Source organism: Kribbella yunnanensis (assembly GCF_039529655.1).
GTDB lineage: Bacteria > Actinomycetota > Actinomycetes > Propionibacteriales > Kribbellaceae > Kribbella > Kribbella yunnanensis.
The window spans coordinates 1-112,516 of record NZ_BAAANF010000022.1; the positions used below are offsets into that span (position 1 = coordinate 1).

The following is a 112,516-nucleotide window of genomic DNA, read 5'->3' on the forward strand; positions in this document are numbered from 1 at the left end:
GGTGGGCGGCCGTGGGGGGTGGGTTAGGCGGGGTAGGGGGTGGTGGCGCGGGCTTCGCGGAGGGGGCGGGACCACCAGGCCAGTTGGTCGAGGAGGGCGGTGGCCGCGGCGGGGGTGGTGGGGTCGAGGGGCTCACCAGTCGGGGTGGCGGGGTCGTCGGCCGGGGCGGCGGGGTTGGCGGTGGGGGTGAAGTCGGTTTCTTGGAAGGCGAGCGTGTCTCGGATGGGGACGGCGTGGAGTTCGCCGAAGACGAGGCGGAGTTGTTCGGCGGCGCGGAGGCCTCGGGAGCGGCCGCCGTAGACGACGAAGGCGACGGGTTTGGCGTACCAGGGGCGGCGGACCGCGTCGATCGCGGTCTTGAGGTCGCCGGGGTAGGCGTGGTTGTACTCGGCGGTGACGATGACGACTGCGTCGGCTTCGTCGATGCGGTCGGGGAGGTCGGTCAGCGGTACGGCGCTGAGGTCGATCAGGTCGGGTTTGAACTCGTCGTGCCGGTCGGCCTGGCGTTCGAACCACTCGGTGACCGTGGTGCCGAAGCGGCCGGGCTCGAGGTTGCGGGTGAGCACGGCGAGGCGGAGCGGGTGGACAGTCACGCCGGGTGACGCTAATACCTCAAGACGACTTGAGGTCAAGCTGCCGGGTACGGCGGCTCCGGCAGTCGGTACTGCCGACGCACCGGCGCCTTGCGCAGACCGACGATCGCCAGCACCACAGCCGCCGCGATGACAGCGCCGACCGACACAGCGTGCACGACCGTCAGGAGCGACCGCAGCAAGAGCAGTTCGAAGGCACAGCCCGCGGCGGCGACCAGCTCGAGCCAGAAGCCCGCCCGATGGCGCATCACGAGAGACCCGAGCGCGGACAGGGCAACCAGGAGGACGACGAGAACGGGAATGGCGGTGAAGATCACGATGTAGCCGTGCGGATCACACTGCGGCCCACAGGAGGAGTCGGCGGGCGAGGATGCGTCGACCAGCTGCAGGATCGCGGCCGCGCCCACCGCGATCGTCGCCACCACGTTGGCGATCCAGAGCTTCACGGCGTCCACTCTACGGAATCGCGCACTACTGCATACCTGAACTACTTTTGGAAATCCCCGGCACCAGATAAACTCAAGGATTTGTGGCTGCCATCAGGAATGTATTCCGGGGGCCAACAAAGACGCATTTTATCACAAGGGGTTTGAATTGCCGAATCCGGTCGATGCCGAACAAGTGCACCTCAGCACCTTCTACGCTGCGCTCGATCACGAGCGGGAGCGGACCGAGCGGCGTACCCAGGAAGAACTGCTGGTCAGCACGCGGAACGCGCAGGCGCTGAACCAGCGGGACGGGCGGATCCGTGACCTCGGCGTGCGGTTGGGGCGGCTGAACGCGGCCGAGGACGGGTTGTACTTCGGGCGGCTCGACGCGGCGGATGGCGAGGTGTTGCACATCGGCCGGCTCGGGTTGCATGACGCGGACTACGAGCCGCTGCTGATCGATTGGCGCGCTCCGGCCGCTCGCCCGTTCTACATCGCCACCGCGGTCGCGAACCAGGGCGTCGTACGGCGGCGCCACATCCAAACCCGGTTGCGCCGAGTCGTCGACGTACAGGACGAGCAACTCGACCTCGATCGGGAGGCCGCGGACGCGTCCAAACCGGGGACGGGAGTGATCGGCGAGGCCGTGCTGTTGAAGGCGCTGGATGCGCGCCGGACCGGCCGGATGGAGTCGATCGTGCAGACGATCCAGGCCGATCAGGACCGGATCATCCGCGCCGAACTGCCCGGAATCCTGGTGGTCCAGGGCGGTCCGGGCACCGGTAAGACCGCGATCGCGCTGCATCGCGCGGCCTATCTTCTGTACACCCATCGGGAACAGCTGGAAAAGCGCGGAATTCTGGTCGTCGGGCCGAATGCGGCATTCCTCAAGTTCATCGGACAGGTGCTGCCGTCACTCGGTGAAGACGGAGTTCGGCTGGTCACGATCGCCGAGCTCTACCCGGGCCTGACCGCGACCCGGCCGGAAGCTCCGGAGAGTGCCGAGGTGAAGGGCCGCACGGTGATGGCCGCGGTGATCGAGAAGGCGGTCGCCGACCGCCAGTGGGTCCCGGACCAGCCGATCGAGGTCCGAGTCGACCGGACCACGCTCACCCTCGACCCGGAGTTCGCCCGCACGACCCGCGATCGCGCGCGCCGCCGCAACCTGACGCACAACCAGGCGCGGCCGTTCTTCCTGACCGAGATCGTCGACGGCCTCACCAGCCAGTACGCCGACCTGATCGGCACCGATCCGCTCGACGGCGAGAACCTGCTCGACGAGTGGGATATCGCCGAGCTCCGCAAGGAGGTTCTCGCCGAGCCCGCGATCCAGGCGCTGCTCGACCAACTCTGGCCGCAACTCAGTCCGCAACAACTCCTCGAGGACCTGTACGGCGATGAGCGGCGCCTCGCGGAAGCCGCGCCCCAACTCAGTGTCCTCGACCGCGAACACCTCCTCCGGTACGGCGCCGACTGGAGCCCGGCCGACGTACCGCTGCTCGACGAGGCGGCCGAACTTCTCGGCGACGACGGTACTGAGGCGGCGAGGGAGCGCGCCGCCCGTGCCCGCGCAATCGCTTATGCACAAGGCGCTTTGGACGTGTTGTCCGGTTCGGGGTCGACCGACTTCGACGACGACGATGCGTCCGAGATGCTGACCGCGAAGGACATCCTCGACGCGCAGATGCTTGCCGAGCGCTACGAAGCCGATGACGACCGCACGCTGGCCGAGCGCGCGGGCGCGGATCGGCGCTGGACCTACGGCCACGTGATCGTTGACGAGGCGCAGGAACTCACCCCGATGGCCTGGCGGGCGATTGCGCGACGCTGCCCGCTGCGGTCGATGACCGTGGTCGGCGATGTTGCGCAGACCAGCGCGATCGGCGGCGGCACGAGCTGGTCCTCCGCACTCGGCGAGACCTTCGGCGACCGCTGGCGGCTGGCCGAGCTGACGCTCAACTACCGCACCCCGGCCGAAGTGATGGACCTCGCCAACGCCGTACTGCACGAGGTCGACCCGACTGCGAAGCCGCCGCGCTCAGTCCGCTCGACCGGCGTCCAGCCGTGGCACGCGGACGTCCCGCCGGCCGAACAGGCCTTGTACGTCTACAAGATGGCGTCCGAGGAGACCCAGTACGGCGAGGTCGGCGTGATCACGTCACGCAGCAGGCTCGAGCTGATCCAGGAGGCGGTCGACGGCCTGAGCGGCGTCACCGTGCTGACCGCGCGCGAGGCGAAAGGACTCGAGTTCGACTCGGTCCTGGTCGTCGACCCGGACGGCATCGTGATCGAATCCCCACGCGGACTCCGCGACCTGTACGTCGCTCTGACCCGCTGCACGCAGCGTCTCGGCGTGATCGGCGAACTCCCCGAGCTGCTCGCCGACCATGACTGGAATCAGTGATCGGCGCAGCACTTCTGCTGGTGCTGGAGTTCGAACGGAATCAACAGGTTGCCAGCGGCCGGCTGCAACTGCAGCACGAGCTGACCGTCCCGACGTACTGGGCGCAGGAAGTCGAGCGTGTCGACCAGTGCGTCGTCGGTGATCGGTAGACCGCCAACCGCTTCCAGGTGGTCGATTCCGCAACGACTGCGCAGTTCGGCCGCAGGTAGTACCCCGCGACCGCGCTCGTGTCCGGGCCAGCGGACGACGCGACCCGCCGTACCGAGTGCTGCTTCGACTGCGGCCACGTAGGCACCGCGGACGAGCTGGCTGGGTCCGGCGAGCTCCGGCTGGGACGCGCCCGGCCGGGTGATCGCCAGGCCCGCACCCCGATCCGCGACGGCTGCGCGGATCGGTTCGGCCAGGTCGGCGGCGCCGGCCAGCGACACCGCCACGTGCGGACGGTCGCCGCCCACGACCATGTGGGTGCAGGCGACGACCGGCTGGTCCACAGCCTCGAGCAGTTCGTACAGCAGGTGGTCGGCCGCGGCCGTGTCCCTGCTGTCCGCGTCGACGGCGACAATCACTTCGGCAGCACCCAGATCGGGTTCGTGTAGAACCACAGGTCGACCCACGGGTCCGCGTCGCCGACCACATCGAGAGCCGGCCCGGCCGGGTCGACCGCAGCACCGTGGTACCCGGCCTGACTGCGGTTCCCGTCGGTGCCGCGGACGCGGAGGTACGACGCTTCCTCGACCCGGCCCAGCGGGTAGACGAGTTCGAAGGTGCCGCGCTTGCCGGAGGTGTCCCACTGCCGGACGACCTTGGTCTTCGGCGCAGCGAAGGTGTCGCGGTCGGCGACCGGACCGGTCACCGCACCCTGGATCACGTCGACCCGGTTCAGCGACGGAACGAAGTTCGCCCAGTTCGGCATCGTCTGCGTGGTGATCCGGACAACCAGCTCGACCGGACGCCCCTTGCGAACCACGAGCGCGCCGCCCAGCGGTTCGCCGTACTGTGCTTGATTCCTTCCCCACCCCACCGCCCCGGTCTTGCCGACCTCACGAACCTCGACCTCGACGCCCTTGACGAGCATGCCGTGGTCGACCCAGACGCGGCCGTTGCGCAGACCTTCCATCACTGAGAGGTAGTCGCGACGGTCCGCGCCGACATGCGTGCGGCTGTAGAAGCCCGGCCAGAAGTCGCTGTTCGTGGCGAGCACCTGGTTGCCGTAGACCGGATCCATGTACCGGCCGTCGCGGTCGAACTGCTCCTGGCTGGAGCCGTCCGGGCGGCGGGCGGTCTCGTTCCAGTTGTTGTGGGAGTCGGAGTTCGCGCTGATCCACCACGGCTTGCCCTCGGCGAGCAGGCTGTCCCATAGACCGCCGACCGTCGCGGTCATCCAGTCGAAACCGCCCCAGGTGCGGTAGCTCTCCGGCGGGTACGCCGGGAACGAGTTCGCGTTCGGGGAGTTGCCGTAGATGCCGCGGGCACCGCCGGGGCCGATCCCCTTCGGCAGACCGCCGGCCTGGTGACCGGGTGCACCCTCGAAACCGACCGCGATCCGCGGGTCGGCGTCCCGCCAGTTGCGGATCTCGTGCGGGCTGTCGATGCCGTTGCGGGCCGGGTGGTTGGCCAGGAAGAGCGCGTCCGCGACCCGGCGCTTGTCGACCTGCTGACCGAGCCACTGGATGCCGGAGACCGCCAGGGCCTCGTTGACCGGCGTGTTCGCACCGGCGCCCTTCACGCTGCCGTCGTAGTTGTTCTCGAACTGCTTGAGAACCTCGACCTCACGGTTGCCCGGGGCAACGAAGATCGTGCCGTGCTCGGCGGCCGGGATGTTCCACTCCAGACCCTGGAAGATCAGGGTGTCGCGCAGCTCCGAGCGGGCGGCCTTGATCTGCGGGTTGACCAGGTCGACGCCGATCCGGGCGTGGGTCGCGCCGCCGTGGTCGGTGATGACGAGCCAGTCCAGCCCGTACGCCGCCGCGTGGCGCGCCTGGTCGATCACCCGGTACATGCCGTCGGAGCTGAACTGGGTGTGGATGTGGTGGTCACCGGCCAGCCAGACGTTCGGGCGGTTGCCGTGGCTGAAGGTCCAGCCGTCCTTCGGGGCGCTGGCCGCCGCGAACTGGGCGCCGGTGACCGCGAGGGCCGCCGTACCGCCGAGGATGCCGGCCGAGCGGAGCAGCCCGCGGCGGGAGACCTCGGTCGGGGTCAGGTCGCTGTCCGGCACCGACTCGTCGAGCGCGGCGAGCGTGGCCGCGTCCAGCTCGGTGTTGGGGTGGTGATGGTCGTGCGAGTGGTCGTGCCCGTGACCGTGGCCGTGCCCATGTCCGTGCCCATGACCGGCGCCGTGCGAGTGCCCCATCTTGCTTCCTCCTGACAAAGGGAAATCCGCCGGATCATCGCCCTCCCGGATGTCTTACGGGTGTTGCTCCGGTGAACCATTCGACGCACCTGCGACCCCGTCGCGACGCGGAATTCCGGGAAGTGGTCTAGTCAGGTTGTTGGCCCTCAGCGCCGCACGCTCGAAGAATGAGGACCGCCCCCACCATCGGCAGGAGGGTTCCCCGTCATGAAACCGTCCAGAGTGCTCGCCACGATCCTGGTGACGGCGAGCATCACCGCTGTCACCACCCCATCCGTCGCCCAAGCCACTGCCCAGGTATGGGCGGTGCGCGCCGCGACCCACGTCTTCCCTGATTCGCTGCCGGCTGACACAGGCGCCGGTACGACGCTCGCTCTCGACTCTGCTCGCAATGAGTTCGAGGCCGGCCAGGTCGTCATCCGCCGCGACCGCGCGTTCACGATCAAGCGGGTCAGCTTCAGCCCGCTCACCGCGGGATTCCGGCAGATCCCGCCGTCCGAGCTGAGCTACAACTTCGTCAAGTTCACCCCGCTCAACCACAACTCGGTCTTCGGTGGCAACCAGTACGTCTACGCCCCGAGTCGCCCTGCCCCCGACGACTTCCCGGACGGCCTGTCCAACGACCGCTCGACCACGGTCCCGGCGAACAAGACCCAGCCGATCTGGGTCCGCGTCCACATCCCGAAGTACGTCGCCGGCGGGGTCTACCGCGGTACGGTCCGGATCGAAACCGACCGTGGTACCGAGACCATCCCGCTCTCGGTGAACGTCCGGCCGGTGACGATCCCGGACGCGAAGGACAGCGGTTTCACCGACGTCGAGTGGACGCTGTTCTTCGGCACGGTCTCGCACCAGCCACCGCCCAGCGGTGTCGAGACGATGCTCGCCAATTACGGCTTCTCCCCGTTCACCCCGAAATGGTGGAAGCTGATGGAGGACTACGCGGACCTGCGCCGCGACTACCGCAACAACAACCTGACGCTGCCGATGAACACGTTGCTGCTGGCCGGCAACACGACAGTCGATGCCGACGGCAAGGTTCACTTCGACTGGTCGAAGGTCGACCAGGTGGTGAAGTTCTTCACCGACCGCGGCACGGTCAGCCGACTCGAGGGCTTCTGGGTGAACGGCGGCCCCGGCTACTGGACCACCTGGGACGTCGAGACGCTGGCGCGCGACGCCGACGGGAAGACCGTGAAGAAGTACGTCCCCTACACGTCGGCCGAGGCGGACGACTTCATCCAGCAGTACGTCGGGGCGTTGCGTGATCACGTGCGGGCCAGGGGCTGGGCGGACAAGTGGTGGATGCATATCGGTGATGAGCCGCAGGGCGCTTCGGGCCGCGACGGTTGGAACGGCATCTTCGACAAGGTGAAGGCCGTCTGGCCGGACGTGAAGATCGGCGACGCCACCTTCCACGACCCGGTCGCTTCCGAGGTGGCCGAGCGTGAGGACATCCTGATCCCGAACCTGCTCAACTACGAGTCGAACCCGAAGACCTTCGACGCGGAACGGGCCAAGGGCAAGGATCTCTGGCTCTACAACTGCAACATCCCGACGCTGGGCTTCCTCAATCGCTTCATCGACCAGCCCGAGTACTACCAGCGACTGATCGGCTGGCTGGCCGCAGCCCGCGGCGCCAACGGGCACCTGCACTGGGCCTTCAACAACTGGAACATCTCGATGGACGACCAGGACGTCAAGGGTGACTTCTGGGTGGTCAACCCGGATCAGAAGCACAAGAACCTGCTGGAGCGGACGATCCGGCTCGAGTCGATGCGGGACGGGATCGAGGACTGGGAGGTCGTCGAGATCCTGAAGAAGACACATCCGGACTTGGCCACCGACCTGGCAATTGCGCTGGCCAGCAAGCCGGGCACCTTCACCGGCGACGTCACCTACCTGGAGCGGATCCGCGGCCTGGTGCTGGATGCGGCCGCGGGCAAGCCGCTTGCCGCGCGCGATCTGGCAGCGACGATCAAGACCGGTGGCTCGGCTGACCTCGGTTCGCAGCACCAGGTCGACGGCGTGTACCTGAAGTGGGGTGCCACGCATCCGGCCGAGTACACGATCCAGACGTCGTACGACGCTGTGACCTGGGTCGATGCGGGTCGGCGGACGAAGGCGAACGGTGGCGAGGACTTCGTCGGGCTGAACGCTAAGGCGCGGTACGTCCGGCTGAAGGCGCCGGCGGACGGGCTGCTCACGTTCAAGGTCGCCGGAGCGCCGCTACCGCGGGAGAACCTGGTTGGTGGGCTCGCTTACAAGAAGTCGTGGGAGCCGCCAAAGGGGTTCCCGGACTCGAGCGAGCGCGAGTCGACCGACGGCGTGATCTCGGACAACTTCGGTGATGGTCGCCCGTACGTGATCCAGGGCGGTGCCGGGGAGACGAAGTCGTTCGATATCAGCTTCGACTTCGGGAGTCGCAAGACCGTCCGCGCGGTCGACGTCCAGGGGTACGTCGAGTACTCGGGCTACCGTCCCGACACCGTGCGCGTGCTGACCAGCGACGACGGTTCCAACTGGACCGATCGCGGTCCGGTGGTGACCCGGCCGAACGATGCCTCGGGCAACCGTTTCGAGGTGCGCTTCGCGCCGGTCCGGGCGCAGCACGTCAAGGTCGCCTTCACCCGGACCTTCATCCCGTCGGCCGACGGGGTATTTCTGGACGACATCGAGGTGTACTGAGATGGGCGGACCTGCGCCACTGTCCAACCCTCTTCTCAGCCACTCCGGCAGGACGCGCTGAGCGTGAGTCGGACGGGCCGAGCAGAGTTGGTGAGTGGGGGCGGTCCGCATCTACGCAGTACGGCGATACAAGATCTTGGTGCTGACTGTTTCAAACCCGAGCCGGGCGTAGATTCGCTCGGCACCGGTGAGGTTCGCGGAATCGACGCCGAGGCCGGCTCGCTCGAAGCCGGCCTCGGCACCGGCCTGCAGCACTGCGGAAACCGCCGTGGTGCCCAGGCCGCGGCCGCGATCCTCGCGGCGGGTACCGACCTGACCGATCCACAGCTCGCGGACGCCGGTGGCCTCGGTATCGGCGTCGAACTCATAGGCCAGCGCGTACGACGCGATCCGGTCCTCGTCGACGATCAGGCGCGAGTGGTCGGCGCGGAACGCGCGGTGGCCGGTGAACCAGGTCCGCCAGTCGTCCTCGGTCTTCGGCTCGGTCCCCCAGTGGTCGGCGAAGATCTCGTTGTGCGCGAGGCGGAGGCGCTCGTCGTACTCGGGGGTGAACGCGACGGACTGCTGCTCGACGGGCGGGAGCGGGGCGTCGTCGTATGGGCGTTGCATGACGATGAAGTAGCGGATCGGGTCGAAGCCTCGGGACACGGCGAGGGCCTCGGCGCCGGTGTTGATGCTCTGGACCTCGAGGTCGAACGTCGGTCCGGTGGTCAGCGCCCAGTCGAGGAGTTCAGAGCCGAGACCCTGACGGCGATGGTCGGGATGGATGCCGCCCTTGAAGACGTCGTCGACGAGGCCGTAGCCGACGAGGCGATCATCGCGCCAGAGACCACGGGTGTGCTTGGCCGCGGTGACCGCGGCCTCGATGTCGGCCGGGGCGACGTACTCGCCGCTGTTGTCGGCGGCGGCGATCGCGTTGGCGACCTCGACGATTGCTTTGGTGTGCTCGGGCGTCAGGGCACTGTCCATGGCAGCACTCTAAACAAAAACGTCCGCACCGGACTGGGGAGGCCGGTGCGGACGGTGAAAGGAATTCAGTCATCAGGCGCATTTGATAGTGAGAAAGTGCGGCGGCAAGTGAGGAGCAGAACGCCAACGCTCACTTGCCGCCGAAACCGAAGTCTTCGTGGTCGAGGTGAGGTTCTCGGCCGGCCGTCGTCCGGGTGGGTTGTCTGGTGAGAAACGGAGACGAAAGACTTCGGAAGAATCTTCTCAGCGGGGTGCTACATCCCACATGCGCTCGCCGGGCAGGGGGTCGGGGAGCCGGTCGACGGCGGGCATCGGGTCGTTGGTGACCCGCAGTCCGGCGAAACGACGGCTCATGGCGTGGGCGTACCGCTCGGCCAACGCCGGCTCGGCGTTGTAGTCGGCGATCACGTGCTCACCGAACCAGACCCGCACGCGACGGCGCTCGATGGTCTGGGTGGCGGTGGCGGTTGTCACTGGTCCTCCTGGCAAATTCTCGCGATGGTCGGCAAGGGCCCTCTTTTTGTGACCCAGCGCGGGCGAGCGCGGTGACGATGCGCCGTAGGTGTTCACCGTCACATCAGATGCAACGGAGCATCAGAGCCGGAGGTCACGCACCGATCTCGATTTCTCCGACTCCGGGCAAACTTTTTCGGACCAGCCGGACTCGCATTGTTCGAGCACGTTTTCGACTGTCGCGCTATTTACCCGAATGGCCCGCGTACGGAGACGCCGCCGTCCAGGACCAGCTGCTGCCCGGTCGTGTACGCCGAAGCGTCGGAAGCGAGGTGGACGACAGCGGCCGCGACTTCTTCGGAGCGGCCGTAGCGGCCGAGGGGGATCTCGTCGACCCATTCATCGGTCGGGGCCGTATTGACGGCGGTCGCGATCGCGCCGGCCGCGGCGACATTCATCCGGATGCCATTGGCGGCGTACTCGGCGGCGACCGTGCGGGCCAGGCTGAGGATGCCGGCCTTCATCACGCCGTACGCCGCTTGCTCGGGCGCGGCCATGAATCCGGTCACCGAGCCGACGCTCACGATCGAGCCACCGGTGCCCTGCTCGAGGAAGACCCGCAGGGCGGTCCGGACCGCGCGGGCGACGTACCGGAGGTTGACCTCGTAGATGGTGTCCCAGTCCTCGTCGGCCATCTCGTGCAGCTTCACCGCGGGGACGAACGCGACCTGCCCGCCGACAACCGTGACCAGGATGTCGAGTCCGCCGAGGCTCTCCACCGCTGCGGTGACCATGGCTTCGAGGTCGGCGAGTGAGCGCACGTCACCGCTCACCGGGTACGCCGTACCCCCGGACGCGCGGACCTGGTCAGCGGCCTCGGCTGCTCGGGCCGGGTCGAGATCCGCGATCACGACCGCGGCTCCTTCGGCACCGAACAGGTTGGTGACTGCGCGGCCGATTCCCGCTCCGCCGCCACCGATGACCAGGGCTCGCTTCCCACTCAGCTGCATGACCGCGACGGTAGACCACGGTGGGGGCTGGATTCATAGGGTTTCCTCAGGGAACGACACGCCGAGCTGTCGGAACGACTCCGTACGCTGGATCTCGTGACCATCGAAGACGAGGAAACCCAGGCCCTCGCGCTGCGCAGGCCGGCAGCGGACGGGGTTGTGGGATCGCCTGCCCCGGTCGAGCCGACGGCCTTCGCCGCCGTGCAGACCGAGCACTTGATCGGTGATGTCGGGGACGCGCTGCGCTTGCTCGACGCGGTCGAGCGAGTGCGTGGCCATGCTCATCCGCTCATCCTCGGCCTGCAGGACGCGGTCGGTTTGAAGATGCCGGCCGCGCTGGTGCTGAGCGCTATTGCGAACGGGCGGAGTACTGCGGAGGGCGTCGCGGAGCAGATAGGTACCACTACGGCTGAGGCCGAGCTGGCTATTTCGGACCTGGCCGCTTTGGGCATGGTTCGGAGTGGTCGGCAGGTCGTGGTCACTGCGCTGGGGCAGGCCCGCCTGTCCCAGCTGGACGGTCTGACCGTCCGCGTCCTCGATGTCGTCACCGGCATCCTCGGGCCGGACGACGCTGCCCATCTGGTCCGGCTGCTGCACACGGTGGCCGACGGTCTGGAGTCGGCCGCGGTCAGCTCCGGTCCCAGCCAGGCACTGCCTAACGTGCTGCTGCAGAACTAGAGGTTTTAGGTTCCGGGGATCGGGTCGTTGTATTTGCCGAGCTGACCGCGGTAGAGCGAGTCGCCGCGGTAGGGCCACGAGTACGCCGTACAGCCGTGCAAGCCGAGTGTCTGCTGCTGCATGACGGGTGCGGGCTGGCCGGTACCCGGGCAGAGTTGGTGGGCGTAGCCGAGGCGGTGTCCGGTCTCGTGGTTGACCATGTATTGGCGGTAGGTGGTGAGTGAGGCGCCGTAGTTCGGGACGCCGTGCACCCAGCGGGCGATATTGAGCACGACTCGGTCGCCGATCCGGCAGCTCGTGTAGCGGTCCGGTGCGTAGCCGCAGTACGTGTCGCGGGTCTCGGGTGTGACGAACATCAGCCGGAAGTCGCTCTGCTCCCCCGGGCCGACCTGCTCGAACCGGAACTTGCCGCCTGCGGTCCAGCCCTGCTGGGCGCCGTAGGTGTCGCGGACGAACCTGGCTAGGGCGGTCTGGTCGATGCCCTTGATGCCGCCTTCCATGGCGATCTGGAACTTGAGCAGCTGACCCGCGGTGCCGATCACGCGGTGGTCGGGGTCGGCCGGGAGCACGGTGAAGTTGACGGTGCCTCGTTGCGGGTAGGTGATCGCCGCGGCGGGCCGGTCGGGCGCCTTGGACGACTGTTCGTTCTCAGCCGGTGCCTGGGATGACTGAGCCGGTGCCGGTTTGTCGCCAGGGTCGCCCTTCGGCGGCTGCGCCGCGGTCCGCGCGGGTGTCTCGGCGGCCGGCCGCCCGGGTTTGCCACCGCGCTCGAACGGGCTGGCCGGGAGCTGGAAGAGCACCCCGGCGCCGACGACCGCCACTGCGGCGAGTCCGGCGATCCTGACAGCAGTCCAGCGGCGCATCCGGTCCCTCTCCTCACGACACCCCGGCGGGCATCCAGTCACCTCTACTTGCCTGCAGGCGCCGGAACCCTTCTCGCCACCTCCCCGGTTCTAATACGACCGTGCTAGATTCGACCTGGAAAAAGCACGCTCGTATCACAAAGGAGAAGCTCCGATGAGACGCTGGACCGCGGCCCTCGCCACCGCGACCCTCCTCACCGCCGGAACCCCCGCGCTCACTGCCTGGGCGGCACCCACCCAGCACCCGACCGGCAACCGCGGTGGGCTGCTGACCGCCGACCTCAACCGCGGCGGGTTGCCGGCCGAGGGAGTCCACCGCACCAGCCTGCTCGCCGCGGATACCAACCTGCTCACCGCGCGCGTCAACCGCGACACGTTGCTCACCGCGGACGTCGACCGCGACGGGCGGCTGACCGCGGCCGACGCTGCGGGTCGGGACACGTGGACCGACAAGCGCGGCGCGATCTTCCTGCCCAACCTCGACGACGACGAACGCCGCTGCACCGTCGCCCCGGCCGACCTGGATGCGCCCGGCCGAGCGGTCGACGACATACTCGCCGCCTGCAACGACGCGGCCGACGACCGCATCAACGGCCCCCGCGACGCCGCCGATCTCGCCCCGCTGAAGATCGATGCCCTACGCAACATCTCGTCAGCCGCGACAGGAACCCTGACACTCAGCCCGGCGAACAAGGCGCGCATCTTCGCCGAAGGCGAGTCAGCGCACGGCGCAGGCAACCTCGTCAACGGCGAGGCGATGCATGGGGGCAACACCATCGTCAACGGCGGGCCGACGCATCTGGGCAGCGCCCCCGTCAACGGCGGGGCGGCGCAGGTGGATGGCGCCTTGGCCAGCAGCGGGGCGAGGGGTGGGGGCGGCGACCTCGTGGGCGCACGTCCTGTCGGCGTCTTGTCCGCGACTCAGTTGCGGCGGGGCGTTCGGCTTGGGTTGGAAGGGCGGGATGTGGTTCGTGATCCGGCTCGGTGGGATGGGCGGATTACGGTCACGTTGACCGTGCGGGATCGCGGTCGCGACACGACTGACGTCGTACAGCTGCGGGTGGCTCCGTTGATGTTGCAGAACGACTTGCAGCCGGCTCGGACCGTGCTCGCCGGCCGGCCGAACACCGGACCAGGGTGGTGGGGCGGATCGGCGCCGTACCAGGACGGGGTGCCGGGTGAGTGGGAGCCGTTTGCTCGGACGTTGCGGGCGGCGTCTGCGTCGGCCGGGGCACGAGTGAAGTTCGTGACCGGTACGGCGGACGGCTGGAAGGACATGTGGTTGCAGGACACGTTCGAGCCGGCGACCGCGAGCATGCCGGCCGTCGGTGGACCCCACACGATGCGGATTCTGATTCGGTCCGGGAATGTCTGGGACTTCGACGGAGTCGCCACTCCGCGACCCGCGGGCCGACTGATCTACCGCGACCTGCGCGGCCCGGATGTCGGTGTCGTCCAAGAGCTCGCCACGAAAGCATCACCGGGTCTCGACGACCTGCTGAACATGGGCGGCAACCTGGAAACCCTCCCGCCGTACGACGGTTATCCACAGGGCAGGATCGTGTACGGCGCGGGCGAGCGGCACCCCGATCCGGCGTACCTGAGGATGGTCACGGGTCAGGGCTACCAGCCGCCGGTGGTGATCGACACCTCGTGGCTGATGGTCGGGCATGCCGACGAGACCACGCATGTCGTCCGAGCGAACAACGCGCGCGGGTGGACGCTCGCGGTCGCCGATCCGCGGCTCGCGGCACAACTCCTGCGCGACGTGCAGAAGCGCGGCGGCGGCAACCAGCGCCTCTTCGCCGACACCAACTCCACCTCGAAGCCGACAGTCGATTCGCTCCTCACCGAATTGGCCGACAACGAGGCCGCCGCTCAGCACATCGACAAGCAGCTCGCGATTCTGCTCAAGGCGACCGGTCTGCGACCCGATGAGCTCGTCCGGCTCCCCGTGTTCTTCGACCGCGTTCCCGAGTACGGCCTGCTGAAGGCGCTCACGCCGGGGCTCGTGAACGGACTCTCGCTCACCGATCGACAGTTCGCCGTACCGGATCCGCACGGTCCGAAGCTCAACGGTCGTGATGTCTTCCGGCAGTCGGCTGAGCGAGCGCTAGCGCTCAACGGCGTCCGGGTGCACTGGGTCGAGAACTTCTTCTGGTCGCATCTGGGCGGCGGCGAGGTGCACTGCGCGACGAACGCACTCCGCGACGTCTCCGGCGCCACCCCGTGGTGGTCGTGATGGCTGCCGCCACCTGGTGAGACCGACTGGCAGGAACAGGACAGGATTCGCGACCCCAGCGAACTTTTCGCGGAGTCAGCGAATCGTAGGGCTGGACGCGGTTCGGGGCCGCGTCCATTGCCCTGTCGCCGGTTGATGAGTGGAGCCCATGTCCTCGAGAAGCAAAGCTGGGTCCCGCGCACGTCGGGCGAAGCGTCGCGAGCGGTCCGGGATCAGTGCGCTCGCGCTGGCGATCGTGGGGGTGCTGCTACCAGGGCTCGGCTACCTCCTGGCCGGGCGGCGACGCCTCGGAACCGTGCTGGTCACACTCAGCCTCACCCTGTACGGCGCCGCCGCGTACCTGGCGCTCGCCCGTCGCGACGATGTGATCACGTGGGCACTGAACCCCGACGTACTGCTGCTGATGGTGGTCGCCCTCGGCGTGATCGCGCTGTACTGGGTCACGGTCCTCGTCACGTCGTACAAGATGCTCCGACCGCTGACGGCAGGACCGGGTGCGCGACTGGCGGGGTCGGCGGTGATCGGGCTGGTCTGTTTCGGGATGGCGTCGAGTACGGCGCTCGGCGCGCAGACGCTGATGGCGCAACGGCAGCTCGTGGAGAAGGTGTTCTCCGGTGAGCAGTCGAAGAGTCAGACCCGGCCGAAGATCAACAACACCAAGGACCCGTGGGCCCAGTTCCCCCGCCTGAACATCCTGCTCCTCGGCGCCGACGACGGCGAAGGCCGCGACAACACCCGGACCGACTCGGTGATGATCGCGAGTATCGACACCCGCACCGGGAAGACGGCCTTGATCTCGCTGGCCCGGAACTGGATGCGGATGCCGTTCCCGGACGGAACCGCTCTGCACAAGGAATTCCCGACCGGCTTCTGGGATCCCAACGGTCTGAAGGAACAGCCGAACTACTACCTCGATGCGATGTACCGAATGGTCCCCGCCGAGCACCGCGACCTGATCGGTCCCTCGGACAACCCGGGCGCCGACGTACTGAAGATGTCGGTCAGCGAAGCCCTCGGCCTGAAGCTGCACTACTACGTGCAGGTGAACCTGGCCGGCTTCGCCCAGCTCGTCGAGGCCCTCGGCGGCATCACCGTCAACATCAACTACAAGGTCCCCGTCGGCGGCAACGACGACAAGAAGATCCCCCCGAGCCGCTACCTCGACCCCGGCCCGAACCGGCACCTCAACGGCACCGACGCCCTCTGGTTCGCCCGCGGCCGCTACAAGGTCCAGGGCGCCGACGTCGCCCGCCAGGCCCGCCAGCGCTGCACCGTCAAAGCCATCGTCGAACGCGCCACTCCGCAGAACGTCCTGGCCAACTACCTCGACCTGGCCAAGGCCGGCGAGAGCCTGATCCGCACCGACATCCCGCAAACCATCCTGCCCGCCTTCGTCACCCTCGGCCAGCGGATCAAGAACGGCGCCATCACCAACATCGACCTCGACAAGAAAAAGAACTACCCCAGCGGCCGCAACCCCAACTACGCGGCGATGCGCCAACTGATCCAGCAACACCTCAACCCACCAACCAAGCCCGCACCCCCCAAACCCACCGCACCCAAGCCGACCGCCCCCGCCACCCGCAAACCCACCCCCAAACCAACCACCCCCGACCTCGCCGAAGCCTGCGCCTACAACCCGACCGGCTGAGTGGGGTCAGGCGTAGCGGATGCCGAGGCCGCCGTCTACGGACCAGTTGGCGCCGGTGACGAAGGCGGCGGCGGGGGAGGCCAGGAAGCAGACGACTTCGGCTACGTCTTCGGGGGTGCCGATGCGGCCGAGGGGGTGGACGGTGAGGGCGTGGGTGCGTTCGGTGGGGAAGTTGGTGAAGAACTCTTCGAGTAGGTCGGTGGCTATGTAGCCGGGGCTGACGGCGTTGACTCGGATGTTGTGGGGGCCTACGTCGAGGGCCAGGGAGCGAGTCATGCCGACCAGGCCGGACTTGGCGGCGGCGTAGGGGAACATGCCGGCGGTGGTGAGGGAGGAGTGGATGGAGGCGATGTTGACGATCGCGCCGTGGTTGTTCTCGATCATCGACGGGAGGACCTGGCGGGCCATCAGCCAGGCGCCTTTCAGGTCTACGTCGAAGACGGAATCCCACTCGGCGACGGTCATCTGGGTTGCGTCGGCGTAGGCGTTCTTGCCGGCGTTGTTGACCAGGACGGTCGCGGGGCCTAGTTCGGCGGCCAGTTGGGTGACGGCTGCTGCGACTGAGCGCTCGTCGGTGATGTCGCCGATCGCTGATGCGACTCGGGCCCCGGTTGCTTGTAGCTCGGCGGTGGTCGACGCGAGCTGACCAGCCAGTACGTCGATCAGTCCGACCGCGGCACCTTCGGCGGCTGCCTTCTCTGCGACCGCACGACCGATTCCGCGCGCAGCCCCGGTCACCAACACGACTTCATCGCTCAAGCGCCCAGTCACATGCCCGAGGCTAGTCGGGCGTACCGGTCGGCTGCCGCCCGACTCATCGGCTGCTTGAGCAGGACGAGCTGGTGGTAGAGCGGCGCGGTCGCCGCGACCACCATCTCGTGGGCGTTCGTCGTTGCCGGGATCTCGCCGCGCGCGATTGCTCGCTCGACGACGACGGCCGAGCGGCGGTAGCGGTCGGCCCAGAACGCGGTGAGCGCGTCCGCGGCTTCCGGCGTACGGAAGGAGGCGGCGATCACGGCCTGGGTGATGGACGGCTGCTCGGTCAGGGCGTCGTACACCTCGCGGTTGAGTGCGATCAGATCGCCCTCGAGTGAGCCGGTGTCGGCGGGAGCCCAGTCGTCGTCGGTCTGCAGCAGGTCGACGAGTAGCCCGGCGACTGTCTTCCACCGCCGGTACACGGTCGTCCGGTGCACCCCGGATCGCGCAGCGACGCCGTCGATCGTGAGGCCGTCGTACCCGTGGTCGGTCAGCTCGGCGGCGACAGCAGCCAGTACGTCGGCGCGCACGCGCGCGGTCCGTCCACCCGGCCTACTTGCGCGATCGGTCTCGGTCATGTCATCATCTTAACGCAACATTCGTCGCGTTAAGGAGCCCGCCAGTGATCTCTTCTGACCCGCTGTTCGCCAACTCGAACCCGCGAGAGTCAGGAGCATCTGTATGTCTACCCAGCTGTCTTTGCATGAGATCACCAAGTCGTTCGATCACCAGCTAGTCCTCGACCGCGTCAGCTGCGCCTTCCCGCCCGGGCAGGTCAGCGGGCTGATCGGCGAGAACGGTTCCGGCAAGTCGACGCTGCTGCGGATCGCCGCCGGCCTGGAGTCGGCAGACGAGGGTTCGGTGACCGCGACCGGCAGCCTGGGCTTCCTTGCCCAGGACAACCCGTTGCCGCTCGACCTCGATGTCGCTGCTCTCGCCGACCACGCGCTGGCGGACCTGCGCCGGATCGAGGCTCGGCTGCGCGAGCTGGAGGGTCGGCTCGCGGCGGGGGCGCTCGACGTACTGGATGAGTACGGCGATCTGCAGGCCGAGTTCGAGGCTCGGGAGGGGTACGACGCGGACGCTCGGTTCGCGCGCGCCACTCACGGGCTCGGGCTCAGCACTGTCCCGGCCGACCGTCGGTTGTCGGAGTTGTCGGGTGGCGAGCTCGCTCGGTTGCACCTGGCCGCGGTTCTCGCCTCGTCGCCGGAGATCTTGCTGCTCGACGAACCAACCAACCATTTGGATACGACAGCCGCGACCTGGCTGGAGGATCACCTGCGGTCCCGGCGCGGTACGACCGTAGTGGTTTCGCACGACCGCGCGTTCCTGGAGCGGGTCGCCTCGACGCTCTTCGAGGTCGACGGTGACACGCACCGGATCACGCGGTACGGCAACGGCTACCAGGGCTACCTGGTGGAGAAGGCGGCCGAGCGGGCGCGGCTCGAACAGGCCCGGCAGCAGTGGGAGGACGATGTCGCCGAGATGCGTGTCACCGTCCGCACGACCGCGGACCGGGTTGCCTACGGGCGGCCGATGAAGGACAACAACAAGGTCGCCTACGACCGTGCAACCGGCCGGGTGAACCAGGCGGAGCGGAGCAAGATCCGCAATGCCAAGGAGCGGTTGCGCCGGTTGGAGGAAGATCCGGCACCGATTCCGGCCAAGCCGTTGCGCTTCACCGCGTCCCTGCGGACGACCGGATCGGCGGCTGGACTGGATGCGGTCGGGGTCGCGGTCGAGGAACGGCTCCGGCCGACCTCGCTCGACGTACCGGCCGGCGGACGCCTGCTCATCACCGGACCGAACGGCGTCGGCAAGTCGACCCTGCTCGACGTTCTCGCCGGTCGGCTGCAACCGGACGATGGGTACGTCGAACGCCGCGGCCGGATCGGCTATCTCCACCAGGAGGTGACCGAACCGCGTCCCGATGAACCGCTCCGGATGGCACTCTCCCGTCATCAGGGCGCAGCCGGACTGGGGTTGTTCCGCGCGGACCAGTTGTCGACGAGGGTCGGCGACCTGTCCACCGGACAACGCCGCCGACTCGCCTTGGCCCGCCTGCTGAGTACGCCGTACGACGTGCTGCTGCTCGACGAACCCACCAACCACCTGTCGCTCGTCCTGGTCGAGGAACTGGAGGCAGCGCTCGACCGGTACGCCGGAGCGCTCGTCGTGGTCAGCCACGACCGCCGGTTCGTCTCGCGCTGGCGTGGCGCCGTCCTCGATCTGAAGGAGTCCTGCCTTGTCACACACTGAAATCTCCGGTCCGGGTGAGGGCCCGTACGGCGTCGCGATTGCCGCCGGCGAGGTGTGGACCACCCTGGTGCACGCCGGCGCGATCGTCCGCCTGACCGCGGACGCGTCGAAGCGCACGCCCGCAGGCGAACTCGGGCAGCGTCCTGACCTGGGCGCACCCGGGCAGCGGTACGACCTGGGCGCACCCGGTTCTCGTCCGATGGTGATCACCTCGGGCGCCGACGGCGTCTGGTTCACCCGGAGCGGTGACGATCAGATCGGGCACATCGATGCCTCTGGCAACGTGTCCGCGATCGCGGTTCCGGGTGCGCCGTACGGGATCTGCGTTGGGCCCGACGGCGCCTTGTGGTGCACGTTGATGAGCACGGATGAGGTTTCGCGGATCACGGTCGACGGGGAGGTGACGACGTACCCGATCGGGGTTGCCGGTGCGTTCCCGGCGGTGATCACTGCCGCCGAGGATCTGTGGTTCACGCTCAACCAGGGGAACGCGATCGGGCGGATGACGACAGCCGGCACCGTGACGACGTACCCGCTGCCGACTGAAGGTGCCGGGCCGGTCGGGATCAGCGCCGGGCCGGAGGCGGTCTGGTTCGTGGAACTGCAGGCCGACCAGGCCGGGCGGATCAGCGCGGACGGGAAGATCAAGGAGTTCGCGTTGCCGGCGGGGTCGAAGCCGCATGCGGTAGTGGCGACTCCGGATGGCGGGTGCTGGATCACGTTGTGGGGTTCGGGTTCGCTCGTGCGGCTCGACTCTGATGGCGCGGTGGTCGAGACGATTGAGCTGGGTGAAGGATCCGAGCCGCACGGGCTGGCCGTCGACACCGACGGTTCGGTCTGGGTGGCGCTCGAGAATGGTTCGCTTGCTCACATCCACGCTGGAGAGTGAGGGGTCTCACGCGGTAGAGGGAGGTGCTGTCCGGCGCGACAGGAGGAGAGTGGTGGTGTGGCCACCACGGCGATGACCCGGACAGCACCGCACAGAGTTCGTGATGTGATCGCGGTCGGGCGGCCCGCGTTCTGGGTCGTTTCGATCGTGCCCTACTACGTCGGCATCCTGCTCGCGACGCGGGAGCTGATCCCGCCGCTCGATCAGTGGCCGCGGCTGATCGTCGGCGCGGTCGTGATGGGTCCGCTGGTCTGGCTCGCCGTACTCGCGGTCAACGACGCATACGACCTGCCGAGCGACCGACTCAATCCCCGCAAGGCGAAATCACCCTTGCTGGACGGGCGAATCACGCTCCGCCAGGCGAAGCGACTGGCCTTCGCAGCAGCGGTCGCGGCGGTCGGCATCAGCCTGCACGTCGGGATCGTGTTCGCCCTTGGTGTGCTGCTCGCGGTTCTGCTCGGCTACGCCTACAGCGTGCCGCCGGTGCGGCTGAAGACTCGCGCCGGATTCGACGTTGCGGTCAACGCATTGGCGCTCGGCGCCTTCGGCCCGCTGGCTGGTTGGGCTGCGATCAACCCCGACCTGAGCGACTTCCCGTGGCTGATGGGCCTGCAGGGGACACTCGCTGCGATCGGCCTTTATCTGCCGACCACCCTGGCGGATCTGGAGGCCGACCGGGCCGCGGGGTACCAGACGATCGCGGTCCGGTACGGCGCAGCAACGACGTACAGGCTCGGGTACGGCGCCTGGGTCGCGGCGGCGGCGTTGTCGGTCATCCTGGCGGCGACGGACACGATCATTCCGCGCAGCATGCTGGTGCTCGAGGTGGTGATGGTACCGGTGCTGGTTGTGGCCTACCGCAAGCTGATCGGGCCGCAGCAGTCGTTCAAGGGGATCATCGTGCTGGCGTCGCTCTTCCTGTTCCCGTGTGCGACCTTCGCGCTCACGTATACAGGAAAGATTTGATCAGTGATCTTTACAACGACGGAAACCCCAGGGACCCTCGTGACCCATGACAGTAACCCGCTCCGAGCTGGAGGCCGGCTACACCCTCAGCCAGGCTGACCGCGCGCACTTCCGCCAGCACGGCTTCGTGAAACTGAAGAACGTGCTGAGTCCCGAGACGATCGCGGCGTACGAGCCGGAGATCACTGGGAAGGTCATCGAGCTGAACACCCAGCACCTGCCGCTGGCGGAGCGGGACACGTACGGCAAGGCGTTTCTGCAGGTGACGAACCTGTGGCAGCACAGTGAGCGGGTGCTCGAGTTCGTCTCGTCACCGCGGCTCGCGCGGATCGCGGCGCAATTGCTCGGCGTGCAGTCGGTGCGGCTGTACCACGATCAGGCGCTGTACAAGGAATCCGGCGGCGGCGTGACGCCGTGGCATGCGGACCAGTACTACTGGCCGTTCGCAACCGACCGATGCGTGACGGTGTGGGTGCCGCTGCAGGAGACCCCGATGGAAATGGGCCCACTCTCCTTCGCCGCCGGCAGCCACACCTTCGAGCACGGCCGAGACCTCCCGATCAGCGACGAATCCGAGCGCGTGCTGCAGAACGCCCTTGCTGAGCAGGAGTTCCCGGAGGTCTCCGAGCCGTTCGAACTAGGCGAGGTCAGCTATCACCTCGGCTGGACCTTCCATCACGCGCCGCCCAACACCACCGACGTACCGCGCCGGGTGATGACGGTCATCTACGTCGACGCCACGATGGAAATCAGCGAACCCGTCAACGACGCCCAACGCAACGACCTGTCCTGGATGCCAGGCACCCAACCCGGCGACGTCATCTCCTCGCCACTCAACCCGGTCCTCTACTAGCCGACAATCTCCAGCAACGGCTCCTGCCCGTCGGTCACCGGAAAGTACGCCAGGAACGTGACACCGTCAGGCCCGGCGTCGAACCGAATGAGCTCATCCGCCGGCTCGTAGAAGAGGTCGCCCGGGTTCAGCACGAGCTCAGGCTCATCGCGCAACTGATAGATCGCCGACCCGGACTCGATACTCCCGAACACCGGCCCGTTGTGCGTATGCACCCCCACCGCCGTATCCGGCACCATCGTGATCCGCCGCGCCTGCACCCGCCGTACCGCCAGATCAGCCGGAAGCACCTGATCAAGAACAACCTCACGAGTAATCGCTTCAACGCTCATGCGGGTGATTGTACATACCAATAGGTACAGAGGAGTGGATTGTCGTTCTCGGACTTGGCGGAGGCGACTCTGCTATCTTTGGAGGTGTAGCAGGAGTGGGACACGGTCCTACTGGTTCGCAGCCGGACACTCCACAGAAGCGCGGCGATTCAGGTGCAAGTCCTGGCCTCCCTCCGGGGAGCTGTAGCTCAACGAGTAGAGCCCCGCTTTTTCTCACTCTCGCGTGATCGCAGCCGAGAGGTCGGCTTCCTCGAGCTTGATCGGTCCGTAGTTGAACCGCGCCATCCCGCGTAGCTTTCTGAGCAACTGCCGGCCGTCGCCCGCGAACCCCGGATCGGTTTCGCGAAGGTCGGCCAGGACGAGATCCGCCCACAGCGAGCGCGGCAGGGCACTTTGCAGAAGCACATTCGCCTGTCGGGCCAGCGACTTCGTCACCGCAAGGCTGAGGATCAGCTCGGCATGCCCGAACCGGACCGGATCACCAACCTGCAGGTGTCGCAACGTGCTGTGGGCAAGCTTGCGCCACGCGCTCTCCGTGGTGGTTGTCCACGACTGAACCGTCGAGACCAGTGCCGCACTCGCCCGCCCACCGTCGTGGATCATGCAGTTCCGCATCAACCGAAGCGTGTCGATCTGTGCCAGACCATCGAGCTGAAAGGCACCACCGGTCGCTGCCTCGATCCCTCGGTGCTGAAGCGCCAGTCTCGCCTTGGCCCGCTCGGCCTGAGCAGTTGTACAACAACCGCCCCGCGCCAGTAGATCGAGGCAGGTCTTCAGGTAGTCCTCATGCAACGCCAGGGAATACGGCACACTCATCGCCCCCAGGTGCGTGTCCGCCGCATTGAGGATCGATCGTGCCTCTTCGGTCGTCAGGTTGAAGCGCCCGATATGTGCCACCCGGGGAAACACTTCAGGCAGCAACCGTTCCGACCCCTCCGTCAGTTGCAGCAGATGCGACGCGAGCTGGGCACCTGCCAGCAAGCCCATCATCGCGTTGCTGGCCTCTACGCGCTTCTGCTCATAGAGCCGATAGTCCGCGAAGCGGACGACAGCGGTTCTCATTGCTCCCCCACAAACTTCTTCGAAGGAAGAACTCTACTGTCGTTCACTACACACAGTCACATCGCGACTCTCTCTGGATGATCGGCTACAGAGTTCGCTTCTGGGGGTAGATGGTTTCGCCTCGGGTTAGTTGGGCTACGAACTGGGTGATGCGGCGGGTGCGGGTTTCGGGGCGTTTGGCGTTGTTGACTCGGTGGACTACGGCGAAGCGGTTGGCGCTGGTGAGGATGTCGAACATGGCTTGGGCTTGGGGTACGGCGGCTATCGCGGCGGCCAGGTCAGCCGGGATCTCGAGGTTGGCGGAGCCGCTGTAGGCGTTGGCCCAGCGGCCGTCGGCTTTGGCGCGGTCGACCTCGGCCCAGCCGGCTGGTTGCATGCGGCCGGCTTTGTCGAGGCGGGCGATGTATTCGACGTTGCGTTGGGACCAGGTACTGCGGGCGCGGCGCGGGGTGTAGCGCTGGAGGAAGGTGTATTCGTCGCGGGTCTTGCGTTGGCCGTCGATCCAGCCGTGGCAAAGGGCTTCGTCGAGGGCGTCGGCGACGGCGAGGTTGGTGGGCGTGGTGACGTTCTTCTTCGCGCAGACCAGCCAGACACCGTCGCTGGTCTGGTGGTTCGCGGCGAGCCAGTCGTGCCAGGCGGCTGCGTCGGCGAGGATCAACTCATCGGTCATGATGCTGTCTCCTGGAAGCGGGCGGCGATGTGGTGGGCGGCGGTGATGAGCTCGGGTGGGCCGACGAGCTCCAGGTCGCACTCGAACATGGCGAAGCGGGCCGCGAGTCCGCCCCAGGACCAGGCCGTCATGGTTACTCGACAGCTCGTCGCCGTGACCTCTTCGACCATCGTGTCCTGGCCGGACCACGGCGCGACCTCGCTGGCCGGGAGTTGCAGCACAGCCTCACCGCGGCAGGGGAACTGCTCCTTGGTCTTGAACTGCCGCGCGATGTACTCCGAGACGTTTCCGCCCGGCAGGTCGCGCATGGTGAACCGAGGCCCGGTCGGCGTCTTCGGCGTCATCCGGTCGACCCGGAACGTCCGCCAGTCCTTGCGATCCAGGTCCCAGCCGATCAGATACCACCGGCCGCCCCACGTGACCAGGTGATGCGGCTCGACCTTGCGTGGCGGCAACCACTCCCCCTCGGGCGCACCCGGTGACTGGTAGTCGAACCGCAGTACCTCCTGGGCGCGAACCGCCATCCCGATCGCGATGAGCTGGTTCGAATCAACCGTCGTACGGCGATTTGGGTATCGATCGATCGTGGTCACCTGGAGCGCGTCGACGCGTTGTCGCAGCCGCGCCGGCATCACCTGGCGAACCGTGGCCAACGCTCGCAACGCGCCTTCCTCGATACCGGTCACGGTCGTGGTCGCGGTCTGCAGCGCGACGGCGACTGCGATCGCCTGGTCGTCGTCGAACAGCAACGGCGGCAGTTCGGCGCCGGCGTCGAGGCGGTAACCGCCGTCCGGTCCCTTGATCGCGCGGACCGGGTAGCCGAGATCGCGCAGGCGGTCGACATCCCGCCGTACCGTGCGCGCACTGACCTCGAGGCGGTCGGCCAGGAGCGCGCCCGGCCAGTCACGGCGCGCCTGGAGCAAGGAGAGCAGCGAGAGAAGCCGGGCTGAGGTTTCGGACATGGGACCAGCTTGCCATCAATAGCGGCCAGGTTCTGACCTCTAGTTCAGCTGACCCAAATGAGCCATGGCGCGGATCGGCCTCCCCGAAAGTGACCGGAATCACCTACGGTATCGGGCAGATCACCCCCCGCCCACAAGGAGATCCGAATGAGGCACCGCCCTGCCTACCTGACTATTTTCGGTTCACTCGCCGCCGTCACACTCGCCGCGACCAGCGCGATGGCCGCCGTACCGTCCGAAGGCTCGAATGCCGCCCCGACCGTGTCGCAGGCGGTACTCGCCGCGGACACCGACGGCGACTCGCTGCCCGACATCTGGGAGACCAACGGGTACGACGCCAACGGTGATGGCGTCGTAGACGTCGACCTGAAGGCGATGGGTGCGGACCCGAAGAAGAAGGACCTGTTCGTCGAGATGGACTACATGGACGGGCGGTTGGCCACCACGGCCGCGCTCGACCGGATCGTCCAGGTCTTCGCGCAGGCCCCGGTCAGCAACCCGAACGGCACCACCGGGATCAAGATCCACCTCGACGCCGGTTCGGCGCGGGGTGCGGCGTACAACCTCGGTGGCGGCAACCTGGTCCCCTACGACGCCGACCTGAACCCCGCGGCCTCGCAGACCACGGCGATCAAGAACACCCACTTCAAGTCCGCCCGCAAGGCCGTCTTCCACTACATGCTCTGGGCCGACAGCTACGGCGGCGGTTGCAGCAGCGGCAACGCGTTCGCGATCCCGAACGACACGTTCATCGTGACGGTCGGGCCGAAGTGCAGCTGGAACGCGACCGACAACACCAACGTCGGCACGTTCATCCACGAGCTCGGCCACAACCTCGGCCTCAAGCACGGCGGTTCGGACCACGGCAACTACAAGCCGAACTACCTGAGCGTGATGAACTACTTCTTCCAGCTCGGCGGTGTTCCGAAGGCCGACGGCACGCGCTACTGGAGCTACTCCAACATCGCCCCGGCCGCGCTGAACGAGACCAGCCTGAAGGAGTCGGTCGGCCTCGGCGCCGTGGCTTCGGCGTACAAGACCAGCTGGAAGTGCCCGAACGGCACCAGCCGGACGACGACCGGTGCCGCCAGCGGCCCGATCGACTGGAACTGCGACGGTGACGCCACCGACACCACCGCGGCCGACATCAACGACGACAACGTCAACAACACGCTGACCACCCAGAACAACTGGGCCAACATCACCTTCGGCGGCGGCGCCGTCGGCCAGGGCGCGAATGTCCAGGCCAAGACTGCGCCGACCGAGCTGCAGGAGATGACCCGCAGCGAGTGGCTGCACCTGCAGCACAGCCACCGCTGATCTAACCCGGAAGGCCTTCACACTCAGTCAGGTGGGTGTGAAGGCCTTCTTGTTTGCTACCAGGTGACCGGCAAGGCCTCGATCCCGCCGGTGAACTGGTTCGGCCGAGCAGTCAACGCCTCCGTCGGTACGGCGACCGCCAGGTGCGGGAAGCGTCGATACAGCTGGCTGAACAGCACCTGGAGTTCCAGCCGGGCCAGTGGTGCGCCGATGCAGAAGTACGGTCCGTGCCCGAAAGACACGTGTGGATTGGGCTGCCGAGTACTCACGAAACCCGTGTCGGCTCCGACAACCACCGGATCCTCGTTCGCCTCGAGCAGTTGCAGTACGACGAGATCACCGGCCGCGATCGTCGCTTCGGGGAGCTCGATCGGCGCGTTCGCCCAGCGCGGTAGTCCGAACGCCTCGTCATTGCGGGCGGTCTCGCCGGGGAGCGGCATCGACGAACGCAGGATCTCCTCGACCGCGGCCGGCACCAGCGAGGGGTCGACCCGCAGCGCCTGCTGTTGCTCGGGGTGCAACGAGAACTGCAGTACGCCGGTGTCGATCGCGGTGACCGTGGTCTCGTGACCGGCGAACAGGACACCACCGCCCATCTGCGCGGCCTCACTCAACGGGAAGCCGTCCGGATCGGCCAGGTGGGCAGCGGCCAAGCTCGACAACAGATCGTCCGTCGGCCGCTCCAACCGCTGTGCGAGCAAACCACCGATGTACTCCGCCAATGCGGCGTACCCGGCGATCGAACGACCAGGATCGATCATGTCCGCGGTGTCCTCGGACCAGCCGCGGAAGCGCTCACGATCCTCCGGCGGGACGCCCAGCAGCTCACAGATCACCAACGCCGGCAGCGGAAACGACACCACCTCGTGGAAGTCGGTCGGCCGATCCCGCAGCGCGAGATCGTCGAGGACCTGTGTCACCAGCTCCTCGACGCGCGGCCGGAACTGCTCCAGCCGGCGTGCACTGAACCATGGTCCGAGCAGCTTGCGCATCCGCTTGTGATCCGCGGCGGAGGTCGGCGTCTCCGGAGCGGGTGGCCCGAAGACCACCGACTCGGAGTACCGCGGGGCGGTCGACGGATCGGGATGCGTTCGGCCGAGCCGCGGGTCCGGCAGCAGGGCCTTGACGGTCGGGTAGTCGGAGACGAGCCAGGCGGGGTCACCGGTGGAGGTGACCGTTCGGCGGATGCTCATTCATCGATCAAAACATCGCCGCCGCCGACTCGCATCATCTTCCGTGTCCGATCGATCACGTTCGGTCAATTGGCCCAGATTCCGGTCGTCGCCGTTTCGCGGGCCCAGTCGGTGAAGTCGCGGGGCTTGCGGCCGAGGATCTGCTCGACGCCGTCCGATACGTACTCCGAGCGGTGGTTGCGGATGACCGCGAACAGGTCGCGGACCGCCTCCGAGTCTTCCCGGGTCTGACCCTGCTCGATCAGTTCGGCGACATACTGCTCGGGGTCCAGGTCGACGTAGGTGATCGGCCGGCCGGTGGCGACGGTGAGCTCGGCGGCCACCTCCTCCATCGTGAGCGTGCGCGGACCGGACAGCGCGTAGGTCGCGCCGGTGTAGGCCTCGTCGAGCAGTACGGCGGCCATCACGTCACCGACGTCGTTGGTGTCGACCCACGCCTCGCCACCGTCGCCGGCCGACAACCGGATCTCGCCGGCCAGAACGTCGTACCGGAAGAACTCCTCGCTGAAGTTCTGCGCGAACCAGGCCGGCTGGATGATCGTCCAGTCCGCACCACTGGCCTGTACGGCGTGCTCCAGTCCGAGCTGGCCTTCGTAGACGGCGAACTCGCGACCGGGGCTGCCGACACCGCGGCCGGACAGCAGGACGATGCGCCGCAGTCCTTCATTGGCGGCCTGCTGTACGAAGCGGCTTGCCGCGGCGAGGCCGGTCGGGCCGACCGGCGGTGCCAGGTACGCCGTGTCGGCGCCGGCGATGGTCGGGGACCACGTGCTCTCGTCGTACCAGTCGAAGCGTTGCGCGCTGGATCGGGAGGCGAGGCGGTAGGGCACATTGCGGGCGTCGAGCTGGGCCGCGACGCGGCGTCCGGTCTTGCCCTTGCCACCGAGGATGAGGATTTCCGAAGTGTTTGTCATGGCTCTAGTTCATCGCGAGTGATTGAGCTTAACCATGGCTGTTCAGCGCAGTTCCATGTCCGATACGCTCAGGGGTATGGACGTGCTCGATGACCTGCTGACCGGGACCCGCGCGGTGGACGGGGTGTTCAACCTCGGCATCCTGGAGCCGCCGTGGGCGCTGGAGATCCGCGAGGAGGCGCCGCTCGCGCTGGCGACGATGGTGCGGGGCGACGCGTGGATCACTCGGGACGGGATCGAGCCGCTCCGGATGGAACGCGGCGATGTCGCGGTCTTCACCGGCACCACGCCGTACGTCGTCGGTGACAGCGTCACGACCGCACCCCAGCTCCGGATCCTGCCCGGCAACATCTGCCAACCGTTGCCTGGGGCCCCTACTGATTACAGTGAGCGACTCGGCCTGCGCACGTACGGCGGTCGCGCGGAAGGCTCGGCAATGGTTGCCAGCGGCACCTATCAGGTGGCCGGTGATGTCAGCCGCCGACTGCTCAACGCGTTGCCGTCGGTGCTGGTGGTTCCGGCCGCCGACCTGGCCGGGCCGGTGATGGACATGATCGCCGGGGAGATTCGCCGCGAGTCCCCCGGTCAGCAGAGTGTGCTGGATCGGTGGCTCGATCTCGCGTTGATCGTGACGCTGCGGGCGTGGTTCGACCGGCCGGAATCACAGGCGCCCGGGTGGTACCAGGCGCAGACCGATCCGGTCGCTGGGTCGGCACTGCGGTTGCTGCACGCAGATCCGGCGTACCCGTGGAGTGTTCCCGAGCTCGCCGATCGGGTCGGGGTGTCCCGCGCCAGCCTCGCCCGCCGGTTCACCGCGGTCGTCGGCGAAGCCCCGATGAGCTACCTCACCAGCTGGCGGATCACCCTCGCGGCCGACCAACTCCGCAGTACTCAAGACACCGTCGAAACCATCGCCCGCCGAGTCGGCTACGCCAATGCCTTCGCTTTGAGCGTCGCCTTCAAACGAGTCCGCGGTACGACGCCCACCGCCCACCGGCGGCAGGCGGCCTAACCTCCACCACCGCGTCGCTCACCCGCCGACAACTGCTCGCCGCTGCGGCCGAACCGAGCCAGCTCACGGGGCCGTGAACACCACGCGGATGGCTTGAACAGGTTATGCACTGTCTCAGTCCACCATTTCCTGTTCAAGCCCACCCCGCCCGGCCACCCACTCCGAGCGCCATTTCGTGGGTTCACCCATCAGATTGTGGGTTCCCCACCCGCATGCGGGTCCAGAACCCACCACCTCATGGGTTGACCCATCAGATGGTTGCGGGGTGGTTCGGGAGGGGGTTGCCGTCGGGTGGGGGGAGTGATCTGCCGTTCGGGGTGGTTCCTCCTCGGAATCGACCCCGGGAAGGCGCGGGACGGTGGGTCAGGTGGTGGTTGCCTTCATGAAGGCGAGGGCTTGCGGCCAGGCCAAGCGGAAGGCGGCGGCGTTGACGGGGTTGTCGTGGCGGGACTTGTCGGTGTAGCCGTGGAGGGCGCCGGGGAAGTAGTGCGTGAAGGTCGCGCCGGTGGGGCGGGACTGAAGCGCGGTTTGCAGGGCTTCGAACTCGGCGTTCGACACGAGAGTGTCGGCGCTCGGGTAGCTGACGAGGACCGGCGCGGTGATGCCGGGCGCGTCGGTGGTGGTGTCGTAGGTGTGGTGCGGTGGCAGGTTCGACGGGATGGTCGGGTGGAAGGCGACGACATTGGCCAGGCGCTGGTCGCGCGCGCCGAGGAGGAGCGAGAACCGCCCGCCCAGGCACCAACCGATCGCACCGACCTTGTTGCAGCCGAGGTCGTCGAACAGGTAGTCCAGCAAGGCCTGCTGCTCCGCCAGAGCCTGGTCGTCGTCCATGTCCGCCAGCAGCTCGGACAACTCTTCCCGGGTCGAGTTGTCGAGGCTCTTGCCCTTGAACGGATCCCAGACGAGCGCGGTGATCCCGGCGGCGGCGAGCTCGTCCGCCCAGTCGCGGATCTGCTCGCCGATCCCGGTGATCATCGGTAGCAGCAACATCCCTGCCCGGCCGACGCGCGCCAGATATGCGTCCTGGTCCCCAACAGTCACAGTCACACCCATGCGGTGGATCTTAGTGTTTGAGCATCCGCGGGACAGCAGCGTTGACGAGGATGAAGATCAGCACGGAGAAGATCAGTAGGGCCGTGGCTGCCGGGAGCAGCGCGATGCCCAGGCCGATGGCCAGGACCGGGAGCGCCAGACCGGCGTACGCGATCAGGAAGAGTGCGGCGAGAACCTCGCCTCGGGAGCCTGCGTCGGCGAGGGCGGCGGCCGTGGCGACCGCGCCGCGGAAGACCAGTCCGACGCCGGCTCCGGCGATCACACCTCCGATGACGAACAGCGCGAGGTTCGGGATCAGGCCGCCGGTCGCGATGCCGACCAGGCCGACGGACATGAAGGTCAGACCGAGGCGCAACTGATTGCGGCGTTCCATCCGGACGAAGACGACCTGGCTGCCGGCTCCGGCGATGAAGACCGCGAAGGTGACGACACCGGCCAGGATCCGCGACGGCTGACGCAGCACGCCGGCCAGGAACGTCGGCGCGAGTGAGGTGAACAGCCCGAAGATCGAGAACGCCGCGAACGCGCCAATCGCACTCGCGAAGAACAGCGGCTTCGCGGCTGACGGCAGCGCGACCCGCTGCGGCCGGTACGCCGGTCGCTCCTCCAGCCGCTCGACGGTCTCGGGGACTAGCGCGATCCCGACGGCGCTGAGCAGCAACAGCACGAGGAAGATCTCGTACGGGCGCTCGAGCGGAGAGGCGACGTACTGAGCAAGCACCCCACCGACGAGCGGGCCGAAGGCCAGGCCGCCGAGGTTGACCATGCTGGAGATCAGCGCGGACCGGCTCGGGTCTTCGTCCGGTCGGGCGATCTTGCGCAGTTCGGAGAGGTGAGCCGTCGCGGTCGCGGTCAGCACACCAACGCCAACACCGGAGATGAAGCGGGCTAGCAGCAGCCCGGGGACGTCCGGCCAGATCAGGAAGATCGCGGCTGAGACCGCCTCGGCCAGTACGGCGAGCAGCGCGACGCGGCGTCGGCCGAGCCAGTCGCTGACGTGGCCGGCCAGGTACAGGCTGACCATCACGCCGACCGCGTAGGCCGCGAAGATCACCGTGATCAGGTACGTCGGGAAGCCGTCCCGCCGCTGGTAGATCGCGTAGAGCGGGGTCGGGACGGTCGAGAAGGCCATCGTGATCAGGAAGGCGGCGGCGATCACCCAGAACCCGGGCTGATGGGCGAACCGCACCCGGGACTCGACCGGGCGGAACATCGTTGTGGACATGTCAACAGAGTCCCTCCGATGATCTATCGAGTCCAACGAAAGTCCTTGCACTGTCTTATCGAGACTAGCGATAATTGTCCCTGTGGACAGTCGGCAGCTCGAGTACTTCGTCGCGGTCGCGGAGGAGCTGAGTTTCACGCGGGCCGCGCAGCGGTTGTTCACCGTCCAGTCGACGGTGTCGGCTGCGATCCGTGCGCTGGAGACGGATCTGCGGACCACGCTGTTCGACCGATCGACCCGGCGGGTGACGCTGTCGGCCGCGGGAGCCGCGCTGCTACCGGAGGCGAAGGCTGCGCTGGAGGCGCTCGACCGGGCGCGTTCGGTGGTCGAGGAGGCCTCGACCGGGCTGCGCGGCAACCTCCGGATCGGCACGATGACGCGGCTCGGCCTGGTCGACCTCGCTCCGCTGCTCGGGGCCTTCCACCAGACGTATCCGTTGGTCGACGTACAGGTGACGACGTCGCCGACCGGGTCGAGCGGGCTGGCCGACGACGTACGGCATGGGCGGCTCGATGTCGCTCTGGTCGGTCTGCCGCTGGCGGAGCTGGGTGGACTGGAGATCCGCGAGTTGGCGTCGGTGCCGTTCGCCGTACTGGTGCCGCCTTCGCATCGGCTGGCCTCGGAGGTGTCGGTTGCGCTTGAGCAGTTGGCCGGGGAGCGGTTCGTCGACATGCTGCGGGGATTCGGCAATCGGCGGATGGTGGATCAGGCCTTCGAACGGGCCGGCGTTCCGCGACAGGTGCAGGTCGAGGTACCGGACCTGAGCGAGGTGCCGGAGTACGTCCGCGCCGGGCTCGGGATCGCCGTCGTACCGGACATTTCACCGTCGGTTGCCGGTGTGGTGCATCTGCCACTGACAAAGCCCGGGCTGACGTGGACCTTGTCGGTGGCAACGATCGCCGGGCGGCAACCGAGCCGAGCCGTGGTCGCACTGCAGGAACTGCTCAGCGAGGCGGTCCGGCCCGGCACTTACTTCACCGGGGAATTGATCTCCTAGTACGGCGGTTGTGCCGGATATGGCAACTGTCTCGTTCAAGGGGGCTACCCGGGTCTATCCGGGAACCGATACTGCGGCCGTCGATCGACTGGATCTCGAGATCCAGGACGGCGAATTCATGGTCCTCGTCGGACCCTCCGGTTCTGGTAAGTCGACCGCGCTGCGGATGCTGGCCGGGCTCGAAGAGGTCAACGACGGATCGATCTACATCGGCGATCGCGATGTCACCAACTCGCCGCCGAAGGAACGGGACATCGCGATGGTGTTCCAGAACTATGCGCTGTACCCACACATGTCGGTCGGCGAGAACATGGGCTTCGCGCTGAAGATGCAGGGCATCCACAAGGAAGAGCGCGCTCGTCGCGTACTCGAGGCGGCGAAGCTGCTCGGCCTCGAGGAGTACCTCGACCGCAAGCCGAAGGCGTTGTCCGGTGGGCAGCGCCAGCGCGTCGCGATGGGTCGCGCGATCGTCCGCAGTCCGCAGGTCTTCCTGATGGACGAGCCGCTGTCGAACCTCGACGCGAAGTTGCGGGTCCAGACCCGCACCCAGATCGCCGAACTCCAGCACCGGCTGGGCGTCACCACGGTGTACGTCACGCACGACCAGGTCGAGGCGATGACGATGGGCGACCGGGTCGCCGTACTGAAGGACGGTGTGCTGCAGCAGGTCGACACCCCGCTGAACCTGTACGACCGGCCGGTGAACAAGTTCGTGGCCGGCTTCATCGGCTCGCCCGCGATGAACCTGCTCGACGCATCGATCGTCGACGGGGGCGCTCAGGTTGGCGACTACGTCGTACCGATTGCTCGCGACGTACTGGCGAAGGCCGGGTCCGACAAGACCGTGACGCTGGGCGTTCGGCCGGAGGCGTTCCACTTGGCCGATGAGGGTATGCCGGTGAATGTCGCGGTGATCGAGGAGCTCGGCTCGGACGCGTTCCTGTACGGGACCGCGGCGCACACCAACGAGCAGATCATCGCCCGGATCGGGACTCGTCTGCACAACGAGAAGGGTGCGGTCGTTCACCTGGCCGCGGACCCTGAAAAGCTACATCTGTTCTCCACCTCTACCGAGGAGCGTCTCGTCTAGGGTTTGGTGGATGTGGTCCAAGGGAGCACCCGGAGTGCTCGAGTTGCCGTCGGGACGGATGGTGCGCGGACGCGGTCTGCGCAACGGCCCGGCGGCAGCGCCATTTCCGGCGTACGGCGTCTATCTGCTCGGCGCGACGCCGCCTGCTGTCGAGTGGGAGTCGCGGTGGTTGCGCTGGCCGGACTTTCGGCTGCCCGCGTCCCGGTCTGAGGCTCGCGAGGTCTTTCTGGATGCGTTGGAGCGTTCGGGATCATCGCGGGTTGAGTTTGCCTGCGCCGGCGGCCGAGGGAGGACTGGTACGGCGCTCGCGTGTCTAGCGGTCTTGGACGGCGCGCCCGCGGCCGAGGCGGTTGCGTATGTGCGACGCCACTACGATCCGCACGCAGTCGAAACGCCGTGGCAGAAGCGGTTTGTCCGGCGCTTCCAGTAAACCTGTTGACCGCGGCAACCGCTGTCGCGTTGGCTCGGTCGGGTGACGATCTCGCGCACCAATCCGGACGGACTCCACCCGACCCCTGGCTACCATCACGTGACCAAGGTCCAGGCCGACACCCTGATCTACCTCGCGGGCCAGTGCCCGCTCACCCCGTCCGGCGACCTCGCCGAGGGCGGACTGAGCGGGCAGACCGCGCAGGTCATCGACAACATCCTCACCGCACTGGGCGCGGCCGGCGCCACGCCGGAGGACGTCGTACGGACAGTGATCTATGTGAACAGTGCCGACCGGGACGAGCTGGGCGCGGTTTGGGCGCAGCTCAACGAGTCGGCGCTCGCACCCGCGTTCACGACCGCCAGCACCTTGCTCGGCGTCGCACAGCTCGGCTTCACCGGTCAGCTCGTCGAGATCGACGTCACCGCTGCGCTCTGAATTCGTGGTTCGGCGCCAACCGGCTGTCAGGGTCGAACTGCTCGCGGAGCTTGACGAGTCGGGCGAAATCGTCGGGCGCGTAGGCCTCGGCGATCTCGGCCGGCGTCAGGTTCGCGTAGCTGAAGTTGAGGAAGCGGCCGACGGTCGAAGCGCGCCACGGCTCGAACACGCTCCGATCGACGTCCTTGCTCCCGGGCGCCAGGACGATCAGCGAGTACGACGCATTGCGGTTGCCGACTGCGTTGTCGACCTCGTTGGCTAGTGCACCGCCGAGATGCCGGATCGCGATGATCGCGGTCTTCGGGAGGGTCCGCAGAGCCTGCGAGTCGAGGTCGCTGAGCAGGGCGTTGTGGGAGCGGTAGCTGTCCGGATTGTCGGGTTCGGCGAAGATCTTGCCGGACTCCACGTAGGGCAGGTCGCCGACTGTGTCGAGGACCGGTTGACCGATCGCCCTGAGCGGTTCGATCGCTTGGGGGTTGGCGAGGATCGCGACCTGGATCTGCGCGATGTGCTTGCCGCGCAACGGCTCCGGGACCTGCGGGATGTCCGGGAACGGGATCATCGCGACTCCCGACGTCACCTCGTCCGGGACCGATCGCGTCCAGTCCCGCCAGGCCTCGACAACGTTCGGGTACTCGGCGAGATCGAAGTACAGGCTGCCGCCGTACAGGGTCGGGACGTCGAAGAGGGCGATCTCCATCCCGGTGACCACGCCGAAGTTGCCGCCGCCACCGCGGAGCCCCCAGAACAAATCCGGGTCGTCCTCGGCATTGCGTCGTACACCGTCGGGTGTGACGACCTCGATCCGGTGGACGTGATCGGCGGCGTACCCGAACTTGCGGGCCATCAGCCCCATGCCGCCGCCGAGCGTGTAGGCGACGGCGCCGACGCTCGGGGAGCTGCCGGACAGCGGAGCCAGCCCGTACGGCGCGGTCGCCGTCATCACGTCTCGCCAGGTCGCGCCGGCCTCGACCCAGGCGGTCTTCGCGGTCGCATCGACGCGGACCCCGTTGAACCGCCGGGTCGCGATCAGCACGCCACCGTCGATCCCTGTCGTGAGCCCGTGACCACTTCCTTGGACGGCGATCCGGTGGTTGTGGGCGACGGCGTACTGGACGGCCTCCTCGATCTCGGCCGCGCTCGTCACCTCGAAGATCACCTCGGGCCGGTGCGGATCCAGCCGCTGGTAGCCGAGGCGGGCGTCGTCGTACTCGGGTGCTTGTCTCGTGAACATCATGCGACCCACGCTAGGAGCCCTTGCGGACATATCCTGTCCTTAATGAGTGGACTTCCTGGCCGACTGTTTCGCCTGCTGTCGCTGCTGCAGAGCCGGCGCGAGTGGTCCGGCCGCGAGCTGGCCGAGCGCCTCGGCGTCACCGAGCGGACGGTACGCCGCGATGTCGAGCGGCTGCGCGCCCTCGACTACCCAGTCACCGGGACGACCGGTACGGCGGGCGGCTATCGACTCGGATCCGGTACGACGCTGCCGCCGCTACTGCTGGATGACGACGAGGCGATCGCGGTCGCGCTCGGACTGGTGAGCGCGGGGAGCGGTGGGCTGGCCGGGATCGCGGACAGCTCGATGAGTGCGTTGGCCAAACTCACGCAGGTGCTGCCTGCGCGGCTACGGCCTCAGCTGGCGGCGATGGGTTCGGCGGAAGCCATTCCGCGGCGCGGGATCCCGCAGGTCGATCCGGACACGCTGGCCACATTGGCCGCCTGCTGCCGGAACCACGAGATCGTCGCCTTCGACTACGTGAACCGCCGGGACGCGTCGACGCGGCGCCGGGTCGAACCGCATCAGCTGATCACGGTCGCGTGGCATTGGTACCTGCTGGCGTTCGATCCGTCGCGCGAGGACTGGCGGTTCTTCCGGGTCGACCGGATCGCCGCGGTCAGTCCGGCGTTGCACCGGTTCCGTCCGCGAACACTGCCGGCGGGCGACGCCTCGTCGTACCTGGCCGAGTCGTTCATGGCGGCGCCGTACCGGCATCGTGTCCGGCTCACCGTGCAACTGCCGGCAGTTGAGGTCGCGGCCAACATCCACTGGTTCACCCCAGGCCGGGTCGCACCGGCCGGGGATGCCGCCTGTGTCGTCGAGTTCGCTGTCGAGACGCCGTCGTTGCTGCTGCAACTCGTCGCCGGAATCGTCGCCCTTGGCGCTCCGTACACGGTCGACGAGGCCTCGGCCGAGACAGCCGCGCTGATCGCCGATGCCGGCCGACGTTTGCAGTCGTTCACGCCACGATGAGTCCGATGCCGAGCGTCACCACACCAACGGCGAGCGACACGGCTCCCAGCCACAGCACCCAGAGGAACTGGTTGGGTTCCGTCCGCCCCTTTCCTGCGGACGAGGCGAAGAAGCCGCCCGACATCAGGATCGCGGCCAGCGGGATTGCGACGCGCGCGATCCAGAGCGGGACGCCGGTCAGGGTGGTGTGGTCGACGTACAGGAGTCCGACCAGGCCGAGGATCACCAGGACGCCGGCGTGCGCGTGGCCGGCCCGCGCGAACGCCTTCTGGAAGTCCGTCATCGGCACCTGACCACGGACGATCTTGGTCATGAAGTAGCCGCCGAACTGGATCGTGACGATCGTGAGCAGAATGACGCCGGCGATGATGCGTGATGCGTCGGTCATACGGACACCTCTTCCTTGGTCTTGATCTTGGTCTTGACGCCGGCGACCCAGAGGGCGCAGGCGATGTAGAGCAGTTGCTCCGGAATCCGTTGCCACAAAGGACTTGCTTCGCTGACATCCGCAACGGCTGCGTAAATGTTTGCCGGAAGCAACAATACGAACAGCAAGGCCAGCGCCGCCGCCGCGAGTCTCCGGGTCGCGGTCAGCACGAGCCCGGCCGCCCCCAGGAACTCCAAGACACCGGTCAGGTAGACGAGCCCGTCGGCGTACGGCAGGAACGGCGGCACCATCGCCACCAGGTCTTCATGCGTGGGCATGACGGTCACACCGGCCGGTACGAAATGCGCGCTCGCCGTGAACAACAGCATCACGGCCATCCCGTGCGCCGCGGCCACCCGCCATTCGCCGTACCGGCGCACCCCGAGCACCCCCAGGCCCCGGAAGGCGGCCGTCGCCAGCAGCAGTACGAGGACGATCATCAGCTTCCCCTCAATAGATAGTCGCGATATCCGCTTATGGATACTGATACTATCCGTCGTACGCAAACGAAAGGCAAGCGATGCGGATCGGTGAACTCAGCAAGGCGACCGGAATCCCGGTCCCGACCATCAAGTACTACCTCCGCGAAGGCCTGCTGGCCCCCGGCGAACTCACCAGCCCCAACCAGGCCTCGTACGGCGAATCCCACATCCGCCGCCTCCGCCTGATCCGCGCCCTCGTCGACCTGGCTCAGGTCCCCGTAGCCCAGGTCAAGGAAATCGTCGAGTCCCTGGACGCCGACGACGTCCCCCTCCACGACCAGATCGGCCGCGCCCACCGAGCCCTCACCCCCACCCGCAAACCCACCGCCACCCCCGAAGCCCGCGCCGCCGCAACCACCGAGGTCAACGCCCTCATCACCCGCCGAGGCTGGACCGTAGAACCCGAAGCCCCCGCCCTGACCACCCTCATCGAGACCGTCGCCGCCCTCCGCACCCTGGGCCAGGACAACCTGGTCGCCTTCCTGGACGCCTACGCCGAAGCCGTAGACCGCTTCGCCCACCTAGAAGTAGAAGCAGTCTCCGCCCCCACCCGAGACCAACTAGCCGAATCCGTAGTCATCGGCACCATCCTCGGCGAAACCCTCATCTCCTCCCTCCGCCTCCTAGCCCAAGAGTCAATCTCCGCCCACCACTGGCGCTAGAACAACGAGGCGAGCTCCTTCACCTCGTACGTCGGCTCTCCCAGGAACGCGTCCAGCGGTGGCGACCCGTGGAACAGGTTCAACGTGTCCAGCCGGTAGACCCAGTCCTCGCCCCAGTGGCTCGGATACCGATAGTTGATCTGCCACCTGACCCACTCATCCGGCGCCAGCCGCACCGCCCGCGCCCGATTCGGCCGCGGAGGCAACCCGTACGGCGTCGCCGTCAGCTGCACCTGAATCAACCCACCGACTGGCGTCACCTCAACTCCACTCTCGAGCTGTTCGCGACCGCGCGTCGGGGTGACCTCATCGGGGAGCCCGCTTCGGGTCCCCTCCCACACCTTGAAATCGTCCTGCTCCCGCATGACCACGCCATGCACGAACGGCGCCTCGTCGTCAGGTAGCCGAAACCCAACAGGTACCGCGTTCCGCCGACTCGCGCCCGGCTCACCCCGCGACCGTTTCGTCCAGGTGGTCCGCACCCACTGCACAACAACCGTCATCGGATCCTTGCATGGAAGGCGATCAGTTCCACGATGTCGCGGGAAAGGTCGAGGTGGTCGAGGTGGGTGCGGATGGCTTCGCGTTCGGAGGGGAGGATCGCTTGATAGGTGCTGGCCGCGTGAAACTGGAGCCAGATCGCGAGGTCCTGTCGCGCCGCGGCCGCCAGCGTGTCGTCGGAGTCCCGCAGTGCCTCCAGATCAGCACGCGGACGATTCCAGCCGCCCAGCTCACACCGCACCCGCCAAGCGGCTCGCCGCTGATTGGGCTGATCTGACCGGGCGTTCGGTGCGACGTCGTCGTACCGAACGCCCGGCGTCGCCGCAAGGAGCCGGGCGACGCTCTTGACGACTGCACCGCTCGGGTCGGTCAGGAAATCCAGCAGCAACTGCTTCGGCGGCAGCTCGCCCGGCCACAGGTGAAGCGCTGCCAGCCGCACACGCGGGTCATCGCTCGCCAGAGCCGTCCGCGCCTCGGCTTCGGTGAACCGCTGGCCGGTTTCGCGCAGACCCTCTAGAGCTGACTGGCCACCGCCGGCTTCCCAGTGGGCGCGATAGTACGGCGCGGGCTCGAGCCCAGCCCGGCGATAGCGCCAGCATGCGGCCGCGCGGACTCGACGTGATCGATCGAGCATCCGCGCCTCGAGTTCGGCCCGGTCGAACAACTCGTCGGTCCCGTCCAACAGCACGGTGAGCCGACCTTCGACGTACCGGGATCCCAGCAGCCGCGCCTTCGCCGCCACCGGATCGATCGCCATCCACCGCTCGGCCAACTGCCGGCGCAGCCACTGATCGCTCTCGACCTCCAGCCGCGCCGCGACCTGGCCGGAGTCCATCTCCCCCAGCACCCCGTCATACGCAAACCGCCGAACCATCAGGTCGGGCTCGCCCAGCAGATCCGTCAACGCGAACTGCCCGCCGTACGACGCCAGCGCGGCCGGGCCGTGGATGCGATTCCGCATCCGCACCAGCACACCCAACGCGACCGGATCCGGCCGTCCCGCCAGTCCAATCAGCGCAACCCGCCGTACCGGCTCGACGTGATCCGTCGCCCGCAACGCCAAACAGCGAGCAACCACCTCACTCGCCTGCGAAACGAGCAGGTGCACGGCACGCTGCCGCAGATAACCATCCGGGTGCATCGAAGCCACGCAGTCGGTCAGCAGATCACCTCGACCCACCACCGCCTCCCAGTCGGCTCGACCACCCAGCGGATGAGCGACGTACCAGGACGCCCACCGTGCCCGTTCATCAAGCCGCACCAGATCCACCGGCGACAACTGCCCCAACCAGTGGACCAGCTCATCCCGCGCACCCACATCAGCACTCAAGCAGGCATCCCGAAGCCGCAGCAGCACCGCATCCGCTTCCCCCGGCGTCATCACCACCCGATGATCGCCGACCTCACACCCCCAACGCGACGCCTTTACCCGTCGTGCGCCATATCGACGAACCGCGAGTAGTGACCCTGGAAGGCCACCGTGATGTCGGCCGTCGGCCCGTTACGGTGCTTGGCCACAATAAAGTCCGCTTCACCGGGCCGCGTCGACTCCCGCTCGTACGCATCCTCACGGTGCAACAGAATCACCATGTCGGCATCCTGCTCCAAGGAATTATGTAAAGCGATTCCATTTGCAACAAAATTGTGGGTACCGAGAACGGTGGCATCAAATACCTCCTGCTCACCAATGCTCTCGATTTGCACGATGGAATCCCAGAATACGTCATTTATCGCAAGTAGTTCGAGGTCTGAGCTATCGAGGATTTCCGCGACCTCGGCGAGGCGCCGACGCGTAGGCGCGCCAGCAAACAGGCGGCCGACGTTGCGACGGCCAAGCGCAGCACCAAGAGCGACCTTGGTCATTTGACGCTCTTGCATGGCGGCCTTGACCTGGTCCCAGACCTGCACCGGAACTGTGTCTAGCTTCGGAGCGGCCTTGATATTCTGCAGGTGCTCGAGAACCTCTTCCATCTTCTCGCCGCGCGAGCCGTGAACGCCAATTCCTTCACCGAATCGGCGCTGATTCTCCACACCGTCAATCTTCAGATGGTAGGAGTCCCGGTAGCCAGCCTTCTTGGCGACGTAAATTCGACTGAAGATGTTGTGGCGGAGGAGGAGACGGGCGAGGTCGTCGACCAGGCGGCGGCTGGTGCTGGCGTAGTAGATGCGTGCCTGGCCGGCCTTGGCGTCCCAGCGGACGGAGCCGTCGGTGGCCCAGAGGTGGCGGATGAAGTGGGCGACCTGTGCCTTGGGGAGGCTGAAGATGCCGTCGGGCACGAACTTCTCATGGCTGCGGAGGCCGAACAGGCCGAGGCCGTCGAGCCAGGCGGCGATCGGGTTCCGCTTGCCGCGGGCCAGCCGGTACGGCGCGGGGAGGCGCAGCGTGGTCACGCGAGCGGCGGCGTACTCGTCGCGGATCGGTGTGATGCCGAAGCGGCGGTTGGCCGCCTCACCGACCGCGGTCAGGTTCGCCTCGTCGATGCTCGCGTAGCGGATCGGCTGGCGCTTCACGAACGAGCCGTCGCCGAGCAGGTGGGCGAGGAGCGTGATCTCGTCCTCGTCCCACGGGGTGACGTCGAGCGGCGGTGGGACATGGCGCAGAGAGCCGAGCCGTGCACCCGGTGCCAGCTCACCGAGCGGCTTCCAGCCGTCGTACGTGAGGAAGGGGTGGTTCGCGGTCGCCTTGATCTCGCGGCCGGAGGCGAGCTTGAGCCGGAAGACTTCCTTCACCCCGCTGGGGAAGGCATGGGTCAGTGTGCGCGGCACCAGCTTGAGGCGGTCGTCGAGCGACCAGACCGGGATGTCCCGCGCGTCCGTGGCCAGCAGTTCGCCCAGCGAGATCTCCGCGCCGGTGTCGGCCCGCATCAGCCGGGTGTCCGCGGTCAGGCAGCCTGACTCACGAAGGTCGGAGGCCATGGGGCGTTTGTCGGAGCGTTGTTCGGAGCCTCGGTTCAGCTGGCAGATGGCTACTACGGGGAGTTCTAGTTCTTTGGCGAGGAGCTTGATGGAGCGGGAGAACTCGGAGACTTCGAGTTGGCGGGACTCGACCTTTTTGCCGGACGTCATCAGCTGGAGGTAGTCGATGATGATGAGGCGGAGGTCGTGGCGCTGTTTGAGGCGGCGGGCCTTGGCGCGGATCTCCATCATGGTGAGGTTCGGGGAGTCGTCGATGAAGAGGGGGGCTTCGGAGACTTCGCCCATTTTGCGGGCCAGGCGGGCCCAGTCCTCGTCGGTCATCTTGCCGTTGCGCATGTGGTGCAGGGGGACCTTGGCCTCGGCGGAGAGGAGGCGCATGGTGATTTCGTTGCGGCTCATCTCGAGGGAGAAGACGCAGGAGGTGAGGCCGTGCTTGATGGAGGCGGAGCGGGCGAAGTCCAGGCCGAGGGTGGAGTTGTGGGTGGGGATCATGGTCTTGCCGGCCAGGTAGAGGTGGGCGGCGTTGTCGACCTCTACGCAGCGGACGGGGACGCTGGTGACCTCGTCGATCCACTCGATGCGGCGCTCGCCTTCGCCGGCGAGGGCGGCGGGGAAGCCGTGGCCGGTGATCTGACGAGGGGCTGAGCCGGGGATCGGCGGGGTGAGGCCGGGGCTGGCGGACATCGCGGTGAACAGGTCGGCGGTGGTGCAGATCAGCGGGCGGCCGCCGTCTTCGACCAGCCACTGGTGCTCGGCGTCGGCGATGATGGCGCTGCCGTCGGAGAACGAGAGCCGGAAGCAGGGACGGTCGATCAGTACGTCGGTCGCCGCGACGACCGTGGTCGGCAGTCCTTCGGCGTCGAGGAGCTGGTCGCCGACTGTGACCTCGGCCATCGTGGTCCAGCCGGTCGGCGTGGGGAGCGGGGTGTCGAGGGCGAGCGCCTTGCCCATGGCGGGCCGGGCGGCGACGATGATCATCTGGCCGGGGTGCAGGCCGTTGGTCAGCTCGTCGAGGTCGGTGAAGCCGGTCGGTACGCCGACCATCGAGTCACCGCGGGAGTCGATCGCCTCGATCTCGTCGAGGGCGCCCTCCATGATGTCCTTCAGCGGCGCGTAGTCCTCGGTGGTGCGCTTGTCGGTGACCGAGTAGATCTCGGCCTGCGCCTCGTCGACGACGTCGTCGACCTCACCCTCACCCGCGTACCCGAGCTGGACGATCTTGGTACCGGCCTCGACCAGCCGGCGCAGGATCGCCTTCTCCCGGACGATGTGCGCGTAGTAGCCCGCGTTCGCCGCGAGTGGCACCGAGGCGACCAGGGTGTGCACGTACGGCGCGCCGCCGATCCGGGCCATGTCGCCGCGCTTGGTCAGCTCGGCGGCGACGGTGATCGCGTCGGCCGGCTCACCGCGGGCGTACAGGTCGGTGATCGCGTCGAAGACGGACTCGTGCGCCGGGCGGTAGAAGTCCGTCCCGCGCAGGGTCTCGATGACGTCGGCGATGGCGTCCTTGGACAGCATCATCGCGCCGAGCACACACTGCTCAGCCGCCAGATCCTGGGGTGGCGTGCGGTCGAACCCCATCTCGGGGTTGCGCTCCTCGCGACCGCCGCCGTCCTGGCCGCGGAACTCCGCCACGCTCATCTCGTCCGACCTCTCGTTCGCCGCTGCCCCGAACCACCGACGACCGGGGTTCGAACACCTGATCGAACCGTAGCCGCATCGACCGACAAAATCTGCCGCCCGCGTGTGTACCCAGGCACGCGACCGTACGCCGGTCTCGTCCCCAGGTGGTAGCCAGCCGTCCACAGGGGGTGTGGACGAACTGTGGGAAACCCCGCGAACCCCTGTGCACAGGTTGGGAACAACCCTGTGGATATCTGCGGACAACAATCCCCAGCAAGCCTCTGACCTGCGGTTTCACCAATGCACAACTGTGGAGAAGAAAAAGTCGGGGTACTTTTCACAGGCAACCCCACAGCCCGTGGGTAACCTGCCTCCAGTGAGTCGCAGACAGTGGGTCGGGGGCCGGGATCGGGAGATCCTGCGGCTGGCCGTTCCCGCCTTCGTGGCCCTGGTTTCCGAGCCTCTGATGCTGCTCGCGGACTCAGCCATCGTCGGTCACCTCGGGACGCCTCAGCTCGCCGCCCTGGGGATCGCAGGGACCGTCCTGCAGACCCTCGTCGGCATCTGTGTGTTCCTCGCCTACGGGACCACCTCAGCCGTCGCACGCCGGATCGGTGCAGGCGATCACCGGGGCGCACTGGCGCAGGGCATCGACGGACTCTGGCTGGCGCTGCTACTGGGCGTCGTACTCGCCCTGGCCGGTGTCGTCTTCGCACCCCACGCCATCAACGCCTTCAACCCGTCGCCTGACGTGGCTGACTACGCAGTGACCTATCTGCGCATCTCCTGCTTCGGCATCCCGAGCATGCTGATCCTGCTCGCAGCCACCGGCGTACTGCGCGGACTGCAGGACACCAAGACCCCGATGGTCGTCGCCATCTCCGCCAACCTGCTCAACGTCGTTCTGAACCTCCTGCTGGTCTACGGCCTGCACCTGGACATCGCCGGCTCCGCACTCGGTACGGCGCTCGCCCAGACCGCAGCAGGTGTCGCACTGGTCGTGGTGGTGGTCCGAGGCGCCCGACGTGACGGTGCGAAGCTCGTGCCGGACCTGCCCGGCATCCTCGCGTCCGCGCAGATGGGTGTCCCGCTGATCGTCCGCACCCTGACGTTGCGCGCGGCAATCATCTTGCTGACGTTCGTCGCCACCGCCCTCGGTACGACGTCCGTCGCAGCGCACCAAGTCGCCTTCACCTTCTGGAACTTCCTGGCGCTGGCACTCGACGCGATCGCCATTGCCGCCCAGGCGCTCACCGGCCGCGCACTGGGCGCCGGAGATGTCGCCGGTACCCGTTCCATCACCAGAAGGATGATGTGGTGGGGCCTGTGGTCCGGAGCGGTCTGTGGACTCGCGCTCTGGGGTCTGCGCGCGGTCTACGTGCCATGGTTCACCGCAGACCCCGACGTACGGCGAACACTCGCCGCAGTGCTCCTTGTCGCAGCCATCTGGCAGCCGCTGAACGGCGTGGTCTTCGTCCTGGACGGCGTCCTCATCGGGGCCGGCGACGGCCGCTACCTGGCGATCGCCGGTGTCATAGCGTTCCTCCTCTATGTCCCACTCGCTCTGAGCGTGCTGTGGTTCGACGGTGGCATCGTGGCGCTGTGGTGGGCCTTCGGCGGCTTCATGCTGGCCCGCCTGGTCACCTTGGTGACCAGGGAGCGGCGAGACGGCTGGCTGGTCACAGGGGCTACCCGCTGACCCCGGAAATGCGGCATCGTGGGGCCCATGGTCGACAAGGACGACGAACTGGCCGAGGACCGCGAAGAGGAAGCGCTCGAAAAGGCGAACGAGGAGCGTGAGCTCGAGGAGACGCGCGACCGTCGCGAGCTGCTCGACGCCACCGCGGAGACCACCGAAGCCATCCGGCTCGCGGAGGCCAACGAGGCCGCGGGCGCCCGGCACCGCGAGCTGGCCAACGCCGAGCGGCGTCAGGCGCGCAGCGACCATGCCCACGGCAACCACCTGCTCGACGAAGCGGCTGCCCGCCCGGACGAACCCGGTGCGGACGCCACTGCGGCCGCCGGCCGCCGCTACCAGCGCGCGGGTGACCGCGAGGAGCGCGAGGCGGCGTACGACGACCGTGTCGCCGACCGGTACGCCGGACAGCAGGCGCCGGCCAGCGATGCCGCCCGGCGTCCCGCGCAGCCGCCCGAGGCCCGGAAGTTCGTCCAGCCGCGCAAGACCAAGAAGCGGGAGAAGGACACCGGGCTCGACCTCGACCTCTGAGGCTCAGATCCCCCGCACGTTCGGCTGACGCTGGTCGAAGAACAGCCCGGCCGGCGGCTCCTCGACCGGGAGCGGCGGGATCGGGTAGTCGGTGTGCGCACCCCGGCAGGCCGCGAACGGGCCGTCCGGGTCGAGCAGCGTCATCATGTGCGGGTCCGCGTGGTCCCGCCACCAGACCGACATACCGGTCGCCGGGTCCAGCCGCAGGTGCTCCCAGGCGCGCCAGATCGAGTCCAGCCGGCTGAGTGCCTCCGCGTGCCGGAACCACTCCGGGCACCACACGTACTGCTGGCCGATGCGTCGCGAGTACAGGTAGATCAGGCGGTCTTCGACGAACGCCGCGACATGCGGATAGAAGAGTTCCTGTTCACCATCCACGACGCTGCTCCTCAGTCTGCTCCCACACCGGTACGCCGGTCGGCATCGGCGGCGGTCCCCCCTGCGGACCGGTCACCCAGGGGTTGGCCGAACCCTGCGTGACCTGCGGTGCCGAAGCACCCGGGTCGTACTTCGCCAGTGACGCCTTGACCACTCCAGCGTCCGGACGGGTGAACCACGGCACCGTCTTCACCATGGTCGCCGGGATGCCGGACGGGAACACCACAGCCCGCCCCGGCGGCATGGCGGCCAGGTCGGAGATCTCCAGGATGTTCTGCCGCTGCGTCTGCCGGCTGGTGCCCCGCTTGCCCTCGTTGTACGAGACCGAGCTCGAGATGATGTCGTAGTCACCGATCAGCTTGCTCAGCCGCTCCAGGAAGTTCGCGTCGGACGCGCCACCGCCGTACACGCGGATGTTCGCGGCGGACCAGAGCTTCTCCATGCCGTGCTCGCCCCAGCACTCCTGTCCCTGGGCCCAGGACTGCAGGATCGTCATCAGCACGATGCCGCGCGAGCCGAAGTGGCTGTAGAGGTCGGGCAGGTTCTTCCAGCGGCAGACGTTCGCCGCCTCGTCCAGTACGCCGACCAGCGGGTTCGGCATCCGGCCCATCGGCATGCCCTTGGCGTACTCCTCGGCCGCCTCCACGACGGCCACGGTCAACGCGGTGACCAGCGGCCCCGCCGTACCGGCGCCTTCCTTGGACAGGCTGTAGAGCGTGCCGCCCTTGCGGACGAACTCATGCGGGTTGAACTGCGGCCGCGTGTCGTTCGGTCCCTGCGGGATGACCCAGCGGGTGACCTTGCGGTTCACCAGGAACTGCGCGCTCTGCTGCGCGGTGCCGTACACACCGGCGCGCTGCTTGTCGGGTGCGTTGATGACACCGGACAGCGCGTCGGCCGACAGCTGCAGCCCTGGGGTGTTGCGCAGGATCCGCTCGGGCTCGTCGTTGCGCTGGTCCGCAAGCCAGGTGTAGACCTGCGTGATCGGACGCTTGGCCACCGCAGCAGCGAGCAGCAGACCGGCCAGCAGGTCAGTACCGGCGGAGTCGAAGAACGCATCGGTCTGCGCACCGACCTGACGCTGTGAGGCGACGAAGTGCTCCGCCATCTCCCGTGCCTTGGTCTCGTCGGTGATGTAGGTCAGCGGGTTCCACCACCAGTTCGGCGGCTCCTCACAGACCTCCTGCGGGTCGAAGACCCACACCGGACCCTTGTCGAGCCGCGGCCCGCGAGTGGCGTCGACGATGTCCCGCTTGTTCGACGTGGCGACGACAGAGCCGGGAGCGTCCAGGATCGCCGGTACGGCGCGAGAGGTCGTCTTACCGGTTCGGGGTCCCCAGATGTCGACGTGCATGTCCTCCCAGGAGCCGAAGACCTCCAGGCCGTCCCGGACAGTTCGGCCGATCAGGATGCCCGGGCCGGCGTGGCCGGCGCCGAGGCGGTCGGCGATACCTTGCGCGCCCTCGCGGGTGAGCTTGTAGATCTCGGACCGCTTCGACATCAGGAACGCCTGCTTGTCGACGCGGCCGACCGACTCCTTGCGCCGCCGGAGCAGGAACCAGACCGCACCCGCGATCACGATCAGCAGGACGATCTCGAGGATCAGCACACCGGTTGCCGCGCCGGACCAGTGCAGCCGGCCCTGGATCAGCTGGGACAGCGCGCTGACCGGGTTACCCGGTACGGCGCGCGTCCCGTCGATCGCGGCGGCCGCCTTGAGCGCACCCCAGACACCGCCGACGACGACCGCGAACACGGCACAGCCGATGAAGATCAGGACCGTCTCGACCGACAGGCCGCCCGGTCCGGTGGTGCGTTTTCCGTCAGCCATTGTTCGTCACCTCCGGCCGCGCGACGACCCGGGTGGTCGGGTCGGGCGGCGGCAGCATCGCGGGGTCGTCGAAGCTGTACTCCTCGACGACCTCCTCGGTCCCGTCCGGTGCGACCTCGACCTTCAACGGCCGTCCGTCGGCGCCGGTCTTCCAGAGTTTGTTCGTGTCGTTGATCTCGCGCTCGACCGAGGTGAGGCCGACGTGCACCGGGATCCCCGGGCGGCCACCGACCTTGACCAGGAAGTTGCCTCGGCCGGGAGGTGCGGCCTCCTCGCCGGTGGCCGGGTCCCACGCGGGCGGGTCCTGCCAGCCGATGAGCATGTTCTGCTCCTCCTCGGACATCGGCACGACCTCGGAGAGGTTCTCCATCTCCGCCCGCGGCAGACCGCCGCAGATGACCATGCCGGACCGCTCGACGAAGCCCTTGGCCTTCATCCGGTCCTCGGGGTGCTCGAGTGCGAGCAGGTCGGACATGGTGTGCGAGATCATCGCCATCCCGACACCGCGCTGCCGGTTCAGTCGGGTCAACGCGTCGACCCGGTCGACCAGCCCGCGCCCGGCCCGCAGTACGCGCCACAGCTCGTCGAGGATGACGAAGTAGTGCCGCCGCGGCTCCAGCCCGGCATCGGCAAGCGCCTGCGAGACCGCGACCGCACCGAACCCGTAAGACCAGCAAGCCAGCAGTACGGCGGCCTGCAGGTTCGTCTCGGAGTCGTCGATGTTGGAGACGTCGAAGACGACCGGACGGTCCATCTTCATCGGGTTGTCGGTCTGCTCGGAGAAGATCTCGCCGAGCCGGCCACCGCCGACCAGACCGATCAGCGAGGCCTCCAGGCCTTCGGTGATCTGCCGGTAGCGGTCCAGGCTGCCGCGGTCGAGAGCCACGTTCCGGACCCGGTCCGGCGCATCCTGGACAACCTTGAGCAGATCGCGCAGTACCGGCGTACCGGTGTGGCGTTCGTCGAGGACCTTCAGCGCCTCATCGATGATCGTCTCTTCGCGGTCCGTCGGCGGGGCCGAGCGCATGATCGAGATGAGCGCCGAGACCATCGTCTGCCGCCGCCCGTGCGCGTCGGCCTGAATCGCCTCCCGCGCCTTCCCGGTCAGCCGCAGCGCGGCCTCGCGGGACTCACCGGGGTCGAGGATGTTCAGGTGCCCGCGGCCACGGCCGAGCTGGATGACCTGGCCGCCGAGCGCCTCGATCAGGTCCTTGTAGTCGGGCTTGAGGTCGCCCAGCACCAACGGCTGAATCCCATAACCGGCAAGGCCCAGCGCCATTCGCCGAGTGATGGTCGACTTCCCCAAGCCAGGCTTGCCGAGGACGAACATCGACGGGTTCGAGATCAGTTTGGCGCGCATGAACCAGCTGATCGGGTCGCAGCACATGGTCGCGCCGGAGAGGATGTTGCGCCCGATCGGTACGCCGACCATCGGGCTGCCGGTCCCGGCCGCGAACGGCCACAACCCGCACACCTGCACCGTCGTACCGCGCCACTCCTGCGGAGCCTGGACGTACGTCGAGTAGCCCGCGCCCATCCCCGGCCAGCCGCGCGGCATCGGCCGCTTGCCGCCCCGGGACGGGTCGGTCGTCTTCTCGTTCTTCTTGCTCACAGGGCTTCCCGCAGACCGGCCGGGACGGCCAAGTGGCTCTGCAGTACGACGCCGAGCGGTAGCGCGGCCACGAACGCGGAGTCCTGTGACCCGTACGCCGGCCGCAGCAACACTCGCGCGGTCGCGCCCAGGTTGTCGATGGCGGCGATCATGTCCGGGATCTGCTCGGCGGTCATCACGGTTCCGGTGACGACCATGCCGAAGTTCACCAGGCCGGCCCCGCGCGCCTCTTCCTGCGCGGTGCGGTCGGCCGCGCGGGCCTCGGCGATAGTGCGGGCCGTGGGGCGGTCGCTGGTCGTGGCGCGGAAGGTGGCATTGCGCTTGTCCGCCTCCACCATGCGCGCCGCGGTGGCTGCGTCGAGCGGCCGGTACAGCAGGGTGACGCGCTTGCGGTCGATGTCGTTGTGCGGTCCGACCAGCTGCGACAGCACCGACGAGAACACCTCGCCGCGCGGCGCCTGCGTCATCTGCCAGGTCACCGACCATGCGGAGTCGTGCCGGTACTTGTCCCAGAACGCCTGCGTACCGGCCGGACCGACATCGGTCCACTGCAGCTCCGGCGCCATCCCCTGGCTGCGAGCCTCATCGATCAGTACGGCGGACGCCGGGTCGTAGGCGATTCGGATCGTCTCGCACAGCTCCTGCGCGGTAACCGGGCGAGCCGCGCCCGCACCAGTTGCGTTCAAGCTCTGAGTCAGCGCGGGCAGTCGCGACGCGAGCTCGCGGCCCATGTCGTCTTCCTTGCGCCGCTTGCCGTTGCGGTCGGTGCCCTTGAAGGTCAGCGCGACCCGGGCCGACACCAGCGCCGAACCCTCCGGGTAGCTCTGGACGACCTCGGCGAGCATCGCCTGCGCGATCGCCGGCGACCCCTGCTGGATGTTGTGGTTGACCTCGCGGCGCAACCGGATCCCCGTGTCGGGAGCACTCTCGACCGTCACCGAGGCGGCCACGATGCCCGGCTCGTGGCCGAGCGAGGCGAGCCACTGTCCCCAGTGCGCGACCCAGATGTCGATCTGCTCCTCGTCGACCAGCGACGCGCCGTCCGGCTCGGCGTTGATCACGACGGTGAAGTGCCGTGTGCTCGGGTAGAACAGCAGCGCGAACGGCCGGCCGTACGAGTCCTTGAACTCGCTCAGCTGGGAGGCGGCGGCCAGGCCCGGGATCTGGAACTTGCCCCAGGCGGTACGGCCGAGCGGACCGGAACGGTAGATGTTGTGTTTCGCCATCTTTGCTCGTTGCCATCCAATACGAGTCGAGAGCCGTTGCAGGGCGGACAGGTTGTGTTTGTCCTTGGACATCAGCAGCAGCAGGATGACGCCGACGACCAGCAGGCAGATCACGGCGCCGATGATGCCGCCGGCCATCATCGAGAAGATGGTCGCCAGCAGGCCGCCCATCATGATGGCCGTACCGAGCGATCCCAGGCCGGCGATCCCCGCCGAGGCGGGCTGCCGCCAGTTGCCGTAGGTGCGCGGAGCGCTTCGTACGTTGTCAGCTGCTGCCACGTGGTCCGTCCGAGTCTCGTCTGCTTTGGTCACGCCGGTCGTCGCGGAACTGGCGCTGGTCACGCTGGCGGTCGCGGTTCATGTCCCGCTGCGATCCTCCACTGCCGGACGGGCCACCGCCACCACCACCGCCACCGCCGCTGCCGCCTTGGCTGTCACCGCCGCCACCCGAGCCCTGCGGCGCGTCGTCGCCGAGGGTCTCCGCCGCGGCAGTCTCGCCGATCTGCTTGGTCGCCTTGACACCGGCCGCGACGATCGCGATCGGCGCTGCCACTGCGGCCGCCGGTCCGGCAGCTGCTGCTGCGCCACCACCGGCCGCGGCACCTCCACCGCCGGCCGCGGCACCACCGGCCGCACCGCCACCGCCTCCGCCGACAGCGCCCGCCGTACCGCCGGTGCCGCCACTGGCTCCGCTGGCAGCTCCTTGGCCACCACCCCCGCCGCCCGGTGCGCCGCCCGAACTCTGGGGTTGCTGCTTGGCCTTGCCGACATTCTTCGCTCCGGTCGGCTCGCCGCCGCCACCGCCCTCGCTGCCGCTGCTACCGCCGTCCTGGAGCGAGTCCTGCATCTTGCCGGCCAGCTTGTCCGCGCCGACCATCTTGGCCGCGATCATGCCCGCACCGGCGTTACCGGCCGTGGCGGCGACCATCGGCACGATGAACCGCATCAGGCCGGGCAGCGCGAACAGCGCGAGGACCAGCAGGGTCAGACCGGTGACCATGTTCATCACCGAGGTCGCCGCGGCGTCACCGTTGGCGAAGTTCAGGCCCTGGCCGTTGTTGGACGTCAATCTGATCGCGGTCGCATAGATGATCGCGGCCACCGGTTTGTAGAGGATGAAGGCGAGCATCCAGCCGAGCAGCTTCTTGAACCAGTTCCGGCCCATCTCGGTGTGGGTGGCGGCCGCCGCGATCGGCAGCACGCCGACCAGCAGGATCAGCAGCGCACTGCGGACCACCATCAGGATGATCTGGATGACGCCGGCGATGATGGCCAGCAGGCCGATCGCGATCGCCAGCCCGATCCCGATCGGGCCGACCGTCCGCGAGACCGCCAGCATCGCGACCATCGCGCCGCCGAAACTCTTGGCCTTGCCGTCCGGGCCGATCTGGTTCACCAGATCGCCGGGGTCGCACATCCACGGGGAGTTCGGGTCGTCGAACAAGGAGGTGGTGACAATGCACCGGGAGAACCGGTCGCCGAACTCGATCAGTGCCTGGGTGACGCCGACCGCCAGCGCCGACGCGACGCCGAGCGTGATCAGCGAGCGCAGGATCTCCCGCAGCGACTCACCCCGCTGGGTGTAGGCCAGCTTGATACAGGCGACCAGGACGCCGAGGGTGGCGACGAAGAAGGCGATGTACTGCGTGTGGTCCCACATCCACTGCACGGTGCCGCTGGTAGGCCGGCCGGCTTCCCGGCTCATCGGGTCCTTACCGACCGGCAGGGTGTCGACGTAGACCCAGAAGGTGCCGATCGTCCCCATGATCACCGTCACGGCGTTGGAGATCGCATCGAGAATCGGCTGGAAGATCATGCCAATCAACCACTTCACTTGGTCGCCGATCCAGTCCTTGATGGCCTGCCACACACAGTCCAGCCAGCTGCCGCAGAGCGGGATCAGGTAGAGGGGGCTCATATCAGGACGTCTTCGGCGAGACGAAACGGAGGATGGCCGGTAGTGCGACCACGGCGAGCAGCATCATGGTGATGCCCATGATGATGTTCATCAGCTGCGGTGTTCCCTTGTCCGCCGTCACCCCTTCGGGCACGGCCGGCGTGGAGATCATCGTGATGGCGGCCGCATAGATCAGCGCGGCCACGGGTTTGTAGATGATGAAGCCGCCGAGCCAGGCCAGTGATCGCTTGAACCACATCATCCCCACTTCGGTGTTGGTCGCCGCGGCGGTGAGCGGGAAGATCCCGACCAGGAGCACGAGCATCCCGTACCTGACGATCATCAGCGCGAGCTGGATGATCGCCGTGATCACCATCAGGATCCCGATGAAGATCACCAGGGCGAACCCCAGTAACTCCCCTGGATCCTTGAGCGGATCGACCATCGTCTTGGTGAGCTGCTTGGCGAAGTCGTGGTCGTTGACGGCCAGCGCCCGGCCGATGATCCACGACGAGAACTCGTCGGACGCGCGGATCAGGGTCGAGGTGACGAACAGCAGCCCGGCGTTCACCACGACCATCGTGAGCAGCGCCTTGAGGATGTCCCGCAGCGGCTCACCGCGGTGCGAGACCGCCATCTGGATCGCGCCGATGATGACCGCGATGGTGGCCACCGCGATCATGATGTACGTCGTTCTGCCGTGCACCCACCAGACCGCGCCGTTCTGGCCGATGTCCGGCGTCTTGATGTAGACCCAGAGGAAGCCGACCGCCTTCAGCACGGCTTCGACGGCCGCGATGATCACGTCGGCGATTGCCTTGAGCAACAACTTGAAGATCGGGGTGAGGGTCCGGCGGACCACCTCGCCGAGGAACTCCTCGACGCAGTCGTCCCAGTTCCACGGCGCCAGCGAACATCCGAGAACGATCATCAGGCCCCCTGGAATCCGACGTAGCTCTCCATCGAGCCGAGCAGATCAGGCTCGGTGCTGCCGTTGAAGCTGCCGTCGGTCTGCAGCTTGCCCTTCCAGTCCTTGCCGGTCCAGACCATGGTGACCGGCAGCGCGCCCACGGTGCGCTCGTCGAAGCGGACGGCGATCGAGATGATCGCCCGGTCGGGCTCGTAGTCGACCACCTTGAAGCCGGCGAACTGGCCGCCCCGAACCTCGTTCCGCGGAGTCGGGGTCAGCCGATTCAGCGCGATGGCGGCGTCCCGGCCCGGTCCCGGGGCGATCCGGGTGGCCAGTACGTCGGCGGTCAGCGCGGGGTTCTTGATCTGGGCCAGCAGCACGAACGTCGCGAACACCGCGCCGGTCGGCGAGTGCGCGAAACAGGAGCGAACGCCGTTGCGGTCCATCGCGGCCGGTCCGGCCTGCTGCTGGAGCGGGAACAGCATGTCGCTCTCGAACTGCCAGGTGACACCGACCGGTGCGATCCGCGGGATCCCCTGCGGCGGCTTGGCGGTCTTGCACCCTCCGGTCCCCAGCACCGGGGGCGTGGGCCTCGGCGTACTGGTGGGATCGGGTGTCGCAGGCGGCCCGGACGGCTCGTCGGTGGGCGCACCGGTCGGCTCGGTCACCGTCGGCACCGGCGTCGGCGACGGCTGTGCGTCAGGCGTGGTGTCCCGGGTGAACACCCAGAGCAGCGCACAGACCACCACCGCCCCGAGGAGGACGGCGCCGGCGACGAACCCCCGCTCCTGCCAGAAGCCGGTCGATTCGTCACCGCCGTCGTCGTCGGAGCCGGAACTCCTGCTGAACAGCCCCACCGTCGATCAGACTCCCGTCGGGGACGCTGTCAGTTGCCCTGGAGCGCGCCGACGAGCAGCGACGCGGAACCGATCACGATGCAGGCCGCCAGCACCCAGCCGAGCCGGGCGGCGTGCTCGCCACCCTCACCACGGCGCTGACCGACCGCCATCATCGCGCCGGCGATCAGGATGCCCAGAACGCAGATGGTGAAAGCGATCCAGCGCACCCAGTCGATGACGAGATCGAGCTTCTCCGCACCCGGGGGCCGCTCGCCACCGAGGGGGAGCAAGGAGGGGACCTCCGAGATCAAGTGTGCCAACATCATCGAAGTACAGCCTTTCAGTACGGGGCGGGATAGTCCGCTGGGTTGGACGCGCGAAGAGCGTAGATGGATTCAAGAACTTCGAAAACCTCGTCGGGGGTGTTCTCGGGCGTGGGAGCCTCCCCTCTGCGCCACTCCTCGATCCAGGGAAGTTCCCAGACTCTGGGGACGCCGCCGCCGACGATGTCGGCGAAGTCGTCGAGCACCCGGGGCAGCCGGCCCGAGGCGTCCGCGATCAGGACCAGGCCGAGCACGGCCACTCCTTGCACGACACCCGAGGCCCACTCGGTCGCCGCCCGCTGCGCGGCGCGCAGGCCGGAGCCGTTCGTCCGGGCGACCAGGATCACCGGGGTCGGCACCGGCGGCGGCGGGATCGGCCAGCGGTGATTGGCCGCGCGGGTCCCGGGCAGCAGCTGCGCCATCGTCGACTCGCCGGCCCCGCCGTGCGCGCCGACCCACCACAGCGTGTCGGCGGCCGGGATCGCGAACTTCGGCAGCCGCTGGTCCTCCGCGGGCGCCGGTACACCGTGCTGGGGCGCGGACGGGCCCCGTGGCGTCAGATTCGCAGTCTGGGCGGGTCCCCGCGCCGGACCCGGTTCCGGCTGTTGTTGCCGAGTCCACGGATTCTGCGTCATGAGACCTCCTCTCCCGCTGCGTCACTGGCTGTCGCCCACAGTATTGTCTCGCTTTCCGGGTGTACGTTCGTGACCCATCCACAGGCGAGGATGTTTCTACCCCCTTGTCGGGGTCAGCGGAGCCGCCGGGCTCACGGGGTTTCTGCCTGCCGGAAGTCTCCTGGCATGCCTTCAGGTGCGGTGGACATGCTAGAACGAGTACATCGGCTCCGGATGAACGAGGGAGATCTGTGGCTGTAATGAGAGGTCGTCGTGGCTGAGAAGATCCCGTCCTGGCCCAAGGTCACGATTCGGCTCTACGACGACCACAACGCCGAGGTCAAGATCGCAGGTCGCGGTCATCCGGTCAATCACCACGATCCGCGGCAGGCCGCGATCGCGCTGGTGGCCGAGCGCGCCGCACAGCTCGGCCGGCCGATGAAGGCCACCGCGATCGACACCGACGGCACGTCCTGGCCGCTCGTCATCCACCCCGACGGCGAGGTCGAGGCCGTCGAGGCCCAGACCCGCAAGCGCAGTAGCAGCGGGGGTGGTGGCGGTGGAGGCGGCGGCAACGCGCAGAAGCCGATCTGGCCGATCATCGTCGCGTTCATCCTGGCCGGCGTGCTGATCTTCGGCACCGTTCTGTACTTGAAGGTCTTCCGCAACTCGGGCGGTACGCCGGTCGCGAAGACCGAGCCGGGCAAGCTGCCCCCGCTGCCCGAGCCGAGTGTCGCGCCGGACGACTTCTCCGCCCGCCCGGTCCCGCCGGGCTGGTCGACCAAGGCCGACTGGTCGGTCGACATCGCCGCGAACACCACGCCCGCGGTGTCACCGGACGGTAGCGAGGTCGCCGTACTGACGTCTGACCACAAGGTCGCGGTCTTCAACAGCGACGGCAAGGTGCAGTGGCAGGACAAGGTCCCGAACGGCGCGGAGAGCCCCGTCTACACGAACATCGACGGCAAGCCCGTCCTGGCCGTGGCGTCCGAGGACACCTTGTACTACTGGCCCGGTGGCGGCGCCGAGGCCATCGAGGTCGAGCTGCCGAACTCGTCGGCCGTTCAATTCTTCGGTACGTCGCCCCTCGTCGACCTGGCCGGTGATGCCGGGGCCAGCGTGGTGACCGGCAGCGAGCTGAAGACGGTTCCGAACCAGCCGCGGCTGTCGACCTTCCTGCTTGCCCAAGGCACCAAGGCACTAATGGCCCGGTACGCCGGCCCGCTGTGGTGGAGCGAGCCGGGTAGCAACCTGCAGCAGGTCGACCTGAAACCGCCGGGTGGTGGCAAGCAGATCGAGCGCGTCGTTGCCGCGACCCCGGAGCTCGCTCTCGCGTTCTGGCGCAACGGCAAGAAGGACGAGGTGATCCCGACCGTACACTCGAGCGCGAGCGGCGCGGTCGTCGCCACCTGCCGCGCGGTGAACGTGAACGACGCCCAGAACTGGCAGTGGCTGCCGGACCCGAACCGGAAGATCGCGGCTTGGGGTGAGTGCCTGATCAACTTCAGCAACGGCCGCACATCGATCGTGCCGAACTTCCGTCCGTACTCGATCACCGGTACGACGATCTTCGGTACGACGGGCAGCAACCTGATCGCCATCACCCCCGGCGGCAAGCCGACCACTCTGGATCCCGACACCGCACGCCCGTGGGGTATCGCCGGCAGCCACGCGATCGTCCTGCACGACTCAGTCGTTTACGCCCTGGCCAAGAAGTGAAGCGACTCCTGGCCGCCACCCTCACCGGCCTGCTGTTGACCGCTGCCTCCCTAACCCCAGCAGCAGCCACCGAAGACGACCCCACCCCCTGGAAGTACCCCCAGATCGAACGCCCCGACCGAGGCAGCAACACCGGCGACCCACTCCCGGTCCGCTACCCCCGAATCGAACAACCCGACGCCGTAGGCGGCGACGAAGACCCCAAACCCCCACACTGGCCCGCCCCCAAAGCAGGCTAAAAGGACACCGCCTCCGGCGGCGACTACTTCCTTTGGCGCCTTCGGCGCGGCCGCCTCATGTGCTCACGCCAAATGCATTCGGCGTGAGACTGCGGCCTCGGGGATGTTCAGCCCGCCGCGGATACGAGTTCGGCGACGTCCACGCAATCCGTGCGACGTTGAGCACGGGTCAACCGTTTTGGCGGGGGTCGGATGGCTGATGGGGTCTCAAAGTGGCTCTCGCGCGTGCCCGCTCAGATCGGTTGGCGGCGGACCTGGTAGCGGAGGTGGAGGACTCGGTTGCCTTGGAGGGTTTCGGGGTCCTCGAGTAGGTGTTGGGCGTTGACTGGGCCGAAGTAGGGTTTGCCGGAGCCTAGGACTACGGGGACTACGTCCATGCGGACTTCGTCGACCAGGCCTGCGGCTAGCATTTGGCCGCCTACGTTGCCGGCGGCTACTTCGACTGTGCGGTCGCCGGCCAGGTCCTGGGCTTTGGCCATGGCTGCTTCGATGCCGTTGACAAAATGGAACGGCGCCTCGGGGTCCCAGCCTTCGGGGGCGGGGCGGTGGGTGACGACTACTACGTGGTCGATGCCGGCTGGGGGCTTGCCGTCCCAGCCGTCGGTGATGTCGAAGACGTGGCGGCCGGCTATGGTCACGCCGATCTCGGACCAGTAGGCGCGGGTGTAGTCGTGGGACGCTTGCGAGACCTTCAGGACGCCGCTGTCGTCCAGGGGGACTTCGCCGCTGGTCAACCAGTCGAACAGCGGTCCGGGCTGGTCGTTCTCGTCGGCGATGAAGCCGTCCACCGAGACTGAGCTGTACATGACCACCTTGCCCACGGGACTCTCCTTTGCTTGAGGTGCCCTCAAATTAGCGGCTCGTGAGCTGCGGCTCTTGTAAGAAATCAATCGGCCGGCAACGACCATCCGTCGAGTACATGGCCGGGGTGTTCGCGCAGGAACCGCCGCCGGACTTCGACGTACCGGGTTGGTGTGAGACCGGTGAACGCCTGGAACTCGTGGCCGAAGTGGGCCTGGTCGAAGTAGCCTGCGCGCGCGGCGAGGTCGCTCCAGTCGATCGGTCCGTCGGGGTTGATCGAGAACACGGTGGCGGTGAAGCGTTGGGTGCGGGCGAGCCGCTTCGGGGTGACGCCGATGAGTTCCTTGAAGCGCTGTGCCAGATGAGTGCTGCTCACACCGGCTGCCACGCTCAGGTCGCCGATCGCCACCACTCCACTGGCCGCCGCGATGACGTTGCTTGTATGACGAACCAACCCCAGGCCGGCAGTCTCGGTCAACCGCCGCATCAGCTCGTCCTCGAGCAGCGTCATCATCTCGTGCGGTCCATCCGCCGAGGCCAACCGGTCGCGCAGCTCAGCAACAGCTGCCCGGCCCCACACCTGCTCGATCGTCACCGGCCGGTCACACAGCTCCGCCGCAGGCATCCGCAGGAACGGCGCCAACCCCCACGGCTTCACGTGTACGCCGACCGACCGCGTCCGAAGTGGATAGCCGAACTCGAACGCGCGAGTCGGCATCGTGATCACGCAACCGTCGGCGTACTCGGCCATCTCGACCTCAGCACCGGCGCGGATGCGGAACGGCGCTCCGAGGTTGACGATGAGCAACGCGGATGGACTCGGCGGCAGCATCAGCCGGGCGTACGGCGGCGAACCGTCCAGGTAGTAGAGGTCGTCGATCAGCCCGTCGAGCGGCGGTCGCGGCACTCTGGAGACGTACTCCATCCCCACAGCATCGCCGATCACCCCGCACCGCAGAAAGGCCCGCGTCCCCCAGAGGGAACGCGGGCCTTCGCTGTGTGGCTAGGTCAGCCGGCCGCAACCTCGAGGCGGACCGTAGCGGCCACCTCCGGGTGCAGCTGGACCGAGACCTGGTGCTTACCGGTGGTCTTGATCGGCGACGCGATGGAGATCGCGCGCTTCTCGACCAGCGGGCCGCCGGCGGACTTGATCGCACCGGCGATGTCGGCCGGGGTCACCGAACCGAACAGACGGCCGGTCTCGCCGGCCTTGACGCCCAGCGTGACCGAGAGCTGCTCGAGCTGGTTCTTGACCTCGCTCGCGTGCTCCTTGCCCTGGATCGCCCGGGCGTCGCGCGCCCGCTTGATCGACTGGATCTGCTTCTCGGCGCCCCGCGTCCAGCCGAGGGCCAGACCGCGCGGAACCAGGTAGTTACGGCCGTAGCCGTCCTTGACCTCGACGATGTCGCCGGGGGCACCGAGGCCCTCGACCTCCTGCTGCAGAATGAGCTTCATGTGTCGGACCTCCCTCAGCGAGCGGTGCTCGTGTAGGGCAGCAGAGCCACCTCACGAGCGTTCTTGATAGCGGTGGCCACGTCGCGCTGGTGCTGCACGCAGTTCCCGGTCACCCGGCGGGCGCGGATCTTGCCGCGGTCCGAGATGAACTTGCGCAGCAGCGCGGTGTCCTTGTAGTCGACGTACGTCGCCTTGTCCTTGCAGAAGCCGCAAACCTTCTTCTTCGGCTTCCGAATGATCTTGGCCATTGTGGTGCTCTCTTCCTACTTCCAGAGCCCGGCACGGGTGCCGGAATGGTCTGTGTTGACTGTTCTCGACCTCAGGGCCGGATCAGAACGGGGGCTCCTCCATCGAGCCGCCGCCCTGGCTGGCCCAGGGGTCGTTCTGCGGAGCGGCCTGACCGCCGCCGCCACCGCCTTGCGGGGTCGCCCAGGGGTCGTTCTGCGGGGCGCCGCCACCTTGGCCGCCGCCACCGTAGTTGTTGCCGCCACCCTGGTTACCGCCACCGCCACCACCGAAGTTGCCGCCGCCGTCGCCGCCGGGACCCGACCGCATGGCCTTGGTCACCTTGGCGGTGGCGCTGCGCAGGCTCGGACCGACCTCGTCGACGTCGATCTCGAAGACCGTGCGCTTCTGGCCCTCACGGTCGTCGTACGAGCGCGACTTGAGCCGGCCCTGCACGATCACGCGCATTCCGCGCTGCAGCGACTCGGCCACGTTCTCCGCGGCCTGGCGCCAGACGGAACAACTCAGGAACAGCGATTCGCCGTCCTTCCATTCACCGGACTGCCGGTCGTACGTCCGTGGGGTCGACGCGATCCGGAAGTTCGCGACGGCCGCACCGGACGGCGTGAACCGGAGCTCCGGATCGTCGACAAGGTTGCCGACCAGTGTGACGACGGTTTCGCCTGCCATTGCCGTTCCTCCTGCTTTCGGGTGTGACTGTGTCTACAGCTATTGGTACCGGCTGGAACCGACAGTACCGATGGCTGCTGACGACCCCAGGCTCAGTGCTGGTCCGGCCGGATGACCTTGGTGCGGAGAATCGACTCGTTCAGCGTGAGCTGACGGTCGAGCTCCTTCACCACCGCGGGCTCCGCGGTCAGGTCGATGACGGCGTAGATGCCTTCGGCCTTCTTCTTGACGTCGTACGCAAGCTTGCGGCGGCCCCAGATGTCGAGCTTCTCGACGGTGCCACCTTCCTTGCGGACGATGTTCAGGTACTGGTCGATGGACGGCTCGACCGTGCGCTCATCGAGCTCCGGGTCGAGGATCACCATGACTTCATAACGACGCATGCGCGAACTCCACCTCCTTCGGACTTTGGCGGCCACGGTCTTTCCGTGGCAGGAGGGCGATGCGATTGCACTTGAGCACCGGCACTTGCCGCCGATGTCAAGCAACGAGCCCGGTCGATGGACCGGGCCACAACCAAAGAATACCAGCGTTCGGACAGCGGATTGACCATATCCACAGGGCAACGTGCGCCGTCGTCCTCACTACCGGTCGATCAGTCGTCACTCTCCGGACCCACGACCAGCAGGTCGATATGGATCCCGAGCGCGGTCCCGTCGGCGGCCACGGTCCGCACCACCGGGTACGCACCGTCACCCCAGCCGGAGTGCGCGAGGACCAGATTCTCACCCTCCGTGGCCAGCGGCAGCACGATATTCGCGCAGCCCTCGCGCAGGTGGTCGGGCGAGTCCATCAGCGCGAACCAGCTGTCGTCGCTGTCGTTCTCGAAGAGATCCTCGTACCAGTCGCCCTCGGGCATCTTGGTCCGGATCGCCTCGGCGTCCGCGAAGGCGACGGCGCCCGCGTCGACAGCGACCAGCCAGAACTCGTCCTCGTCGAGCTCCTCGTCCCCACTCGTCGCAGCCTCCACCCCGGCGACCTCACCCTCGGCGAGTCGCACCGACAGGTAGGCCTCGCGCAGATGACTCCCGTCCTGGGCGTCGGAGACGTCCGCCACGGTCACGAACACCGGATAGTCCCCCGGCGGTACGTCGACGACCGGCCCCTCGCCCAGTGTCACGAACGGATCCGAGGCCTCGAGCCGGCCGCTCGGAACCCGCAGTACGCCGAGCTCGTGGACGGTCAGGGACCAGGTCCGGCCGTCGACCTCGACGGGTCCGGGGCGCAGCGCACGGAACAAGCTCGGGGTGATCACCAAGCCAGCGTAGGCCCGGGTGGTCGAGAACTGTCGGACGACAGTTCTAGGGTGGGCCCATGAGCTTGAAGCTGGGTGCACACGTGGACCAGGAGGACCCGCTGGCCGAGGCGGCCGATCGGGGTGCCGACCTGGTGCAGTTCTTCCTGGGCAATCCGCAGGACTACAAGGCACCGAAGGTCGCCTACGCCGACGGCGAGGAGGCGCTGCGTGAGCGGGCCGCCGCGGCCGGCGTCGACCTGTACGTGCATGCGCCGTACCGGCTGAACGTGGCGAACACGAACAACCGGATCCGGATCCCGAGCCGCAAGCTGCTCCAGCAGACTCTCGACAAGGCAGCCGAGATCGACGTCAAGGGCGTCATCGTGCACGGCGGGCATGTCGGGGACGAGGACGATCCCGAGGCCGGGTTCGACAACTGGCGCAAGTGCATCGAGCGCGCCGAGCTACCGGTTCCGCTGCTGATCGAGAACACGGCCGGCGGTGAGAACGCGATGGCTCGTCAGCTCGAGCGGATCGAGCGGCTCTGGGAGGCCGTGCAGGCGTCCGGCAACGACCGCCTGGAGAACGTCGGCTTCTGCCTCGACACCTGCCACTTCCACGCGGCCGGCGAGGAGTTGCCGTCGATCGTCGAGAAGGTGCTGGCGATCACCGGCCGGATCGACCTGGTGCATGCGAATGGTTCCCGCGACGAGTTCGGCTCGGGTGCGGACCGGCACGCCAACTTCGAGGACGGGCACATCGACCCGGCCCACATCGTCGCGGTCGTCGCGGCCGCCGGTGCGCCGGTCGTGGTCGAGACGCCGAATGCCGATCACGGTCAGAAGACCGACATCGACTACCTGCGCTCGCACCTGAACTAGCTACTCGCTCTTCTCCGCCGATTTGAGGTGGTAGAGCCAGTAGGCGATACCGAAGGGCAGCAGCAGCCCTAGTGCGGTGCTGGTGCGCGGCGGAATCAGGACGCCGACCAGCACCGCCGCCACGAACAGGATCGTCATCGCCTGGAACAGGTCGAGCCGTCCGTACACGCTGTGGTGCAGATCGGTCCGCTCCAGCGCGCACAGCGCGTAGATGCCGGCCAGCGCGAGCACCAGCACCGTCATGACGATGAGGCCGAGCACGGCGAGCGCGTTGAGGCTGCCGGTCCCGCTCAAGCTGTGCGAGTACTGGAACGCGCCGATCACCACGGTGACCGCCGCGCACACCCAGAACAGGCTCTTCGGGCTCTGCTTCGCCGGTTCGGCGTCGGGCTCGGGTTCTGCTGGGGCCATGGCGGCGACGGTAGCGCACCGAAGGACAATGGCCGGATGCAGACCGAGGAATCCTGGGCCCAGCAGTTCCCCGAGCTCTTCGCCGCCGCCGACTGGCCGTGGGCGCAGGTCGACGTCCGGTACACCGTCGACCGGCCGGACGACGAGCTGCTGAGCAACGTCCACGTGATCGGCCGGACCCCTGAGGGAATCCTTGCCTGCAGCAACGATCTCGGCTGGCGGTTCCTCCCCGGCGGCACCCGCGAGGCGGGCGAGACGATCGAGGAGCTGGTACGGCGGGAGCTCGTCGAGGAAGCCGGAGCCCGACTGCTCGGGCCGTTGACCTGGCTCGGCGGTCACCGCGCCGACCACCGCCGGCCCACGCCGTACCGGCCGCACTTGCCGCACCCGCTGTCGTACTGGGCCACCGTGGTCGCCGATGTGGTTCTCGAGGGCCCGCCGACCAACCCGGAGGACGGTGAACAGGTGGTCGAGGTGCTCGTGCTGCCGCCGACAGAGGCGGCTGCCTACCTCGACGCGAAGGACGACGGTGGGCACAACATGGGCAGTCAGGTCAGGCTGGCGCAGGCAATGGGGCTGGTTTAGCGGACCGCCACGGCAGGACGAACGCACTGAGCAGTGCGATCGCACCGCCGACGTACATGACACCGCGCAGTCCCAGTACGGCGGTCAGCAGTCCGCCGACCGCCATGAACGCCGGCTGCACGCAGCGCGAGGTGATCGACCACGAGGTCAGCACGCGCGCCATGTAGTGGTCCTCGGTCACCTCCATCCGGTACGTCGCGAATGACGGGTTGAACGCACCAGCCGCGACCAGCAACGCGGTCTCGGCGACGAGCAGCCAGACGAAGCCCGCCATACCGGACGGGGCCAGCGGGAGCAGCAGTGTCCACGGCGCCCGCAGTACGCCGAACCACAGCAGCATCCGGTGCAGTCCGAACCGGCGGGTGAGCGCGGGCGCGACCCAGGCGCCGAGCACCCCGCCGAGGCAGGAGACGCCCAGGAACACGCCATAGCTCCACGGGGCCAAGTGCAGGTCGCGCAGCATGAACACGGTCAGCAGCGGCGAGATCATCATCAGCGGTCCGCCGAAGAGCTGCGAGTTCCAGAACAGGATGGCCAGACCGCGGTTCGCGAAGATGTACTTCCAGCCGGCGCTGAGGTCGCGCTTGCCGGTGTGCTCGACCGGAGTGGGTTCCGGCTGCTGGATCCGCCGGATGCCGAGCGCGGACAGCAGGAAAGACACCGCGTCCACGACGAGTGTCAGCGTGGCGCCGACCAGGCTGACGAGCGCACCACCGATCGCCGGCCCCGCACTCATGGTCAGCCAGAAGACTTGCTCGAACTTGCCGTTCGCCTCAGCTCGCCCGTCCGGCCCGACGAGTGCCTTCAGGTGCGCACCGCTCGCACTCGTGAACGCGATCAGCGCCGCCGACTGCAGGACGCCGACAACACACAGCTGTGGATAACTCAGTACGCCGAAGGCTGCGGCGATAGGCACGCTGACCAGTGCCCCGAACCGGATGAGGTCGGTGGCGATCATCACCGGCCGCTTCCGCCGCCGTTCGATGAAGTCGCCCATCGGCAGCCCGAGAACCGCGCCCGCCAGGGCCGAGACCGCGGCCAGCATCGACACCTGCAACGTGCTGACGTCGAGCACGAGGACGGCGATCAGCGGCAGCGCGCCGTACCCGATCCCGGACCCCAGTGCACTGACCGCGTACGCGAACCACAACCGCCGAAAGTCCCGACCCAAAGACATCCGGCGATCGTAGGAGGACCCACCGACAGAAAGCCGCCGTTCACGTCCAGCCGCTTGACTGGGGGCATCATCCACGCCCCGGGAGGATCACCATGGACCGTCGTACCTTTCTTCGTGCCGCCGTCATCGGTACCTCGACCTCTGTCGCGTTCGGCTTCAGCGTGGCTCCGCAGGCGCTAGCCTTCCCGGCCCAGACCGGCACCAGCCCGTACGGCGGTCTGCAGGCAGCCGACGCGAACGGCCTCATGCTCCCGACCGGATTCACCAGTCGCGTGCTGGCGCGGTCGACGCAGACCGTGCCCGGCACCAGCTACACCTGGCACAGCGCTCCCGACGGCGGTGCGTGCTTCGCGGACGGCACCGGCTGGATCTACGTCTCGAACTCGGAGATGAGCAGTGGTAGCGGCGGGGCCGGCGCACTGCGCTTCAACAGCAGCGGATCGGTCACCGGCGCCTACCGGATCCTGTCCGGCACGACACGCAACTGCTCAGGCGGCGCAACCCCGTGGGGCACTTGGCTGTCCGGTGAGGAAACCGACCTCGGCTACATCTGGGAGACCGACCCGAAGGGTGCGACAGCCGCCGTACGGCGTCCTGCTCTCGGACGGTTCTCGCACGAAGCCGCGGCGGTGGATCCGGACCGGCGCGTCATCTACCTGACCGAGGACGAGCCGAGTGGCGGCTTCTACCGCTTCGTCCCGACCACCTGGGGAAACCTGTCCGCGGGGACCCTGCAGGTACTGCGCGAGTCCGGCAGCACACTGTCGTGGGTGACGGTCCCGGACCCCGACGGCAGCCCCACCCGGACCCGCAAGCAGGTGTCCGGCATGAAGGTGTTCAACGGCGGCGAGGGTTGCTACTACCGCAACGGCACCTGCTTCTTCACCACCAAGGGCGACAACCGCGTCTGGGCCTACAACGCGGTGAACAACACGATCGCCATCGCGTACGACGACAACCTCACCCCGAACCCGCCGCTCACCGGCGTGGACAACATCACCGCCGCGACCGTCGGCGACCTGTACGTCGCCGAGGACGGCGGCAACATGGAGATCTGCATCATCACCCCGAACGACATCGTCGCCCCGTTCCTTCGGGTGACCGGCCAGTCCGGCTCCGAGCTCTGCGGTGTCGCGTTCAACCCGGCCGGCAACCGCCTCTACTTCTCCTCGCAGCGCGGTACCAGCGGCTCGTCGAGCGGCGGCATCACCTACGAGGTCACCGGGCCCTTCCGCACCAGCTTGTGAGCCTCAGCGCAGGTTCAGGCCGCCGTCGAGCAGGACGACCTCGCCGGTGATGTAGCTGTTGTGGATAAGTGCCGAGATCAGGTCGGCGACATCCGCCGGCTGGGCGCCGCGACGCATCGGACTCGTGGTTTTCCACAGCTCCTGAGCGTCCGTCCAGTCGGCGGTCATCGGCGTATCCACAAGCCCCGGGGCGACTGCGTTCACGCGCACGTCTGGTCCGAGCGCAGCCGCCAGCAACTTGGTGACATGGTTCAGAGCCGCTTTGCTGGCGGCGTACGCGATTGAACTCCCCTTCGGCCGCACGCCCGCATGACTGGTCACGTTCACCACGCAACCGCCCGACTCGCGCAGCGCGGGCAAGGCCGCCGTACACAACAACCACGGCGCGATCAGGTTGACGTCAAGCACCCGCCGCCAGTCCGCAGCGGTCAGCCCGTCGAGCTCCGCATGCGGCACCGGCCAGCTGATCCCCGCGTTGTTCACCAGTACGTCGAGCCGCCCGTGCACGCCCAGCACCTCCGGCAGCAACCCCTGCGCCGCATCGTCATTAGCCAGATCGGCCTGGTGATACGACCCACCCAACTCCCCCGCAAGCGCGTCCCCCGCCTCCCGACTGACCCGCGAATGCACCGCCACCGCAAACCCATCCGCCGCCAACCGCCGAGCCACCCCAGCCCCGATCCCCGAAACCGACCCCGTCACCAACGCAACCTTCGCCATACCCACACCCTAGAAAGCGGTCAGGCGCCGTAGCGGAGGCCGTCCAGGAGGAGGTCGAGGAGGCGGCCGGCTTGGTCGCGGCGGTCGCCGGCGGCTAGGGCTACGCCGCTGAGGCTCATCAGGACGTCGTCGGCGGAGATGTCGGAGCGGAGTTCGCCGGAGGCGATGCCGGCGGCTAGGAGGGGTTCGATTGCGCCGACGAGGAGTTCGAGGCTGTGGTCGTACGGGTTGGCGCCGGCGGCGATGATGGCGCGGAGGGCGTCGGCCATGCCCATTTTGGTGTGCAGGTAGTCGGCGAAGCGGTCCATCCAGGCGCGGAGGGCTTCGGCGGGTGGGAGTTTGTCGAGCAGGTCGGGGGCGGCCTCGCAGACTGTCGCCAGCTCCTTGCGGTACGCCGCTTCGATCAGCGCCTCGCGGGTCGGGAAGTGCCGGTAGAGCGTGCCGATGCCGACGCCGGCGTCCTTCGCGATGCCCTCGAGTGTCGCCTCGAGCCCGCATTTCGCGAACGCGCGGGCGGCCGCGGCCAGCACCTGGTCGCGATTGCGCTGCGCGTCGGCCCGCAACGGCCGCGCCTTCGGCTCGGTCATCTCCCCCTCCTCCACGCCCGAAACTTAGCGGACTTGATATACGGAGGCACCTCCGCTTAACTGGATCTATCCGGAGGCTCCTCCGGATCAACCATAGCTCGCAGAACAGGACGAACCCTGATGAGCAGAATCACCACCCCCTTCGGCTACACCTCCACGGCCGCCGAGGTGATCGCGGGCCTCGACCTGACCGGCCGCCGCGCAGTCGTCACGGGCGGCGCCTCCGGCATCGGCGTCGAGACGGTCCGGGCGCTCGCCGGGGCCGGTGCCGAGGTCACGCTGGCCGCCCGCGACAAGGTCGTCGGCGAGCGTGTCGCGGCCGGAATCATCGACTCGACCGGCAACAGCCGCGTGTACGTCGCCCCGCTCGAACTGGCCGATCGCGCCTCCGTGCGGGCCTTCGCCGCCAACTGGGACGGCCCGCTGCACATCCTCGTCAACAACGCCGGCGTGATGGCCGAGCCGCTGAACCGCACTCCCGAGGGCTGGGAGCACCAGTTCGCGACCAACCACCTCGGCCACTTCGGTCTCGCGCTCGGCCTGTACGACGCCCTGGCCGCGGCCGGCGGTGCGCGAATCGTCTCGGTCAGTTCGAGTGCCCACTTGTTCTCGGACATCCACTTCGACGACATCCACTTCGAAAACCGCCCGTACGACGAATGGGCGGCGTACGGGCAGTCGAAGACGGCGAACGTGCTGTTCGCGGTCGAGGCGGCCAAGCGCTGGGCGAGTGCCGGGATCACCGCGAACGCCGTGATGCCGGGCGGAATCCGGACGCCGCTCCAGCGGCATCTCTCGGCGGAGGCCATGCAGCAATGGGAGGACTTCCCCTGGAAGACCACCGAGCAGGGCGCGTCCACCTCGGTTCTGCTGGCCGGTTCCCCGCTGGTCGACGGCGTCACCGGTCTGTACTTCGAGGACAACAACGAGGCGCTCCCGAACGTCCCGGGCGAGAACACGGGTGTCGCGCCGTATGCGCTGGATCCGGAGTCGGCCACTCGGTTGTGGGAGCTGTCCGAGCAGCTGGTTTGATCACGGGACCGGCTCAGCTGGGGTTCCTCAGGCTGGGCCGGTAACCTGACCGACCGTGAGTGACTTGAGCATCCGGATCATCTCGGCCGACGAACACGCCGCGTTCATCGCGGCACGTCCGTCGGCCAGCTTCTTGCAGACGCCGGGCTGGGCGGCGGTGAAAAGCGAGTGGAAGGCCGAGTCACTGGGCTGGTACGAACCGGCCAACCCGGCGGAGCTGGTCGGCGTCGGCCTGGTGCTGTACCGGCAGATGCCGAAGGTGAAGCGCTACCTGGCCTATCTGCCCGAGGGTCCGGCCATCGACTGGGACGCGATCGACCTCGGCCGCTACCTGCGGCCACTGGCCGAGCACGCGCAGGCGCAGGGCGCGTTCGGCATCCGGATGGGTCCGCCGGTTCCGACCCGGCGCTGGACCGCGAAGACGATCAAGGACGCGATCGCGGGCGGGCAGCAGCCGCGGCTCGGCGATGTCCGTCCCGACGTGATCGAGCCGTCGGGTGCGACCGTCGCGAACCAGCTGCGCGCCCTGGGCTGGAAGGCCCCGCGGGTCGGCGAAGGCTTCGCGGCCGGACAGCCGCAGTACGTGTTCCAGGTCCCGCTGGCTGACCGCGGCCCGGACGACCTGCTCAAGAACATGAACCAGCTGTGGCGACGCAACATCAAGAAGGCCGACAAGATGGGCGTCGAGGTCACCCAGGGCGGCCCCGAGGACCTGAAGGCCTTCCACCAGCTGTACGTCGAGACGGCCGAGCGGGACCACTTCACCCCGCGGCCGCTGCCGTACTTCGAGAAGATGTATTCGGCGATGGCGACTCAGCCGGCCGGTTGCTGTGACTTCCGGGTCTACAACGCCCATCACGAGGGCGATCTGGTCGCTTCGACGATCTGGATCCGGGTCGGCGGTCATTCGTGGTACTCCTACGGTGCCAGCTCGACCGCCAAGCGGGACGTGCGCGGATCGAACGCGATCCAGTGGCGCATGATGTCGGACGCACTGGAATCCGGTGCGACCGTGTACGACCTACGGGGCATCACCGACACCTTGGACCCGAACGACCCGCACGTCGGGCTGATCCAGTTCAAGGTCGGCACCGGCGGCGAGGCCGTCGAGTACGTCGGTGAGTGGGATCTGCCGTTGAACAAGGCGCTCTACACCGCATTCGACCTCTACATGAGACGGCGTTGACACCATGCCCCTGACCCTGCACGTCGATTCCGATCGATGGCGCGATCACCTTCGTTCCACGTGGAACCCCGATATCGTCCCGGTGGCCAAGGGCAACGGGTACGGCTTCGGCAACCACCGGCTGATCGCCGAGTCCCGGGCGCTCGGTGCCCGGACGGTGGCCGTCGGCACCTATTTCGAAGTACCCCCGGACCCGCGGGAGGACGTCGTCGTACTGACGCCGTGGCGGCCGTTCCTGGACATGTCGCAGCACAAGAACGTGATCCACACGGTCAGCCGGCTGGCCGACCTGGTCTCGATCCCGGCCGGCAGCCGGGTGCTGATCGAGGTCCAGACGTCGATGCGCCGGCACGGCATCGGCGCCCGCGAGCTGCGGCACACGATGCTCCTGAACGCCCTGGACCGGATCCGCTTCGAGGGCTGGTCACTGCACTTCCCGATGGGCGCGGGCGGTACGTCGGCCAACGTCCGCGAGGCGGCTCAGCTGGCCAAGGCGGCGACCGACGTACGGCGTGGTGCGCTGTGGGTGTCCCATGTCCCGGCGCAGAAGCTCGGTGACATCGGCGAGAACGTGAAGCTCCGGATGGGTACGGCGCTCTGGCTCGGCGACCGTGGTGCGCTCACGGTCCGCGCGACCGTGCTCGACGTGCACTCGGTCCGTCGTGGTGAGCGGGTCGGCTACCGGCAGCGCCGGGTCAGCGGCGACGGCCACATCCTGGTCGTGTCCGGTGGCACCGCGCACGGTGTCGGCCTGGAGGCCCCGACCGCGGCCGCGACTGTCCGCCAGCGCGCGATCGCGATGGCCAAGGGCAGTCTCGACGCGGCCGGGATGGCACTCTCGCCGTTCACGATCGAGGGCAAGCAGCGGTGGTTCGCCGAGCCGCCGCACATGCAGGCCAGCATGCTCTTCCTGCCGTCCTCCGTCGCGCCGCCCGCTGTGGGCGACACGATCGGAGTCGACGTCCGCTTCACCACCACTTCGTTCGACCGGGTGTCGATGGACTAGCTACGCCCGAGGAGTACGCCGATGCGGTCGCTGGCCGTGTCGGCGTCCCGAATCACCTTGGCGGTGTCGACGCCGATCAGCTGACCGTTGCGCTTGACCGCAACACCGTTGACGAAGACCCACTGGACATTGACCGGCTGGGCGTTGAAGACGAGCTGGCTGACCCAGTTGCCGTTGGGTGCGAAGTTGAGGGCCTGCGGATCGATGATCTGCAGGTCCGCCTTCTTACCCGGCGTCAGCGAGCCGATCTCCTTGTCGATCCCGAGCGCCTCGGCGCCACCCAGGGTGGCCATCCGCAGTACGTCGGCCGGCTGCGGGTAGCGAGTCGGGTCCATCGCGGTCGCGCGCTGCAGGCCTACCGCGGCCCGCATGTCGTTGAACATGTCGGTGGTGTCGTTGGTCCCGCCGTCGATGCCGAGACCGACCTTGATGTTGCGCGAGGCCATCTGCGGCAGCCGGATGACGCCGGAGGCCAGGCGCATGTTCGACAGCGGGTTGTGCGCGACCCGGACATCGTGGGCAGCCAGCTCATCGAGCTCCGCGTCAGTCATCTGTACGGCGTGGTTCATCAGCAGGCCGGGTCGCATCGCGCCGACCTTGCGCAGCGCCTCCATCTGACCGGTGGCCGGGTCGGTCTTCGACTCGTGCACGTGCACGTTCAGGGCGACGCCGAGCTCCTTGGACAGGTTCTCCGCGGCCGTGGTGTTGGGGAGGTTCTGCATGGTCGGGTGCGTGCCGACCTGCAGGTGCGCCAGCGGGTTCGGATCGATGACCTCCTTCTTCACCCGGCGGATCTCGTCGAGGGTGGCCGGCTTGGTGTTGGCCGTGTACGAGAAGAAGAACCGCATCTTCGAATCCGCGAGGGCCTTCAGGCTGCCGTTCGCGAAGTCGGCGGAGAAGCTGTGCGACCAGTCGGTCGTGGTGGTGATCCCGGTACCGATCGCGTCCAGGGTGGACAACCGGGTGCCGGCGTACCCCTCGGCGTACGCGGGCTGGTTGCCGTACAGCGGCAGCACGCACTCTGCGAGCCAGCCATTGAGCTCCTTGTCGGTGGCACAACCGCGAATCAGCGACTGCCAGGTGTGCGTGTGCAGGTCGACGAAGCCGGGCATCACGATCTTCCCGCGGCCGTCGATCACCCGCGCACCGGCGGTGGCCGACAGGTCCTTGCCGACGGCGGTGATGGTGTTCTTGGTCATCAGTACGTCGGCATCCTCGAGCAGGCCGAGTGAGCCCTGGCCGACGGCCGGGTCCATCGTGAGGACCATCGACGCGTCGCGGATCAGCACCTTCGCGGTGCCGTCGTACCCGGTGGCATCGAGCTGGTTGGTCCCGTCGAGCTGGTTGGCACCCAAAGGCACGGCGAGACCGGCCAGGACGGTGAAGCCAAGAGCGAGAGCGCGGCGCCTGGTGAGCATGGCGAGAACCTCGTTCCGAAACAGGGATGGGGGCCCGAAACTAACTCTTGGCAGGTTCGCCGCCCCACCCTTTTCCAGCTCGATCGAATCTTGCTGCCTCATCGAGCACAGGCATCTTGACTTCAGGTGCACCTGAAGTTGGAAGGTGAGGTCATGGGGTTCTTGGAACGGATCGAGGAGCGGCCCGGAGCCGCTGAACTTCGGGCCGAGTCGTACCGGCTGCTCGGCCTGAAGCGCGGCGCGAGCGTGGTCGACGTGGGCTGTGGTACCGGGCATGCGGCCGAGGAGCTGGCGGCCAAGCGGCTGAAGGTGACCGGGCTGGACCCCGATCCGGAGGCGATCGAGACCGCCCGGACGCGGGTCCCAGGCGCAATGTTTCACGTGGCACATTCCGACGACCTGCCGCTCGCCGACGAATCGATGGACGGCTACCGCGCCCTGCGGCTCTTCCATCTGCTCGAGGATCCGGTCCCGACGGTGGCCGAGGCCTATCGAGTACTGCGGCCCGGCGGGCGGATCGTGGTCGGCGGTCAGGACTATGGATTCGTGCTGATCAACAGTTCGGACCAGGACCTGACCGACGTCATCCTGCTCGGACTGGAATCCCGCTCGGTCGCGCCCCGCGCCGTACGGAATCTTCGTGATCTTCTGCTCGACGCTGGCTTCCACGACCCCGAGGTGGTCGTCCACAACGACGTCGTCACCGACCACGCCACCATGGCTCCGCAACTCGCAGCGGCCGCGACCGCAGCCGTCGACAAGGCCCTGATCACTCGGGACGACGCCGACGGCTGGCTGGCCGAACAGGAGACGCGCGGCCGCACCGACCGCTTCCTAGCAGTCCTACCAACGCTCCTGGTCAGCGCCCGCCGTTAGCGCGGACCTACATCAGCCCGTCAGCCAACGCGCACGCGATCACCGACCGCGCCCACACTCCGCCACCGTCCCTGGCCCTGGCCCTTCCCCCAGCTCGGTGGTTATCCCCCCAGCTGGGGGGTGCCCATCGAGATTCTGAGTGGGCAACCCCCTGTCTCGGTAGGCATCCCCTGAGTTGGGGTGTTGCTCCAGGGCTGGTTGGTCAAGGGTTCTGCCCGGGCCGGTACGACCTTGAGCACCGTTCGACCGTCCGGCGGGATGTCAGTTGGTTGGTGGAGTCTCAAGGTGCCCCTCGCCCGCGATCGCGGGTGCCCGGGGCTGTCCGGTGCGTCATCCGATGGATTTTCGTCACCGAGTCCCCAAAATCCCTCGGATAGTGCAGATCTCGGGCATCACGCACCTCGGCCACAGCCCGTCAGCCCCAGGCAACGTGGGGCCGCGGTCGCCGGCCTCGCCATCCAGCCCAGCCATCTGCTCGGCTCGCCCTCTGGTTTTGTCGGCCGCCCTTTGGCGGTCGAGTGGGGGTGCAGACCGAAAGAACTCGGCCGGGGACGTGCACTGTGGCTGATCGCCGCTTCCGGCCGAACTGGAAGACAGGGTGGCTGGGCGCCGCGGTGGCTAAGCCGGATGGCCGAGGTCGGCGACCGCGGCTCCACGTCGCTTGGGGTTGCCGGGCTATGGCTGGGGAAGTTGAGTTCCCATCGCCTGACAGTGACCGTTGCTGGAGGCTGGGGTGGATATTCGCCCTACCCGGCCCATCCTCCTCCCCAAACCGGTTTGGGGAGGGCTGACGAGGGGATGCGGGGAGGATCCACCCCCCGAATCCGTCCGGGATCAACCCCGAACCGGTTTGGGGAAGGCGATTCGGCGACCTGTTCGCTGCAGGTTTCCTTAACGTCCGAACGTCCGGAGACGGGCCCTCCGATCCTTCGGACACTAGCTCGGAGCGGTGGTTAACGTCGGAACATCCGGAGACAGGCCCTCCGATCCTTCGGACGTTGTGGTGGTGGGGGATCGTGATAGCGCAGTGGCGGCTTGGACCGAGTGGGTTTCGGCAACGCCCGGCTCTACTGGCAATCCCGAGGCTGGATCAGCGGCTTGGTGGGCGTGTGGGTGAGCTGTTTGACAGCGGCATTTGCCAGCGGACAGTGGGCAGCAGCGCCGCCGGGGTGACGCGATCCTTGTTGGCGGCAACGATGTCGAACATCGACTCGATCAGCGTGTCCGACAACAGGTGCGGCTGGAGGCCGAGGCCGACCAGGCCGGTGTGCTTGACGTTGTAGTAGTGCTCGGCCTGCTCGACGCGCGGGTTCTCCAGGTGGTCGACCTGGACCGGGCCGGGGAAACACTCGGCGACCTTGTCGGCGAGCTGACGAACCGAGTAGCTCTCGGTCATCTGGTTGAAGACCCGGAACTCACCCGCGTCGGCCGGGTTCTCGACCGCGAGCCGGATGCACTCGACGGTGTCGCGGATGTCCAGGAATCCGCGAGTCTGACCGCCCGCGCCGTACACGGTCAGTGGTTCGCCGAGGACGGCCTGGATGACGAAGCGGTTGAGCACGGTGCCGAAGACGGCGTCGTAATCGAACCTGGTCGCCAGCCGCGGATCGAGAACGGTCTGGTCGGTCTGCTGCCCGTAGACCACGCCCTGATTGAGGTCGGTGACCCGCAGACCCCAGACCCGGCAGCCGAACTCGAGGTTGTGCGAGTCGTGCACCTTGCTCAGGTGGTAGAACGAGCCCGGCTTCTTCGGGTAGAGCATCCGGTCGGTGCGCCCGTGGTGCGTGACGTCGAGCCAGCCTTCCTCGATGTCGATGTTCGGCGTCCCGTACTCGCCCATCGTGCCGAGTTTGACGAGGTGGATGTCCGGGTTGAGCTCGGCCACCGCGTACATCAGGTTGAGTGTGCCGATCACGTTGTTCTGCTGGGTGTAGACGGCGTGCTGCCGGTCGATCATCGAGTACGGCGCCGCCCGTTGCTCGGCGAAATGCACGATCGCGTCCGGCGCGAACTCGCTCACCGCCTCGAGCACGAAGTCCGCGTCGAGCAGATCCCCGACGTACGGCGTGATGTTTCGCCCCGACACCTGTTGCCAGATGGCGACCCTGGTGTCCAGCTCCTCGATCGGGACCAGGCTCTGCACGCCCAGCTCACGGTCGTAACCGCGGCGGGCGAAGTTGTCCAGGATCGCGAGCTCGTGACCGCGGTCGGACAGATGTAACGCGGTCGGCCACCCGAGGTAGCCGTCACCGCCCAGGACGAGTACGCGCACGGCGCTCGCCGCCTTCCATCATCGGCTAGTGACTCTCCCTTCATAGTCATGAATCGGCGAGGTGCACAATGGGTGCCGTGCGCATCCACAGAAGGCTCGCGGCGCGCTTCGGTCTGCGCCGGAGCCGAATGTTGCTGTGGGCGAAGTACTCGGCATCCTCGGTGATCTCGACCGCGGTGAGTCAGGTCGCCTTCGCGTTGTGTTACTGGTTCGGCGCGATGCCCTTGGTGGCCACGGTGCTCGCCTGGATCGCCGGTGGCATCCCGAACTACCTGCTCACCAGGCGCTGGGCCTGGGAACGCCCCGGCCGGATGTTGCCCTACGCAATCATCGTGGTCGGGAACGCGGGCGTCGCGGCACTGGTGACCAGCCTCACCGACCTGGCGGCCCGGGCCTGGATCGACTCGCTGTTCTGGCAGACCATGCTGGTCAGCAGCTCGTACTTCTTCACCTTCGCGGTGCTGTTCGTGGTCAAGTTCAAGCTGTTCGACCGCTGGGTGTTCGCCGAGCCCGTCGCAGTACGTACTCCCGCAGCCACGTAGTGATCATCACGCGCGCGTAGTTGGCGCCGTACACGAGTCCTGGTCCTTTCTTGCTGGTCCCGTTGTCGCGCCGGCGCATTGTCATCGGTAGCTCGACGACTCGTGCTTTGTGTGCGAGTGCGCCGAGGAGAAGCTCGGACGATTGGTACTGCGGCTCTCGGAGCGTGATCGCGGTCGCTAGGTCTGACCGCATAGCGCGGAAGCCGAACGATGTGTCGGTCAGGCGGTGTCGCGTCAGGATCGACGCCAGTACGGCGAACACTCGCACACCCAGCCACCGCAGCCGACTGTCGGCGTCCTCCGCGCCGAGTCGGCGTGACCCCGTGACGAAGTCGGCCTCGTTGTCGAGGATCGGTTGCAGTAGTACGCCGAGTTCCTCGTTGTCGTATTGGCCGTCCGCGTCCGTGGTCAGTCGCAGCAGTTCCATGTTGTTCAGGTACTGCTGCGAGTCCACATAGATGATCCCCGGCTGGTACGCGACCGTCGCCAGCACGCGCAGCGCCGTACCGGCGACCAGGAAGACGCCCAGCAGCCAGTGGCGTCTCACATGTGCTGGAAGTACTGCCATGTCCGGGCGAGGCCCTCGTCGAGCGAAACCTCCGGGGCGTAGCCCAACTCGCTAGCGATGTCGACGATCACTGCGGGCATCTCACCGGCCGGTGCTTCGATGTGCTCAGCCGGAATCGGCTTACCGGTGACTGCGCGCACCGCCTCCACCAGCTCGAGCACCGACACCGACTGACCGGAGCCGATGATCGCGCGGCCGTCGTACCCGGTCTCCAGCGTGAGCAGTACGGCGTTGACCACGTCGTCGATGTAGACCAGGTCCCGGCGCTGAGTGCCGTCGCCGTGCACCTGCACTCCGGTACCGGCGAGTGCCGCCCGCATCAGCCGCGGTACGAAGCTGTCCTTGTGCGACATCCCCGGCCCGTAGACATTGGTGAACCGCAGTGCGGCGGTGGCCAGCCCGTAGCTACCGGAGTACGCCGACAACAGCATCTCGCCGGCCGCCTTGGTCGCGCCGTACGGCGTGAGTGGGCTCAACGGGAGATCCGCGGTGATGGTCGCCGTACCGACGTCACCGACGACCGCGTTGGTCGAGGCGAGCACGAACCGGTCGACACCGCTGCCCCGGGAGAGCTCCAGGAGCACCTGGGTGATGGTGACGTTCTGCGCGAAGGTCGCCATCGGTGCGTCCACCGAGCGCAGTACCGAGGTCAGGGCGGCCAGGTGGACCACTGCGGTCGGCCGCGTCTCGAAGGCGCCGATACAGACCTCCTGGTTGGCCAGGTCCCCGGTCACGACGGTCACGCCGTCGTCCCACGTGGGATCCGGCGGCTCCCGGTCCACTGCCGTCACCGGCACATCCCGCTCCCGGAGAGCGCGTACCACCGCTCGCCCGATGAAGCCTGCCGCACCCGTGACCAAGACCCGTTCCGCCATAGCGATCAACCTACGCCGGGAGAGCAACTGAGCCGCATCCGGAAGCGGGCTGCGACAAGGCCTTGACCAAGCGTCATGAAGATGGGGAAGATCACCCCGGACGCGGGCTGACAACCTTGTCATCGGGGCCGCGTAAACCCTCCGGCGCACTGGCTCAGGCCGTCGCGCCGGTCCGGCCGTGCAAGGAGCGTGGATGAAACTCCGCCGCCCACTAGGGGTCGTCGCGTCGCTCGGGCTAGTTGTGACAATGTCACCAGTTATGACGTCAGCGCATGCCGTCCCGCCGAACACTTCGGCCACCCACAACGAGCCGGTGGTGAGCGGAGCCTCGTTCTTCACCTCGTTCGAGTCCGGGCAACCGCAGCCCGGCTACACCGACACCGTCGAGACCGGGCCGGACGGGAAGCCCCGCGCGGGCGGCGTCCAGGGCCCGACGCCGACCGGGGTCGGCGGCAGCGAGATGGACAAGGTCAAGCTGATCACCGCGAGCGGCGAGAACACCGGCGGCGGTGAGATCGCCTCGAACGCCGCCGACGGGGACAAGTTCACCAAGTGGCTGGTCTTCACCAAGACCGGCTGGCTGACCTACGAGACCTCGGCCCCGGTCGTGATCCGGAAGTACGCGCTCACCTCGGCGAACGACGCCGACGGCCGCGACCCGCAGAACTGGACCGTGCAGGGCTCGAACAACGGCACCGACTGGACCGTGCTCGACACGCAGACCGGTCAGAGCTTCGAGAACCGGTTCCAGACCAAGGAATACAGCTTCACGAACGAGACGGCGTACAAGTTCTTCAAGTTCGACGTCACGCTCAACCACGGCGAGAACATCGTCCAGCTCGCCGACTGGTACCTCTCGAATGGCGATCCGCTGCCGCCACCGGGCCCGGTGGCCGAGTCGCGGCTGGACTCGGGCCCGACCAGCGCCTACAACGCCCGCGCCCGGGTCGGTTTCACCGGCGTGAAGTCGTTCCGGTACGCCGGGCACCAGACGACCGAGGGTCGTGGCTTCACCTGGAACAAGATCTCCGACGTCGACCTGAAGGTCGGCCGGGACACCCGGTTGTCGTACAAGATCTTCCCCGAGCACATCGAGGGTGACCTCAGCTACCCGAGCACGTACGCCGCGCTCGACCTGGCGTTCTCCGACGGGACCTATCTGAGCGACCTGCGCGCCAAGGACCACCACGGCTTCGGGCTCAGCCCGCGCGGCCAGGGCGACGCCAAGGGTCTGTCCACGAACCAGTGGAACAACATCGAGGCCGACCTCGGCAGAGTTGCCGCCGGTAAGACGATCAAGCGGATCCTGGTCGGCTACGACAAGCCGACCGGACCGGCCGACTTCCGCGGCTGGGTGGACGACATCCGGATCGCCGGCGCGATCAACCCGGACTCCGCGGCTGCGCGTACCGCCGCCAAGCACCCGTCCGACTTGGCGCTGACGACCCGTGGCACCAACGCGACCGGCGGCTTCTCCCGCGGCAACAACTTCCCGGCGACCGCCGTACCGCATGGTTTCAACTTCTGGACCCCGGTGACGAACGCCGGCTCGCGCTCCTGGCTGTACGACTACGCCAAGGGCAACAACGCCGAGAACAAGCCGACGATCCAGGCCCTGTCGATCAGCCACGAGCCCAGCCCGTGGATGGGTGACCGGCAGACCTTCCAGGTGATGCCGTCGACGGCGGCCACGCCGACCGCGAACCGGGCCAACCGCGGGTGGTCGTTCAGCCATGACAACGAGGTCGCCCGTCCGTACTACTACGGGGTCGAGTTCGACAACGGGAACGCCGCGGAGATCGCGCCGACCGACCACGCGGCGATGCTGCGATTCAGCTTCCCGAAGGGCGGCGCGTCGCTGGTCTTCGACAACGTGACCAACGAGGGCGGCCTGACGCTGGACCCGGAGACCGGTGTGGTGACCGGCTTCAGCGATGTGAAGAGCGGCCTGTCGACCGGCGCCGGCCGACTGTTCGTGTACGGCGTTGTGGACCAGAAGGTAGTTGCCTCTGGCAAGCTGTCCGACGGTGGCGGCGCGAACGTCGGTGGCTACTTCGGATTCGACCCGGCCGTCACCCAGGTCCAGCTGCGGCTCGCGACCTCGCTGATCGGTACCGAGCAGGCTCGCAAGAACTTGGAGATGGAGCTCCCGGCCGGATCGAAGTTCGGCAAGGTCAAGGACGCGGCGCAGGACCTGTGGGACGCCAAGCTGCGCACGATCGAGGTCGAAGGTGCCACCGCGGACCAGCTGACCACGCTCTACTCGAACCTGTACCGCCTGTTCCTCTACCCGAACAACGGCTCGGAGAACACCGGCACCAAGTCCAAGCCGGTCATCACCTACGCCTCGCCCACCTCGCCGAAGGTCGGTCCGGACACCCCGACCACGACCGGCTCGAAGATCGTGGCCGGCCAGACGTTCGTCAACAACGGTTTCTGGGATACCTACCGGACCGTGTGGCCGGCGTACTCGCTGTTCGCGCAGGACGAGGCGGCCGATCTGGTCAACGGCTTCGTCCAGCAGTACAAGGACGGCGGCTGGATCTCCCGCTGGTCCTCGCCGGGCTACGCCAACCTGATGGTCGGTACGTCGTCCGACGTCGCCTTCGCCGATGCCTACCTGAAGGGGATCAAGGGCATCGACGTCCAGGCCATGTACGACGCCGCGGTCAAGAACGCGTCCGTCGTACCGCCCACGCAGAACGTCGGCCGTAAGGGGATGGACCTGTCCACCTTCCACGGCTACACCGCCAACAGCACCGGCGAGGGCTTCAGCTGGTCGATGGACGGTTACATCAACGACTACGGCATCGCGAACCTGTCGAAGGCGCTGTACGACACGGCAAAGAAGAGCGATCCCCGCAAGCAGGAGTACCTGGACAACTACAAGTACTTCCTCAACCGGGCCCGCAACTACGTCACCCTCTACGACCCGACGGTCGGCTTCTTCCAGGGCAAGAACCCGGACGGTAGCTGGGGAACCTCGCCGAACCTGTTCGACCCGCGCGACTGGGGTCACGACTACACCGAGACCAACGCCTGGAACATGGCGTTCTCGACGCCGCAGGACGGCGCCGGTCTGGCCGCGATCTACGGCGGCCGGGACGGTCTGATCAAGAAGCTGGACGAGTTCTTCAGTACGCCGGAGGACGCGCTGCACCCCGGCGGTTACGGCGGCACGATCCACGAGATGCTCGAGGCTCGCGACGTACGGATGGGTCAGTACGGGCACAGCAACCAGCCGTCGCACCACCTGACCTACATGTACGACTTCGTCGGCCAGCCGTGGAAGACACAGGCGCTCGTCCGTGAGGCCGTGTCGCGGCTCTACCTGGGGTCGGAGATCGGCCAGGGCTATCCGGGTGACGAGGACAACGGAGAGATGTCCGCCTGGTACCTGTTCAGCGCGCTCGGCTTCTACCCCCTGCAGGTCGGTTCGCCGTCGTACGCGATCGGATCGCCACTGTTCAAGAAGGCGACCGTCCGGCTGCCGGGCGGTAAGAAGCTGGTGATCAGCGCACCGGACAACAGCGCGAAGAACATCTACGTGAAGAGCGTCCGGATCAACGGGAAGAAGTGGACGTCGACGAATCTCCCGCACGATCTGATCGCGAGCGGCGGCAAGATCGAGTTCGAGATGACGGACAAGCCGTCGAACTGGGGTTCCGGACGCAACGACGCCCCGCCGTCGATCACCACCGCCGGCGAGGACCCGAGCACCTGGCGGGACTCCACCTCGGACGAGGGCGCCGTGGTCACCGGCTCCGCGGATGTTGCCGCGCTGACCGACGACAACGCGAGCACCCAGGTCACCCTCACCGGTGACAAGCCCACGGTGACGGTCGCCCTCCAGCAGGGTCGCCCGGTCGGCATGTACACGCTGACCAACGGCACAACCGGTACGGCGCCGTCCGCCTGGGTGCTCGAGGGTTCGAACGACGGGACCACATGGTCGACGGTCGACAAGCGGACCGGGGTGACCTGGCCGTGGACGTCGTACACGCGGTCGTTCAGCATCGCGTCGCCGAAGGCGTACACGCAGTACCGGCTGGTGCTGGCGCCGGCTGGTGCCGACGGGGTGACGCTGGCCGAGTTCGAGCTGCTCGGGACACTGAAGGGGATCGAGGTCGGGACGCATCCGAGCGACAAGCGGGTCGCGGAGACCCGGCCGAGCCCGACGCCGTCCCAGTCGATCGACCGCAACTACGGGTAAGTAAAACCCGCGGAGCCTGCCCCTGAGAGGTTCCGCGGGAAATTGAGGAGGGGTGGCGGTCCCCGCCCGGACTGCCACCCCTTCACCCCTATCGACGGCCGGGATCGCCGACGGGTTGCCTTCCACCGCAAAGAGTCCACATGCCGGACAAACTCTTACCGGTTCAGGGCGAACCATCCCAGGTTGAGCAGCGCGATCGCGACCGTGGTGGAAACGGTGACCGGCGACTTGAGACCGGCTCGGGCGGCGAGAACCGGCAGGGCGAGGACCATCGCGATCCCGCCGAGCTGGACGGCGAAGAGCGGGCCGAGGCTGTTGATCGCACAGTTCTCGGCACTCGGCGGGCACAACGGCACGCCGAGCTGGAACAGAACGGCGTAAAGGAGGCCGACGGCCAGACCGACGTACGCCGCTTGGAGCGTCACCCGGCCGATCGACTGCGTCTGCGTCTCCATGCGATCACGCTAGGCGCGCAATCGGAGTCGAGTCATGAGGAGAACTACTCAGCCGGTCCAGCGGCCAGTGAAGAAGCCGGCCGCCCAGATCGCGGCGAGTGGTATCGCCACGCTGAGGTAGAGCCGGCCGAGCCAACGATGGCGGTGCACGACAACCGCGAGGCCGATCCAGAGCGGCCACCACAGCAGCGTCGCCCGGGTCAGCGAGTAGATCCAGAACGACGTACAGAAGGCGCCGACGGTGGCGGCCACCCAGGCTGCCTCACCCCAGGAACGGCGCCGGAGCAGCCAGGCGAGGAGCAGCAGACCGATCACCAGCGTGACCAGCTCGGCCCGGAACATCCAGGTCCAGTCGCTGCGTTCGCCGGCGAAGTGGCCGCGCGAGGCTGCGTCCCAGGTGTGGACGAGCGACTCCCACGGCCAGGTGAACTCGCGCGCCCAGCCCTTCTCCTGCGCCTCCTGCCAGGCGAACCACGAGCCGTGGATCTGCTTCAGATAGGCCATGAAGCCGAGCACCGGAATGGCCGGCAGCGCCAGCCAAGGAGCCGACGGCCAATCGCGCTTCTTCGAGGTGATGAACTCGACCACGAGCGCGCAGGCGAGGAAGATCCCCGAGACCCGGACGGTCGCGGCCAGCGCGACGAAGATCGCAGCTCGCGCCCAGCGCCCCTGCCGGGCGGCGAGCCAGGCGGGGAAGGCGAAGGCGCAGAACAGCGCCTCGGTGTACCCGGCCGCGAGGAAGACTCCGACCGGAGCGCCGTACCAGACCACTGCCGCATTCGGACCGAGTCCCTTGAGCTCCGGGAACTCGTACTGCGCGAGTCTCGCTAGGTAGACGCCGGCGACCGCACTGGCCACGGCCGAGACGACGATGCCGGCGCCGAAGTACCCGACGCCGGTGAAGTGCACGAGATGGACCAGGAGCGGGAAGCCGGGAAAGAACGCGGCCAGCGGCGCCTGCGACGGCTCACCGTTGTTGTAGCCGAACTCCGCGAGCGCCTTCAGATGCCAGACATCCCACTGCACCCAGGCGCGCCAGACATCCGGGTAGTCCGTCCCGCGGTTGAAGAGCAGCGGCGCCGATATCGACAGCAGGAACAACCCCACCCGGGTGACAAGCCACCACCCGAGCACCTCCCGCGTCATCGCCGTCGGCAACCACCGCCGCAGCCCGACCCCCTCCACCCGTGCCCGCCGCGCCCGCCCCGGCCGCGCCTCGACGGCGGCTGGGGACGGCTCCGGTGGCGGGGCGGCTGGACTACTGACCACCGCCGCCGGGTTTCTCCGGGTCCTCCGGGTCACCGCTGCCTGGTGGTGTGATGGTCGGCCAGCCCGGCGTCTTGGTCGGCTTCGTCGGCTTCGTCGGGCCGCTCGGGGTGTTCGTCGGCCCGGTCGGCGTGTTGGTGGGCCCGGTCGGCGTCTTCGTCGGCGGCCCGCTCGGGGTGATCGTCGGCGTGATGGTCGGGGTGATCGTCGGCTTCGGCGGCTTCGGGCTCTCCTCGACCGAGCCCTTCTCGGGCTCCTCGAAATCCAGGTCGTCCTGGCCGTCGAGGGCCGGCTTCATGTAGGCCAGCCAGGTCTTCAGCGGCCAGTTGCCACCGAAGAACGCCTCGTCCTTCGAGTACGGGTCGAGGTCGGCCTCACCGGTCTTGCCGGCCCGGTAGAGCACGGAGGTCGACAGCTGCGGCGTGTAGCCGGTCCACCACGAGGTCAACGTGTCAGTGCCGGCCTTGCAGCCGTCACAGGCCTTGTCCGCCGCGCGATGCTCCACCGCGACACCACCGGCGGTACCGGTCTTGCCGGCCACCGGGCGGTCGAGATCCTTGGCCCCCTCACCGGTGCCGTCCTCGACAACGGTCTCGAGGATCTTGTTGACCTGGCGGGCCAGGTTGATGTCGAAGGCCTGGGTCTGCTTCAGGTTCTTCTCGTCCGACCAGACCACCTTGCCGGTCTTGTCGGTGATGCTCTTGATCACGTGCAGTTCCTTGGCCTTGCCCTCGGCCGCGAAGGTCGCGTAGGCGTTGGCCATGTCGACCGGCGACGCGTACGGGTCCGGACCGAGCACCGTCGACGGGTTCTTCCGGCCGATCTCCAGCGCCTTGGTCTTCGGGATACCTGCCGCCTCGGCGGCGTTCACCAGCTTCTCCGGCCCGTCTTCCATCTGCTTGTCGACCAGGTCGTAGAAGGCGGTGTTGACCGACTCCTGCGTCGCGTACTGCAGGTCCACGTCGCCGTAGTCGTTGTTGAACTCGTTGTTGAACTCCTGGCCCTGGACCTCGATCGGGCTGTCGCCCTGCAGTTTCTCCCAGGGTGAACGCCCGTCCTGCAGGGCCGCGGCCACCGCGAACGGTTTGAACGACGACCCCGGTCTGGCCTTCGCCGTTGCCCAGTTGATCTGGCTCTTCAGGAAGTCCGGACCGCCGTACATCGCGATCAACTGACCGGTCCCGGGCTTCACCGCCGCCATCCCGACATGCAGGTTGTCCCGCTTCTTCGGCAGCCGGGTCTCGGCGGCCTTGACCATGTCGGCCTGCTGCGTGGGATCGAAGGTGGTGACGATCTTGTACCCGCCGCCGGTGATCTGGTTCTCGGTGAACCCGCGGCGGAGCAGTTCCTTCTTGGCCATGTCGAGCAGGAAGCCCTGCGGGCCCCGGTACTTGTTGTTCTTCTTCGGCTTGTCGATCTTCGGTAGTGCCTTGGAGTACTTGTCCTGCTCGGCCTGGGTGATCGTGCCGCTCAGTCGCATACCGTCCAGGACGTACTGGTACCGGGCGAGGATCCGCGGGTGGTTCGCCTTCTTGTCGACGTCGAACAGCGTCGGGTTGTTCAGCACCGTGGCCAGGAACGCTGCCTGCGGGACGGTCAGCTTGCTCGGGTCGGTCACCCGGAAATAGGCGTTCCCCGCCGCCGCGACGCCGTACGCGCCCTCACCGAAGTAGATGGTGTTCAGGTATCCCTCGAGCGTCGTGCTCTTGTCCTGCTGGCGACTCAGCTTGGTCGCGATGAACAGTTCCTTGAACTTCCGGGACGCGGTCCGGTCCTGGTTCAGGTACATGATCTTCACGTACTGCTGGGTGATCGTCGAACCACCCTGCAACTGCTCACCCTTGGCGATGTTGTACGCCGCCCGCAGCATGCCGGTCGGCGAGATGCCGGGGTTGGTCCAGAAGGTCCGGTCCTCGGCGGCCAGGATCGCGTCCTGGACCCGCTTCGGGATCTGCTTCAGCGGGACTGTCGTCCGGTTCTGTTCGTAGAACCGGCCCATCGTCACGCCGTCACTCCACGCGACCGTGGTGGTGTTCGCCTCGAAGGCCTTGTTGACGTCCGGGATCTCGGTCTTCTGGTAGATGATGAAGAACGCGGCGGTGCCGACGATGATCCCGAGGAACCCGAAGGCAGCCAGCCAGCCGAGCACCCGGAGCGCCCAGTGTCTCTTGGCCCGGCGCGGCGGAGCGGCTTTTCTACGAGCTTCACTCACAGTGCAATCCTCGACGATCTCGCGGAAGTCATTGCCCCACAGACTACGGCGGGTGTGGTAACGGGCCCGAATCCGCTCCGGAGGGTACCAACTCCGGGGTTCGGGGGCGAATCATCCGGTGACGTGCGGCGCCAGGAACGTGACAGCGAGTAGCGCTGCCGGGAAGCACGCCAGGAACATGGTGAACGTGTAGCCCATGATGTCGCGGGCCTTCAGCCCCAGGATCGCGAGCGTCGGCAACATCCAGAACGGCTGCAACAGGTTGGCGCTCGCCTCGCCGAGGTCGTACACGATCACCATCCAGCCGGCATCGACGTTGAGCTCGTTCGCCGCCTGCAGCACGTACGGCGCCTCGATCACCCACTTGCTGCCACCGCTGGGCACGAAGATGCCGAGGATGCACGAATAGATCGCCACCAACGGCGCGAGCAGGAACTGACTACTTGCCTGCACCAACCAACCGGCCAGCCGGGCGGAGATGCCGGTATACGCGATCATGCCGAAGATGCCGCCGTACAAGGGGAACTGGAGCAGTACGCCGGCCGCGGCGGGCGCGCCGTCGCGCACCGCGCGCGCCATCCGCCACGGGCGCCAGTGCAGCAGCATCGCGAGCAGGAACAGGATCAGGTTGACGGTGTTGAGGTCGAGTGCGCTGAAGAAACTCTTGTTGTCGAAGTAGCGGACCAGATACGTCACACCGAGCGCGACGATGAACAGACTGAACAGTGGCGAGTGCTCGAGCCAATCCCCCGGCCTGCGCTTCGCGTTCTCTTCTCTCTGTCCGTTGTACGCCGATCCTCGGCCGATGAGCGGTTTGAGCTCGATGCCGTGGTCGGCCGCGGTCCGCGAGCTCCCCTCGCCCGGCGCGATGAACCAGGCCATCGCGACACCGACGACGTACACGAAGAGTGTTGCGACCAGCGCCTGCCAGGTGAAGATCGTTTCGCTGAGTGGAATGAGCCCGCTGGCGCGACCGCCGGCCTTGATGACCTCCTGGACCGGTGCGGGACTACTGCTCGCGCTCGCTACCTGCAGCGCTGCCGATCCGGAGAGGCCCTGCGCCCAGACCGTCCCCAGCCCCAGGAATGCCATCGCCCCCAGCGCGCGGTAGTCGGCCTTGGGCACGTTGCGGGCCACCTCGCGCGCCAGGATCGCGGCGAAGATCAGGCTGAAGGCCCAGTTCAGGTACGACGCGAGCATCGCGACCGCGGCCACGAACGCCACCGCGGATCGCGGGCTCTTCGGGATCCGCGCCAACCGGGTGATCAACCGGGCGACCGGTCCGCTGGTCGCGACGGCGTACCCGCCGATGATGATCATCGCCATCTGCAGGGTGAACGTGATCAGGCTCCAGAACCCGATGCCCCAGGCATCGACCAGCCCGAACCCCTTGGTCGCGGCCGGATCGTCCGGGCGCTTCAGCAGCGGTTCACCCGTGACGAGCCCGAACAGCAGCACCACGAAGGTGCCGACCAGGACGAACCCGAACGCGTCCGGCAGCCACTTCTCGGTGAACGCGGTGAACCGCAGGGCCACCCGCGCCAGCGGACCCTCGCCCTCGAGTTCGTGCTTGGCGTGCTTTCCGTGGCTGTCGGTCACGACTCTCCGCTCCTGGATCACGACGCAGGGTGTTATCCGATTAAACGGCTCCGGCCGCCTGACGTAACAGGTTTCCGGCGCGTGCCGCCGTACGAGGTGACAAAGACGACCTTTGTCATGAGTTGTCCACAGCTCGGAGCTCTGCTTACAGTGGCGACACGATGTATCGAACCGATACATCAGGTTCTGACAAACTGGACCGAGGAGGTGGGGGTCATGGGAAACCGCAGTGGGGTCCTGGAGCTCGCCGTACTCGGTCTGCTGCACGAAGCGCCGATGCACGGCTACGAGCTCCGCAAGCGCGTCAACGCCCAGTTCGGCTGGGGACGCGTGCTGTCGTTCGGATCGCTCTACCCGTGTCTGAAGGCGATGCTCCGCAACGGCCTGATCACCGCCGACCCCGGTACGCCGGAGGCGGGGCGCAGGCCGAAGATCGTGTACACGATCACGGCCGACGGCAAGGACCACTTCGCGCACGCGATGCACGACGCGGGTCCGTCGGCCTGGGAGGACGACACGTTCGGCGTCCGGTTCTCGTTCTTCGGCCGGACCGATCCGGCCACCCGGCTGCGCATCCTCGAGGGCCGGCGCGCCCGGATGGAGGAGCGGCTGGCGAACTTCCGGGCCGCGATGAGCCGGACCGCGGAACGGGTCGACGCCTACACCCTCGAGCTGCAACGGCACGGCCTGGAGTCGGCCGAGCGCGAGGTCCGCTGGCTGAACGAGCTGATCGACGGCGAGCGGCGGCAGCAACCCTCCTCCCAACATCCCCCACCGCCTGACCAAGGAGATTCCAGATGACCTCGATCCGGGTAGCGATCGTCGGCGTCGGCAACTGCGCCAGCTCGCTCGTCCAGGGCGTGCACTACTACCGTGACGCGAAGCCTGAGGAGCGCGTCCCCGGTCTGATGCACGTCCAGTTCGGCGACTACCACGTCCGCGACGTCGAGTTCGTCGCCGCGTTCGACGTCGACGGCAAGAAGGTCGGCCTGGACCTCGCCGACGCCATCGGCGCCAGCGAGAACAACACGATCAAGATCTGCGACGTGCCGCCGTCCGGCGTCACCGTGCAGCGCGGTCACACCCTGGACGGTCTCGGCAAGTACTACCGCGAGACCATCACCGAGTCCGACGCAGCCCCGGTCGACGTCGTCGCCGCACTGCGCGAGGCCCAGGTCGACGTACTGGTCTGCTACCTGCCGGTCGGCTCCGAGCAGGCGGCCAAGTTCTACGCCCAGTGCGCGATCGACGCGAAGGTCGCCTTCGTGAACGCACTCCCGGTCTTCATCGCCGGCACCAAGGAGTGGGCCGACAAGTTCACCGAGGCGGGCGTGCCGATCGTCGGCGACGACATCAAGTCGCAGATCGGCGCCACCATCACGCACCGCGTGCTGGCCAAGCTGTTCGAGGACCGCGGCGTCACCGTCGACCGGACCTACCAGCTGAACGTCGGCGGCAACATGGACTTCAAGAACATGCTGGAGCGCGACCGGCTGGAGTCCAAGAAGATCAGCAAGACCCAGTCCGTCACCTCGCAGCTGGTCGACGACATCGACCCGCGCAACGTGCACATCGGCCCGTCCGACTACGTGGCCTGGCTGGACGACCGCAAGTGGGCCTTCATCCGGCTCGAGGGCCGCAACTTCGGTGACGTCCCACTGTCGCTGGAGTACAAGCTCGAGGTCTGGGACTCGCCGAACTCGGCCGGCATCATCATCGACGCCATCCGCGCGGTGAAGATCGCCAAGGACCGCGGCATCGGTGGCCCGATCCTGTCCGCGTCGTCGTACTTCATGAAGTCGCCGCCGGAGCAGTACGCCGACGACGTCTGCCGCGAGCTCGTCGAGAAGTTCATCCGCGGTGAGGTCGAGCGCTAGGTTTTGAGGTATGCGGCTCCACGTGGGATGTGCTCAGTGGACACATCCCGCGTGGCCGCAACCGTCGCGCTCGAAGCTCGCGTCGTACGCGTCGTGGGTGAACGCGGTGGAGAGCAACACGACCTTCTACGGGATCCCCTCCCGCTCCTCGGTCGAGAACTGGGCCGCGCAGACGCCGCCTGACTTCCGCTTCGTCGTGAAGCTGCCCCAGGTCATCACGCACGAACGCCGCCTCAGCAACATCGCCGCCGACTTCCATGCCTTCGCCGCGGCGGTCGAGCCACTCGGCTCCCGGAACCACGCTCTTTGGATCCAGCTACCGGCCTCCTTCGCCCCCTCCGACCTCGGCATGCTGGCCGCCTTCCTGCGAGGCGCACCCCGAGAACACCGGTACGCCGTGGAGGTCCGCCACCCAGCGTTCTTCGACGATGCCCGCGTGGCTGACGCGTTGGAGCAGGTGCTGGCCCGCACCGGCACCGAATGGGTCCCGTTCGACACCGGCACCCTCTTCGGCCGCCGCCCCACCAGCCTCGCCGAACGCGACGCCTGGATGAAGAAACCCCGCGTCGCCCGCCGAGCTGTGGCGTTGACCGCCCATCCCATCGTCCGCTACATCGGCCGCGACTCCGTCGACGAAACCGTAGAAGGCTGGACCTACCTGGTCGAGCTCGCGCTGAGCTGGCTCGCGGAAGGCCGCTCGCCGACGATCTTCCTCCATACCCCCGACAACGCCGAGGCCCTCAACCTGGCCCGCCTCTTCCACAGCACGCTCCGAGCCCAACTCCCGACCCTGGAACCACTCCCCGAACCGATCTCCGTCGAACCACCAACCCTGTTCTGAGTTATCCACAGGTAGAAGTTTGCTGCTGGCAGCAGGGTGAATCTCCGTATGTTCTCCGTCGAGATCCGACCTCGGAGGAGAACCCATGGAGCACATCGACACCCCCACCGCACCCTCAAGCCCTGCACCCCTGCGCACGCGCACATCGCGGAGCACTCGCGCCGAGCACCGGGCTCGTGCGGAGTTGCTGGTTGCCGAGCTCCACCGAATGGCTGCCGGCACCGACAACCCGGCCGAGCGCGCCAGCCTCCGCCGCTCCGCCGACTCCCTCATCCGCCTCGCCACGGCGTACCGCCCATGAGCACGGCGATCCTCGCCCCACCCGCCTCCCTGGAGGAGCTCCTCCTCCGCAGCGGCCAAGCAGCACGCGAACTATCCGGTGCCCAACACAGCGCCTGGAACGGCCGAGTCGTCGAATCGACCGACGACATCCTCGGCCTAGCCCACTGGGACGGCACCCTCCACCTGGACCGCGAATACATCCTCGACCCACTCCGCGAGATGTACGCACTAGCCGGCCAGAAGCACCCCATCGCAAACCTCGCCCGCTACCGCGAAGCCCTGGCCACGATCCTCCACGAGCACTCCCACTTCCTCGGCCCCAACGGCGCCGCCCAAGAAGCAGCCCGAGCCGCCTTCGTCCGCCCCGGCAGCCGCCAACTGGAAGAAGGCGTAGCCGAAGCCTGGACCCACGCCAACCTCGACACCTACCTCCACCACCTAGGCATCGAAAAGGTCGCCCCCGGCATCGACACCTTCCACACCAACGGCCACTACGCCCCCTACGTCACCGCCGTCCAAATGCTCACCGCCGACCTCGATTCCCGAGCCGACCTAACCCCCGGCACAGTCCTCACCGCCCTCAACAACCAAACCGCCGAGCACCAGCTGGACCTCCTCACCACCCTCTACTACAACTCCACCCGCCTCCCCGACCTGGAACCCTCCGGCCCCAGAACCCGAGACCACCTCGAATCCATCCTCCGCACCGGCCTCACCTCCCTGGACGCCCACCAACTCCTGCCCCACCCCCAAGCCAAAGCTCGAGCCAAAGCCACCACCCAATCCCTCCTCTCCCACCTCCACACCGAAATCACCCGAGCCGAATCCCTCTACACCCACCGCCACCGCCCCACCCACACAGCCTTCGCCGGCCTAGCCCCACCCACCGCCTCAAGCCCCGCAGAGCAACCCCAGCGCGCCCCGCGCCACCACCTACGTCGCCCGTCGCCCCGGCAGCTCCGACCACTCACGGCCGACTGAACCGCGGCCCAGCCAGCAACATCACCCGATCATCCGCAGGCTCATAACCCAGCACAGGCTGGCCCCCATCACCTTCCGCGGCCATGTACACCGGTTTGAACAGCCCACGGCCAATCACGCAAAGGAAGTCACACAAGACATCCACACCCCGCTGCCCCTGCAGTTCCCCAAGGTCGACATCGAAGCAGACATCCTCCGCCGGCATCGGATAGAAGACTGCCAGCACATTCGGCACAGGTTGGACCCGCAGCGTGGCCAACTCGGCACCGGCGGAACGCGTCAGCACTTCTGCGGCCGTAGGCAGAGCGCCGACAACGCCGCCCTCCATGAACTCCCACGCCCACCCGCTCGACCGCACCAAGTCGAACACCACCTGCCAGTCCTCAACCGAAGTCCCCGGCACCCAAAGTTCCGGCAGCGCCCCCATCAGCTCAGCGTCGAAGAAGTTCCGCACGTCATCCCACAACAGATCCGGCACCCCACCATCCTCCGCGCCAACAACCAACCCCGCACCCCCGACCCGACCCCCAAGCCCGTACGTCGCACCCCCGCCTCAGGCTCGCTCGCATGCGGCCGACCCCGAACTGCCGGGTACTCGCCGCTGCGGCCGGCTTTACAGAGGAGGGGTGGCGGGCCGCCGCTCGGGGCTGAGGGGGATGGCGAGCTCGGTGCCCGGGTGATCGCCGTCTTGGGCTGACGGGCTCCGGTTGCGGTGGCCGACTGACGCGGTCTGCGAACTGTCCCGTCGGTGGGGGTTGAGGCTCGGGTTCCGAGGGTGGATGCAGCTTGGGGAACATATCTTGCGCCTGGAGCACACTATGTTCCCCAAGCCTCTGGAACCGCACCTGGGTAACCATCCTCGCCTTCCGCCTCAGCCCGCCCAGCGCCGTCCCCCTCACTCGCGCCACCCGTCAGCGACGCCTCATCTGTCCACCGACCGCAGCGGCGAGCACCTCAGACCTCCGACTCGGCAGCCGCCACATGAGCGTGCGGTGGGATTGAAGGCGGCTCTTTCTTGGACGGCAACCAAAGCCCGTTAGCCCCAGGCAACGAAGAGCCCGGTCTCCCGCCTCGCCATCCCCCTCAGCCACCGGACTGCCCAGCCACACTTCCTTTAGTCGGCCGCAGCCGTCATCAGCCACAGCGAACGCGACCGGCCGAGTCGCTCTACCGGCTGGGGCTGTGCCACGAACCGGAATCGCCCGGTTGGACTCCCCAGCCCTTCCGAAAACCGGCTGCATCGGGCTCTGGATATGCCGACGGACAGGACGTATACGGCTACCGACCGCCCGCGCCACGCTCAGCGCCGACGGAATCGGCAGTCCACCGGGGCATACGTCCTGTCCTTGGGAGGATCAGTGAGCGGCGCGGGACTCGGTGGCTTGCGGTTGTCGGAGTGTTGCTGGCAGATGCTGGCAGCAGGCGTCCGCGAAGGTGTCGAGGCCGAGGGCCTGGGACCGGATGACGGCGCTCAGTTCCACCGCACTGTGTCGTGCAACTCGACGGCGCCAGTCGGTCGGCCGGGCGGGTACGGTGGCGAACTCCGGCGATGCGAACGGAAGGTGCTTGGCGATGGATCTGGTGCGGGAGAGTGGCGGGCTGGCGGCGGGGATGGTCGCGTTGCGGCGGGAGTTGCATCGGGATCCTGAGGTGGGGTTGATGTTGCCGCGGACTCAGGCTCGGGTGCTGGATGCGGTGGCCGGGTTGCCGTTGGAGGTTTCTACGGGGCGCGACGTGACATCGGTGGTCGGCGTGCTGCGGGGTGGGCGGCCGGGGCCGACGGTTTTGTTGCGGGGGGATATGGATGCGTTGCCGGTGGCGGAGGAGACCGGGCTGGAGTTCGCGTCGGAGAACGGGAACATGCATGCCTGTGGTCATGATCTGCACACGGCTGGGTTGGTGGGTGCTGCGCAGTTGTTGAGTGCGCATCGCGAGGAGCTCAGTGGGAACGTCGTGTTCATGTTCCAGCCGGGTGAGGAAGGGCTGGGTGGTGCGGGGTACATGCTGCGGGAGGGGTTGCTGCAGGCGAGCGGGGAAACGCCGATTGCCGCGTACGCCGTGCATGTGTGGGGGTTGGCGGCCAAGGGGCTGTTCGAGACTCGGCCGGGGACGATGATGGCTGGGTCCAATCAGCTGCATGTGACTGTGCATGGGCGTGGTGGGCATGGGTCAACGCCGCATACGACGGCGGATCCGGTGCCGGTGGTGGCTGAGTTGGTGTCGGCGTTGCAGACGTATGTGACTCGGCGGGTGAGTGTGTTCGACCCGGTGGTCATCACGGTGACCCAGTTGTCGGCAGGGGTGGCGATCAACGTCATTCCGAACTCGGCCAAGCTCGGGGCGACGGTTCGGACGCTCTCGAACGAGACCTTCGAGCAGCTGAGCCGTGAGCTGCCGGCGCTGGCGGAGTCGATTGCCAGGGCGCATGGGTGCACGGTGGACGCGGCGCTGAACCTGCAGTACCCGGTGACGATCAACGACGCGGACCGGACTCAGCACGCGATCAGCGAACTCAGGACGCTCTTCGGTCCGGAGCAGGTGCAGGTGGCGCCCAATTCGCAGATGGGGGCCGAGGACTTCTCGATGGTGCTGCAGGAGGTGCCGGGCACATTCATCATGCTGGGTGCGCGCCCGGACGACGTACCGGCTGACGAGGCGCCGTCCAATCACTCGAGCATCGTGCGCTTCGATGACGACGTACTTCCGATGCAGGCCGCCGCGCTGGCTCAGTTGGCGGTTTCACACCTGACCTGACCTGCGGCTGGCAGACGCCAGATGTCGCCAGCCGCAGGGGTTCAGAGGGTCAGGACGTGGCGAGGTTGACGGTGTAGGCGCCGCGGCTCCCGTACGTCGAGTAGCCCGTGCTCAGCGGGTCGCCGTAGCCGACGTTGTCGACGCGCAGGTAGTACGTACCGGCCGCGAGGTTCGCGGTGACGCCGGCGCTCAGGCCGGTCGGGGTTGCGGCGTCGGTCTGGCCCGAGGCCGGGTCGGCCGAAGCTACGACGGTGCCGGCACTGTTCAGCAGGTCGAGGTTGATGTCCAGGTTCCCACCGGAGGCCGCGGCGTTCGCGGTCGCCGTGTAGTTGCCTGCGGCACCGACCGTGACCTTGTAGACGTCAGTGTCGGTCTCGGCGGCGATGTACCCGGTGACCGGCGTACCGACTGTCAGTGCAGCAGCGGCGGCCGTGGTGTCACCGGCCTCGTCCGCGCGTGCGGCCAGACCGTGGGTACCGACGACGGCGAAGTCGTCTTCCTTGTTGTTGGCGTCGGTGTACTCGCCCTTGCTCCACTGGCTGATCCCGCGGTAGTACCCGACACCCATGATCGGCGCCCAGGCGCCGTGGCCCTGGTAGTAGCCGACGGACGAGGTGCCGTCGTGGCCCAGGCCGACGTTGTGACCGGCCTCGTGCGACGCGGCCTCGGCGAGGTTCTTCGCCCCGGTGCCGACGCCCTTCGTGAACACCAGCGCCGGCTGGTAGTAGTCGTGCTGGCTGCTGTTGTCGTAGACGCCGACGTATGCGACGCCGCCGCAACCACAGCCGGACTGGTACCAGGTGTCCGGGTCGATCAGCACCCGCGTCCCGTACTGCGCATCGGACGCACCGGACCGGTCGATCGCCGACTGCGGCGGTGCCTGCGTGGTGACGTCGACGTCGAAGCTGGCGTAGTCCTCCGCAACCCGCGCCCATACATCGCGTACGACGTCCTGCTCGGCCGTGCTGTAGTTCGCCGGATCGCCGTCGGTGTCGTACGCCGAGACGTTGACCGGGTCGACGCCCTTCGACGCGTTCCACGCCGTACCGGTGATGGTGTGGCCGTCGAAGTCCAGGTAGATCACGCGGTTCGAGCCAGGCTTGCTGTGCAGTTCGAACGCCGGACCGGTGGCCGCCTCGACGGACTCGGTGGCCCAGCGCGGTGAGGCCTCTTCGGACTTCTGTGCCGTGGTGAGCTGCGGCTCGCGGTAGAACAGCCGGTTGGCGGCATCCAGTACGGCGGTCTTGTCGGTCGCCAGAATGCGCTGCAGTTGCTCAGTGAGCATCCCGTTCGTCGCTGCTATTTCGGCGAGCGGGGTGGGCTCCTGTGCATCGGCTTGGGCGCCGGCACCGATTGCCAGGCCTCCGAACACAACAGCGCCGGTGCACGCGAGCGCACCGGTACGACGGAGTTGCTTCCTCATCGAGGTCCTCCAGGGGTTGGGCGGTTGTTCCCCCCAGAACCCAGGGCCGTCGATCTCGGTGGGAACGACGGCCCCGGGCAGCTCTGGTACTGCTAGCCGGCAGTCACACGCACCGTGTACGCGCCACGGCTCCCGTACGTGGAGTAGCCGGTGTTCAGCGGGTTGGCGTAGCCAACGTTGTCGACCCGCACGTAGTAGCGGCCCGCTGCGACCTGACGGGTGATGCTGGCGCTCAGACCGGTCGGGGTCGCCGAGTTCGACTGTCCGGCGGCCGGGTCGTTGGTGACCACGACGTTGCCGGCCGAGTCGAGCAGCTGGAGCTTGATGTCCAGGTCTCCGCCGGAGGTGGCCGCGAACTTGAAGGTCCCGGCGGCCAGGTCGATCCGGAACACGTCGACATCGGAGTCACTGGCGTAGACGCCGGAGACTGCGGTGCCAAGCGTCAGTGCGGTGGCGCTGCTCGTCGCGTTGCCGTGGTCGTCGGCGCGCAGCGCAAGGCCGTTCTGGCCGACGACAGCGAAGTCGTCTTCCTTGTTGTTCGCACCCGAGTACTCGCCCTTGCTCCACTGGCTGATCGCCTTGGAGTAGCCGACACCCATGATCGGGGCCCAGGCGCCATGACCCTGGTAGTACCCGACGGACGACGTACCGTCGTGGCTCAGGCCGACGTTGTGCCCGGCCTCGTGCGCCGCGGCCTCGGCGATGTTCTTCGCACCGGTGCCGACACCCTTGGTGAAGACCAGGGCGGGCTGGTAGTACGAGTGCTGGCTGGTGTTGTCGTACACACCGACGTACGCGACACCACCGCAGCCACAGCCGGACTGGTACCAGGAGGTCGGGTCGATGACCACGCGCGTGCCGTACTGCTGGTCGGACGAGCCGGAGCGAGTGATCGCGGACTCGGCCGGTGCCTGCGTGGTGACGTCCACGTCGAACGGCGCGTAGTCCTCGGCGACCCGGGCCCAGACATCCCGTACGACGTCCTGTTCGGCCGTGCTCCAGGTGCCCGTGTTGCCGTTGGTGTCGTACGGCGTGACGTTGACCGTGGCGGGCTTGCCGCCGGTGTTCCACGCGGTCCCCGAGATCGTGTGACCGTCGAAGTCCAGGTAGATCACGCGGTTCGAACCGGGCTTGCTGTGCAGCTCGAACGCCGGACCGGTCGCCGCGGTGACGGCCTTGGTCGCCCAGCGGGGCGAGGCGGTGGGCGCTGCCTTCGCGCCGGTGGTCGGCTCACGGAAGAACAGCTTGCCGTCACGGTCGAGCCAGCTGGTCTTGTCGGTGGCCAGGATCTGCTGCAGCTTCGCAGCGGCGATTCCGTTGCGGTCGGCAAGCTCTGTGAGCCGGGTCTGGACGCGGCCGAGCGCGGCCTTGCCCTGCAGCTCTTGGCCGAGCAACTGATCGATCGGGGTGGGGGCCGGCTGCTGCTGGGCGTCGGCCGAGTTTCCGGCGACAACGGCCAGTGCGCCGAACGCTACGGCACCGGCGCCGACCATGGCACCGATGCGGCGGGGGCGGGTGTGCATAGAGGGGTCCTCCTCAGGGACTCCGCGTGTCTCACTTGACAATGCCTCACGAGCGGTACGCGAGATCACACTGTGCGTAGCCTGCCCGATGGGTTGCCCCGCTGTATACGTTTTTCGGCGGATTTAACGTTTGATGTGGGCATGCGATACGTGATGATGATGCGGGCCAGCGCCGGCTCCGAAGCGTGGGAGCAGCCGAGCGAGCAGAGCCTGAACGAGATGACCCAGGTGATGGCGGAGATGGCCGAGAAAGGCGTGCTTCTCGCGGGTGAAGGGTTGCTGCCGAGCTCGGAGGGCTTCCGGCTGCTGGGTGCCGGCGGCGGCACGCCACGGGTGGTCGACGGCCCGTTCGCCGAGACCAAGGAGCTGATCGCCGGATTCTGCCTGATCGAGGTCGAGTCCCGCGAGGAGGCGCTGATGTGGGCGAAGCGCTGCTTCGCGGCCGATCACGGAAACACGTCCGGGATCGAGCTCCGGCGGGTCGCGACGGCCGACGACTTCGGCGACAACTTCACGCCGGAAGCGCGAGCGCGCGAGGCGAACACGTTCGCCGTACTGGACGAGCGGCGGCTACAGCAGTAGCACCTGGCGGATCGCCGTACCGGCGGCCAGGGTGTCGAAGGCTGCGTTGAGGTTGTCGAGGCCGACGGTTGCGGTGAGCAAGCGGTCCACCGGGAGGCGGCCGGCTTGGTAGAGCGCGATGTACCGCGGGATGTCGCGGCTCGGGATCGCTGAGCCGAGGTAGGAGCCCTTCACCGTGCGTTCCTCGGCGACCAGGCTGACGGCGGGCACGCTGAACGACTGCGACGGGTGCGGTAGACCGACGGTGACGGTGGTCCCGCCGCGGCGGGTGGCGGCGTACGCCTGCTCGAGCACGTTGCCGCTGCCGACCGTCTCGAAGGCGTAGTCCGCTCCACCGGCAGTGGCCTCACGGATCGCTTCCACTGCGTCAGAGCCAGCCGGGACAGTGTGTGTGGCACCGAGAGAGCGGGCCAACTCGAGCTTCTCCGGTACGACGTCCACGGCGACGATCGGGTGTGCTCCAACCAGCACCGCTCCCAGGAGGGCGGACAGGCCCACACCGCCCAGTCCGAAGACGGCGGCGCTGCGGCCGGCCCGGACCTGTGCGGTGTTCACGACTGCACCTACGCCGGTCATGACCGCGCAGCCGAACAGAGCAGCGATCTCGGGTGGGAGTGCTGGGTCGATCTTCACTGCGGACCGTGCGGACACCACTGCGTGGTCTGCGAAGCCGGAGACGCCCAGGTGGTGGTGCACTCCGTCCAGGCGCCGTACGCCGGACAGCAGCGTGCCGGCCGTGTTCGCAGCTGCACCGGGCTCGCACAGCGCAGCACGGCCCTCAGCACACGGACCGCACTCGCCACACGCGGGGACGAACGCAAAAGCAACAGCGTCACCCACTGTGAAGCCAGGAGCCTCCGACTGGACCACCTCACCCGTGGCCTCGTGGCCGAGCAGCATCGGCATCACCCGCGGCCGCGAGCCGTCAATCACGGACAGGTCCGAATGACACAGCCCGGCGGCGCGGATCCGCACCAGCAGCTCTCCCGGCCCAGGTGGTGCCAGCTCGACCTCTTCGATCCGCAGCGGCCGCGACTCGCCGTACGGCTTGGGTAGTCCCATCTCCCGCAGTACGGCGCCGCGCACGATCATCCGGTGATCCCCTCCAACGCCTCACGAATGCGATCCGGAATCGGCACCGGCCGCCGCTCCTCCCGGTCCACGAACACATGCACGAACCGCCCGGTCGCAGCCGGCTCCTCAGTACCTTCTCGGAACAGCCCGATGTCGTAACGCACACTCGAGTTCCCGAGCTGACTGACCCGCAACCCCGCGTCGACCACACCCGGAAACTCCAGCGACGCCTTGAACGTGCACTGCGAGTCCACACACAGCCCGATCACCGCACCACCGTGGATGTCCAGCCCGCCCTCGCGGATCAGGAAGTCGTTGATCACGGTGTCGAAGAAGCTGTAGTACTCGACGTTGTTCACATGCCCATAGACGTCGTTGTCCTTCCACCGCAGCGTGATCGGCAGAAAGTGCGGAAACCCAGACCGGTCCATGCCGCCACCATAAGGTGAGTGCCATGCGATTCGTCCTGATCCACGGTGCGGCCAGTTCGTCGTGGCACTGGCACCGCCTGGCGGCTGAGCTCACCCGACGCGGTCATGAGGTGATTGCGCCGGACCTGCCGATCGATGATCCCGCGGCTGGACTGGCTCAGTACGTCGACACGGTGGTGAACGCTGTACCGCCCGGTGAGCCGGTGACACTGGTGGCTCATTCGATGGCTGGGTTCGTCGGAGTGCCGCTGTGTGAGCGGCTGCCGGTGCGGGAGCTCGTGCTGGTGGCAGCGATGGTGCCGGCACCGGGTGAGCGGATCGGTGAGTGGTGGGGGAACACAGGGTTGGAGTCGGCGGACGGAGACGTGTTCTTCCACGACCTGCCGGCGGAGCTGGCGGCTGAGGCGCGGCAGCACCTGCGAGAGCAGTCGGGTGGGCCGATGGACGACCCGTGTGCCTTCGTCAAGTGGCCCGATGTACCGACGCGTGCGGTGATCGCACGGGACGACCTGCTGTTCCCGGCGGCGTTTCTGCGCAGGGTGACGCTGGAGCGACTCGGGGTGGTGCCGGACGAGATGCCCGGGGCGCATTTCCCGATGCTCGGGCATCCGGCGGTGCTGGCGGACTACTTGGGCGTGTCTCTCAAGTCCGCGCCGTAGCGAGCATGTGCTCGGTGCGGTGCATCGGTGTGCTGGAGGGGAGGCCTCGATGCTCTTCCATCGTGGCCTTTCCTCCAGTGCGGCGAGGTGCCGTGCCGAGTGCAGCGCAGTAGGCGGGGGCTTGAGAGACACGCCCTAGGGCCTAGAGTTCGAGCGTGCGGTTCATCCGGGATCTCGGGACGTTACTGCGGCGGCGGGACTTCCGGCGACTGTTCGCGGTCCGGCTGACGTCGCAGTTCGGCGACGGGGTGTTCCAGGTCGCGCTGGCGTCGTATGTGCTGTTCTCGCCGGAGCGGGCGCCGGATGCGGCGGCGATCGCGGGGCTGTTCGCGGTGGCGCTGTTGCCGTACTCGGTGCTGGGGCCGTTCACCGGGGTGTTGCTGGACCGGTGGTCGCGGCGGCAGATCCTGTTCGGGGCGAACCTGACCCGGGCGAGTCTGGTGTGCGTGGTCGGCGTGATCGTTGCGGCGGGCAACGCCGGGGTGCCGTTCTATCTCGGGGTGCTGCTGACGCTCGGGGTGAACCGGTTCCTGTTGTCGGGATTGTCGGCCGGGCTGCCGCATGTGGTCGAGCGCGACGAGCTGGTGATGGCGAACGCGGTCACCCCGACCTCCGGTACGGCGTCCTTCCTCGTCGGCGGTGGCGTCGGGGCCGGGATGAAACTCCTGGTCGACTCGGATCTCGCCGTACTCGGACTGACAATGCTCGTGTACGTCGGGGCTGCGCTGCTCGCACTGCGGTTGCGGCGGGACCAGCTCGGGCCGGACTTGCAGGGTGACGAACCCGGTCTGGTCGAGGCGATCCGGACGATCGCCAAGGGGCTGGTCGATGGCGGCCGGCATCTGCGGGAGCGGCGGCAGGCAGCGCTCGGGCTGGCGGCGATCGGGTCGCTGCGGTTCTTCTTCGGGCTGATCACGGTCGCGATGATCTTGCTCTACCGCAACTACTTCTACGGCCCGGATCGCCTGGACGAAGCCTTCGGCGCGCTCGCGATCGCGACCGGAATGGTCGGAGCCGGCATCTTCGTCGCTGCGCTCGTGACGCCTTGGGCGACGCGCGTGCTCAAACTGCGGCAATGGATCACCGTGCTGTTCGCGGCCGCGGCGGTGGTGACCGTCGTACCGGTCGGGTTGTTCACGCAGCCGGCACTGATCGTCGGTGGGTTCCTGACTGGCTTCTGTGCACAGGGCGTGAAGATCAGCGTCGACACCCTCGTCCAGACGGGTGTCGACGATGTCTTCCGCGGCCGGGTCTTCTCGCTCTACGACATGATCTTCAATGTCGGACAGGTCTCCGCCGCCGCACTCGGTGCGGTGATCCTGCCCGACAGCGGGAAGTCCTACCCGGTGCTGGCATTCATCGTGCTCGGGTTCGCCGTCACCGCGGTGCTGTACTCACGCGCCGCGCAGCGCGGTGATCGGCTGGATGGCGGAGGCCTTCCAGGCGGGGTAGGTCCCGGCGATCAGGCCGATGACCGCGCCCAGCAAGGGTGATCCGAACGCCAGTTTGTTGTCCAGGATCGGCGTCCAGTCCTTCGCGAACGAGACGCCGACGGTGAGCAGGACGCCGACCGCCGTACCGAGTAGTCCACCGAGTAATCCGACGATCACGCTCTCGACCAGGAACTGCGCGGCGATGTGTCGTCGCGCGGCGCCCAGGGCTCGGCGGAGGCCGATCTCGCCGATCCGTTCGAGGACGGAGAGGAGGGTGACGTTGGCGATACCGAGGCCGCCGACGAGGAGCGCGACCGCGCCTAGGAGCAGGAAGAGCGCGTTCAGGTCGGACTCGACGCCCTTGCGTACGGCGCCCTGCTTGGGCGGTGAGTCGACCTTGAGCTTGCTCGGGTCGTTCGGCTGGATCGCCTTCGGGGCTTGGCCGGCGATGAGCTGAGCGGCACCGACGGCGGTCCGGATCTCGATGGCGTCCGGTGACTTGAGTTTGTACGCCGTTTTGGCCGTTCCGTTCGGCATGATCACCGCGTCGTTGAGCTCGGCGCGGCCGGAGACCGAGTCGAGGATGCCGATCACGGTGTACGCCTGGTCGCCGATGAAGATGGCCGGTGAGGAGTCGACCCGGTTGATGCCGAGCCGCTCGGCGGCATGCTTGCCGAGGACAACCACCTTGTCACCGCGCTGGTCGTGCCCGGCGTCGAAGAACCGCCCGGTCTTCAGTACGGCGCGGATCGCGTCGAACAGCCCGGCCGAACCGGACATCACCGTCAACGCCTTGCCCTCACCACCGTTCAACCCAGCCACACTGCTCACCAGGTCATCGCCGACATCAAGCGTCGCCACGGTCCCGACCGCGTCGACCCCGTTCAACCGCCCAAGCCGCTCAGGCGCATCCCACGGCAACTCGGTAGCCGCCTCACCCTCCTGCCCCTGGTTGTCATCTGGCGCCACCACCACCCGAGTCGCCTGAGCCAAATCAAACTTCTGACTAATCTGCCCAGCCGCGGTTTGCCCAAGCCCGACAGTTCCCACCAACGCCGCAACACCCAGCACCGTGCCCAGGGTCGTCAGAATCAACCGAGTAGGCCGAGCCGCCACCCCAGCCAGTGCCTCGTCCAACACATCCCGCACCGCCGGCCTGGAACGACGCCCGCCCACAACCGCGGAATCGGGGTGGGGGCGCGCCGGAGCTGCGCGACCGATCAGGCGGGCTAACGCGATCCGCGGGCGGCCGCGTCGCCGCGGCCGCCCGGGAGTGGACGGCCCGCCGGTGGGATGGTCCGGGGGGCCTGCTGGTGGGGTCACCATTGGAGAGTCCCGTCGACGATGCGGACGCGGCGTTGGGCTCGGGCGCTGACGTGGTCGTCGTGGGTGATGACGGCCAGGGTCATGCCGCCGGCGTGGAGTTCGTCGAACAACTCCAGGATGGCTTCGGCGTTGACGCTGTCCAGGTTGCCGGTGGGTTCGTCGGCGAGGAGGAGGCTTGGTTCGGCGACCAGGGCTCGGGCGATGGCTACGCGTTGGCGTTCACCGCCAGACAGCGTGGTTGGGCCGAAGTCCATTCGGTGGGAGAGGCCGACTCGTTCCAGCGCGACGCGGGCGCGTGACATGCGCTCGCGGCGCGGGACTCCGACGTACACCATCGAGAGCGCCACGTTCTCGAGGACGGTGCGGTGGGCTAGCAGGTGGAACGACTGGAAGACGAAGCCGATCCGCTCACCCCGCAGTACGGCGCGTCTCCGCTCGCGGAGGCTCATCGTGTCTACGCCGTCGAGGCGGTAGACGCCGCCGCTCGGATTGTCGAGTAGGCCGAGTAGGTGCAGCAGCGTGGACTTGCCGGAGCCGGATGGGCCGACGATCGACAGGTACTCGCCTTGCCGGATCACCAGGTCGACGTCGCGGATCGCCTCCACCTCGGGCGGTCCGGGGAAGACCCGGCGGACGCCGATCATCTCCACGACCGGCGCCGGCAGCGCGACCGCCACCGGCGACATCTCGAACTCGATGGTCATTTTCCGACCACCACTTGGTCGGTTTCGTCGAGCTTGGCGTCACCGGTCGGTGTGACCGCGGCATACCCATCCGCCGTCAGTCCGACCTTCACCGGGACGAGCTCGGTCTTGCCGTTCCGCACGACCTCGACCCGCGAACCACCGTCGGATCCAGCCGAGAGTGCGGCGACCGGCACGGTGAGGACCTTGCCGTTCGTGCTCTTCACCGGGATCGTCACCTTCACGTTCGCGTCCCGGAGCTGTTCGAGCTGCTTCGGGGTGAGCTTGTCCGGGCCGACGACGACGTCGTACGACTCGCCCTTGCGGGTCAGGCGCTTGATCTTCGCCTTCACGGTTGAGCCGTCGCCGAGGGTCAGCTCGGCCGCCATACCGTCCTTCAGGTGTTCCGCCGCGGAGGCGTCCACCTTGACCGTGACAACCAGGGCCGCGCCGCTAGCCGACATCACCGTGCCGCTCGCCGTACCGCCGCGCTCGACGTTCACCTTGTCGACCCGGCGCGGCAGCGACTTCACGTAGACGATCTCCGAGACGGGCAACGGCGTCTCCGCCTTCAGCTCGGCTTCGTCCTGCGCGTCGCGAGCGTCCTGCAAAGCCTCCTTGGCGTCCTCGACCGCACCCTTCTGAACCGTGAGGTCGGGAGATTTCGCCTTCTTGGCCTGGGCGAGCTGGGACTGCGCCTGCCGGAGGGTCTTCTTCGCCGCGTCGGTCATCTTCTTCGCCTGGTCGACCGCATCCTTCAGCTGCTGATCCGCCTCGGGCGCGTCGTACCCGGCCTTCTCGTACAGCTCGCGCACCGCCCGCGCCGTACCGCCGTCGTACTCACCGTCGACACTCCCCGGGTCGAACCCGAGCCGATCCAGCGTCTTCTCCAGCTGCAGTACGTCGGGACCTTTACTCCCCGGCGTCATCGTCCGGTACATCGGCAGTACGCCGGCCAGCGCGATCACCGGCCGGCCGACGATCTCGAGCAGGGCCTTGGCCTCGGTGATGGTCGACCCGACCCCGGGCACCTTCCCGGTCACGATCGCCGGCGTGGTCAGGCCGCTGGTCTCGACCCGGATGTTCACCGCGCCGTCGAACGACGCGTCACCGCGGCCGACCACCTTGCTGGCCAGCGCCTTCTTCTCGACCGGGACCGTGATCTGGGACGCCTTCGGCGGCGCGGTCTTCGCGGCCGCGTCCTCCGGCGAGGTGATCCGGGCACCGGCCACGACGCCGACCCCGAGCGAGGTCGCCGCGAGCGCGGCCACACCGACCAGGATCTGCCGCCGCGACTTGGGTCCTGCGGTCACCGGTTCGCCATTCCGTCGCGGTACGCCTCGAGCTCGGCCTTGTGCTCGGCGACGAACTCCTTCTCCATCGCGTACTGCACGGTCTTGAACTGGCTGTCGTACTCCTTGGCCTTGCACTTCTGGTCGGCCACGGCCAGCTCGGTCTCGGACTTGCGCAGCTCACCCAGCTTCGCCGCGTCGACCTTGTCGAACGACGGCGGTCCGCCGATCGTGACACTCGGCCCGTCGTCGGACTTGCCGCCCGGCCCCTTGTTGCCGGTCAGCTCGTCGAGCTTCTTCTGGATCGACTCCCGCGGGTCGTCGATCTTGGTGAAGCCGGAGTGACCGGCATCGGCGAGGCAGTCCGACCACTTCTTGGTCGCGTCGACGACTCGCTGGTCGTTGGTGACCCGCTTGTTCAACGCCTCCAGGTCCTTGAACAGCGCGTCGTACTTCTTGAAGTCGTCCTCGTGCTTGCCCGGGTCGCCGAACACCTCGTTGAACGCCTTGCCCCGGCACCCCATGTCCAACGGCGGCTTCCCCGGGGCGCCGTCCGCCGGGACCGCGACGGCGATGCCGTTCCCGCCGCCCTTGCCGTTCAGCGCCTCGTCGTAGGACTTCTGCGCCGACTTGGACAGGGCGTCGCGGATCTTCTTGTTCGGATCGTTGGAGTCCTCGGCATCGGCCTTCGACCAGTCGATCGTGCTGATCCCGTACCCGTACTGCTCGGCGAACTTGTCCGGCGGCAGGTCGAAGGCCTCGGCGAACTTGCTCTTCGGCTTCTGCTCCGGCGGCACTGCGACGTACTCGAAACCGGCCGTCTTCATACAGGCGACGATCGAGTCCTCGACCTTGCGCTGTTTGTCCAGGTCCTCCGCGGTCGGTCCCCCACTGCCCCCGGCCCGGACGGCGCGGACCATCCCGCCACCCCCGGAGCTGATGAACCCGTCGCCCATGTACTCGGCCAGCGGGCTCTTGTCGCTCTTGCTGTCGCCGGCGACCGGCGTCTTGTCCTGGTTGTTCCCGCAGGCTGCCAACGCCAGAACGGCCAGGGCGGCAAGTGCGGTCCGTGAGGTTCTCATGGCCTGGAGCGTGCCGTCCGGGCTGTGAAGAACCTGTGAAGGACCGGTTTGCACCCGATGCTCTCAGTCGATCTTCATCGGATTCTCATGATGTTCGGCGACATTAGGGAACATGCCTGCGCGGATCCTGGTCGCCGAAGACGACGTGAAACAGGCGGAGCTGATTCGGCGGTACCTCGAGCGGGAGGGGCATCTGACGGTTGTCGTGCACGACGGCCGGGCCGCCATCGACGAGGCCCGCCGGCGCAGCCCCGACCTGCTGGTGCTCGACGTGATGATGCCGAAGGTGGACGGTCTGGACGTCTGCCGGGTGCTCCGGGCCGACGGTGGTGACAATGCGGGGGTCCCGATCATCATGCTGACCGCGCGATCCACCGAGGACGATCTGTTGCTCGGCCTGGATCTCGGCGCGGACGACTACCTGACCAAACCGTACAACCCGCGCGAACTGGTCGCCCGGGTCCGGACGGTACTGCGGCGCACCCGCAGCCGCGGTGAGGGCGAGGTGTACCGGGTGGGCGCGCTCGAGATCGACCCGACCCGGCACGAGGTCCGGCTGACCGGTGAGCTGGTCGAGGTGACACCGGCCGAGTTCAAGATCCTCGCCTGTCTCGCGGCGTCGCCCGGGCGGGCATTCTCCCGGCAGCAGTTGCTGGAGCACGCGTTCGGCTTCGACCACTACGTGTTCGACCGGACGATCGACGTACACGTGATGAACCTGCGGAAGAAGTTCGGTGGGTCGACGTACCTGAAGACGGTGTACGGCGTGGGCTACAAGCTGACCGACAAGGTGGCGTCCGATGCGTCGTAGTCTGCTGATCCGATTCCTGGCTCTGTCCCTCGCCGTCGCGCTCGGCGCGGTGGTCGCGACCGCCGTGATCGCGTCCTACAGCACCACCGAGCAGTTGCAGGGCGAGCTCCAGGAGAACGCCGGCCAGCTCGAGGTCGACGGCCGGATCTATGCCGAGCTGAGCAGCTATGCGCTGAACCACTCCGGCTGGTCCGGTGTCGACAAAGAGGTCCGTCGACTCGCCGACGACCTCGGCCGCCGGATCGCCCTGACCAGGCCGGACGGCACCGTGATCGCGGATTCGGCCCGGATGCTCGGCGCCGCGCCCGAGCTGCCATCGGTGCCGGCGGCAACCATCGACGCCCGGACCGAGGGCGGGCTCGTCTTCGCCGGCGCGCTCCAGTCGGTCTCCGTCGCTGCGGCACCGCCAGCCGCTGGTCACTCGGTCCAGATGACGACGGCCAGGGCCGCGGCGGGTCCACTCAGCTACAACTGGGGCCTGACCGCTGCGGAGCAGGAGGAACGGAAGGTCCTCGCCGAGCGGGCGAGCCGGTGCCTGGCGGCGAACGGAATCAAGGCGGACGTCTCGGTCACCGATGGCGCCCCGATGGTGGCGTTCGAGGCCGAAGGGACGGACGGGGTCAACGTGCGGCAGGTCTGGCGGCCTACCCCGAGCATGACGACGTTCGAGAGCGCCGACGCCGCGGCCGGTGGCGGCAACGGCAGCGCAAACACCAACGCCGCCGATCGCTGCGTGCCGAAGGGACTGTACGCACCGAGCGCGAAGGCGAAGCTGGTCAACGACGACGAGATCCGGCGGGCCTCGGCGTGCCTCACCGCGGCAAACATCGACTTCAACCTGACCGAGGCGACCGACGGTCTGCGCGCGGTGACGCCGAAGGACAAGCAGACAGTCACCGCCGAGTTCTTCGAGTGCAGCACGCAAGCCCGGTCGCAGGCGATCGCGCCGTACGTCGCCCCGGCGGCGAAGCTCTATCTCGGCTCGAAGAGCACGTTCAACGTGTTCTCCGGTGAGGGGATGTTGCGTACGGCGGCAACCGCGCTCGGCGTGATGCTGATCGCGGCGCTGGTGATGCTGCTGACCGGTCGCCGGCTCGTGCGGCCGATCGTCGCACTGACCGGTGCCGCCCAGCGGATGCGGAACGGCGACCACGCGGCCCGGGTTCCGGTGACCGGTAAGGACGAGGTCGCGCGGCTCGGGCATGCGTTCAACGCGATGGCCGAATCGATCCAGCGCAGCGACTTCCAGCGGAAGGCCATGGTGAGCGATGTCGCCCACGAACTCCGAACCCCCTTGGCCAATATCAAGGGCTACCTGGTCGCGTCGGAGGACGGCGTCGTACCGCTCGACGGAGAGCTCGTCACGTCGTTGCTGGAGGAGACCGGCCTACTCGAACACCTCGTCGCCGACCTGCAGGACCTCGCCCTGGCTGACGCCGGCATGCTCCGCCTGCACCCGGCCCCGCGGGACCTGAGCGAGCTCGCCCAGCAGGTCGTCCTCGCCCACCGCCCCGCCGCCGAAACCGCCGGCGTCACCCTGACCGCGGACGTCCCACCGGAGGCCGTCGTCTCGATCGACAGCGCCCGGATGCGCCAAGCCCTCGGCAACCTCGTCTCGAACGCGATCCGCTACACCCCGCGCGGCGGCACCATCGTCGTCGGCGTCCGCCGCGTCGACGACGGCTACAACCTCACCGTCACCGACAACGGCACCGGCATCGCCGACGAACACCTCCCGCACCTGTTCGACCGCTTCTACCGCGCCGAACAGTCCCGCAGCCGCTCCACCGGCGGCAGCGGCCTCGGCCTGGCCATCACCAAACACCTCACCGAAGCCCACCACGGCCGCATCACCGTCACCAGCAAACTAGGCGAAGGCTCGGTCTTCACCCTGTGGCTCCCGCAAGGTACTTAAGCGGGATTCCTGCCCGCGCGCGGAGCTCGACGGGATCCGCGTGCGGGATCAGGCGGACCCACGACACGAGTCGATGCACACGTTCGAGGACTTCGGTGGCGACGAGGTCGGTACGACGTCCGCCGTGGATCGCGAGGTAGACGTCGTACAGCTCGTCGCGGTCCGCCTGTGACAGGGGCGCCCCGGTCCATTCGACAACCGACGTGAGGAAGCTGTGCAGCGACACGAACGGGTGTCCCCAGATCGCGTTGCCGAAGTCGAAGAAGCGTGGGCCGGCGGCGAAGATGTTCGCGGCATACACATCGTTGAGCTCCAGCTCGACCTCGGTTAGGTGTGCGAGCCGACGATCCAGTACGTCGGCCGCCGCATCCGCCCGCTGTAGCTCGCCGGCCCCGATCCGGAGCGGATGTCCAGGCGGCAACGTCGCCCATTCCCTAGCGATCGCCCGCACCCGATCACCCGCCTCGGCAGGGGCGAGCGTCACCATCCCCGGCTGCACCTCAAGCCGCCCGCGTACGGCGCACTGCAGACGAGCCAGCGCGCGCACCACCCTGCGCCGGGTCGCCTGGTCGGCCACATCGGCACGCGTCAGCGTCGGCCCGTGATCGGGCGCGAGCAGCCAACCGCGCTCCCGCTCAACCGCCAGCGGCACAACCACGTCGTCCGGCACCAGGCGAGCCAACTCAGCGACCAGGGCGGCCTCGAACCGGTGGCCCGGGTTGTTCTCCTTGAACCACACCAGCCCATCGGTCGTCGGATAGCACCGAGTCACCGACCAAAGCCGCGCCCGATAGGTGACCGGCTCACCGATGATCCGGCCATCAAGCTCGTCGGCCACCCAGTTGTCGACCATGCGGTTCCACTCCGGCGACAGCCACCGTCGTACCCACTGCCCTTCGGCGTCCGGGCCGAGCGGTCTCGCAGCAGGCAGCATGCGCGGGACGCTAGCGGTCGGGACCGACAAATCGCCGTACGATCAGGCCATGGCGGACCGGAAGGCGCGGGTTGCGGATGTGCACGCCATTGCGCGGGGGATGCCGTTCGTGACGGTGTGGGAGCGGGACGACGGGACCGAGCGGCCGGTGTATCAAATCGGCGGGAAGTCGTTCGTATTCTTCCGGACGGCTCGGCCTGACGCCGTCGATCCGGTGAGCGGGGAGAAGTACGACGACGTGATCATGATCTGGACCGAGTCCGAGGACGAGAAGCTGGCGCTGGTGTCGGACGAGTCGACGCCGTTCTTCAGTACGCCGCATTTCGACGGGCACCCGTCGGTGCTGGTCCGGGCGAGCCGGATCGGGGAGCTCGGTAAGCAGGAGCTGACCGAGATCATCCAGGACGCTTGGTTGTCCCGGGCATCGAATCGGCGGGCCACCACCTGGCTGCGAGAGCATCGGCTGTGAGCTACCAACCACCGGGCGGTATGGCGGCGCCGGACTATGGACGACCGCCGCGGAAGAGTCGCGCCGGCCTGTTCATCGTGCTGATGCTGATATTGCTGATCGTCGTCCTGGGCACGGGTGCCTGGGTCGCCACGAAGGTTGTCTCGAGCATCAAACCGGACAAGTCGACTCCACCTCCTGCGCCGATCACCTCGGTGGCGCCGCCTCCGAAGCTCACCGCGTCGGTCAAGCCGAAGCCGACCATCACGGTGAAGACAGTCCCGGTCAAACCCCTCCCGATCACGCCGTCGCCAGCGGCCGGGTCGCCGGCACAGGTGGCTGCGCAGTTCGTCGCACGCCTGAACGCCAACGATCCCAAGGGCGCGACGGCGCTCGGGTGTGCGGACACGAAGCAGGCGATCCCGGCGCTGATCGACCAGTTCGTTCGCCCGCCGACTTCACTGACCGTGGGCAAGACTGCCGTGGGCAGTGCAGGGCAGATCGCGGTGTTCGCGATGAACGGTACGACGAAGGGGGCTACCGTCGCCGGCACTCTGGTGGTGGAGGTCGGTGGCCGGGCGTGCGTAAAGGCGTTCCTGGTGCGGGCGATCGGCTAGGGAGCCAATGCGCGGGCCGTCTCGATCAGGCTGGTGCCGGTGGGCAACGTGGCGATGATGGGGGTGTCGAGGCCGTTCGCCACGTAGCGGTTGATGTGGGCTCGGCACTCTTCCGCCGTACCGTGGACGATCAACGCGTCCAGGACCTCGACCGGTACGGCGGCCATCGCGGCGTTGCGGTCACCCGCGGCCCATGCCTCGCGCATCGGCTTCATCGCGGGACCGCGGCCGAGCCAGTCGTGGAAGGCGGCGTACCCGGGGACCGTCAGATAGGTGGCGATCAGGAAGCGACCGATGTTGCGGGCCATCTCGGCGTCCTCGGTGACGCAGACGAAGATCCGGGCGGCCAACTCCTTGTCCGGGCCGAGCTCGGCTCGGACCTGGCGGACGTCGTCCGCCGAGAGCCAGTTGGTGATCGCGCCATCGGCCTCGCGTGCAGCCAGGCGGAGCATCTGCGGGCGGAGCGCGGCGAGCATCAACGCCGGCGGTACGTCGGGCGCCTTCTCCAGCCGGAAGCGGCTGATCGTGAAACTGTCGAACGTCCCGTCGACCTTCTCCCCCGCGAACGCCTGCCGCAGGAATCGCAGGACATCACGGGTCCGCGCGTACGGCGGGTCGTAGGCGATCCCGTTCCACCCGCTCACGATGGTCTCCGACGACGCCCCGATCCCGAGCACGAACCGTCCCGGCGCCAGATCGGCCAGCGCCGCCCCGCTCATCGCGAGCGCGGCCGGTCCCCGTGTGTGCACCGGTACGACGGCCGTCCCCAGCCGCAACTGGTCGTCCCACTCGGACGCCAGCACCAGCGGCGTGAACGCATCCGCACCGGCCACTTCGGCCGACCACAGGTCGGTGTAGCCCAGTGACGCGAGCTCGGTGATCAGCGGCCGGTGGTCGCGCAACGGCACCCCGGTCAACGGAACGGTCAGACCCCAGCGCATCAGATCAACTTCCTCAGGATCGGCAACGGCGCAACCTTCATGAATCGCGCGAGCGGCGCCCACGGCCAGGCCGGAACATAAGCGACTGCCTTCTCGGCCTCGATCGCGGCAACCATCGAGCGGACGCCGGGAACCGTGTCGACGATCAGCGGCGTGCTCTTCACCTTCTCGTTCAGCGCGGTCCGGATGTAGCCGGGAGAGATCGTGCTGATCGTGATCGGCTTGTTCAGCATCTCCATCCGCAGCCCTTCAGCCAGCGAGGTGACGCCCGCCTTCGCGGCGGCGTACGCGGTGATGGTCTTCGGCAGCCCGCGCAGTGCGGCGGCGGAGGCGATGAAGACCAGGTGACCGGCGTTGCGGGCGCGGAAGAGTTCCATCGCGGCCTCGGCCTGGGTGAATGCGGCCAGGAAGTTGGTCATCAGGGTCTCGCGGTTCGCCTCGGGCCGGCCGGTGCCGACGGGTGCGCCCTTGCCGATGCCGGCGTTCACGATGATCCGGTCGAGCTGTCCGTGCGCCTTGTCGGCCTCGCGGAACACGGTGAACACCTGCTCGTCATCGGTGACGTCGAGCTTGTGGATGGTGATGGTGAGCCCGGGATGCTTGCCGAGAAGCTCGTCGCGGAGCGCGGCCAGCCGCTCCTCGCGCCGCGCGGTCAACGCCAGGTTGTATCCCTTGGCGGCGAACTGCCGCGCCATCTCCTCGCCGAGGCCGGCGCTCGCGCCGGTGATCAAGATGTTCCGTCTCATCGGTACGTGAGCTCCTGCTTGTCGAGGTGACCGTGCTCGTTGTAGCTGACCACAGTCAGTCCGCTGCGGCCGGACACGACCTTCGTGATCGCAGTGTTGATGGTGACCGGGCTGAGCTTGCCCCACAGCCCGTCGCCCCCGGACAAGAGCCGGCTGACGACAGCCGCGATCGGTCCGCCGGAGGTGAACACCAGGGCAGTCTCGCCCTTCCCCAGCCGCTCGGCAGTACGCCGTACAGCGTCGTCGGAGCGGTCGCAGAACGCCTGGAACGTCTCGGTGTAGCCGTCACCGCCGTTGACCCAGCGATCGGTCGCCGCGGTGAACATCTCCTGGAAAGCCCGCTTCGGATTCCCTTTGCGCGCCAGATCGGCGAGCAGAACAGCCCGCACCTTGTACGCCGGTTTGTGCGCGACAATCACCTGGTCGTGGTCGAACTCGTCGTACCCGTGGTCGACCTCGGGACCGAATCCCGCGAGCTCGGCCGTCTGCGCGTGCCGATGCATCGATCCCGACATCACCAGGTCCGGTTGCACCCCACGCGCCCGCAAGGTGTTGCCGAGAGCAACGGCCTGCTGCTCGCCGAGATCCGAGAGCTTGTCGTAGTCACGCGCACCGAACGAGGCCTGCGCATGCCTCACCAAGTAGATGACGCCCACGTCAGGCCTGCCGGATGATGCGCCGGCAACGCCGCTCGAGCATGTTGACCGGGAGCCAGAAGTTCTTGAACCGCGGATTGCGCGTCTGCTTGTGGTGATAGCGGTAGTAGATCTGCTGCGCGATCACCGCCAGCCGGAACAGCCCGAACACTTCGTAGAACGCCCAGTTCTCCGGCTTCAGCCCGGACCGCTCGGTGTAGTAGGCAACGATCTCGGCGCGGGTCAGCATCCCCGGCTCAGCG

Annotated in this window: 109 protein-coding genes (1 of these 109 cut by a window edge); 43 read left to right on the forward strand and 66 right to left on the reverse strand. The window is 67.6% G+C overall.

Features of this window, described 5'->3' with window-relative positions:
* Positions 1–23: 23 nt before the first annotated feature.
* Both ABD231_RS31770 and ABD231_RS31775 read right to left on the reverse strand, forming a co-directional pair.
* Positions 24–593, reverse strand: coding sequence for an NADPH-dependent FMN reductase (locus tag ABD231_RS31770; protein WP_344160208.1), 570 nt, complete (start codon positions 591–593; stop codon positions 24–26).
* 35 nt (positions 594–628) lie between these two features.
* Complete coding sequence (locus tag ABD231_RS31775) at positions 629–1,039, reverse strand: hypothetical protein (RefSeq protein ID WP_344160211.1); 411 nt, start codon at positions 1,037–1,039, stop codon at positions 629–631.
* 148 nt (positions 1,040–1,187) lie between these two features.
* Here ABD231_RS31775 and ABD231_RS31780 point away from each other — a divergent pair, with 148 nt between their 5' ends.
* A complete protein-coding gene (locus ABD231_RS31780) occupies positions 1,188–3,425 on the forward strand; it encodes a HelD family protein (RefSeq protein ID WP_344160213.1) in 2,238 nt (745 codons plus the stop codon).
* Here the strand turns inward: ABD231_RS31780 and ABD231_RS31785 are convergent.
* Positions 3,419–3,991: a hypothetical protein gene (locus ABD231_RS31785; RefSeq protein ID WP_344160215.1), complete on the reverse strand. Its 573-nt coding sequence runs from the start codon at positions 3,989–3,991 to the stop codon at positions 3,419–3,421. The genes ABD231_RS31780 and ABD231_RS31785 overlap by 7 nt on opposite strands.
* Entirely contained in the window at positions 3,988–5,775 is a 1,788-nt protein-coding gene (locus ABD231_RS31790; protein ID WP_344160218.1) for a PHP domain-containing protein, read from the reverse strand. The genes ABD231_RS31785 and ABD231_RS31790 overlap by 4 nt, the downstream gene beginning before the upstream one ends.
* A gap of 207 nt (positions 5,776–5,982) precedes the next feature.
* Here ABD231_RS31790 and ABD231_RS31795 point away from each other — a divergent pair, with 207 nt between their 5' ends.
* A complete protein-coding gene (locus tag ABD231_RS31795; RefSeq protein WP_344160221.1) occupies positions 5,983–8,463 on the forward strand; it encodes a glycoside hydrolase domain-containing protein in 2,481 nt (826 codons plus the stop codon).
* Between the two features lie 111 nt (positions 8,464–8,574).
* Here ABD231_RS31795 and ABD231_RS31800 read toward each other — a convergent pair whose 3' ends face one another.
* From ABD231_RS31800 to ABD231_RS31810, 3 genes are all read right to left on the reverse strand, one after another.
* On the reverse strand, positions 8,575–9,432 hold the full coding sequence (locus tag ABD231_RS31800; protein WP_344160223.1) for a GNAT family N-acetyltransferase: 858 nt from the start codon (positions 9,430–9,432) through the stop codon (positions 8,575–8,577).
* A gap of 243 nt (positions 9,433–9,675) precedes the next feature.
* Complete coding sequence (locus ABD231_RS31805) at positions 9,676–9,906, reverse strand: hypothetical protein (protein WP_132413983.1); 231 nt, start codon at positions 9,904–9,906, stop codon at positions 9,676–9,678.
* A 227-nt stretch (positions 9,907–10,133) separates the two neighbouring features.
* The gene (locus ABD231_RS31810; protein ID WP_344160229.1) at positions 10,134–10,895 is read right to left on the reverse strand and encodes an SDR family NAD(P)-dependent oxidoreductase; all 762 of its coding nucleotides are present in this window, start codon (positions 10,893–10,895) and stop codon (positions 10,134–10,136) included.
* Between the two features lie 96 nt (positions 10,896–10,991).
* On the opposite strand from ABD231_RS31810, the gene ABD231_RS31815 reads away from it, so the two are divergent.
* Positions 10,992–11,573 carry a MarR family transcriptional regulator gene (locus ABD231_RS31815; protein ID WP_344160232.1) on the forward strand — a complete coding sequence of 194 codons (582 nt, stop codon included), beginning with the start codon at positions 10,992–10,994 and terminating at the stop codon, positions 11,571–11,573.
* Positions 11,574–11,578: 5 nt separating this feature from the next.
* On the opposite strand, the gene ABD231_RS31820 is transcribed toward ABD231_RS31815, so the two are convergent.
* Positions 11,579–12,436 carry a DUF3152 domain-containing protein gene (locus ABD231_RS31820; RefSeq protein ID WP_344160235.1) on the reverse strand — a complete coding sequence of 286 codons (858 nt, stop codon included), beginning with the start codon at positions 12,434–12,436 and terminating at the stop codon, positions 11,579–11,581.
* Positions 12,437–12,590: 154 nt separating this feature from the next.
* Between ABD231_RS31820 and ABD231_RS31825 the strand changes: the two genes are divergently transcribed.
* Together ABD231_RS31825 and ABD231_RS31830 are read left to right on the forward strand one after the other, a co-directional pair.
* Positions 12,591–14,678, forward strand: a complete 2,088-nt coding sequence (locus tag ABD231_RS31825) for a protein-arginine deiminase family protein (RefSeq protein WP_344160238.1) — start codon at positions 12,591–12,593, stop codon at positions 14,676–14,678.
* Between the two features lie 148 nt (positions 14,679–14,826).
* Positions 14,827–16,329, forward strand: a complete 1,503-nt coding sequence (locus ABD231_RS31830) for an LCP family protein (RefSeq protein WP_344160241.1) — start codon at positions 14,827–14,829, stop codon at positions 16,327–16,329.
* Between the two features lie 6 nt (positions 16,330–16,335).
* On the opposite strand, the gene ABD231_RS31835 is transcribed toward ABD231_RS31830, so the two are convergent.
* Complete coding sequence (locus ABD231_RS31835) at positions 16,336–17,100, reverse strand: SDR family NAD(P)-dependent oxidoreductase (protein ID WP_344160244.1); 765 nt, start codon at positions 17,098–17,100, stop codon at positions 16,336–16,338.
* Positions 17,097–17,663 (reverse strand): TetR/AcrR family transcriptional regulator, encoded by a 567-nt coding sequence (locus ABD231_RS31840; protein WP_344160247.1) that lies wholly within the window; start codon positions 17,661–17,663, stop codon positions 17,097–17,099. The genes ABD231_RS31835 and ABD231_RS31840 overlap by 4 nt, the downstream gene beginning before the upstream one ends.
* Before the next feature lie 103 nt (positions 17,664–17,766).
* Between ABD231_RS31840 and ABD231_RS31845 the strand changes: the two genes are divergently transcribed.
* The 4 genes from ABD231_RS31845 to ABD231_RS31860 are packed head-to-tail and all read left to right on the forward strand — an operon-like array spanning position 17,767 to position 22,052.
* Positions 17,767–19,344, forward strand: a complete 1,578-nt coding sequence (locus tag ABD231_RS31845) for an ABC-F family ATP-binding cassette domain-containing protein (protein WP_344160250.1) — start codon at positions 17,767–17,769, stop codon at positions 19,342–19,344.
* Positions 19,331–20,233 (forward strand): Vgb family protein, encoded by a 903-nt coding sequence (locus ABD231_RS31850; RefSeq protein ID WP_344160254.1) that lies wholly within the window; start codon positions 19,331–19,333, stop codon positions 20,231–20,233. Before ABD231_RS31845 ends, ABD231_RS31850 begins: the two co-directional genes overlap by 14 nt.
* A 57-nt stretch (positions 20,234–20,290) precedes the next feature.
* Positions 20,291–21,199: a UbiA prenyltransferase family protein gene (locus ABD231_RS31855; protein WP_344160257.1), complete on the forward strand. Its 909-nt coding sequence runs from the start codon at positions 20,291–20,293 to the stop codon at positions 21,197–21,199.
* A 46-nt stretch (positions 21,200–21,245) separates the two neighbouring features.
* Positions 21,246–22,052, forward strand: a complete 807-nt coding sequence (locus tag ABD231_RS31860) for a phytanoyl-CoA dioxygenase family protein (RefSeq protein WP_344160260.1) — start codon at positions 21,246–21,248, stop codon at positions 22,050–22,052.
* On the opposite strand, the gene ABD231_RS31865 is transcribed toward ABD231_RS31860, so the two are convergent.
* From ABD231_RS31865 to ABD231_RS31880, 4 genes are all read right to left on the reverse strand, one after another.
* The gene (locus tag ABD231_RS31865) at positions 22,049–22,384 is read right to left on the reverse strand and encodes a cupin domain-containing protein (protein ID WP_344160263.1); all 336 of its coding nucleotides are present in this window, start codon (positions 22,382–22,384) and stop codon (positions 22,049–22,051) included. The two genes, ABD231_RS31860 and ABD231_RS31865, sit on opposite strands and share 4 nt — an antisense overlap.
* Before the next feature lie 213 nt (positions 22,385–22,597).
* A complete protein-coding gene (locus ABD231_RS31870) occupies positions 22,598–23,446 on the reverse strand; it encodes a hypothetical protein (RefSeq protein WP_344160266.1) in 849 nt (282 codons plus the stop codon).
* A gap of 85 nt (positions 23,447–23,531) precedes the next feature.
* A complete protein-coding gene (locus tag ABD231_RS31875; protein WP_344160269.1) occupies positions 23,532–24,116 on the reverse strand; it encodes a YdeI/OmpD-associated family protein in 585 nt (194 codons plus the stop codon).
* On the reverse strand, positions 24,113–25,078 hold the full coding sequence (locus ABD231_RS31880; protein ID WP_344160272.1) for a helix-turn-helix transcriptional regulator: 966 nt from the start codon (positions 25,076–25,078) through the stop codon (positions 24,113–24,115). The genes ABD231_RS31875 and ABD231_RS31880 overlap by 4 nt, the downstream gene beginning before the upstream one ends.
* 147 nt (positions 25,079–25,225) lie before the next feature.
* Here ABD231_RS31880 and ABD231_RS31885 point away from each other — a divergent pair, with 147 nt between their 5' ends.
* Positions 25,226–26,398 carry a zinc-dependent metalloprotease family protein gene (locus tag ABD231_RS31885; RefSeq protein ID WP_344160275.1) on the forward strand — a complete coding sequence of 391 codons (1,173 nt, stop codon included), beginning with the start codon at positions 25,226–25,228 and terminating at the stop codon, positions 26,396–26,398.
* Positions 26,399–26,454: 56 nt separating this feature from the next.
* On the opposite strand, the gene ABD231_RS31890 is transcribed toward ABD231_RS31885, so the two are convergent.
* Complete coding sequence (locus tag ABD231_RS31890) at positions 26,455–27,591, reverse strand: cytochrome P450 (protein ID WP_344160278.1); 1,137 nt, start codon at positions 27,589–27,591, stop codon at positions 26,455–26,457.
* Between the two features lie 65 nt (positions 27,592–27,656).
* Complete coding sequence (locus ABD231_RS31895; protein WP_344160281.1) at positions 27,657–28,505, reverse strand: NAD(P)H-binding protein; 849 nt, start codon at positions 28,503–28,505, stop codon at positions 27,657–27,659.
* Between the two features lie 76 nt (positions 28,506–28,581).
* Between ABD231_RS31895 and ABD231_RS31900 the strand changes: the two genes are divergently transcribed.
* Entirely contained in the window at positions 28,582–29,517 is a 936-nt protein-coding gene (locus ABD231_RS31900) for an AraC family transcriptional regulator (protein WP_344160284.1), read from the forward strand.
* 363 nt (positions 29,518–29,880) lie between these two features.
* On the opposite strand, the gene ABD231_RS31905 is transcribed toward ABD231_RS31900, so the two are convergent.
* Positions 29,881–30,570: a dienelactone hydrolase family protein gene (locus ABD231_RS31905; RefSeq protein ID WP_344160287.1), complete on the reverse strand. Its 690-nt coding sequence runs from the start codon at positions 30,568–30,570 to the stop codon at positions 29,881–29,883.
* Between the two features lie 10 nt (positions 30,571–30,580).
* Entirely contained in the window at positions 30,581–31,795 is a 1,215-nt protein-coding gene (locus ABD231_RS31910) for an MFS transporter (RefSeq protein WP_344160290.1), read from the reverse strand.
* Between the two features lie 82 nt (positions 31,796–31,877).
* Here ABD231_RS31910 and ABD231_RS31915 point away from each other — a divergent pair, with 82 nt between their 5' ends.
* From ABD231_RS31915 to ABD231_RS31930, 4 genes are read left to right on the forward strand one after another with little or no spacing between them, the layout of a single operon-like run.
* Complete coding sequence (locus ABD231_RS31915) at positions 31,878–32,792, forward strand: LysR family transcriptional regulator (RefSeq protein ID WP_344160293.1); 915 nt, start codon at positions 31,878–31,880, stop codon at positions 32,790–32,792.
* 19 nt (positions 32,793–32,811) lie between these two features.
* The gene (locus tag ABD231_RS31920) at positions 32,812–33,882 is read left to right on the forward strand and encodes an ABC transporter ATP-binding protein (RefSeq protein WP_344160296.1); all 1,071 of its coding nucleotides are present in this window, start codon (positions 32,812–32,814) and stop codon (positions 33,880–33,882) included.
* A 10-nt stretch (positions 33,883–33,892) separates the two neighbouring features.
* Complete coding sequence (locus tag ABD231_RS31925; protein WP_344160299.1) at positions 33,893–34,312, forward strand: protein-tyrosine phosphatase family protein; 420 nt, start codon at positions 33,893–33,895, stop codon at positions 34,310–34,312.
* Positions 34,313–34,354: 42 nt separating this feature from the next.
* Positions 34,355–34,750 (forward strand): RidA family protein, encoded by a 396-nt coding sequence (locus tag ABD231_RS31930; protein ID WP_344160302.1) that lies wholly within the window; start codon positions 34,355–34,357, stop codon positions 34,748–34,750.
* Here the strand turns inward: ABD231_RS31930 and ABD231_RS31935 are convergent.
* Positions 34,734–35,987 carry an FAD-binding oxidoreductase gene (locus tag ABD231_RS31935; RefSeq protein WP_344160304.1) on the reverse strand — a complete coding sequence of 418 codons (1,254 nt, stop codon included), beginning with the start codon at positions 35,985–35,987 and terminating at the stop codon, positions 34,734–34,736. The two genes, ABD231_RS31930 and ABD231_RS31935, sit on opposite strands and share 17 nt — an antisense overlap.
* Before the next feature lie 42 nt (positions 35,988–36,029).
* Here ABD231_RS31935 and ABD231_RS31940 point away from each other — a divergent pair, with 42 nt between their 5' ends.
* Positions 36,030–37,001 carry a helix-turn-helix transcriptional regulator gene (locus ABD231_RS31940; protein WP_344160307.1) on the forward strand — a complete coding sequence of 324 codons (972 nt, stop codon included), beginning with the start codon at positions 36,030–36,032 and terminating at the stop codon, positions 36,999–37,001.
* Here the strand turns inward: ABD231_RS31940 and ABD231_RS31945 are convergent.
* Both ABD231_RS31945 and ABD231_RS31950 read right to left on the reverse strand, forming a co-directional pair.
* Positions 36,988–37,389, reverse strand: coding sequence for a hypothetical protein (locus ABD231_RS31945; RefSeq protein ID WP_344160310.1), 402 nt, complete (start codon positions 37,387–37,389; stop codon positions 36,988–36,990). The genes ABD231_RS31940 and ABD231_RS31945 overlap by 14 nt on opposite strands.
* Positions 37,386–37,868, reverse strand: coding sequence for a DoxX family protein (locus tag ABD231_RS31950; protein WP_344160313.1), 483 nt, complete (start codon positions 37,866–37,868; stop codon positions 37,386–37,388). The genes ABD231_RS31945 and ABD231_RS31950 overlap by 4 nt, the downstream gene beginning before the upstream one ends.
* A gap of 80 nt (positions 37,869–37,948) precedes the next feature.
* Between ABD231_RS31950 and ABD231_RS31955 the strand changes: the two genes are divergently transcribed.
* Positions 37,949–38,572 carry a MerR family transcriptional regulator gene (locus ABD231_RS31955; RefSeq protein WP_344160316.1) on the forward strand — a complete coding sequence of 208 codons (624 nt, stop codon included), beginning with the start codon at positions 37,949–37,951 and terminating at the stop codon, positions 38,570–38,572.
* Here the strand turns inward: ABD231_RS31955 and ABD231_RS31960 are convergent.
* Genes ABD231_RS31960 through ABD231_RS31970 form a run of 3 tightly spaced genes read right to left on the reverse strand, consistent with a single transcriptional unit; the run spans position 38,569 to position 43,630 of the window.
* Positions 38,569–39,075: a hypothetical protein gene (locus ABD231_RS31960; protein WP_344160319.1), complete on the reverse strand. Its 507-nt coding sequence runs from the start codon at positions 39,073–39,075 to the stop codon at positions 38,569–38,571. The genes ABD231_RS31955 and ABD231_RS31960 overlap by 4 nt on opposite strands.
* A complete protein-coding gene (locus tag ABD231_RS31965; protein WP_344160322.1) occupies positions 39,072–40,457 on the reverse strand; it encodes a hypothetical protein in 1,386 nt (461 codons plus the stop codon). The genes ABD231_RS31960 and ABD231_RS31965 overlap by 4 nt, the downstream gene beginning before the upstream one ends.
* Before the next feature lie 41 nt (positions 40,458–40,498).
* On the reverse strand, positions 40,499–43,630 hold the full coding sequence (locus ABD231_RS31970) for a replicative DNA helicase (RefSeq protein WP_344160325.1): 3,132 nt from the start codon (positions 43,628–43,630) through the stop codon (positions 40,499–40,501).
* Between the two features lie 358 nt (positions 43,631–43,988).
* Between ABD231_RS31970 and ABD231_RS31975 the strand changes: the two genes are divergently transcribed.
* Together ABD231_RS31975 and ABD231_RS31980 are read left to right on the forward strand one after the other, a co-directional pair.
* Positions 43,989–45,311, forward strand: a complete 1,323-nt coding sequence (locus tag ABD231_RS31975; RefSeq protein WP_344160327.1) for an MATE family efflux transporter — start codon at positions 43,989–43,991, stop codon at positions 45,309–45,311.
* Between the two features lie 27 nt (positions 45,312–45,338).
* Positions 45,339–45,839, forward strand: coding sequence for a hypothetical protein (locus tag ABD231_RS31980; protein WP_344160330.1), 501 nt, complete (start codon positions 45,339–45,341; stop codon positions 45,837–45,839).
* A 3-nt stretch (positions 45,840–45,842) separates the two neighbouring features.
* Here ABD231_RS31980 and ABD231_RS31985 read toward each other — a convergent pair whose 3' ends face one another.
* From ABD231_RS31985 to ABD231_RS32025, 9 genes are read right to left on the reverse strand one after another with little or no spacing between them, the layout of a single operon-like run.
* A complete protein-coding gene (locus tag ABD231_RS31985) occupies positions 45,843–46,217 on the reverse strand; it encodes a DUF4913 domain-containing protein (RefSeq protein WP_132414483.1) in 375 nt (124 codons plus the stop codon).
* Positions 46,207–48,048, reverse strand: a complete 1,842-nt coding sequence (locus ABD231_RS31990) for a type IV secretory system conjugative DNA transfer family protein (RefSeq protein ID WP_344160336.1) — start codon at positions 48,046–48,048, stop codon at positions 46,207–46,209. The genes ABD231_RS31985 and ABD231_RS31990 overlap by 11 nt, the downstream gene beginning before the upstream one ends.
* Positions 48,041–49,660 (reverse strand): ATP/GTP-binding protein, encoded by a 1,620-nt coding sequence (locus tag ABD231_RS31995; RefSeq protein WP_344160339.1) that lies wholly within the window; start codon positions 49,658–49,660, stop codon positions 48,041–48,043. Before ABD231_RS31995 ends, ABD231_RS31990 begins: the two co-directional genes overlap by 8 nt.
* Positions 49,657–51,165 carry an SCO6880 family protein gene (locus ABD231_RS32000; RefSeq protein ID WP_344160341.1) on the reverse strand — a complete coding sequence of 503 codons (1,509 nt, stop codon included), beginning with the start codon at positions 51,163–51,165 and terminating at the stop codon, positions 49,657–49,659. The genes ABD231_RS31995 and ABD231_RS32000 overlap by 4 nt, the downstream gene beginning before the upstream one ends.
* Positions 51,152–52,804: a TrbL/VirB6 family protein gene (locus ABD231_RS32005; protein WP_344160344.1), complete on the reverse strand. Its 1,653-nt coding sequence runs from the start codon at positions 52,802–52,804 to the stop codon at positions 51,152–51,154. Before ABD231_RS32005 ends, ABD231_RS32000 begins: the two co-directional genes overlap by 14 nt.
* A 1-nt stretch (position 52,805) precedes the next feature.
* Positions 52,806–53,714 carry a hypothetical protein gene (locus ABD231_RS32010; RefSeq protein WP_344160347.1) on the reverse strand — a complete coding sequence of 303 codons (909 nt, stop codon included), beginning with the start codon at positions 53,712–53,714 and terminating at the stop codon, positions 52,806–52,808.
* A complete protein-coding gene (locus ABD231_RS32015; protein WP_344160350.1) occupies positions 53,714–54,550 on the reverse strand; it encodes a DUF8175 domain-containg protein in 837 nt (278 codons plus the stop codon). The genes ABD231_RS32010 and ABD231_RS32015 overlap by 1 nt, the downstream gene beginning before the upstream one ends.
* Positions 54,551–54,579: 29 nt before the next feature.
* A complete protein-coding gene (locus ABD231_RS32020; RefSeq protein ID WP_344160353.1) occupies positions 54,580–54,858 on the reverse strand; it encodes a conjugal transfer protein TrbC in 279 nt (92 codons plus the stop codon).
* A gap of 14 nt (positions 54,859–54,872) precedes the next feature.
* Positions 54,873–55,490 carry a DUF6668 family protein gene (locus ABD231_RS32025; protein ID WP_344160355.1) on the reverse strand — a complete coding sequence of 206 codons (618 nt, stop codon included), beginning with the start codon at positions 55,488–55,490 and terminating at the stop codon, positions 54,873–54,875.
* 252 nt (positions 55,491–55,742) lie between these two features.
* Between ABD231_RS32025 and ABD231_RS32030 the strand changes: the two genes are divergently transcribed.
* Together ABD231_RS32030 and ABD231_RS32035 are read left to right on the forward strand one after the other, a co-directional pair.
* Complete coding sequence (locus ABD231_RS32030; protein WP_344160358.1) at positions 55,743–57,188, forward strand: hypothetical protein; 1,446 nt, start codon at positions 55,743–55,745, stop codon at positions 57,186–57,188.
* Positions 57,185–57,427, forward strand: a complete 243-nt coding sequence (locus tag ABD231_RS32035) for a hypothetical protein (RefSeq protein WP_344160361.1) — start codon at positions 57,185–57,187, stop codon at positions 57,425–57,427. Before ABD231_RS32030 ends, ABD231_RS32035 begins: the two co-directional genes overlap by 4 nt.
* Positions 57,428–57,660: 233 nt before the next feature.
* Here ABD231_RS32035 and ABD231_RS32040 read toward each other — a convergent pair whose 3' ends face one another.
* From ABD231_RS32040 to ABD231_RS32070, 7 genes are all read right to left on the reverse strand, one after another.
* Complete coding sequence (locus ABD231_RS32040) at positions 57,661–58,248, reverse strand: dihydrofolate reductase family protein (protein ID WP_344160364.1); 588 nt, start codon at positions 58,246–58,248, stop codon at positions 57,661–57,663.
* Positions 58,249–58,313: 65 nt separating this feature from the next.
* Positions 58,314–59,153, reverse strand: a complete 840-nt coding sequence (locus ABD231_RS32045; protein ID WP_344160367.1) for a helix-turn-helix domain-containing protein — start codon at positions 59,151–59,153, stop codon at positions 58,314–58,316.
* A gap of 83 nt (positions 59,154–59,236) precedes the next feature.
* Positions 59,237–59,683 (reverse strand): 50S ribosomal protein L9, encoded by a 447-nt coding sequence (gene rplI, locus ABD231_RS32050; RefSeq protein ID WP_344160369.1) that lies wholly within the window; start codon positions 59,681–59,683, stop codon positions 59,237–59,239.
* Positions 59,684–59,697: 14 nt separating this feature from the next.
* A complete protein-coding gene (rpsR, locus tag ABD231_RS32055; protein WP_012924539.1) occupies positions 59,698–59,931 on the reverse strand; it encodes a 30S ribosomal protein S18 in 234 nt (77 codons plus the stop codon).
* An 82-nt stretch (positions 59,932–60,013) separates the two neighbouring features.
* Complete coding sequence (locus tag ABD231_RS32060) at positions 60,014–60,598, reverse strand: single-stranded DNA-binding protein (protein WP_344160372.1); 585 nt, start codon at positions 60,596–60,598, stop codon at positions 60,014–60,016.
* 92 nt (positions 60,599–60,690) lie between these two features.
* Complete coding sequence (rpsF, locus tag ABD231_RS32065; RefSeq protein ID WP_132211461.1) at positions 60,691–60,981, reverse strand: 30S ribosomal protein S6; 291 nt, start codon at positions 60,979–60,981, stop codon at positions 60,691–60,693.
* Positions 60,982–61,193: 212 nt separating this feature from the next.
* Positions 61,194–61,853 carry a DUF4241 domain-containing protein gene (locus tag ABD231_RS32070; RefSeq protein ID WP_344160375.1) on the reverse strand — a complete coding sequence of 220 codons (660 nt, stop codon included), beginning with the start codon at positions 61,851–61,853 and terminating at the stop codon, positions 61,194–61,196.
* Between the two features lie 59 nt (positions 61,854–61,912).
* Between ABD231_RS32070 and ABD231_RS32075 the strand changes: the two genes are divergently transcribed.
* Positions 61,913–62,716, forward strand: a complete 804-nt coding sequence (locus ABD231_RS32075) for a deoxyribonuclease IV (RefSeq protein ID WP_344160378.1) — start codon at positions 61,913–61,915, stop codon at positions 62,714–62,716.
* Here ABD231_RS32075 and ABD231_RS32080 read toward each other — a convergent pair whose 3' ends face one another.
* Entirely contained in the window at positions 62,717–63,127 is a 411-nt protein-coding gene (locus ABD231_RS32080) for a hypothetical protein (protein WP_344160381.1), read from the reverse strand.
* Positions 63,128–63,163: 36 nt separating this feature from the next.
* On the opposite strand from ABD231_RS32080, the gene ABD231_RS32085 reads away from it, so the two are divergent.
* Positions 63,164–63,712: an NUDIX hydrolase gene (locus ABD231_RS32085; RefSeq protein WP_344160384.1), complete on the forward strand. Its 549-nt coding sequence runs from the start codon at positions 63,164–63,166 to the stop codon at positions 63,710–63,712.
* Here ABD231_RS32085 and ABD231_RS32090 read toward each other — a convergent pair.
* Complete coding sequence (locus ABD231_RS32090) at positions 63,681–64,889, reverse strand: MFS transporter (protein ID WP_344160387.1); 1,209 nt, start codon at positions 64,887–64,889, stop codon at positions 63,681–63,683. The genes ABD231_RS32085 and ABD231_RS32090 overlap by 32 nt on opposite strands.
* A gap of 92 nt (positions 64,890–64,981) precedes the next feature.
* Here ABD231_RS32090 and ABD231_RS32095 point away from each other — a divergent pair, with 92 nt between their 5' ends.
* Positions 64,982–66,136: an alkaline phosphatase PhoX gene (locus ABD231_RS32095; protein WP_344160390.1), complete on the forward strand. Its 1,155-nt coding sequence runs from the start codon at positions 64,982–64,984 to the stop codon at positions 66,134–66,136.
* A 3-nt stretch (positions 66,137–66,139) separates the two neighbouring features.
* On the opposite strand, the gene ABD231_RS32100 is transcribed toward ABD231_RS32095, so the two are convergent.
* Positions 66,140–66,856, reverse strand: coding sequence for an SDR family NAD(P)-dependent oxidoreductase (locus ABD231_RS32100; protein ID WP_344160393.1), 717 nt, complete (start codon positions 66,854–66,856; stop codon positions 66,140–66,142).
* A gap of 20 nt (positions 66,857–66,876) precedes the next feature.
* The gene (locus ABD231_RS32105; RefSeq protein ID WP_344160396.1) at positions 66,877–67,443 is read right to left on the reverse strand and encodes a TetR/AcrR family transcriptional regulator; all 567 of its coding nucleotides are present in this window, start codon (positions 67,441–67,443) and stop codon (positions 66,877–66,879) included.
* Between the two features lie 120 nt (positions 67,444–67,563).
* Here ABD231_RS32105 and ABD231_RS32110 point away from each other — a divergent pair, with 120 nt between their 5' ends.
* From ABD231_RS32110 to ABD231_RS32120, 3 genes are read left to right on the forward strand one after another with little or no spacing between them, the layout of a single operon-like run.
* On the forward strand, positions 67,564–68,475 hold the full coding sequence (locus ABD231_RS32110; RefSeq protein WP_344160399.1) for an SDR family NAD(P)-dependent oxidoreductase: 912 nt from the start codon (positions 67,564–67,566) through the stop codon (positions 68,473–68,475).
* A 55-nt stretch (positions 68,476–68,530) separates the two neighbouring features.
* On the forward strand, positions 68,531–69,661 hold the full coding sequence (locus tag ABD231_RS32115) for a lipid II:glycine glycyltransferase FemX (RefSeq protein ID WP_344160402.1): 1,131 nt from the start codon (positions 68,531–68,533) through the stop codon (positions 69,659–69,661).
* A gap of 4 nt (positions 69,662–69,665) precedes the next feature.
* A complete protein-coding gene (locus tag ABD231_RS32120) occupies positions 69,666–70,667 on the forward strand; it encodes an alanine racemase (RefSeq protein ID WP_344160405.1) in 1,002 nt (333 codons plus the stop codon).
* On the opposite strand, the gene ABD231_RS32125 is transcribed toward ABD231_RS32120, so the two are convergent.
* The gene (locus tag ABD231_RS32125) at positions 70,664–72,085 is read right to left on the reverse strand and encodes an amidohydrolase family protein (protein ID WP_344160407.1); all 1,422 of its coding nucleotides are present in this window, start codon (positions 72,083–72,085) and stop codon (positions 70,664–70,666) included. The two genes, ABD231_RS32120 and ABD231_RS32125, sit on opposite strands and share 4 nt — an antisense overlap.
* A gap of 153 nt (positions 72,086–72,238) precedes the next feature.
* Here ABD231_RS32125 and ABD231_RS32130 point away from each other — a divergent pair, with 153 nt between their 5' ends.
* Positions 72,239–72,961 (forward strand): methyltransferase domain-containing protein, encoded by a 723-nt coding sequence (locus ABD231_RS32130; protein WP_344160410.1) that lies wholly within the window; start codon positions 72,239–72,241, stop codon positions 72,959–72,961.
* 1,090 nt (positions 72,962–74,051) lie between these two features.
* Here ABD231_RS32130 and ABD231_RS32135 read toward each other — a convergent pair.
* Positions 74,052–75,233, reverse strand: coding sequence for an NAD-dependent epimerase/dehydratase family protein (locus ABD231_RS32135; protein WP_344160413.1), 1,182 nt, complete (start codon positions 75,231–75,233; stop codon positions 74,052–74,054).
* A 77-nt stretch (positions 75,234–75,310) separates the two neighbouring features.
* Between ABD231_RS32135 and ABD231_RS32140 the strand changes: the two genes are divergently transcribed.
* Positions 75,311–75,775: a GtrA family protein gene (locus tag ABD231_RS32140; RefSeq protein WP_344160416.1), complete on the forward strand. Its 465-nt coding sequence runs from the start codon at positions 75,311–75,313 to the stop codon at positions 75,773–75,775.
* On the opposite strand, the gene ABD231_RS32145 is transcribed toward ABD231_RS32140, so the two are convergent.
* Positions 75,711–76,322: a glycosyltransferase family protein gene (locus ABD231_RS32145; RefSeq protein WP_344160419.1), complete on the reverse strand. Its 612-nt coding sequence runs from the start codon at positions 76,320–76,322 to the stop codon at positions 75,711–75,713. The genes ABD231_RS32140 and ABD231_RS32145 overlap by 65 nt on opposite strands.
* Entirely contained in the window at positions 76,319–77,218 is a 900-nt protein-coding gene (locus ABD231_RS32150) for an NAD-dependent epimerase/dehydratase family protein (RefSeq protein WP_344160422.1), read from the reverse strand. Before ABD231_RS32150 ends, ABD231_RS32145 begins: the two co-directional genes overlap by 4 nt.
* Before the next feature lie 259 nt (positions 77,219–77,477).
* Here ABD231_RS32150 and ABD231_RS32155 point away from each other — a divergent pair, with 259 nt between their 5' ends.
* Positions 77,478–81,431 carry a GH92 family glycosyl hydrolase gene (locus ABD231_RS32155; protein WP_344160425.1) on the forward strand — a complete coding sequence of 1,318 codons (3,954 nt, stop codon included), beginning with the start codon at positions 77,478–77,480 and terminating at the stop codon, positions 81,429–81,431.
* A 155-nt stretch (positions 81,432–81,586) separates the two neighbouring features.
* On the opposite strand, the gene ABD231_RS32160 is transcribed toward ABD231_RS32155, so the two are convergent.
* From ABD231_RS32160 to ABD231_RS32175, 4 genes are all read right to left on the reverse strand, one after another.
* Positions 81,587–81,886, reverse strand: coding sequence for a hypothetical protein (locus ABD231_RS32160; RefSeq protein ID WP_344160428.1), 300 nt, complete (start codon positions 81,884–81,886; stop codon positions 81,587–81,589).
* Positions 81,887–81,934: 48 nt separating this feature from the next.
* On the reverse strand, positions 81,935–83,032 hold the full coding sequence (locus ABD231_RS32165; protein WP_344160431.1) for a mannosyltransferase family protein: 1,098 nt from the start codon (positions 83,030–83,032) through the stop codon (positions 81,935–81,937).
* 112 nt (positions 83,033–83,144) lie between these two features.
* Positions 83,145–85,364, reverse strand: coding sequence for a transglycosylase domain-containing protein (locus tag ABD231_RS32170; RefSeq protein WP_344160434.1), 2,220 nt, complete (start codon positions 85,362–85,364; stop codon positions 83,145–83,147).
* Between the two features lie 111 nt (positions 85,365–85,475).
* The gene (locus tag ABD231_RS32175) at positions 85,476–86,963 is read right to left on the reverse strand and encodes a short-chain fatty acid transporter (protein WP_344160437.1); all 1,488 of its coding nucleotides are present in this window, start codon (positions 86,961–86,963) and stop codon (positions 85,476–85,478) included.
* Positions 86,964–87,179: 216 nt separating this feature from the next.
* Here ABD231_RS32175 and ABD231_RS32180 point away from each other — a divergent pair, with 216 nt between their 5' ends.
* From ABD231_RS32180 to ABD231_RS32200, 5 genes are all read left to right on the forward strand, one after another.
* A complete protein-coding gene (locus ABD231_RS32180; RefSeq protein ID WP_344160440.1) occupies positions 87,180–87,764 on the forward strand; it encodes a PadR family transcriptional regulator in 585 nt (194 codons plus the stop codon).
* Positions 87,761–88,840, forward strand: coding sequence for an inositol-3-phosphate synthase (locus tag ABD231_RS32185; RefSeq protein WP_344160443.1), 1,080 nt, complete (start codon positions 87,761–87,763; stop codon positions 88,838–88,840). The genes ABD231_RS32180 and ABD231_RS32185 overlap by 4 nt, the downstream gene beginning before the upstream one ends.
* Positions 88,841–88,850: 10 nt before the next feature.
* Positions 88,851–89,681, forward strand: a complete 831-nt coding sequence (locus ABD231_RS32190) for a DUF72 domain-containing protein (protein WP_344160446.1) — start codon at positions 88,851–88,853, stop codon at positions 89,679–89,681.
* Between the two features lie 85 nt (positions 89,682–89,766).
* Positions 89,767–89,982 carry a hypothetical protein gene (locus ABD231_RS32195; protein WP_344160449.1) on the forward strand — a complete coding sequence of 72 codons (216 nt, stop codon included), beginning with the start codon at positions 89,767–89,769 and terminating at the stop codon, positions 89,980–89,982.
* Positions 89,979–90,944: a hypothetical protein gene (locus tag ABD231_RS32200; protein WP_344160452.1), complete on the forward strand. Its 966-nt coding sequence runs from the start codon at positions 89,979–89,981 to the stop codon at positions 90,942–90,944. The genes ABD231_RS32195 and ABD231_RS32200 overlap by 4 nt, the downstream gene beginning before the upstream one ends.
* Here the strand turns inward: ABD231_RS32200 and ABD231_RS32205 are convergent.
* The gene (locus tag ABD231_RS32205) at positions 90,931–91,422 is read right to left on the reverse strand and encodes a hypothetical protein (protein ID WP_344160455.1); all 492 of its coding nucleotides are present in this window, start codon (positions 91,420–91,422) and stop codon (positions 90,931–90,933) included. The two genes, ABD231_RS32200 and ABD231_RS32205, sit on opposite strands and share 14 nt — an antisense overlap.
* A gap of 1,094 nt (positions 91,423–92,516) precedes the next feature.
* On the opposite strand from ABD231_RS32205, the gene ABD231_RS32210 reads away from it, so the two are divergent.
* Positions 92,517–93,698: a M20 metallopeptidase family protein gene (locus ABD231_RS32210; RefSeq protein WP_344160458.1), complete on the forward strand. Its 1,182-nt coding sequence runs from the start codon at positions 92,517–92,519 to the stop codon at positions 93,696–93,698.
* Positions 93,699–93,747: 49 nt separating this feature from the next.
* Here the strand turns inward: ABD231_RS32210 and ABD231_RS32215 are convergent, their stop codons facing one another.
* Positions 93,748–95,121: a pre-peptidase C-terminal domain-containing protein gene (locus ABD231_RS32215; RefSeq protein ID WP_344160461.1), complete on the reverse strand. Its 1,374-nt coding sequence runs from the start codon at positions 95,119–95,121 to the stop codon at positions 93,748–93,750.
* A 92-nt stretch (positions 95,122–95,213) separates the two neighbouring features.
* Complete coding sequence (locus tag ABD231_RS32220) at positions 95,214–96,644, reverse strand: PPC domain-containing protein (RefSeq protein WP_344160464.1); 1,431 nt, start codon at positions 96,642–96,644, stop codon at positions 95,214–95,216.
* Positions 96,645–96,785: 141 nt separating this feature from the next.
* Here ABD231_RS32220 and ABD231_RS32225 point away from each other — a divergent pair, with 141 nt between their 5' ends.
* Positions 96,786–97,226 (forward strand): YciI family protein, encoded by a 441-nt coding sequence (locus ABD231_RS32225; protein WP_344160467.1) that lies wholly within the window; start codon positions 96,786–96,788, stop codon positions 97,224–97,226.
* Here the strand turns inward: ABD231_RS32225 and ABD231_RS32230 are convergent.
* Both ABD231_RS32230 and ABD231_RS32235 read right to left on the reverse strand, forming a co-directional pair.
* Positions 97,215–98,318, reverse strand: coding sequence for a zinc-dependent alcohol dehydrogenase family protein (locus ABD231_RS32230; RefSeq protein WP_344160470.1), 1,104 nt, complete (start codon positions 98,316–98,318; stop codon positions 97,215–97,217). The genes ABD231_RS32225 and ABD231_RS32230 overlap by 12 nt on opposite strands.
* Positions 98,315–98,731 carry an acyl-CoA thioesterase gene (locus ABD231_RS32235; RefSeq protein WP_344160473.1) on the reverse strand — a complete coding sequence of 139 codons (417 nt, stop codon included), beginning with the start codon at positions 98,729–98,731 and terminating at the stop codon, positions 98,315–98,317. Before ABD231_RS32235 ends, ABD231_RS32230 begins: the two co-directional genes overlap by 4 nt.
* A 23-nt stretch (positions 98,732–98,754) precedes the next feature.
* Here ABD231_RS32235 and ABD231_RS32240 point away from each other — a divergent pair, with 23 nt between their 5' ends.
* Together ABD231_RS32240 and ABD231_RS32245 are read left to right on the forward strand one after the other, a co-directional pair.
* Positions 98,755–99,390 (forward strand): alpha/beta fold hydrolase, encoded by a 636-nt coding sequence (locus ABD231_RS32240; RefSeq protein WP_344160476.1) that lies wholly within the window; start codon positions 98,755–98,757, stop codon positions 99,388–99,390.
* A gap of 155 nt (positions 99,391–99,545) precedes the next feature.
* Entirely contained in the window at positions 99,546–100,883 is a 1,338-nt protein-coding gene (locus tag ABD231_RS32245; RefSeq protein ID WP_344160479.1) for an MFS transporter, read from the forward strand.
* Here ABD231_RS32245 and ABD231_RS32250 read toward each other — a convergent pair.
* From ABD231_RS32250 to ABD231_RS32265, 4 genes are all read right to left on the reverse strand, one after another.
* Complete coding sequence (locus ABD231_RS32250) at positions 100,785–101,999, reverse strand: ABC transporter permease (protein ID WP_344160482.1); 1,215 nt, start codon at positions 101,997–101,999, stop codon at positions 100,785–100,787. The genes ABD231_RS32245 and ABD231_RS32250 overlap by 99 nt on opposite strands.
* Before the next feature lie 143 nt (positions 102,000–102,142).
* Positions 102,143–102,835 carry an ABC transporter ATP-binding protein gene (locus ABD231_RS32255; RefSeq protein WP_344161680.1) on the reverse strand — a complete coding sequence of 231 codons (693 nt, stop codon included), beginning with the start codon at positions 102,833–102,835 and terminating at the stop codon, positions 102,143–102,145.
* 14 nt (positions 102,836–102,849) lie between these two features.
* Positions 102,850–104,145 carry a peptidoglycan-binding protein gene (locus ABD231_RS32260; RefSeq protein WP_344160485.1) on the reverse strand — a complete coding sequence of 432 codons (1,296 nt, stop codon included), beginning with the start codon at positions 104,143–104,145 and terminating at the stop codon, positions 102,850–102,852.
* On the reverse strand, positions 104,142–105,206 hold the full coding sequence (locus ABD231_RS32265) for a hypothetical protein (RefSeq protein WP_344160488.1): 1,065 nt from the start codon (positions 105,204–105,206) through the stop codon (positions 104,142–104,144). The genes ABD231_RS32260 and ABD231_RS32265 overlap by 4 nt, the downstream gene beginning before the upstream one ends.
* 112 nt (positions 105,207–105,318) lie before the next feature.
* On the opposite strand from ABD231_RS32265, the gene ABD231_RS32270 reads away from it, so the two are divergent.
* Positions 105,319–106,017 (forward strand): response regulator transcription factor, encoded by a 699-nt coding sequence (locus tag ABD231_RS32270; RefSeq protein ID WP_344160491.1) that lies wholly within the window; start codon positions 105,319–105,321, stop codon positions 106,015–106,017.
* Positions 106,007–107,932 (forward strand): sensor histidine kinase, encoded by a 1,926-nt coding sequence (locus ABD231_RS32275; protein WP_344160495.1) that lies wholly within the window; start codon positions 106,007–106,009, stop codon positions 107,930–107,932. The genes ABD231_RS32270 and ABD231_RS32275 overlap by 11 nt, the downstream gene beginning before the upstream one ends.
* On the opposite strand, the gene ABD231_RS32280 is transcribed toward ABD231_RS32275, so the two are convergent.
* Complete coding sequence (locus ABD231_RS32280; RefSeq protein ID WP_344160498.1) at positions 107,904–108,866, reverse strand: hypothetical protein; 963 nt, start codon at positions 108,864–108,866, stop codon at positions 107,904–107,906. The two genes, ABD231_RS32275 and ABD231_RS32280, sit on opposite strands and share 29 nt — an antisense overlap.
* A gap of 49 nt (positions 108,867–108,915) precedes the next feature.
* Here ABD231_RS32280 and ABD231_RS32285 point away from each other — a divergent pair, with 49 nt between their 5' ends.
* Together ABD231_RS32285 and ABD231_RS32290 are read left to right on the forward strand one after the other, a co-directional pair.
* Positions 108,916–109,335 (forward strand): MmcQ/YjbR family DNA-binding protein, encoded by a 420-nt coding sequence (locus ABD231_RS32285; protein WP_344160501.1) that lies wholly within the window; start codon positions 108,916–108,918, stop codon positions 109,333–109,335.
* Complete coding sequence (locus ABD231_RS32290; RefSeq protein WP_344160504.1) at positions 109,332–109,931, forward strand: hypothetical protein; 600 nt, start codon at positions 109,332–109,334, stop codon at positions 109,929–109,931. The genes ABD231_RS32285 and ABD231_RS32290 overlap by 4 nt, the downstream gene beginning before the upstream one ends.
* Here ABD231_RS32290 and ABD231_RS32295 read toward each other — a convergent pair.
* The 4 genes in view from ABD231_RS32295 to ABD231_RS32310 are tightly spaced (at most 19 nt apart) and all read right to left on the reverse strand, a layout consistent with a single transcriptional unit that may run on beyond the window.
* The gene (locus ABD231_RS32295; RefSeq protein WP_344160507.1) at positions 109,928–110,872 is read right to left on the reverse strand and encodes an LLM class F420-dependent oxidoreductase; all 945 of its coding nucleotides are present in this window, start codon (positions 110,870–110,872) and stop codon (positions 109,928–109,930) included. The two genes, ABD231_RS32290 and ABD231_RS32295, sit on opposite strands and share 4 nt — an antisense overlap.
* Entirely contained in the window at positions 110,872–111,618 is a 747-nt protein-coding gene (locus ABD231_RS32300) for an SDR family oxidoreductase (protein WP_344160510.1), read from the reverse strand. Before ABD231_RS32300 ends, ABD231_RS32295 begins: the two co-directional genes overlap by 1 nt.
* Positions 111,615–112,256: a histidine phosphatase family protein gene (locus tag ABD231_RS32305; RefSeq protein ID WP_344160513.1), complete on the reverse strand. Its 642-nt coding sequence runs from the start codon at positions 112,254–112,256 to the stop codon at positions 111,615–111,617. The genes ABD231_RS32300 and ABD231_RS32305 overlap by 4 nt, the downstream gene beginning before the upstream one ends.
* 19 nt (positions 112,257–112,275) lie before the next feature.
* Positions 112,276–112,516, reverse strand: partial view of a phosphotransferase family protein gene (locus ABD231_RS32310; RefSeq protein ID WP_344160516.1) — the end only. The gene runs 809 nt beyond the window's last position; the window shows 241 of its 1,050 coding nt (coding positions 810–1,050); its start codon lies off the right edge, out of view — the gene reads right to left on this strand; it ends in the stop codon at positions 112,276–112,278.

Excerpts from the sequence above, each read along its gene's own strand:
- ABD231_RS31845 (WP_344160250.1), top strand. The coding sequence starts at position 17,767 with ATGTCTACCCAGCTGTCTTTGCATGAGATCACCAAGTCGTTCGATCAC.
- ABD231_RS32125 (WP_344160407.1), bottom strand. The coding sequence starts at position 72,085 with ATGCTCACCAGGCGCCGCGCTCTCGCTCTTGGCTTCACCGTCCTGGCC.
- ABD231_RS32005 (WP_344160344.1), bottom strand. The coding sequence starts at position 52,804 with ATGAGCCCCCTCTACCTGATCCCGCTCTGCGGCAGCTGGCTGGACTGT.
- ABD231_RS32100 (WP_344160393.1), bottom strand. The coding sequence starts at position 66,856 with ATGGCGAAGGTTGCGTTGGTGACGGGGTCGGTTTCGGGGATCGGGGCT.
- rpsF (WP_132211461.1), bottom strand. The coding sequence starts at position 60,981 with ATGCGTCGTTATGAAGTCATGGTGATCCTCGACCCGGAGCTCGATGAG.
- ABD231_RS31990 (WP_344160336.1), bottom strand. The coding sequence starts at position 48,048 with ATGGCTGACGGAAAACGCACCACCGGACCGGGCGGCCTGTCGGTCGAG.
- ABD231_RS32300 (WP_344160510.1), bottom strand. The coding sequence starts at position 111,618 with ATGAGACGGAACATCTTGATCACCGGCGCGAGCGCCGGCCTCGGCGAG.
- ABD231_RS31865 (WP_344160263.1), bottom strand. The coding sequence starts at position 22,384 with ATGAGCGTTGAAGCGATTACTCGTGAGGTTGTTCTTGATCAGGTGCTT.
- ABD231_RS32165 (WP_344160431.1), bottom strand. The coding sequence starts at position 83,032 with ATGACGCGGGAGGTGCTCGGGTGGTGGCTTGTCACCCGGGTGGGGTTG.
- ABD231_RS31955 (WP_344160316.1), top strand. The coding sequence starts at position 37,949 with ATGCGGATCGGTGAACTCAGCAAGGCGACCGGAATCCCGGTCCCGACC.
- ABD231_RS32255 (WP_344161680.1), bottom strand. The coding sequence starts at position 102,835 with ATGTCGCCGGTGGCGGTCGCGCTGCCGGCGCCGGTCGTGGAGATGATC.
- ABD231_RS31870 (WP_344160266.1), bottom strand. The coding sequence starts at position 23,446 with ATGAGAACCGCTGTCGTCCGCTTCGCGGACTATCGGCTCTATGAGCAG.
- ABD231_RS32095 (WP_344160390.1), top strand. The coding sequence starts at position 64,982 with ATGGACCGTCGTACCTTTCTTCGTGCCGCCGTCATCGGTACCTCGACC.
- ABD231_RS32045 (WP_344160367.1), bottom strand. The coding sequence starts at position 59,153 with ATGGAGTACGTCTCCAGAGTGCCGCGACCGCCGCTCGACGGGCTGATC.
- ABD231_RS32120 (WP_344160405.1), top strand. The coding sequence starts at position 69,666 with ATGCCCCTGACCCTGCACGTCGATTCCGATCGATGGCGCGATCACCTT.
- ABD231_RS31895 (WP_344160281.1), bottom strand. The coding sequence starts at position 28,505 with ATGACAAACACTTCGGAAATCCTCATCCTCGGTGGCAAGGGCAAGACC.
- ABD231_RS32090 (WP_344160387.1), bottom strand. The coding sequence starts at position 64,889 with ATGTCTTTGGGTCGGGACTTTCGGCGGTTGTGGTTCGCGTACGCGGTC.
- ABD231_RS32025 (WP_344160355.1), bottom strand. The coding sequence starts at position 55,490 with ATGACGCAGAATCCGTGGACTCGGCAACAACAGCCGGAACCGGGTCCG.
- ABD231_RS32180 (WP_344160440.1), top strand. The coding sequence starts at position 87,180 with ATGGGAAACCGCAGTGGGGTCCTGGAGCTCGCCGTACTCGGTCTGCTG.
- ABD231_RS32060 (WP_344160372.1), bottom strand. The coding sequence starts at position 60,598 with ATGGCAGGCGAAACCGTCGTCACACTGGTCGGCAACCTTGTCGACGAT.
- ABD231_RS32210 (WP_344160458.1), top strand. The coding sequence starts at position 92,517 with ATGGATCTGGTGCGGGAGAGTGGCGGGCTGGCGGCGGGGATGGTCGCG.
- ABD231_RS31800 (WP_344160223.1), bottom strand. The coding sequence starts at position 9,432 with ATGGACAGTGCCCTGACGCCCGAGCACACCAAAGCAATCGTCGAGGTC.
- ABD231_RS32155 (WP_344160425.1), top strand. The coding sequence starts at position 77,478 with ATGACGTCAGCGCATGCCGTCCCGCCGAACACTTCGGCCACCCACAAC.
- ABD231_RS32215 (WP_344160461.1), bottom strand. The coding sequence starts at position 95,121 with ATGAGGAAGCAACTCCGTCGTACCGGTGCGCTCGCGTGCACCGGCGCT.
- ABD231_RS32020 (WP_344160353.1), bottom strand. The coding sequence starts at position 54,858 with ATGATGTTGGCACACTTGATCTCGGAGGTCCCCTCCTTGCTCCCCCTC.
- rpsR (WP_012924539.1), bottom strand. The coding sequence starts at position 59,931 with ATGGCCAAGATCATTCGGAAGCCGAAGAAGAAGGTTTGCGGCTTCTGC.
- ABD231_RS31905 (WP_344160287.1), bottom strand. The coding sequence starts at position 30,570 with ATGGGTGTGACTGTGACTGTTGGGGACCAGGACGCATATCTGGCGCGC.
- ABD231_RS32225 (WP_344160467.1), top strand. The coding sequence starts at position 96,786 with ATGCGATACGTGATGATGATGCGGGCCAGCGCCGGCTCCGAAGCGTGG.
- ABD231_RS32105 (WP_344160396.1), bottom strand. The coding sequence starts at position 67,443 with ATGACCGAGCCGAAGGCGCGGCCGTTGCGGGCCGACGCGCAGCGCAAT.
- ABD231_RS31795 (WP_344160221.1), top strand. The coding sequence starts at position 5,983 with ATGAAACCGTCCAGAGTGCTCGCCACGATCCTGGTGACGGCGAGCATC.
- ABD231_RS31960 (WP_344160319.1), bottom strand. The coding sequence starts at position 39,075 with ATGACGGTTGTTGTGCAGTGGGTGCGGACCACCTGGACGAAACGGTCG.
- ABD231_RS31890 (WP_344160278.1), bottom strand. The coding sequence starts at position 27,591 with ATGAGCATCCGCCGAACGGTCACCTCCACCGGTGACCCCGCCTGGCTC.
- ABD231_RS31980 (WP_344160330.1), top strand. The coding sequence starts at position 45,339 with ATGGTCGACAAGGACGACGAACTGGCCGAGGACCGCGAAGAGGAAGCG.
- ABD231_RS32235 (WP_344160473.1), bottom strand. The coding sequence starts at position 98,731 with ATGGACCGGTCTGGGTTTCCGCACTTTCTGCCGATCACGCTGCGGTGG.
- ABD231_RS31790 (WP_344160218.1), bottom strand. The coding sequence starts at position 5,775 with ATGGGGCACTCGCACGGCGCCGGTCATGGGCACGGACATGGGCACGGC.
- ABD231_RS32085 (WP_344160384.1), top strand. The coding sequence starts at position 63,164 with ATGCAGACCGAGGAATCCTGGGCCCAGCAGTTCCCCGAGCTCTTCGCC.
- ABD231_RS31940 (WP_344160307.1), top strand. The coding sequence starts at position 36,030 with ATGAGTGGACTTCCTGGCCGACTGTTTCGCCTGCTGTCGCTGCTGCAG.
- ABD231_RS32150 (WP_344160422.1), bottom strand. The coding sequence starts at position 77,218 with ATGGCGGAACGGGTCTTGGTCACGGGTGCGGCAGGCTTCATCGGGCGA.
- ABD231_RS31970 (WP_344160325.1), bottom strand. The coding sequence starts at position 43,630 with ATGAGCGTGGCGGAGTTCCGCGGCCAGGACGGCGGCGGTCGCGAGGAG.
- ABD231_RS32195 (WP_344160449.1), top strand. The coding sequence starts at position 89,767 with ATGGAGCACATCGACACCCCCACCGCACCCTCAAGCCCTGCACCCCTG.
- ABD231_RS31860 (WP_344160260.1), top strand. The coding sequence starts at position 21,246 with ATGACAGTAACCCGCTCCGAGCTGGAGGCCGGCTACACCCTCAGCCAG.
- ABD231_RS32280 (WP_344160498.1), bottom strand. The coding sequence starts at position 108,866 with ATGCTGCCTGCTGCGAGACCGCTCGGCCCGGACGCCGAAGGGCAGTGG.
- ABD231_RS31920 (WP_344160296.1), top strand. The coding sequence starts at position 32,812 with ATGGCAACTGTCTCGTTCAAGGGGGCTACCCGGGTCTATCCGGGAACC.
- ABD231_RS31880 (WP_344160272.1), bottom strand. The coding sequence starts at position 25,078 with ATGTCCGAAACCTCAGCCCGGCTTCTCTCGCTGCTCTCCTTGCTCCAG.
- ABD231_RS31950 (WP_344160313.1), bottom strand. The coding sequence starts at position 37,868 with ATGATCGTCCTCGTACTGCTGCTGGCGACGGCCGCCTTCCGGGGCCTG.
- ABD231_RS31885 (WP_344160275.1), top strand. The coding sequence starts at position 25,226 with ATGAGGCACCGCCCTGCCTACCTGACTATTTTCGGTTCACTCGCCGCC.
- ABD231_RS32270 (WP_344160491.1), top strand. The coding sequence starts at position 105,319 with ATGCCTGCGCGGATCCTGGTCGCCGAAGACGACGTGAAACAGGCGGAG.
- ABD231_RS32010 (WP_344160347.1), bottom strand. The coding sequence starts at position 53,714 with ATGATCGTTCTCGGATGTTCGCTGGCGCCGTGGAACTGGGACGACTGC.
- ABD231_RS32190 (WP_344160446.1), top strand. The coding sequence starts at position 88,851 with ATGCGGCTCCACGTGGGATGTGCTCAGTGGACACATCCCGCGTGGCCG.
- ABD231_RS32160 (WP_344160428.1), bottom strand. The coding sequence starts at position 81,886 with ATGGAGACGCAGACGCAGTCGATCGGCCGGGTGACGCTCCAAGCGGCG.
- ABD231_RS32200 (WP_344160452.1), top strand. The coding sequence starts at position 89,979 with ATGAGCACGGCGATCCTCGCCCCACCCGCCTCCCTGGAGGAGCTCCTC.
- ABD231_RS32240 (WP_344160476.1), top strand. The coding sequence starts at position 98,755 with ATGCGATTCGTCCTGATCCACGGTGCGGCCAGTTCGTCGTGGCACTGG.
- ABD231_RS31925 (WP_344160299.1), top strand. The coding sequence starts at position 33,893 with ATGTGGTCCAAGGGAGCACCCGGAGTGCTCGAGTTGCCGTCGGGACGG.
- ABD231_RS31900 (WP_344160284.1), top strand. The coding sequence starts at position 28,582 with ATGGACGTGCTCGATGACCTGCTGACCGGGACCCGCGCGGTGGACGGG.
- rplI (WP_344160369.1), bottom strand. The coding sequence starts at position 59,683 with ATGAAGCTCATTCTGCAGCAGGAGGTCGAGGGCCTCGGTGCCCCCGGC.
- ABD231_RS31910 (WP_344160290.1), bottom strand. The coding sequence starts at position 31,795 with ATGTCCACAACGATGTTCCGCCCGGTCGAGTCCCGGGTGCGGTTCGCC.
- ABD231_RS32275 (WP_344160495.1), top strand. The coding sequence starts at position 106,007 with ATGCGTCGTAGTCTGCTGATCCGATTCCTGGCTCTGTCCCTCGCCGTC.
- ABD231_RS32075 (WP_344160378.1), top strand. The coding sequence starts at position 61,913 with ATGAGCTTGAAGCTGGGTGCACACGTGGACCAGGAGGACCCGCTGGCC.
- ABD231_RS32295 (WP_344160507.1), bottom strand. The coding sequence starts at position 110,872 with ATGCGCTGGGGTCTGACCGTTCCGTTGACCGGGGTGCCGTTGCGCGAC.
- ABD231_RS31875 (WP_344160269.1), bottom strand. The coding sequence starts at position 24,116 with ATGACCGATGAGTTGATCCTCGCCGACGCAGCCGCCTGGCACGACTGG.
- ABD231_RS31840 (WP_344160247.1), bottom strand. The coding sequence starts at position 17,663 with ATGACCGAGACCGATCGCGCAAGTAGGCCGGGTGGACGGACCGCGCGC.
- ABD231_RS32110 (WP_344160399.1), top strand. The coding sequence starts at position 67,564 with ATGAGCAGAATCACCACCCCCTTCGGCTACACCTCCACGGCCGCCGAG.
- ABD231_RS32080 (WP_344160381.1), bottom strand. The coding sequence starts at position 63,127 with ATGGCCCCAGCAGAACCCGAGCCCGACGCCGAACCGGCGAAGCAGAGC.
- ABD231_RS31935 (WP_344160304.1), bottom strand. The coding sequence starts at position 35,987 with ATGATGTTCACGAGACAAGCACCCGAGTACGACGACGCCCGCCTCGGC.
- ABD231_RS32230 (WP_344160470.1), bottom strand. The coding sequence starts at position 98,318 with ATGATCGTGCGCGGCGCCGTACTGCGGGAGATGGGACTACCCAAGCCG.
- ABD231_RS31820 (WP_344160235.1), bottom strand. The coding sequence starts at position 12,436 with ATGCGCCGCTGGACTGCTGTCAGGATCGCCGGACTCGCCGCAGTGGCG.
- ABD231_RS31825 (WP_344160238.1), top strand. The coding sequence starts at position 12,591 with ATGAGACGCTGGACCGCGGCCCTCGCCACCGCGACCCTCCTCACCGCC.
- ABD231_RS32185 (WP_344160443.1), top strand. The coding sequence starts at position 87,761 with ATGACCTCGATCCGGGTAGCGATCGTCGGCGTCGGCAACTGCGCCAGC.
- ABD231_RS32130 (WP_344160410.1), top strand. The coding sequence starts at position 72,239 with ATGGGGTTCTTGGAACGGATCGAGGAGCGGCCCGGAGCCGCTGAACTT.
- ABD231_RS32265 (WP_344160488.1), bottom strand. The coding sequence starts at position 105,206 with ATGAGAACCTCACGGACCGCACTTGCCGCCCTGGCCGTTCTGGCGTTG.
- ABD231_RS32285 (WP_344160501.1), top strand. The coding sequence starts at position 108,916 with ATGGCGGACCGGAAGGCGCGGGTTGCGGATGTGCACGCCATTGCGCGG.
- ABD231_RS31810 (WP_344160229.1), bottom strand. The coding sequence starts at position 10,895 with ATGCAGCTGAGTGGGAAGCGAGCCCTGGTCATCGGTGGCGGCGGAGCG.
- ABD231_RS31945 (WP_344160310.1), bottom strand. The coding sequence starts at position 37,389 with ATGACCGACGCATCACGCATCATCGCCGGCGTCATTCTGCTCACGATC.
- ABD231_RS31830 (WP_344160241.1), top strand. The coding sequence starts at position 14,827 with ATGTCCTCGAGAAGCAAAGCTGGGTCCCGCGCACGTCGGGCGAAGCGT.
- ABD231_RS32220 (WP_344160464.1), bottom strand. The coding sequence starts at position 96,644 with ATGCACACCCGCCCCCGCCGCATCGGTGCCATGGTCGGCGCCGGTGCC.